This is a genomic window from Candidatus Alistipes pullistercoris (assembly GCF_027665465.1).
Classification (GTDB): Bacteria; Bacteroidota; Bacteroidia; order Bacteroidales; family Rikenellaceae; genus Alistipes_A; species Alistipes_A hominis.
The window spans coordinates 1-115343 of the sequence record NZ_JAQDED010000002.1 but is presented as its reverse complement, the minus strand read 5'-3'; the positions used below and the strand labels follow the sequence as shown (position 1 = coordinate 115343).

Here is a 115343-nt window from a genome sequence, read left to right as displayed (position 1 = left end):
CCACAGCATCAGGAATTCGTGCCCGTAAATCACCAGTACCGTCGGGATCAGAATCCAGATGAAGTCGCGGAACGGAATCCGGAACCGTTTGAAAAGAATGGCCCACGGAACGAACCAGACCGCCGAGACGACTACCCGCAGGAAAAAAAGGGTTTCGAAAGGCATGTAGCGCCGGATGATGGAGATAAAGAACGAGAAGTTCATCCCCAGCAGAATGTTGGCGAAAATCAGCGCCATGTGTGCGATTACATGTTCTTTGTGCGTATGCGGCTTGTCGGTCATAACGTGCGGGTAGGGACAGCCCGGGGGCCGTTTGAAAAAAGCGGTCCCGGAAAGGAGAATGTTCATTGCGGAAAACATTCCCGAATCCGGAGCCGCTTTTCGTGACTGAAGTGCCGGATTTAACCGAATAGGTTTAATCCCAGTTTGTTGGTGATGTACTTAATGGCGTTTTGCGCCCGTACCGAGTTACCCGATCCGTCGAGTTTCGGCGAAAAGGCCGCGATGCCCATCACTCCGGGCAGCACGCCGACGATTCCGCCGCCGACGCCGGTTTTGGCCGGAATGCCGGAGGTGAAGATCCAGTCGCCGGTGTGTTCGTAGAATCCGACCGAAGCGATCATCGCGACGATCTTCGAAGTCAGCTCGGCGTCGAAGACCTTCTTCTTGGTGACCGGGTTGACGCCGCGGTTGGCGATCGTGCCGCCGCAGATCGACAGTTGGCGTGCGGTCACGCCCATCGAGCACTGGCGGGTGTAGATATCCAGCGACATATCGGGATCGTCGTAAATCCGATTGTAATTTTTCAGCAGCCAGGCGATCGATCGGTTGTTGAAATTGGTCGCCGATTCCGATTTGTAGAGTTCGTCCTGCAGTACCAGCGGACTGCCGCAGAGTCCTGCCAGAAAATCGGTGATCGATTTCCATTTGCCGTCCGAATTGCCTACGGGCTTGACCATGCTGCACGCCGTGATGGCTCCGGCATTGACCAGCGGGGTCGAGGGATGGTCGTTCTCGAGTAGGATCGCCATGATCGAGTTGAACGGCAGTCCGGTCGCGTCGGCCCCGATTTTTTGCAGGATCGTGTCGGCTCCGTATTGCTGCATCGCCAGGATGGCGGTAGGCACTTTCGAGACCGATTCGATCCCGAATACGTAATCCGTGTCGCCCGCCTCGACGATCTCTCCGTCGGGGAGGCAGACCGATATGCCGAACAGTTTCGAAGGTACCTTGGCCAGGAACGGAATGTAGTCGGCGTTGTTGCCGCCGTCGTCGCCCTTGATTTTTTCGTAGGCTTCGTTGACGACGTCGTTCAGTTGTTTCGTATCGAATTTTTGCATAGTCGTTTAATTTTTAGTCGGTTCGTTATGGTCCGTCGCCGAGCCGGTCGTCGCGCCTGCGTTCGAAGCGTCGGCGGCGGTTCCCGTCGCAGTCGGCGTTACGGCCGGTTGTGCGGTTGCGGCAGCCGGCTGCGGTTGTTTTTCCCAGGAGAACGGCTGAAATTCTTTGGCCGCTTCGGGATCCTGCCAGGACGGTTTACGCGAAGCGTAGATGATGAACGGGGCGCCGACTACGATGATACAGCCGATAATCAGTACGGAGAACCATACCGTGTTGCTGCCCGTCGAAATCTGGCTGGGCGGGATAAAGCTGAGAATGAAGGCCAGCAGGGCGCCGCAGAAGCCGAGTCCGGCGATGAACCAGATCAGGCCGTTGCCTTTTCCGATCCGGAACGGGCGTTGCTGTTTCGGCATTTTGTAACGCAGTACGATGGCCGAGCTGAACATCAGCAGGTACATGATCAGATACAGCAACACGGTCAACTGCGACAGGATCTGATAGAAAGACTGCACGGAGGGCATGACCACGAACAGCAAGCTCAGTACCGTAACGACGCATCCTTGGATGAGCAGGATGTTGCGCTGTACGCCGGATTTGTTGGCCTTTTGGAAGAACGGCGGCAGATACCCGGCCTTTCCTACCGTGAAGATACCCTTCGACGGGCCGGCGACCCATGTCAGCACGCCGGCCAGTACGCCGAACATCAGCGCGATGGCGATGATCGGGGAAGCCCAGCTCATATGCAGGTAATGGAAATAGTTGTCGAATCCGATCAGCAGACTCTGCGTCAGGTTGATGTCTTTGGCCGGGATGATAAAGCCCAGCGAGAAGGTACCCAGTACGAAGATCAGCACCGTAATCAGCGACCCGATGAAGATAGCCTTGGGGTAGTTCTTGCTCGGATTTTTCACGTCCATCACATGGATACCCATCATCTCCATACCGGCGTAGAACAGGAAGATACCCGAAGCCAGCACCAGGTTGTCGAATTTGGTCAGGTCGGGGAAGAATCCCTGGCTCATGTCCATGTTATTATGTCCGCCGGTACTGAGGTAGATGATCCCGAGGACGATCAGCAGGCCGGCCGGGATAATCGTCCCGATCATACCGCCGATTTTCGAAATCTTGCCGACCCACGTCAGCCCTTTCAGGGCGATGGCCGTGGCGGCCCAGTAGATGACCAGTACGACGATCAGTGTGAAAACTTTGTTCGACGCCAGCATCATGTCGTGATGCGGGTCCATGCCGATAAAGGCGATCGAGACGGCTCCGAAGGTCAGCACGGTCGGATACCAGATCGTACTTTCGATCCATTGCAGCCAGATGGCCAGGAAACCCGTGCGGGCGCCCATCGCTTCGCCGACCCAGCGGAACACACCGCCCTGTTTGTCGGCGAACATCGCCGCCAGCTCGGCTGCGACCAGCGCGGTCGGGATCAGGAAAACGATCGCCGCGAACAGGTAATAAAATGCTGAAGATGGCCCGTAAACCGCTTCCGAAGGGAGCCCCCGGAGACTTACGACGGCCGTAATGTTCATAATTGCAAGTGTCATTACACTCAATTTGAACCCTGTACTTTTTGTTGTTGCCATACGATCATACGATTAAATTGCTTGTTAACTGTGGTGTCATTAACAACCGGCGGTTATCCGCTATATATTCATGTTGCGGATAACCAGCCGTTTGCATAAGAGTAAGCTATTTCTTCGCCGTTTTGACGTGCGTGTGCGTGAAGACTTTACCGACTACTTTCTGATTTTTGTCCTGCGCGATGCGCGTCTGCGTCGGGTATTCCAGCTTTTCGAACTCGTTGATCGCATTCTGCATGTCCGTCAGCAGCATATCGGTCATGTCGCGGCTCATACCCTGGCGGAAGACGATGCGCATGACCACGTAATTATCCAGCTTTTCGGGCAGGGTATAGGCCGGAACCATCCAGCCGCTCTGCTGCAGGGCCGCCTGCAGGTCGTAGAGCGTCCATTTGGCCGTTTTCGCATATTCCGGTTTCATGTACCAGATGAACAGCGGGTTCACCACGTCGTTGCTGTAATTGACGAACGGTTTCATCTTGCCGATTTGCTCGTGTGCATAGCGGGCGATCTCCATGCTGTTGGTCTGTACCTCTTTGTAGCCTTCGAAACCCAGACGGATGAACTGATAGTATTGTCCGAGGATCTGTGCCGCCGGGCGCGAGAAGTTCAGGCCGACCTGCGTGATGTTGGCTCCCAGGTAGTTCACGCTGAATGCCATTTCGTCGGGCAGGTATTTTTTGTCTTTCCATACGACCCAGCCCAGGCCCGGATAAACCAGACCGAACTTATGTCCTGAGGTACTGATCGACAGCACCCATTTCAGGCGGAAGTCCCATTTTTTCTCGGGTTCGAGGAACGGTAGGATGTAACCGCCGGTGGCGGCGTCCACGTGGATCGGAATATCGTATCCGGTTTTGGCGTTGTATTCGTCCAGGGCTTTGTCCAGCGCTTCGACGTCGTCGTTCAGGCCGGTCCAAGTCACGCCCTGGATGGGAACTATGCAGATCGTATTTTCATCGCACATGGCCAGCGCGTCTTTCGGATCGAGCGTCGTTTTTTCCAGGCTCAGGGGCACGGTACGCATTTCGATTTGCCACAACTGACCGAATTTTTCCCATACGACCTGGAAACCGGTCGAAATGACGAAGTTCGGTTTGTCGTACGGTTTGCCCTGCGCTTTGCGTTTCGCACGCCAGCGCAGCCATGCGGCTACGCCGCCCAGCATACAGGCTTCGGACGAGCCGATCGCCAGCGCGCCGGCTTTCCACTGCGCCTGTTCGGGCGAATTCCACAGGTTGGCCATGATGTTGACGCAACGGGCGGCCATGACGGCTACGCGCGGATATTCCGTTTCGTCGATGTAGTTCACGTCGATCGATTCGTTCATCAACTTGGTGGCGTAATCGTCCATGTAGGTCGTTACGAATGTGGCGAGGTTCAGTCGCGGCTGCGTCTGCGGGAACGTTTCATCCTTCACCATCTGGTAGGCGATTTCAGGAGCGGTGGGTTGCATCGGAATCTTTTCCGTAGGAGCTGACGTTCTCATTTTCTGGGAGCCGTAGACCGGAGTTTCGATGTCGGCCCGTTGTTTGTTCGAATTGTTCATAACGTTAAAATTTAGTATTTTATAAAATGTTGGAAAGTGAATTTTTAATCGGATTGATAACGTTGTTTTCAGAGAACGTCTCTGCCGTTCCACGGACGAAGTTTCCCCGCGATATCCCCGAATAAGGCAAGAATTATACCAAGCGGGGCCGCCCGTTCGGATTCGGAGCCCTCTGCGCCGCGGGTTTCGGGACGCGTTTTGCGAATTACCCGTTGATTCTTATATTTGTATCGTATGCCTAAAAAATTAACCCGATCATGAGATTATCCGCTTTTTTTATTTTCACGGCGATATTTTTCGCCTCGACCGTCGCGGGCCGGAATGTCCCGTTTTCCACCGAACAAAAGATAACCGGCCTGTATCCGCCCGTGAGCGGCGTTTTGTCCGGGAAACCGGTGCCTGAGTCGCCCGATCCGCTGGTTGCTTACCGCTGGACGAACCCCCGTGCTTCCGACGGTCTCGAATCCTATCTGCTCACTCCCGTTTCGGTCGGGATCGACCGGCCGGAGAACGTGAAACGGATCGGGAAAAAGACGGCGGCGATCCGGGTCGACGGCCCGTGCGACCTGATGTTCGACTTCGGCCGGGTCAGCGCCGGCTGGCTGGAGTTCGATTCGGACGACCTGGACGGGGAGGTCGAAATGAGCATCAGCGAATATACCGAACCGGCCGTATTGAATGCCGGCGCGCAGCATCCGCACAAGACGGCCGTACCGGTGCGTTACGGCAATACTTACCGGCTGGAACTGAATACGGAACTTTACGAAGGGGTGCGCTACGGTTGGATTCACGTCCGGTCGCTCCGCCGCCCGGCCACGATTTCCGCCGTCCGATTGGTTTGCCAGACCAAGCCTGCCAATTACGAAGGCAGTTTCCGTTGTAGCGATCCGACGCTGACCCGGATCTGGTACACGGGCGCCTATACCGTCAAGCTGAACCTGCTGAAAGAGTATTTCGGGGCGATCCTGATGGAGCGCAGCGACCGTCATTCGTGGACCGGCGACGCCCATCCGTCGCAGGCCGCTTCGATGGTGGCGTTCGGCAATTACGACTTCGTGAAACAGAACTTGTATTATACCTCGACGCAGTTCAACGGCATCGCCGGTTATTCGCTTTACTGGGTGTTGAGCCTGATCGATTACTATAATTATACGGGCGACAGGCAGACGCTCGACAGCCTGACCGACAACGCCTGCAAAAAGCTGGATGTCGCTTATGCCCACTACGGGACGAATCCCGACCTGCAGTTTCACGGTTGGGACGAACGGCTCGGCGCCGGGTTCGAGAACCCGAATTGCGACGAATCGCAGAATACTTATAAGATGTTGTCGATCCGGGCATGGAACGAGTTCGCCGCGGCGATGGATGCCTGCGGCCGTTCCGACCTGGCGGCGAAGTACCGCGCTTATGTCGACGAAAAGAGCCGGGAGTTGCGCGATGCGGGCGGTTGGTACGACTCGTTCGGTATTTTTGCGGCTTCGGACGCCGTGAATGCCGGTTTTACGAACTCCGGCGAACGACAGGGATTGTGGCGGACGGCTTTTACGGATCGTCAGCAGCGGTTGTCGTATTCGCCGTTCAATCAGTATTTCGTGATCCAGGCTATGGCGCGGATGGGACGTTATCCCGAAGCGTTGACTACGATCGACGATTGCTGGGGAGGACAGTTGCGTTACGGCGGAACGACTTTTTTCGAGGTTTATCGACCGTCGTGGAACGATGCGCTCGCCCCGAACGGCGCTCCGGTCAATAATCAGTGCGGTTACACGAGTTTCACGCATCCGTGGAGCGCCGGAGTGACCAAGTGGTTGACCGAAGAGATCCTCGGTGTGAAACCGGTTCTGCCGGGATTCGGGCGATTTTTGATCGCCCCGCATTTGTCGGAGCGGGTCGCTTCGGTCGAAGGCTGCGTCCCGACGCTGCACGGAACGATCCGAGTGGCTTTCGATATAAAGACCGGTAAGGGGCGTATTACGGTTCCCGACGGGACGGTCGCAGCCGTCGGTATTCCGAAAACGGGCCGCGTCGTCCGGCGGGTCTCGTTCGATGGGAAAGAGATGCCGCCTGCCGCGCGTCAGGACGATGATTTCGTCTATTACGAAGGGATAGTCGCCGGGGATTACCGGCTGCGGGTCGAATACGACGGCGCGTTGCAGCCTGTTCCGCAGGAAGCGTTTTCGTACGCCTGCTCGCAACCCGTCGTACAAGATTCGCTGACGCGCGGCGACTGGAAGGGAAAGTACGGTAGCCGGGGGTATATCCTGTGCAGTTACGACGGGGCGGGGAACGATCGCGTCAACCTGCCCGATTTTACCGATTCGGTCGTATCCGCCAAGATCGGCGCCCGCCTGATCGCGTCGGAGACCGACGATCCGCGGGCGCTGGCGTCCGACCGCAGCGGCGATCCGTTCCGCCGGCTCGGGGCCGCCGTGACGCTCGATCCGCTTCCGTGCAATCAGACGATGACGTTCGACTTATATAACAACCGGAATTGTCCTTACCGCGTGGCGCTCTATTTCGTCGATTGGGAACGAGAAGGGAGGCGCTCGGCTATCGAGGTTTTCGATTTGAAAGACAAGCGGTTGCTGATGCCCGTTCGGTTCGTGGAAAATTACGGCGAGGGGCGTTACGTGATCCTGCAACTCGACCGTCCGGTGCGGTTGCGGGTCGATCAGGTGCGCGGGACGAACGCTTCGCTCAGCGGGATTTTCTTCGACTGACGCCGGCGGTCGCCGCCGAACGATCGGCGGGAGCGGTTGCGGAACGGTGAAATTTAATCCGATTCTAAAAACGCATCGGATTTTTTGGTACTTTTGTCCCGCAAAATCAATCCGGAAGGAGTATGCGGGAACGCGGCGCGGGATTTTATCATGGGCTGGCCATCGCGGCGGTCGTGATCTGGGGTACGACATTCGTTTCGACGAAGGTGTTGTTGACCGAAGGATTGTCTCCCGCTGCGATCATGTTCCTGCGCTTTCTGATCGCTTACGCGGTTTTGAGGACGGTCTGTCCGCGAAACGAACGCCCGGTGCGGTTCAAAGACGAACTGATGTTCGCCGCGGCGGGGATTACCGGCGGATCGATGTATTTTCTGACCGAGAACATGGCGCTACAGATCACGCTGGTGTCGAATGTCGCGTTGTTGCTGACGACTTCCCCGATCATGACCGTTCTGTTGTCCCGTCTGTTCTTCCGGCGGACGGAACCGTTCGGCCGGCCGGTCGTGCTGGGGATGTTGGTGGCGTTGGCCGGAGTGGCGCTGGTGGTTTACAATGGCAATTTTATCTTGCAGATTCGCCCGTGGGGCGACCTGCTGACGCTGACGGCCGCGTTGATGTGGGCGTTTTACAACATCGTATTGAAAAAAATAGACCGGCGTTATACGACGTTGGAAATTACCCGCAAAGTGTTTTTTTACGGTCTGGCGACTTTGTTGCCGGTGTTTTTTTTCACGCCGCTGCGACTCGATGCGGAACTGTTGCTGCGACCCGCGGTGTGGGGAAACCTGCTGTTCCTGGGGCTGGTCGCTTCGTTGTTCTGCTTTGTAATCTGGAACATGGCCGTCAAACGTCTCGGTACGGTGCGTACCAATAATTACATTTATTTCGTACCTTTGGTCGCGCTTGCTAGTTCGGCGCTCGTTCTGCACGAAACAGTGACGGTCGTGGCGCTGGCAGGAGCGGTATTGATCCTGGGAGGGGTTTATGCCGCGGAAAAGGGAGGAGGAACGAAACCAAAAAACGATGCATACGATGAATGAACCGATGACCGTTCGTTTCGCCACGGAAGAGGATGCTCCGGTCGTCTACCGGTTTATCCGTAAGATGGCGGAGTACGAGAAGCTCGAACACGAAGTCGATACGTCCGAAGAGGCGTTGCGCCGTTCGGTGTTCCGGGAACGGCAGGCCGAGGTGATTCTGGGCGAGGTGGCCGGCCGGCCGGTCGGGTTCGCTCTCTTTTTTCACAATTTTTCCACGTTTCGCGGTCAGAGGGGACTTTACCTGGAGGATATTTTCGTAGACAGGGAGTTCCGGGGAAAGGGGTACGGCAAAACGTTGTTCCTGCACCTGGTCGGATTGGCCGCCCGGAGGAAGTGTCGCCGGATGGAGTGGGTGGCGTTGAACTGGAACGCTCCTGCGATTGCGTTTTACGAGTCGCTCGGAGCGGTTCGGATGGAACAATGGAGTATTTTCCGGCTGACCGAGGAGCGTATACGGGAATTATCCGGTAAGCAATGACATAAAACAATAAAAGTATGGTTATCGACGAAAGGGAGTGCCGCCGCGAAGAGATGGCGGCGATCGCCAGGCAGATCATGATCGCCGGGCGGACGGCCCCTAAAGGCAAGGGGATCGATATTATCGAGATCGTAACGGTTACCGGGGAAACGATCGCCGAACTGGCCGGGGCCGTTCGCGACGCATCGGCCGCGACCGGGATGAAATTTTTTCTGCGCGATGCGGAGAACATCCGACAGGCCGACGCCGTGATTCTGGTCGGCTCCCGCAGTTCGGTGATGTCGCTGAACTGCGGCTATTGCGGTTACCCGACTTGCGTTGCGAAAAACGAGCATCCGGACGTCCCTTGTGCGATCAATATGACCGACCTGGGGATCGCGATCGGTTCGATGACGGCCAAGGCCGCCGATCTGCGGGTCGACAGCCGGGTGATGTTCTCGGTAGGATTCGCCGCACGGCGGATCGGCCTGCTGACCGACTGCCACGCAGTCTACGCCATTCCGCTCAGCGCATCTTCCAAAAATCCGTTTTTCGACAGACCATCGACACGCTAATAATCGCTTTATATGTATAACGAACAGATGATTCAGGAACTGCGCAAGCGTTGGAACGCTTTGCAGCAGGCGTTGGCACGGGAAGGGGGCGACGCGATCCTGATAACGACCAATGTGAACCTGTTTTACGTATCGGGAAGAATTTTCAGCGGGGCGGCCTATGTGCGTCTCGAGGGCGATCCGCTTTTTTTCGTCCGCCGCCCGGTCGGGCTGAAAGGCGGTAACGTGATCTATATCCGCAAACCGGAGGAGATCGCCGGCCATTTGCAGCAGCGGGGAATCCCGATGCCCGCGAAGCTGTTCCTCGAAACCGATTCCATTTCCTACAACGAGTATCGGCGCTACGAAAAGATCTTCGATCCTCGCGTCGTTTGCAACGGAACGCAGTTGCTGCGCGGGGTGCGGAGCATCAAGACCATTTACGAGATCGGCCGGATCATGCGTTCGGGCGTGCTACATGCCCGGCTTTACGAGCGGATTCCGTCGCTTTACCGTCCCGGTATGACCGACACCGAACTGTCGATCGAGATCGAGCGCGAAAGCCGCCGGCTCGGGTCGCTCGGTATTTTCCGGATTTTCGGGCAGAGCATGGAGATCTTCATGGGGAGTCTGCTGGCCGGGGACAATGCCGATGCGCCGTCGCCGTACGATTTCGCGCTCGGCGGGGCCGGTCTGGACGCCTCGCTTCCGGTCGGCGGAAACGGTACTCCGTTGACCGACGGAACCAGCGTGATGGTCGATATGGGCGGGAATTTCACCGGTTATATGACCGACATGACCCGTGTTTTTTCGGTCGGAAAGCTGACCGATCGGGCTTATAGAGCGCATGACACTGCGTTGGAGATTCAACGGCGGATCGAGCAGACGGCGGCGCCGGGAGTTCCGGCGGCCGATCTTTACAACCTGGCCGTGCGGATCGCCGCCGACGCAGGGCTGTCCGATTATTTTATGGGACACCGCCAGCAGGCCGGATTTATCGGCCATGGGATCGGAATCGAGATCAACGAAGCGCCCGTACTCGCGCCGCGGTCGAAGGAAGCGCTGGTTCCGGGTATGGTTTTCGCGCTCGAACCGAAGTTCGTCATTCCGTCGGTCGGAGCCGTCGGCATCGAAAACAGTTTTCTGGTAACCGATAACGGCGTCGAGAAACTGACCCATTGCGAAGAGGCGATCGTGCCGCTGCAATAGCCGGAGAAGACCGATAAAAAAAGGGGTGTCGGAGAAGACATCCCTTTTTTATCGGTAACAAAAACTCGTTATTTTCTGGCCGGACAAGCTTTTTTACTGTGGCAGCAAGCTTTGTTTCCTTCTTTGCAGGCTTCCTTCTTGCAGCACTCTTTTTTGCAATTTTCCTGACATCCTTCTTTGCAGACGCCTTCTGCACATCCGCAGGCTTTCTCACAATTTTCACCGCAAGCGTTCTCGCATTTTACATCGCAGGTCTTTGCGCATTTGGCTTTCTGGCAGCATTCGGTTTTCGCTTTGGTCGCTTTTTCGCTCTGCGGGGCCTGCGCCAACGCTACCGTGAACAGGGCTACGGCAAACAGCGAAACCATGAATAACACTTTTTTCTTCATCTTTCTTCGGTTTTAAAAAATTAAAATCAATCGTTCTTATTCAGCAGGACAGCCCTATTCGGGATATCCAACAAAACAAACGGGCTTTTATCCGGCGGTAGTATCCGTCTCCACAAAAATACGTAAAAATTTTTGGAAACGCCTTCAAATTCGTATCTTCGTCGGGAAAAATCCATGAATCCGATAAACGATCCGATGTGCGATGAATGAATTCCCGTATCCGCGATATTCCTATCAGGTGCAGCCGCGAGAGGTGGATCTGACCAAAAAAGCCACGATTTTTACGCTGGGCGATTGTATCCTGCACGCCGCCGGTGAAGACGCCGATCAGATCGGGTTCGGGGTCAGGGAACTGCAGCGGAAGAATATGACCTGGGTGCTTTCGCGCATGGCGGTCGAAGTGTACCGCTTTCCGGAAGAGTACGAGCGCTATACGATCGGGACGTGGGTAGGCGAGATCAGCCGGCTGATGACTACGCGTAATTTTGTGGTGCACGATGCCGACGATCGCCGGATCGCCGCGGCGTCGACCTGTTGGGCGATGATCGACATGCAGAGCCGTCTGCCGCTCGATCTGCGCGAAAACGTGGATTACAACCGGGCGCTGATTTCCGAACCGTGTCCCGTCGGCAAACCGCTGAAAATCGCGCGGGTGGATGGACAATTGGCCGACGACCGCCGGGTGCGGTACAGCGACGTCGACTTCAATCAGCATACCAATACGATGAAGTATATCCAGTGGATGATCGATACGTTGCCGCTGGAGCGTTTGACCGAAGGACAGATGAAGCGACTGGACATCAATTTTATACATGAGACGCGTTACGGTCAGCAAGTGCAGGTTTATTACGAAGAGGGCGAGTGCGGCGACCGTTTCGAAGTGCGTTTGATGCCGGAGGGCACGACGGCCTGCAAGGCAGTTTTTCAGTGGAATAAAAATCGATAACCCCGGCTTTGCGTGCAAAGCTGAAATATGAATGAAAATGAAAAAAACAGGCTCGTTTGTCGCAGTCGCCGCTGCGCTTGCCTTGTTCTCCTGCACGGAGAAAAAGGCGGATTCCGTCCGGCTCTTCAACGGAACGGATCTGACCGGATGGGTACTTTACATGCAGGATTCGACGTTGAATCCGCAGCAGGAATTCGTCGTTCGCGACAGCGTGATCGCCCTGTCCGGACCGTTCGGATACGTACGTACCGACAAAGCTTATTCGAATTATAAGCTGAACGCCCAGTGGCGCTGGCCCGACAGCGCGACCAACAGCGGGATTTTCGTCAACATCCAGCAGGACGGTATCTGGCCCGATTGCTACGAGTGCCAGTTGTGGAACGGCCGCGCCGGCGACCTGATCAATTCGGGCGGAGCCGATTGCGCCGAATACCGGGCCGATTCGACGCTGATGATCGTGACCAAAATGAACGCATCGAACGAAAAGCCGGTCGGGGAGTGGAACAGCGCCGAGGTGATCTGCGACGATAGTACGGTGACGGTTTATATCAACGGCGAGTTGCAGAACCGGATTACCGGCGTGTCGAATAACAAGGGCTATATCGGCTTGCAGAGCGAAGGCGGCCCCATCGAATTCCGCCGTGTGGAACTTACGCCGCTCGAATAGGCGGAAAACCGCTGCCGGATTGTAAAAATTGCCGGGACGAAAAGTTCCCCGGGTCGTACGACCCGGGGAACTTTTCGTTTATCCGGTAGGGGAATCGGGAGTTAAATTCTCGCTTCATTTTACGGATTAGAATTGTTTCGGATAAAAGAATGTAATAATCGGATTGTCTTCTTTCTGCATGGATAAGCCCAAATCCGTTCTTGCTCGGCCGAATTGTTTTACGAGTGAATCGTAAGGAAGACTTTTCCAGGCCGCCACGTCATTGGTAACCATGATCGGAAACATATACCCGATAAATGCGTCTTCGGTCGACCCGATTATATTGGCAAAAAACAGCGGAAAAAAACCGTATTTTTTACCGAAGGATATCAATTTTCCCGTCGAAAGGGAATAAATACAATCGAATTTACGATGCGCTCTGGAATAACTGAAGTGAAGATAATCTTTTGTCAGGTAAAAATCGCCGTTCATGAATAGAAATTTGGTACCGTCCTGCGCTTTTTTCAAATCTCTTTTCCGTTTTCCGTTCCGGTATTTTTCCGGTACGGTACGATCTCCGAAATTCACGGCGAACTCGACCCGGATACTTCCGTTCTCGTGAATCGAATAAATCGTATCGTTGTAGACCGGGCGGTAATAAACGATATTGTTTTTCGGGAAAAAATTGTGTCTGTTCACCAGGCTTTGATAGGTATTCTTTTTTCTGTAAAATCCGCGGGAAGTAAATGTTCCGGTAGAATCGGTCTCGAAAACAGAATAATTGACGATCGATCTAAATTCGTCGTTATCGCAGCTTATCGAGTTGAAAAGATATTGATTGTCGTTGAAAATATGGAACTTCATGCTATAAAAAGGAAATTTGACCGATTTGAGAAACTTTCCCTCGAGATTATAAAACTGTATGCGACGCATAAATTGATCGTATATGGCTATCTTATTACCGTAAAGTTCCATAAACGTCGGTTCTATGTATTCGCCCGGCCCTCTTCCGTGACTCCCGATAGAGCGTACGAACTGTCCCGATTTGGAGAACATCTTTACCGATTTGGAGGTGTATCCGTCCCGTAATATCAATACGCTGTCCAGAAAGATAATCTGATCAATTGCTCCTATCGTCGCTTCTGTATCGCTACTGAGTCTTATAAATGAAACGGAATCGCAAATTTCTTCTACGTTAAATGCTGAACTCCCGTCAATTTCCTTCACGTCGATAGTTCGAAACGAATCTCGATAGATTTTCATTTCAGAGACGGGGCGGCCATCTTCTTTGATTCCCTCTTTTGAGATATTCGAACAACCCCCAAAAAGGAATATCAGAAATATAATTCCGAATAATTTTTTTGTCATAAACGATTTTTAATCTAAAAAGATTGTTTTTCGCAAAAGCGTTTGTCCGGTGCTGCGCATAAGTTCTGCTTCTCTTTCGTTTACAATCGTTACCGGATCTTTGCATGTCCGTGTAGGATGATTTTCCCAATTATTATCCGCTGTCCTAATTAGTTATAAAGTATTATGTTTATTGCTTATATCAAATGTCTTTTGACGGATGACCGACAGTCCTGCGCGATTATCGTATTGAAAAAATACCGGCGCCCATCGTGAGCGCCGGCATTGTAGTGGAAAATTCGAATTACAAACCCGGCGTTTCGACTTCGTAATTTTGTGTTCCGGTTATATTTTCGATCCAGACCCAGTAGGCCGGCTGCCCGTGAAAGCTGCCCGAGCGTTCGACCCGCACGTCGGCCCCGCCTTTTGCGCGTACCGCTTCGGCGATCCGGTCGGCCTCAGCCTGCCCGGTATAGGGGCCGAAGCGGATGTCCAGCGCCGGCACCGGTTTGTCGCACCGCAGCGTGAAACGTTGGCCGCGCCGGTAGGCGTAGTCGATCGTGGCGCTCTCCAGTCGGTCGCCGCTGCGGGTCATCACGCGGGCTCCGGTTACTTCCAGTCCGTTCAGCGGGTCGGGGATACGCGGCAGCAGCCGTACCCGGTCGTCGCGCGAGTCGTCCACGCCGGCACAGATTTCCAGCGCGTTCATGGCCGGTCCCTGATTGGCTCCGTTGCTCAGGTCGCAGATGCGGTACCAACGGCCGTCGGGCATGATGTTCGCCCCTTCGGGGATGATCCACATCCATTTTCGCCAGTCGATCCCGCGCGTGCTGTCTGCGTAATTCATGTTTTTGTCGTACGTGTAGCGGGCGATGCTGACCAGCAGCCGTCCGGCATTGTCCATTTGGTCGAGCACCAGCGCCGAGTGGGTCAGCCACCCGATACCGTATCCCATGCCGAGCACCGGGGTATCGCCGTAGCGTTGGTTCAGTTGGCGTCTGAGCGTGTGACGCGTGATCGGCGTTAGGTCTTCGTCCATCCGCTGCGGGTCGAGCCCTTCGCGATAGAGCGAGAACCAGGCCTGTACCAGGCAGTCCTGCAGGCTCGGCAGCACGGAGTTGCGGGCTACGCGCCACATCCGGTCGTGATCCGGCCCGACGGCCAGCATTCGCAGCATTCCGCCGCGGATGCGCTCCGCATAGGCCCTGTATTTTTCTGCCAGCGCCGTGTCGCCCATCGCTTCGGCCATTTCGGCCGAGCACAGCAGCGCCGTCATCGACGTATAGCTGGCGTACACTTCGTACATATCGCAGTTGGCGTAATTATCCCGGATTTTCCGCGGGTCGGTTTCGGTATCCATGTTTTTCGGGATCTGGCTGATCTTGCTGAATTTCGCCGCCCATCCGGTGAATTCGCCCTCGCTGTACACAACGTCGCGGCCGGTATAGTCGAGCAGCCAGCAGATAAAGTCGGTGGCGTCTTTGGTCGATTGCCAGCGGCTTTTGCGGTAGACGCTGTCGCGCGTTTCGGTGAGCCACTCTCCGGTCGGTTTACCGAGCTGCTTCCAGGCGAACCAGCGGCTGACGATCGTCGAGGAGTGTCCTTCCATCTCTTCGTCTCCCGGAATTTCGTTGATCTCGTAAGGGATCGCGGCGGGGCCGTTCATCACGAACGCCCAGTGCGGGGGCGCGTCTTTCGGATATTTGGAGACGTCGATCGGCCCGTTGTCCGGTCCGTTCTGCGGATCGCGGTCGGCCCGGTAGAAATAGAGCCATTTGTCGCAGTAGTCCACGTAGCTGGTAAGCCGTTGCGGGTTGTCGATGCAGCGCAGCGCCTGCCGCACGTAGTGATCCGAGGTACGGGAGTAGGGCTCGCGGTAGATGCCGATCGGCTCCCAGGTTCCGATTCCCTGGTAGCCGCCGTAAAACGGAGATCCGACACCTGTTTCATAAAAGCATCCGGTCGCCGGGTCGAATTTTTCGTCGATGTTGGTCAGGTTAGCCACCCAGATGTTCGACAGCATGTCCCCTTCGACCGAATCGGAAAGGAAGCGGATGCCCGTTCCCTTGAATCCCTGCGGGAAGTCGATTCGTTCGACCTTTTTCGGCAGGTCGTCGAGACTGGTATAAAGGATGTCCGACAGGGCTTCGAGTTTCGGTCCGAAGTCGGGAATGTCGTCGGTCGCGAAAGCGGGTTGCAGATCGCCTTTCATAACGGTACGTTTACCGAATGCGGTCAGCCGTTCGGTCGGTTTCGCGCCCCGGGGCAGTTGCAGCGTGATTCCCGAAATCAGGATCTCCCCCCGTTTTTCGGTGTTGTTGTGAACGACGATCGATTCGATCGGCAGTTCGCGCGGCGTAACCGGCAGGTAATAGGCGCGGTAACTGTCGCCGGCTTCCATGTATTCGCCGGTTTCGCGCACTTGCAGCGCATCGCGCAGCACCTGCATGTATTCGGGGCGCGAGGCGAACGGTTCGCGGATCACCCGTCCTGCGTTGTGCGACGGATTTTTCCATTGGTTGAAAAACCAGATTGTACTGCCGACGATCATCGGGATACGGTCGGAGGAGCCGTCGGCGTAGCGGATTTCGATTTCGCCGATGGAAGTGCCGATCTGCACCTGGTCTTCGCGGGTTTCTCGCAGTTCGAAATGCTCGCCCCAGTGGGCCAGCCCGCTGTCCCAGCCGTCGTTGATCATGCCGAGCAGATACAACGTGCGAGCCGGCGATCCCACCGGGATGGTTTCGTCGGCGCCGTTGCGGACCCGGACGGTATTTTCCCGTTTGGAAACGGGGGCGGCCAGGAACGGGATCGTCCGACAGAATACCAGCGAGTCGCCCGATTCGATTTTTAAGCCGTACAGGTCGGAGACCGACGTCCGGGCGTCGGGCCGCTGCGCCGAGACGGTCGTCGAAAGCAGTAGCAGCAGCGCGGCGCTGCAAAAAAGTGAAAATTTTTTCATGGTAGGTAAGTTAGGATTTTAGCATCGTTAAAATTAATAAAATAAACACATAGCGGATTTGCAAATTTGAGCAAAGCGTAGCGAATTAGCTGATAGAGCGTTCGTTACGCTTTGTTTTTCTATGGGGCAGAGCCAACGAAATACCACCTCGAAGCCAAACGGTGCAGAAGTTCAGTTACCACCTCGTTACTCCCGTAACGGGTGCAAATTTCTTGCTAAAAGGTTCTGTTTCTGCGTTTTGCGTAGATTTACATAGCTGTCGGTAACTCACTAATAACTAATTTTGTAACCAAAAAAAGGAGTGAGTTATGCGTAGTACATTCAAGGTATTATTTTACGTGAAGAAAGGCAGCGAGAAGCCGAACGGCAACCTGCCTCTGATGTGCCGTATCACGGTGGACGGCGAGATTAAACAGTTCAGTTGCAAGATGGACGTTCCCCCACGGTTGTGGGACGTGAAGAACAGCCGTGCTTTGGGCAAGAGCGTCGAAGCGCAGAGAATCAACCTTGCGGTAGATAAAATCCGTGTGGAGGTAAACCGCCGCTACCAAGAACTGATGCAGACGGACGGATATGTTACCGCCGCCAAACTCAAAGACGCCTATCTCGGTATCGGCATCAAGCAGGAAACTTTGCTGAAGCTGTTCGAGCAGCACAACGCCGAGTTTGAGAAGAAAGTCGGGCACAGCAGGGCGCAGGGTACATTCACCCGTTATCGGACGGTCTGCAACCATATTCGGGAGTTTTTGCCCCACACCTACAAGCGTGAGGACATTCCGTTAAAGGAACTCAACCTCACTTTCATCAACGATTTCGAGTATTTTCTGCGCACGGAGAAGAAATGCCGCACTAATACCGTGTGGGGCTACATGATTGCGTTGAAACACATCGTTTCGATAGCGAGGAACGACGGGCGTTTGCCCTTTAATCCCTTTGCCGGATATATCAACTCTCCCGAAAGCGTGGACAGGGGCTACCTCACCCAAACGGAGATACAGACGCTCATGGACGCACCCATGAAGAACGCCACCCACGAGCTTGTACGGGACTTGTTCGTCTTTTCGGTGTTCACGGGTTTGGCGTATTCGGACGTGAAGAACCTCACCACCGACCACCTACAAACATTCTTCGACGGCAACCTTTGGATAATCACCCGAAGAAAGAAGACCAACACCGAATCGAACATCCGCCTTTTAGACGTTCCCAAACGTATCATCGAAAAGTACAAGGGACTGGCAAGGGACGGTCATGTTTTCCCCGTTCCGAGTAACGGAAGTTGCAACAAGATACTTAAAGAGATAGGCAGACAATGCGGCTTCAAGGTACGTTTGACCTATCATGTGGCACGCCACACGAACGCTACGACCGTACTTTTATCGCACGGCGTACCCATCGAAACGGTGAGCCGTCTTTTGGGGCATACCAACATAAAGACCACCCAAATTTACGCCAAAATCACCGCCCAGAAGATAAGCCAAGACATGGAAACCTTGTCGCACAAGTTGGAAGATATGGAGAAGAATATCTGTCGAGCCATCTAATTAAAAACAGAATACCGATGAAAGAAGAAAGGAATATTATCACGATGGACGAGCAGGGCAATATCTTCCTGCCGAACGATATAGGTGCAACCGCCATGACCGAGTGGGAAATCTGCGAACTGTTCGGGGTTATCGCCCCGACGGTTCGGGCAGGGATAAAGGCACTCTGCAAAAGCGGAGTTTTGAGTATATATGACATAAAGCGCATTATCCGCATATCGGACAGATACAGCGCGGAGGTTTACAACCTCGAAACGATAGCCGCCCTCGCTTTCCGTATCGAATCGTTCGGGGCGGCGAAAGTCCGCAAAGTGTTGTTGGAAAGGATTATAAACAGGCGAAAAGAGAAAACGACGGTATTCGTGTCGGTTGTTTCGGACGGCAAGCCCAACAGCCGTTGGAAAGCATGATGATATATCAACATACCAACATGCAAACATACCAACATATCAGCATACCAACATGCAAACCTATCACTATGGTGATATATATTGCAGGTTCTATTCCTCTTTTCAGAGGAAAGCGGAGCAATCATTTCCGTTTACAAAGGCAAAGCAAGCACGGGGCTTTATGTCGGCTAAAAGGTCAGGCGGCTGCGCCGTTTCCCTATAAATCTTCCTCTCGCTTCGCTGCGAGCGTATTTATCGGGAAAACCTTGTATCCGACCGCCCCATGCAAAAGAGCCTTTGAAAACGGAAACGACCGCCCCGCCACCCACCGACCGAAAGGGAAAAAATAAGGTGGGGTTATATGGGTAAGCAGACGGCAGGGACAGCCACCGCAGAAAGGCAGACGGACGGCACGCCGCAGGGTATTTACTGAGAAAATACCGTAGCTTATTAGGGAATTTTCCGAGCCGCAATACTACGTATCGCTGAAAATTCCCCAATAAGGCAAGGGGCAAGCCCCTCTGCACACCCCATCGGGGACGGCATTTGCCGCCCCCGAAGATACAAAAAATCATTGTTTCACAAGCCAAAAAAGAAGAATATATGGGTTTCGTAGTTTTACACATGGAAAAGGCGCACGGCAGCGACAGCGGAACGACCGCACATATCGAGCGTTTCATCATACCGAAGAACGCCGACCCCACACGCACGTACTTAAACCGCAGGCTCATCGACTACCCCGACGGGGTGAAAGACCGTTCGGCGGCTATACAGCAGAGATTGGAAGAAGCGGGGCTGACACGCAAAATCGGAAGCAACCAAGTACGGGCTATCCGCATCAACGTATCGGGAACGCACGAGGACATGAAGCGGATAGAGGAAGAGGGGCGTTTGGACGAGTGGTGCGCCGACAATCTGAAATACTTCGCCGACACGTTCGGAAAGGAGAACATCGTGGCGGCTCACCTGCACAGGGACGAGGAAACGCCGCACATACACGTTACACTCGTCCCCATCGTCAAGGGAGAGCGCAAGCGCAGGAAAAGGGAGGAACAGACAAAGAAGCGATACCGCAAGAAGCCGACCGACACCATGAGGCTGTGCGCAGACGATATTATGACACGACTGAAATTGAAGTCCTACCAAGATACCTATGCCGAAGCGATGGCAAAATACGGGCTGCAAAGGGGCATAGACGGCTCGAAGGCTCGTCACAAGTCCACGCAGCAGTATTATCGGGATATACAGAAACTCTCCGATAACCTCAAAGCGGAAGTGGTGGATTTGCAGCAGCAGAAAGAAACGGCACGGGAGGAACTAAGACGGGCGAAAAAAGAAATACAGACCGAGAAGCTGAAAGGAGCGGCAACCACCGCAGCCGCCAACATCGCCGAGAGTGTCGGTTCTCTTTTCGGCAGCAACAAGGTCAAGACATTGGAAAAAGAGAACACCGCCCTACATAGGGAGGTAGCCGACCACGAGGAAACCATCGAAGCCCTGCAAGATAGAATACAGACCATGCAGGCAGACCACAGCCGACAGATGGCGGAAGTAGAACGGAAGCACCGCAGGGAGATAGCGGACAAGGAAACGAAGCACAAAGAGGAAATATCTTTCTTGAAAACGGTAATCGCAAAGGCTGCGGCATGGTTTCCCTATTTCCGTGAAATGCTCCGTATCGAAAACCTCTGCCGCCTTGTGGGATTCGATGAAAGGCAAACCGCAACGCTCGTCAAGGGAAAGCCGTTGGAGTATGCAGGGGAACTCTACTCGGAGGAACACGAACGGAAATTCACGACCGAAAAGGCATGGTTTCAAGTCGTGAAAGACCCCACCGACGGGACTAAATTGGTTCTTGCCATTGACCGAAAGCCCATTGCCGAGTGGTTCAAAGAGCAATTCGATAAGCTACGGCAGAGCATTCGCCGACCAATACAACCGCAAAGGAAAAGCAGAGGGATTTAGGGGAAATAGATAAATAATCAACTGTACCTCAATCACTAAATTCAAGTCAATCAAATTATTGGCATTCTATGGTGCATAAACGAAATAAAAGTAGTAAATTTGCCAAATAATGACAAATTGAAAAAATATTCGAATGTTATTCGCTCAAAAGATCAAAGCGGCCAGAGTCCGAAGCGGATTGTTGCAAAAGCAATTGGCTTCGGCTTTGAATATAGATGTCCCTATGTATAGCCGAATAGAACGCGGAGACAGGCAAGCTAAAAAGGAGCAAGTGGTATTGCTTTCGGATATCTTGAATATCGAACGGGAAGAGTTGTTGAGCCTTTGGATTGCGGATAAGATAAATGCAATTATCGGAGACGATAAAAACATTGCAGATAAAGCGTTGAAGACTATAATTGACAATAGAAATGGAAATAAAGACTATACACACGCTTATTAACGGAGATAGCAGGAATCTTTCTCTTATGCCGGACAAATCCGTCCATCTGATCATTACGTCGCCCCCGTATTGGCAATTGAAAGATTATGGGAGTGATGGGCAAATAGGATTTCATGATAGTTACGAAAGTTATATCAACAATCTGAATATGATCTGGGCGGAGTGCAATCGAGTATTGCATGACGGTTGCCGTTTGTGCATAAATATAGGAGACCAATTCGCTCGTTCCGTCTATTACGGACGTTATAAAGTGATTCCCATAAGAACCGAAATCATACGTTTTTGCGAAGCTCTCGGAATGGATTATATGGGAGCCGTAATTTGGCAGAAGCAAACAACGATGAATACGACAGGGGGAGGAGCTGTTATGGGTAGTTTTCCTTATCCTCGAAACGGTATTTTGAAAATAGATTACGAATTTATCCTAATTTTCAAAAAACAAGGTAAGGCTCCCGTTCCCGCTATTGAGCAAAAGCAATGTTCGGAAATGACAAAAGATGAATGGAATACATTTTTTGCTTCCCATTGGAATTTCGGTGGGGCTAAACAAGACGGACACATTGCGGTATTTCCTGAAGAATTGCCGCACCGTTTGATAAAAATGTTCTCTTTTGCTGGAGAAACGGTATTCGATCCATTCATGGGTAGCGGGACTACGGCTTTGGCAGCGCGTAATCTGCAACGTAATTCTATCGGGTATGAAATAAATCCCGATTATAAAAAATACTATGAGGAAAAGGTCGCTTCATCCTTTTCGTTCGGCAATGTAGAATATAGATACAGCAACGATAGATCTGTTTTCGACATGGACGAAAAGAAGAAAACTTTGCCTTATATATTCAGTGACCCGCACAAAATGGAAAGCAAAATCGAGATTAAGAAGTTGCAATTCGGTTCACGGATAGATAAAGACAAGAAAGAACGGGAAGAGTATTTTTCTGTAAAAACGATCTTGTCACCAAATACTATTGTATTGAACAATGGACTTACCATACGACTGCTCGGAATCAAAGAAAAGCCATCTGTCAATGGTAATGCGACAAGATTTCTTGCGGAAAAGACAAAAGGAAGGAAGGTCTTTTTACGTTACGATGCCATAAAGTATGATGATAAAGATTTGTTGTTGTGCTACTTATACTTAGACAACAAAACTTTTATAAATGCACATATGCTGAAAAACGGTTTGGCAGACGTGGACTATTCTTTTGATTTCAAATATAAAAACAAATTCGAGAAACTGATAAACCTATAACGTTATGGATAGATATTCAATGAATTTCGGGAAAAAGGAACGCGTGCTGAACTACGCTTGCCAAACATACCAATTATCCCGTCCGAATAAAGTAGGTGCTGTAATGGCTCTTATTCGCGATTGCCAACCTTCTTCGTTCGATGAATGGCAATCATGGTATTTCGAAAATGCTCATACCGCAGGAAAAAATCCGACGAAAATCACAGTCGAAAGTCTCCATGAATTGGGTGAACGGTTGTATGCAAAAATTACGGAAGTCGTGATTCCGGAATGGGAAGCAGCTTTTCGTGAATTGACAGAACAGGACTGCATTGACTATATATACAATCTGACTATAAATCGTACTTATGACGGTTATATACGAGAAAAGTCTGTAATCAATGACGGATTGGTTAAAGTATTTCCTAATATCAACTTCGAAGAAAGCGATCCTGAATTGGATCATGCTGGAGATATTGATTATATCGCAAAAATCGGAGATAAAGCCATAGGCATACAAATCAAACCGATAACAGCGAGTGCCAATTTCGGTAGTTATTCGCTGACTGAGCGAATGAAAGCGAGTTTCGAATCGTTCAAAGAACGATATGGCGGTAATGTGTTTATCGTATTCAGCTTAGATGGAGAAATTGCCAATAAAGAGGTTATAGGTCAGATTCAATCCGAAATAGATCGGTTGTCGAATTGAGCACACTCTGTTTTTGAAATCGGATTATGAAAGGAAAGAATATCAAAAACGAATCGCTCCCATCTATTGAAGTTATCGACTTATTTTGCGGTATCGGCGGATTGAGCTTCGGGATGAAAAGCAAGGGATTCAATATCCTTGCAGGGTATGATCTCGATGCGACCTGCCGGTATGCTTATGAAACGAACAACAATGCGAAATTCATATATAAGGATATTAAAACGGTGTCTCCGGATGAAATCCGCACAGCCTACGGCAAAGGATCTATTAGAGTGTTGGCAGGATGCGCCCCTTGTCAACCGTTTTCGTCGTATGCATTCAAAAACAAAAAGAAAGATCCGAATAAATACGATTTATTATATGAATTCGGACGATTGGTCAAGGCTGTTCATCCCGACATCGTTACGATGGAAAACGTGGCTCAAATCTTATCTTTCAAAGAAAAGCCCGTTTTATCCGATTTCGAGAATCTTTTGAAAAATGAAGGATATCATGTGTGGGTAAATCCAGTATATTGCCCCGATTACGGAATACCGCAAACTAGGAAAAGATTGGTGTTATTAGCATCGCGATTGGGAAATATCGAGTTGATCAACCCGACGCATAAGCCTAACGAGTACAAGACGGTGAAAGAAACGATCGGAGATTTACCCGAACTCAAAGCCGGAGAAACCGATAAAAACGATCCATTGCATAGAGCCAAAGCATTATCGCCATTAAATCTCGAACGTCTTCATCATACTCCATACGGAGGCAGTTGGAAAGATTGGCCGAAGGATTTACAATTACGGTGTCATAAAACCGATAACGGACGCTCGTTTGGTAGTGTCTACGGTAGAATGGTTTGGGAAAAACCAGCCCCTACTATGACAACTCAATGCACTGGTTTAGGCAACGGCAGATTCGGACATCCTATACAAGATCGTGCTATTTCCATTAGAGAAGCTGCTCTTATACAAACTTTCCCGATGACGTATAAATTTTTCGCTGACGAAGAGTATGTCGCTATTACCAAAGCATCGAGATATATCGGCAATGCCGTTCCACCGAGACTGGGAGAAGTCATAGCCGAGAGTATTATATGCCATTTGACGCGAATTGTCAACTAACTCCATGAATATTTATATGAAAGAATATCAGCTTAATGTCGATCCTCGGATTTTAGAGTTGTTGGGACCGAATCTTTATACGAATATTTATTATGTATTGGCCGAACTTGTCGCTAATGCGTATGATGCAGATGCACATAATGTATATATCATTTCTAATAAAGACGATATCAGAATCGAGGATGATGGGCATGGTATGTCTTATCAGAATGGAGAAGTAAAGAAGTTCTTGAACGTAGCCGGTGTCTCTCGAGTTAAAGAAGAAGAATCTATGACACGTTCCGGAGAGAGACGAAAAATGGGACGAAAAGGCGTTGGTAAGTTGGCGGCATTGTCTGTTTCCGAATCCGTTGATGTAATGACTATCAGCGATAACGAGAAATCCGGTTTCGTTTTATCTCGTAGACCGATAGACGGGAATAAGTTACGACCTATTGCCGATGATGATATAAAATTCGTATATATTCAAGAGCATGGAACAGCGATCGTAATGAGGAATCCTCAATACAGATTGAATAAATCTATGGATTCGGTTAAACGGAATTTGTTAAAAATATTCCCATTAGTCAACGATAATTTCAAAATACACATAATCAGAGGCAATGAAACAGTTACAATAGACACCTTTGACGAAAATATTGCAAAAGAGTTATGTGCATTTATATCTTTAGGGGATGACTTTTCCGATTTAGCAAAAAATATTCCTAACCAATATCCGGCAAAACGAACTGAATTAGTTGAGCATAGAGAGCCGTATACAGAGCCGATCAATCTGAAAGACAATGCAGGAAAAGATCATGAATATACGCTTAAAATAATGGGATGGATCGGGGCATACGCTTCTACAAGAGGGCGTAAAGCGGCACTTACCGATTTCCCCGACAACTTCATATCCTTATATGCGAATAAAAAAATGGGAGAGTTCAATATTTTGCCGATAGTCGGTCAAAATAAATTGAATGAAGTTTATGTAGTTGGACAACTATATATCGATTTGTTCGAATTATCGGAACTTCCAGATATGGCATTGAGCAATAGGCAAGGCTATAAGTCCGACGACCCACGATATGAGGCCGTTATAAGATACGTGCGAACTATTCTACTTCCGGATATTCTTCGGAAAAGAGGTTTGTTTTCTAATGAACAGAACAGAGAGAAGAAGCAACGTAAATTGAATGAACAAAAAAATACAGAAGCAAAATTTAGAGAAGCCGTCGACACATTCAGAAATATAGTGAGTGAAAATGCAGCTGAAAGTATAGGACGATTAGCACCAGATTCTTCGAGAGAAACGATCGAACAAGTCATATCCGATGCGATCAATAATAATGCTAATGCTTTAGGATTAAAAACCGTAGTGGATTCCCAGAAAAAGAAAATACTGATTAGTCACGCTTCTAAAGACAAAGCATTAGCTGATTTGATATACTCATTTTTAGTATTTAATAACATTCCGCCCGAAGATATCTTATACACGAGTTGCGACGATGAAATTAGCCGCATTCCCGAAGGGACTGCATCGATATATAACTATTTACGGGATTTCTTTGTGGAAAGTTACTCTAATCAAAAAATCTTCGTCATATTCGTTACGAGTGATAACACCCCGAGTGCATGGGGTGCGATGACAGAAATCGGAGCATCTTGGATCACACAAGTAGATAATAGAATCTTTAATATTACCCCATTCCGACCGCAACATCCCTTAAATGATGAAGCTTTATGGCATAGTACGGAACGAAACGAGAATGATGAACTATGTATGACCAAACTAAATGCCGATATTTTTTGCCAGAAAATAGAAGCGACTTGCGACAAGCTCGGCTATGCAAAGAAAAGTCGTAAAGAAAATATGGATCATCTTAAAGAACGAATCGTTATTAAGTAGAGATGGCAGACACGGTCAGTAAAGAAAAGCGTTCGGAAATAATGTCTCATGTCACAGGAAAGGAAACAAAACCGGAAAAGATCGTCCGAAAATATCTGTTTGCTCAAGGTCTGCGATATCGAAAAAATGTAAAACGGTTGCCGGGAACTCCGGATATCGTTCTTCAAAAGTACAAGGCTGTAATATTCGTGAATGGTTGTTTTTGGCATGGACATCAAGGATGTAAATATGCTCATTTACCATCTACGAATTTGGAATATTGGGAGAAGAAGATTGCGGATAATTTAGAAAGGGACAAACGTAAAACGCAAGAATTAGAAAGGCTTGGCTATCGAGTATCTGTTGTATGGCAATGCCAATTAAAACCCAAAGTTAGAGAACAAAATTTGAGAAGTCTATACAACAATATCGTTGAACATACGTAAAATGCCAATCGCTATATACCATAGCCTTCATAAGCAAGAAAATTATTGCTATAAGTTGAGTGTTTTAAGTTATTTGACTATCTTTGCAGTGAGAAGAGTTATTTGACAGCATAGCAACGCAAAACGCTGAAATTCGCACAGTTTCCAAATCGTTACCTCTATTTCTCAAATAATTCGCTAAAAGTTTATTTCTCAATCGGTTAAGTCAAACCGAGAAAAATCTAAAATAAATTTTCTTTTAACGGATTTCCGGCGGAAAGTTTTGAATAAGTGCCTCGGGATCGTTTTCCGGGTTGGAATAACGCCCGGTAAATCGTACCTTTGGGGCGTAAAATAAAACGGAACAGACGCATGATTACGGTTTCAAACTTGGAAGTACAATACGGGAAACGAGTTCTTTTCAAAGATATCAACCTGAAATTCACGCCCGGAAACTGCTATGGGGTGATCGGTGCGAACGGCGCCGGCAAATCGACTTTTCTGAAAGTGCTCAGCGGCGATGTGACGCCGACGCGCGGGTCGGTCGCATTCGGGCCGCACGAACGGCTGTCGGTGCTGAAGCAGGATCACTTCGAATTCGACGAGTGTACGGTGCTGGATACCGTGCTGATGGGACACCAGCCGCTGTGGTCGCTGATGCAGGAGAAAAACGCCCTATATGCGAAACCCGATTTCTCGGAAGAGGACGGAATCAAAGTCGGCGAACTGGAAGAGAAATTCGCCGAGATGGACGGCTGGAACGCCGAAAGCGACGCTGCCAACCTGTTGAGCGGGCTGGGGATCAAGGAAAATCTGCATTACGAACTGATGGGACGGCTGAACGCCAAAGAGAAGGTGCGCGTGCTGTTGGCGCAGGCCCTGTTCGGCAAGCCGGACAACCTGCTGCTTGACGAGCCGACGAACGACCTGGACGTCAACACGATCATGTGGCTCGAAAACTACTTGGCGAATTATGAGAATACGGTGTTGGTCGTTTCGCACGACCGCCATTTCCTCGATTCGGTCAGTACGCACATCGTCGATATCGATTACAGCGACATCAACCTGTTCTCCGGAAATTACAGTTTCTGGTACGAATCGAGTCAGTTGGCCGCCCGTCAGCAGGCCAACCAGAACAAAAAGGCCGAGGAGAAGAAAAAGGAGTTGCAGGAATTTATCCAGCGGTTCAGCGCCAACGTGGCCAAATCGAAGCAGACGACCAGCCGCAAAAAAATGCTCGAAAAACTCAATATCGAGGAGATCAAGCCTTCGATGCGCAAATATCCGGGGATCATTTTCCAGCCCGAGCGCGAGCCGGGAACCAAAATTCTGGCGGTCGACGGCCTCAGCAAGACGGTCGGCGGCGAGACGTTGTTCCGAAACGTATCGTTCACGATCGAAAAGGGAGACAAGGTGGCGTTCCTGTCGCGCGAGCCGCGCGCGATTACCGCGCTGTTCGAGATCGTCGCCGGCGACGACAAGCCCGACAGCGGTATGGTCGAGTGGGGCGTAACGATCAATCCGGCCTATTTGCCGTTGAACAATGCGCCGTTTTTCGACAATCAGCTGACCATCGTGGACTGGTTGGCCCAGTTTTCGCAGGATACCAGCGAATTGTACCTGCGCGGGTATCTGGGCAAGATGCTGTTCAGCGGCGACGAGATTTACAAGCAGGTCAACGTGCTGTCCGGAGGGGAGAAAATGCGGTGCATGATCGCCCGGATGATGATCCGCCAGGCCAATACGCTGTTGCTCGACTCGCCGACCAACCACCTCGACCTGGAATCGATCCAGGCGTTCAACAATGCGTTGGTCGCCTTCAAGGGCGTCGTGCTGATGACTTCGCACGACCACGAGTTCATCAATACGGTGGCTAACCGGATCATCGAGATCACGCCGAACGGAATGATCGACAAGTACATGGAGTACGACGACTACCTGTTCGACGAGCGGGTGCAGGAAAATCTGAACCGCCTGTATACGAAATAGCGGACTTGCGCCGTTCGAAAATTGTTTATTATGAGATTGAAATCGCTTATACGGATCGTGCTGTTACTGCTCTGCTTTTCGGGCGGCGTTTCCGCGCAGAGTCCGGCCGATTCCGCGGCTTTGGCAAATGCTTCGTGGCGGACGGTTTACGATGCGGACGGGATGACTGTCCGTAAGTTGTCGATCCGCCTTTTCGATTCCGATCAGCAGATTTCGTGCATCGAGATCGCCCCGGAAAAATACCGTTTGGCCGTGATTCAGGATTCGCTTCGTACGAAGACTTCCCGGATCGGGAAGCAGTCCGGCGGGGTAGCGGCGATCAACGGGGGCTTTTTTAAAACCCGTACGAAACAGGCCGTAGCCATGGGTTTCATAAAAACAGGAGGATATCGGCCCGCCCAGATAGGGGCCGAAACCGGCGTCGCCGTGGCGGTCGATACTGCGGGAGTACTGCGGTTGATCGATTGGAGTCTGGCGATGGAGCAGGCGGACGCTCCGCATCGGGATCGGTATCCCGATGTGATGGTAACCGGCCCGATGCTGCTGCGCGGCGGCCGGTCGTTGATTCCGTGGGATTCGACGGCTCCCCGCCATCCGCGATCCTGCGTCGGGACGAAAGCCGACGGAACCGTCCTGCTGATGGTCGTGGACGGACGGCAGAGCCGCGCGGCGGGGATGGCCCTGTGCGAATTGGCTTATGCGGCCCGCCTGATGGGAGCGGCGGATGCGATAAACCTCGACGGGGGAGGATCTTCGACCTTGTGGACGAAGGGGCAGGGGATCGTCAACGCTCCTTCCGACCGGATGCTCTTTTTTCGCTCGGAACGTCCCGTCTGCAATGCGATCGTCGTGAAACGTAAATAAGGAATGATACTGTACTTGATTGTTATACTGTCTGTTGTGTCCGTGACGCTGGATCTGCTGATCCTGCGCCGGATTCGTCGGCGGTTACCGGACAAGCGGTGGCTGCGGAGACTCTATCTGGCGCACTTCCTGTTGCTCGATGCGGGGATCGTCGCCGCGCTGCTTTTTTACCGCTGCTGCTCCGAGGCGGGGGCGGAAAGTTACATGCACGTTATCCTGTGGGTGATCTGCCTGTTCTTTATGAGCGTCGGGCCGAAGTCGGTCTACATGTTGGTTTCGCTGCTGGATTATCCGGCCGGTTGGGTACGAAGAAAAAAGGTGCGGTTGTTTTCGAGGATCGGTCTGGCGGCTGGTGCGCTGACCCTGCTCGTGATGATATGGGGTGCGACAGCCGGCCGGTCGCGGATCGTGGAGGAAGACCTGATCGTCCGTTCGGATAAGATTCCGGCCGCTTTCGACGGTTATAAGATAGTACTGTTTACCGACCTGCACGCCGGCAACGAACCCGGGAATCGCCGCTTTATCCGGCGAATGGTGCGGAAGATCAACGAACAGCATCCCGATCTGGTTGTCAATGCGGGCGACCTGGTCAATATAGATGCCCGCGAGCTGACCGATTCGGTGATGTCCGTATTGTCCGGAATCCGTGCGAAAGACGGGGTCTATTCGGTGTATGGCAATCACGATCTGGGGATCTACCTGAGCCGGGACAGCGACCTGACTCCGCGGCAGAGTTTCGACGAATTGGCCGTCCGGCAGCGGGCGATGGGATGGAACCTGTTGGATAACGAGTCTCGGTACGTCCGGCGCGGCAGCGACAGCATCTCGGTGACGGGGGTGAATTTCCCGATCGGGAAAAAACTGAACGGACGGCAGAACGTCGATTTCGCACGCTGCGATTTCGACGCAGCCTACCGGGGAGTGCCCGACAGCCTGTTCAACCTGTTGATCGCCCATACTCCGGAAGTGTGGGACGAAGCGCTGGCTACCGGACGGGCCGATCTGACCCTGTCGGGACATGTACATGCGATGCAGCTCAAAATCCGGCTCGGCGGATGGGCGTGGTCGCCTGCCGAATGGATGTACGATCGATGGAGCGGTCTGTACGAAGAGGACGGGAAATACCTTTTCGTCAACGACGGAATGGGATACGTGATGTATCCGATGCGGATAGGCACTTATCCGTCGATTACGGTGATTACGCTGAAATCCGAATAAAAGCAGGAATTAGGAGGATAGTTTCATGCCGATCACCCCGAGGACGATCAGCGCCGCGGAGAACAGCCGCCAGAATCCGGCCGAGTCGCCGAAAAAGAAAATTCCCATCAATAGCGTTCCGACCGCGCCGATACCCGTCCAGACGACGTAGGCGGTGCCGATGGCGATCGTCCGCTGGGCGACGTAAAGCAAGAACATGCTCAGCGCCATTGAAAAAATGGCGATCAGGATACCCCATATCTTGACCGGCATACTCTGCGACAGTTTCAGCCCCACTGCCCATCCCATTTCGAAAAGTCCCCCGAGGATCAAATAAAACCAAGCCATAATTCGTTCGCTTCAATAATTGACGCGCCGAAGGTAGCGAAATTTCCGGCCGTTATGAAATTGTCGAAAAAAAATTGTATTTTTGTCCGTAATCTTTTTAGACGGATCGACGGGATAACCGACCAGAAATGAAAAAACGCATATCCGCCATATTCGTACTGCTCACGGGAACGCTGTTGCTGGCGTTGTCGGCGTTGCCGCATCACCATCACGGCGACCGGATCAGTTTCGTCGCTCCGGAACGGTGCGTCGAATGTTTCGGGCACGTTCCCTGCTGCGGAGGGAACGACGATCACGGCGGATCGGACACGGACTGCGATCTGCGGTATCTGTTCGTGATGTACGGACGGGGCGGCAGCCAGCTCGTACAGGCGGTCGATCAACAGGACGATCCTACGGGCGGTTATCATTTTCCCGTCACGCTTTTCTTCGATTCCGTTTTTACGTTCGACGCCCGCGTTTATGCGATGGCGACGGTCTCTTTCGCACCGTTTGCCGAACCGGCTGCCCGGCCGGATGCGGCGGCATTGCCGCTGCTGCGGGCTCCTCCCGTTTTCATTGCATAGTTTTTGTTTCCGCACGGCGGAAAGACGACTCTTTCGTTTGCAAACGAGGGAGCGTGTTCACATGATTCAAACAAAAAATCCATGCAATGAATAAAATATTGTTAGCAAGCATACTGTCCGTAGCCCTGATGACGGGTTGCGGGAACCGGCCTTCGAGCGCCGGAGCGTCCGGGGACGGACATACGTCCGAAGCGGAACACGGCGATCACGACGGCCATGACCATGAAGCCGAAGGGCACGATCACGAGGCCGAGGAGGCCGGGCGCGCGGGACACGATCACGGAGCCGGAGGGGATACCCATGCCGGTGAAATCGTCTTTACGAAAGCGCAGGCTGCGCAGACCGATTTCGAACTGTTCGAAGTGCAACCCGTTACGTTCAATGAAGTGATTCCTACCAGCGGTCGGATCATGGCAGCGCAAGGCGACGAGGCTTCGGTCGTAGCGCCGGTCGGCGGCGTCGTGTCGTTCACCAATAAGAAGATCGCCGACGGTACGCCGGTCGGCCGCGGGGAAACGCTGTTTACGATTTCGTCCAAAGAGATGGCCGAAGGGGATTACGTGGCCCGCACCCGCTCAACGTACGAGCAGGCCAAAGCGGCTTTCGAACGCGCCGAAAACCTCGTGAAAGACAAGATCATTTCACAGTCGGATTACGAACAGAGCCGGCTCGCTTACGAAAATGCCAAAACCGCCTACGATGCGGTTGCAGGCAAAACTTCCGTCCGGGGAACACGGGTTACGGCCCCGATCGGCGGTTTTATTAAGAATGTCGCCGTGAGCGAAGGGGCCTTCGTCGAAGTGGGACAGACGCTGGCCACCGTTTCGCAGAACAAACGGCTCGTACTGCGCGCCGAAGTGTCGCAACGGTACCTGAACGATCTGCGTTCGGTGTCGGGCGCGAATTTCCGTACGCCGTACGACGACAAAGTCTACTCGCTCTCCGAAATGAACGGGCGGCTATTGTCGGTCGGTAAGAGTTCCGACGGCAGTTCGGTTTTCATTCCGGTTATTTTCGAATTCGATAACGGCGGGGACGTGATCCCGGGATCGTTCGTCGAGATTTATCTGATATCGTCGCCGCAGCGCGACGTGCTGACCGTGCCGCTGAGCGCCGTAACGGAGGATCAGGGTGTTCACTTCGTATTCGTGCAACTCGACGACGAGGGGTATGCCAAACGGGAAGTGAAGCTCGGCGCGGACGACGGCAGGAACGTACGTGTGTTGTCGGGTCTGAAAGCCGGCGAGACGGTCGTCAGCAAAGGCGTCGCGCAGGTAAAAATGGCTTCGTTCTCCGGGGCGATCCCCGAAGGCCATTCGCACTCCCACTAAATCGCCTGCGTCATGCTGAATAAAATCATAAACTTTTCATTGCACAACAGGCTGTTGGTGATGATTGCGGGCGTCGTGCTGCTGGCCGTGGGCACGTTTACCGCCCGCCATATGGAGGTCGACGTTTTTCCCGACTTGAATGCGCCGACCGTGGTCGTGATGACCGAGGCGAACGGAATGGCCGCCGAAGAGGTCGAACGCACCGTGACGTTCCCGATCGAAACGGCCGTCAACGGAGCGACCGACGTGCGCCGCGTGCGTTCGTCGTCGACGACCGGATTTTCGGTCGTCTGGGTCGAGTTCGACTGGGGAACCGATATTTACCGGGCGCGCCAGATCGTTTCCGAAAAGCTGGCTACGCTCAGCGAGACGCTGCCGCAGAACGTCGGCACGCCGACGCTCGGGCCGCAGTCGTCGATCCTCGGCGAACTGCTGATCGTCGGACTGACGGCCGATACCACTTCGTTACAGGAACTGCGGACGCTGGCCGATTGGGTGATCCGCCCGCGGCTGCTGGCTACCGGCGGCGTCGCCCAGGTAACGGTGATCGGCGGCGACATCAAGGAGTACCAGGTGCTGCTCGACCCGGCGCGGATGCGCCATTACGACGTTTCGATGCAACAGGTGCTCGACGTGGTGGCCGACCTGAGCCGCAATTCCAGCGGCGGTATCCTGAACCAGTACGGCAACGAATACATCATCCGCGGGGTGCTTTCCACGGCCGACGAGCAGGAGTTGGGGAAAGCCGTCGTTAAGACGACGGACGGCATTCCGGTGCTGCTCGAAAACGTTGCGGACGTGAAAATCGGAGCGAAATCGCCGCGGCTGGGCGTCGCTTCGGAGCGCGGCAAACCGGCCGTTCTGATGACCGTGACCAAACAACCGAATACCAATACGCTCGAACTGACCGACAAACTCGATCGGACGCTCGCCGAAATCCAGCGCACTCTGCCGCCGGACGTGCATGTTTCGACCGACATTTTCCGGCAGTCGCGGTTCATCGAAAGTTCGGTGGACAACATTCAGAAAGCGCTGTTCGAGGGGGCTATTTTCGTCGTGATTGTGCTGTTCGTCTTCCTGATGAATTTCCGCACGACGGTCATATCGCTGATCGCGCTGCCGCTGTCGTTGCTGGTGTCGGTGCTGGCGCTGAAGGCGATGGGGCTTACGATCAATACGATGAGCCTCGGCGGTATGGCCATTGCGATCGGCTCGCTGGTCGACGATGCGATCATCGACGTCGAGAACGTATTCAAGCGACTCCGACAGAACTTTTTGAAACCGAAAGAGGAACGGCTTCCGACGCTTACGGTCGTTTACGAGGCTTCGAAAGAAATCCGTACGTCGGTCGTCAATGCGACGATCATTACGATCGTGGCTTTCGTGCCGCTGTTTTTCCTCGGCGGGCTCGAAGGACGCATGTTGCGTCCGCTCGGGATTTCGTTCATCGTGGCGCTGTTCGCGTCGATGGTCGTCGCCGTGACGCTGACGCCGGTGCTGTGCAGTTACCTGCTGACCGGCGATCGGGTGTTGCAACGCAGCCAGAAGGAACCGATCGTTTCCCGTTTCCTGAAACGAATTTACAAAAAAGCGCTCGAATGGGTGCTTTCGCATAAACGGCTCGTAATCGGTTCGACCGTCGCGCTGTTCGTCGCTTCGCTGGTCGTATTTTTCAGCCTGGGACGGAATTTCCTGCCGCCGTTCAACGAAGGTTCGCTGACGATCAATACCTCTACGATGCCCGGCATTTCGCTCGAAGAGTCCGATAAGATCGGGCGCGAGGTGGAACGTATCCTGCTCGAGATCCCCGAAATACAGACGGTCGCCCGCAAAACCGGGCGCGCCGAACTGGACGAACACGCGCTCGGCGTGAATGTTTCGGAAATGGAGGCTCCGTTCGAACTGGACGAGCGTTCGCGTCAGGAGTTTCTCTCCGACGTGCGGGCCCGGCTCGGCGTGCTGAAAGGCGTCAATATCGAAATCGGCCAGCCGATTTCGCATCGGATCGACGCGATGCTGTCCGGCACGAAGGCCAATATCGCGATCAAACTGTTCGGGCCCGACCTGAACCGGCTTTTCTCACTCGGAAATCAGGTCAAAGGCGCCGTTTCGGGCGTCGCCGGCGTAGCCGACCTGAACGTCGAGCAGCAGGTCGAGCGTCCGCAGTTGCAGATCCGCCCGAAACGCGAAATGCTCGCCAAATACGGCATTCCGCTGCCCGAGTTTTCACGATTCATCGAGGTGGCGCTGGGCGGCGAAGTCGTTTCGCAGGTCTACGACCAGGGGCGTTCGTTCGACGTAACGGTCAAGATGGACGATGCCGACCGATCCGATATGGAGCGTATCGGGAATCTGACGATCGACGGGACGGCCGGTAAAGTGCCGCTCAGTTACGTGGCCGATATCGTATCGACCTCGGGGCCGAATGCGATCAGCCGCGAGAACGCACAGCGCAAGATCGTCGTATCGGCCAACGTGGCCGACCGCGACCTGCATAGCGTGGTGGGCGATATCCAGGAAATGATCCGGGAGAAGGTCGATCTGCCCGAAGGATACCATATCGAATACGGCGGCCAGTTCGAGAGCGAGCAGGCCGCGTCGCGGGTGCTGTCGCTTATGTCGATCATTTCGCTGCTCATTATCTTCTTGCTGCTGTTCCAGGAGTTCCGCAGCCTGTCGGTGTCGGGCATCATCATGCTGAATCTGCCGCTGGCGCTGATCGGCGGGATCGTTAGCATCTGGCTGACCAGCGGGGAGGTCAGTATCCCGGCGATTATCGGCTTCATTTCGCTGTTCGGCATTGCGACGCGCAACGGCATACTCCTTGTATCGCATTACAATCAACTGCGCAGCGAGGGCATGTCGTTGCACGACAGCGTGGTGAACGGATCGCTCGACCGGCTGAACCCGATCCTGATGACGGCGCTGTCGTCGGCGCTGGCTCTGATTCCGCTGGCGCTCGGCGGCGACTTGCCCGGTAACGAAATTCAGAGTCCGATGGCCAAGGTGATTCTGGGCGGACTGCTGAGTTCGACGCTGTTGAACGGGTTTATCGTTCCGGCAGTTTACCTGATTATTAACCGTAAAAACAGCAACGTATGAAATGCATCCTGATATTTGCGGCCGCCCTGTTTGCGGGGACGGCTTACGGTCAGCGCAGCGTTGACGACGTATTGCGCGAGGTCGAAGCCGCGAGCAAGGAACTGAAAGCCCAGCGCGAACTGACCGCCGCCCAGAAGATGGAAGCCCAGACCGGCAAGTACCTCGCCAATCCGAGCGTCGAGTTCGAAAGCCTGTGGGGCGGGGCCGAACGGATCCGTAATTCCGAGTTGACGGTGATGCAGGCTTTCGATTTTCCGTCGGCTTACGCATCGCGCAACAAGATTGCGAAACTTCGTTCGTCGTATTACGATACGGAAGGCGCCGCGTTGCGTCAGCAGTTGTTGCTGGACGCTAAGACGTTGTGCATCCAGATCGTCCACCTGAACCGGATGAAGGAGTTTTTGTCCGAACGGGTCGTCAATGCCGAACGGCTGGATTCCGCTTACCGTCGGAAGTTTGCAATCGGAGAAGCCAATATTCTGGAATGTAATAAGATCGGAGTCGAGCTGATCTCCGCGAAAACCGAGTATAACCTCAATGAAGCCGAACTGCTGGCCAAATGTCAGCAATTGGCTACGCTGACCGGAACCGAAAGCGACCGGTTTTCCGGTCTGGTCTATCCGACCGTGGAGAGTTTGCCTGCATTCGAACAACTGAGCGCGCTGTATATGGAGCAAAATCCGCAAGTGCAAAGCCTGCAGCAGCAGGTGTCGGTCGATAAGCAAAGCGTATCGCTGAACCGTTCGCTGTCGCTGCCGAAGTTCGAAATGGGTTATCGGCACGATTTCGGCGGGGAAGGACGTTTCAAAGGGTTCAAGGTGGGAATGTCGATTCCGCTTTTCGAGAACAAGAACAAGGTGAAGGCCGCGCGCGCCCAGGCGGCTTCGTCATCCGCTCAACTGGAAAGCGTTCGGCTGAATGCGGCGTCGGAGCTCCGGCAGTTGTACGACCAGGCCGTTACGCTGCGGGAATCGATGCGGTCGATGGAGTCGGTGTTGCAGGCGCAGAATAACCTGTCGATGCTGAACAAAGCGCTGGATGCCGGACAGATCACGGTGATCGAGTATATTACCGAGATCGGCGTGCTGTACCAGAGCCGCCAGATGCAGTTGCAGCTCGAACGGGATTACAATTTGATAACAGCCCAACTTTTCCGGTTCGAATTGTAGGAACGCGTTCCTACAATTCGAACTTTATTTTCCGAATAACACGCTTCCGGTTTTGTCCGTAAGCGTGTTATTTTTTATTTAAATTTGTGTGTTTTTATACAAATAAAATATTTTTTAAACATTTATTTCAAATGTCAATTTAAATACCTATCTTTGGCACGGTGAAAATATGTCTTTTACGCGGATGTCGAGGCATTTAGTAATCAGAGTGATAGCAGATCGCCGGGAACGAACGGCATAAAACGAATAGAATCGGAAAGATGAAAATTGTAGGTGAACCGAAAGCATTTTTGAGCAACGAAGCATTGCAGCTCTTGAATCTTTATGAATCGCTGGGGCCGAGGGCGGAGATTTTCCTGCCGCGCCACATTTTTGACAACCTCACGAGTTTCGTGAGCCTTTGCATGGAGGAGCCCGACGATCCGGCCAAACAGCAGGCCGAGATCAACCGTTACCTGTTGAAGTTCAGGGAGGATATTCCGGGTTATACGGACGTTTCGCTGATGCTCATTCCGCACAGCAATTCGAAAGCGTTCGAACTGAGTAACCGCCGCGGCAAATTCGTCAAAAAAATCAACGCCCTGCTCGATACCGACGGTACCACCACCGAAGTCAAAAACGTGCTGCGGAACATCCGCGATACGCACGACCTCTCGGTCGGAACGCCTCCGATCAACAGTTTCCACATCGACTTCATGTCGCAGGTGCAATTGGGCGGCCATGTCCGCGATCTGCGTAAATACCGCGACGTGATCGGCGTGACGGGCGATATCAACGAGGCGCACTGGAATTACCTGATGGACACGCTCGAGCAGATGATCAGCCAGAGCACCCACTATACGACCAAAGCCGAGATCAACGACTTTTTGCACCGCAGCCAGTGGGCCGTGAATTTCAAGGGGATGAACGGCATGATCCGCACGGTCGTTTCGGGCAATGCCGACAAAGCCGTGTCGCTGCTCAGGGGCGACGTGTTCAACAAGGATGCCGTCGTGGTGCTCGAAAGTCCCGCGCCGGAGGATCTGTACGACCGGATGACGGTCGACACCACGTCGATTTTCGTGGTAAAGGTGAAGCATGCCCGGATCAACCACTATTCCGGGCCGAAGTGGTTCCCGCTGCTGACCCGTCTGGTGATCGTCGACGATTCGAAGGAGTCGCGCAGTTCGAACACTTCGCTGGTTTTCTGTTTTCACAACGGGATTATCAATACGCTGAATAAAGTACACACCAAAAAGCTGGGTTCCCCGGCCAATACGCAGTTGAACCTACGGTTGATCCTTGAGAACGTGAATCCTTCGTTCCTGATGGAGTTCCGCGAGAAACTCGAGGTGCAAATCGAGGAGTACGGCCGCGAGATCAAGTCGCTGCTGGTCGAGCAAACCGGCGACGACGCCGACGTCGAAAAGCGGATTACGCTGTTCAAACTCGACGCCTTTTCGCGCCAGGTCGTACAAGACAAGTATTCGCTTGAGAAACTGCGCGATTTCATTTTCTTCCTCGAAAACTGCCACAAGCAGGAGAATAAGAAGATCCAGACGCAGGAACTGATCGACGAGTTCGAAGGCCGGATGCGGAACTATTTTTACGCCGGTAATAAGCTGATCGACGTCATCACGATTCTCGAAGGAGGCGGACGCCACCAGATCAAGACTTTCGGCGATTATCTGCGCAGCCGGACGTTCAATAACCTCAGCAGCAAGATCCGTTACGCCTGCCAGTTGATCCTGGACGTTATTCCGAGCTGTTACGAACGCACCCTCAAGAACCATTTCCATAAGAATTTCGGAATCAACTTATTCCTCGAAAAGTATCAGGAGTACCTGACCAAGGTGGGCAAGGACGCCGACAACAAGGGGCGTTTCGAAAAATTCCTGATCGATTTGGGGATTCGCGACAAATATTTCGCATTAAGCGACGACGACAAGGATATCGTCAAGAATTTCCTGTCGGCGCTCGGCAATATGGATCAGACTTCGGTATCGGATTCGGTGCAGATGATTATCCGCGACCTGTTGTTCAATCCGAACGGCCGTCCGAAACCCTATATCATTTACAACGGCGTACAGGCTTGGGAGTATAAGGATCTGCTGCCGGACGACTGTTTCGACGTCAATCCGTTCGACATCGAGATCGAGAACGACGCAGACGGCCGCCTGGCTTACGATCGGCTGATCGACCGCCTGTCGCGGATCAAATCGACGCTGGCGCTGTTCGACGACAGCGGCAGCCTGTGGGATCTGTTCTGCGAGAATACTACGATCATTATCAACGACCCGAACAATCCGACCGGTTATACCGATTTTAATACCGAGTCGGTCAATAACTTCCTGCGTTTCCTGAACAGTTGCAAGATCACGCTGTTCCTCGACGAAGCGTATGCCGAAAGCGTGAAGATCGAAGATACCACGATGCCCAAGTGGCGGACGATTTCGCGCTACATCATGAACAATATCAACGCGCAGTCGCGAATCAAGGCGATTTCGTCGCTGTCGACGACCAAAAACCTGGCGGCGACCGGCGAACGTCTCGGAGCCATCGCGCTGACGCCGCAGGCTGCCGATTTCGCGAAATACGCCCGCAGTTGCAACAGCGCTGCGCACGGCAACAACAATTCGTTGCTGATGTTGAACAATACGCTCGAAACGGCCCAGGTCGCCAAAAGTATCAAGGACCGCGTCGAAGCCGAACTGCCGAAAAACGCGTCTCGGTCGAAGATCAAGAAGACGATCGTCAAATTCATCGTCGACCAGATCGGCAAAACCGAGCAGAACAACGAGATCAGCAAAACCAACCGCCAGTTGCACAAGACGGCCGGATTCGAAGGATCGCCGCTGTACCTGTTCCTGCTCGACGAACTGGTTTCGCTCGATAAGCTCGACGTGCTGGGCTTGCCCGACGACTTCAAGTACCATAACGAGCCGTTCTTCATGTACTACCAGTCGCGCCTGGTCGAAAACCTGAACCGTTTCCGTGTCAACAAGAATTTCCGCAAAGAGTCGTTGACGCGGCTGAAGATGGCCCTGTCGGTCGCTTCGCGGCTACTGGACGGCACCGCGGAAGGCAAATACCTGAATTATATCAAATCGGACGGTTCTTATCTGTTCAATTTCCGTATTCGCGGCAAGTTCAGCTATGCCGACATCCTGCTGTTCTGCCAGTCGCTGGCCCGTTACCGGGGGATCGCTACGGTTCCGTATCCGACCGGCGTAGTACGCTTTTCGCTGGGCGGTTACATTTCGGCCGGGAAGGAGGGGATGAAGGTGTTTACCGCCGAGATCGAGGATGCGTTCTCCATTTTCATCAAGTATTGGATCCGGTTCGCCGATGCCCGCAACGATGTTGCCAACAAGGAGGTCGAAACGGCCGATTTGTTGCAGGGCGTTTTCGGTTATGCGAAGGATCAGGACTTTATCGACAGCGTGATTGCGGATTACAAACTGTCGGGCAAATACAAAAAGGACAAAGCGCCGTCGTTGCAGATCCGCGACGTACGATCGCTGTACCATACTTCGCCCGAACGCAGCGGCGTGACGATCACGACGATCGGTCGCTCGGCCAATTCGGTGATCGAACTGCACGGCGATATCGTCGGCAGTTGCAAGGACGTGTTCGAATTCATCAAAAGCCCGGCCTTCACGAAGGTCTATGAAAACTTGTTGGCGCAGGTGTACAAGCGGGTTCCGGCGTTGGCCGACCTCGATTTCAATACGGTCAGCTCGCGTTACGGCAAGGCTGTGATCCTGAAGTATATCACCAACAAGCGGACTTTCCAGCCGAATCACCACGTGCTGGATAATCCCGAGGAGAAGAACGTGATGCGCGAGATCCTGATCGAGATGGAGAACCTGCTGTTCTCGGATAGCAAGATGAAAATCCTGGCGATCAACGCGACCGGGAACCCCGAACTCGACAAAGCCAAGCTGGAAGGACTGAATTCGATCCTGAAAAAGTATATCCGCGAAATCCTGCTGCACTTCAACCTGCCGTTCGAGAAGGAGAGTCTCGAACCGAGCCGCAAGGAGATCATCCGCGTAGCCGGGGAGTGTTTCGAGGAGATTACCGGAATTAAGCTTTCGGAACTGAACCTGAATATCTGGGTGGACGAGTTCATGCAGAACCTGCGCGACCTGCCCGAATTCAAGTCGCTGCGGATTTCGCAGAAGTGCATCGGTTACATTACCGACAGCGTGGCCGCCGGGATCGCCAAATCGCCGGGAATTACCGACAAGATCTTGTACCTGTATTTGCTGAACAACGACAATTCGTTCTACAAGCTGGTTTGCAAGAAGCTGAAATATTTCGACGACAAGATCAGCAACTGCGACGATTCCGAACTCAAGATGTTTACCGAAGAGTTCGTTTCGAGCATCCTGCCGATGGAGTTGGAAGAGTTGAGCAACTACATCATGCGCAAGAAAGACATCAAGATCGCCGAGAGCGAGATTTATGCCGTTTCGCGCCGCGTAGTGCGGTTTTACATCAGCATGATCAAGCGTACCCGCGGTACGGACTATTACAACCGTTATGCCCACACGATGGTGCGTATCGTCGAAACAGCGTTCAAGAAGCAGAATTCGAGCGTCAACGAGATGGTGCAGCACGGTATCTCGCTGTACAAAGGATTCGAGATGGACAACAAATCGCTGGAGTCTTTTGAAAACGGCAAGATCGGGTGGATCAATGAACTGATGATCAAATGCGGCGTGATTTCGTCCGAACAGCCCGTTCAGGAACATACCCGGATCGTGACCGATGCGAAGAAGCGCGAGTATCCGTTCCACAAGGTAGATCGCGTGGTGAGCCGCAAGGAGAATGCCGGAACGCTCGCCGAAACCCCGACCGAATATATCAAGCACATCGACACCCGGCCGGATTCGTCGTTCTTTACGAACCGTCTGGCCCGTTTCGTCGCCAACATGGACTCGGACGACTACCGTTGTAAAGTAGTGAAGCACGGGATCGTCAAGGAACTGGTGATTTTCCAGAAGGGATACATGAAGTACCTGACCGATAACTTCCGGTTGAATTATACGGAAGATATCAGCCTGAAAGATATCAAGAATTTCGTGCCGGACGTAATTTCGCTGTTGGGCGCTCCCGAAAAGCTGATCTCGTTCCCGCAGATCGGGTATTTCGATATCAAAGGGCCGGCCGGCAATATCAAGACGATCGTGACGCCGTTGAAATCGGAAGCCGACTACTTCGGCGACGTGAAAAAGCCGCGTCTGACGGTCATCAACGAGAAGGTCAAGGAAATCGGCGGCGTTCCTCGCCACGGTTCGCTGTTCTTGGTCGAAGAGAACGACGGCAGCGTGTTCGTGGTCGAGATCGACGGCGACAGCGGAGTCGGCAAGAGCGAGATGATCGCGGCTTTCGTACTCAAGTGGCTGCGCAACAACCTCGAAGGTATCCGTTCGGTGAAGATGATCGCCGGGGATATGTTCCACGAGTTCCAGGATGCCGAAGGCAATCTGTACGGGATCGGAACCGAAGTGGGCGATTTCTCGCGGACGACCGACTTCGACCCCGATTATATCAAGTATTACAAGTACCTGTTCGAAAACAGCGCCGACAGCAATGTGGAAGACCGCAACGCCCGCAGCACGGTGGGCGGCATGTGCGACATCACGATGCCGTTCAAGATCGACATCATGCTCAGTGCGAGCAACTATTCGAAAGAAGAGGGCGGTATTACGCGCGCCGACAATCCGGAAACGTTCCTGCTCTATACCGACGCCCACGGCGAACGGAAAGAGAAAGCGACCAGCGGCGACGGTCCGAACTTCCAGCGTACGTTGAAGCGCTATACGGCCGATAAGGGAATCGTCGAAGTGATTTCGCGTCACGGCAACTACTTGGACGATATCCTGGACTGGGACTACAATCCGTCCGACAAGCAGTATTACCTGGCTTCGTCGTTCAAGCTGCTGGATAAGATCGACGTAACCGAAGTGGTGAAAATGATTTTCGTCAACCGCAGATTCGTGCGCGACGGCATCAGTTACCTGATCGAGGACGTATCGTTCGATATGATCCAGAATCGGTTTATCGCAACGGCCGTTTACGAAAGCGATAACGAAAAGATCTATACCGACGTCGTGATCGACCGGAAGATCTTCAGTTCGATGTTCGACTCGCTGGCGAGCACGCCGGGCGGACAGCCGTTCATTTCCGAGGAAGGGCAGGTCGAATGCGTCGAGAATCTGATTCTCTGTCTGCGCGGAGGCAAAGACGGCAAGGGCAAGGCGCGCGAGATCCAGTGCGGCGTTCTTTCGACCGAAATCGGCAAAAAGGGGCGCGAGATCACCGGGCCGCAGAAAGCCGCCGCCGCTCTGAAGCAACTGATCCAGGAAGTGCGCGTCAACAAGCCGGAGATCAACGAGGGCAAGATCAAGGTCAAGAAGCTGATCAACGAGAAATACCGTCATATTTTCAACGGAGAGATGAACAGTTCGGAACTGTGGCGTTACAACTTCTACCTGTACCAGCTCGAAAACATGCGCAAAGCCGATCTGCGCCGAATCGACAACCGGAACAAAAAGGTGGATATCAGCAACCTGGTGAACTTCCGCCCGTCGGACAAGCACAGGGAGTTCAGTCCGCTGCTGGTCAATCCGAACCTGAATATCGAACTGTCGAGTTTCAGCGAAACATTCGAGGAGCTGATGAGTTTCCCGAATTACCCCGACTTTGCCGAGGAGTTTGCGGCGAAAGTGGGTACGCTATATATTGCCGAGGGTTATAGCGAGGAGACGAATATCAACAATATGATCGTTCAGTTGCTGATCTTGGAGGGTTACATCAACAGCGACGATATCGCCCGCGGTAACGTAATCGAGAAGGTAAACCGCGAGACGATCGCCGCCGCGAAGTATGCCGTCGTACAGTTCCTCAATCAGAAGAAGGAGAGTGCGCAGCAGGCTCCGGCTCCGGTCGCCGAGAAGCCGTCGCCGAAGAAAAAATAGGCACGGATCGATCCGAATAGAAAGGGGGCGTAACCATTGGTTACGCCCCCTTCCGGTTGTGAAGAAATTATTTGAAACAGTGGTCTGAGCTTATTGAAAGAAGATCGGCCGTTCGAACTATCGGATGGTTACGGATTTGGTACGGACATCGTTGCTTCCGGCCGGGCGCGTTACGGAGAACGACGAGTTTTGCTCCCGGAGTTTGAAAATACCCGACGCGCTGTCCGGAACTCCGCTGTATCCGGTCCATTGCAGAGTGACTTTGATCTGGTCCTTGCCGGCCGGAACGAGCCCGGCGATGTCGAAGCTGACGCGTCCCCAGCCTTTCTGCCGCGTTTCGTCCTTGAATGCGTTGTGGCGCAGTGTGACGAATACCTCTTCGGGCGTCGATTTTTCCTCGTCGACCACCAGGTTCAGGAAGTGGGCTTTCTGCGGATCGTTTACGAAAATGATGAACTCGATGTTCAGGTACTCTCCCGCTCCGAACCAGGCGTTTTCGATGTCGATCGGATCCGTCCCGAGGCTGTCGATTTCGTCCGGAGTCAGTTCCGACAGGTAGACCGGCATTTTCGTCAGCAGTTTTTTCATGGCGTTTACCCGGATGTCGAAGCTATTCTCGCCCGTCTGTTCGAGCGGCGTGAACGTAGCGACTACCCGTAGACTGTCTTCCACGGGGAAAGACGGGTCGAGGTTCTCGGTTACCCGGAGCGTGTTGCCGTTGTCGGTCTCTATTTTGAAATTCTCCGGAGTGCCGACAATCGTTCCCCAACTTTCGTTGGGGTGGAAATAGGCGTATTTGTTATCGTCCAAACACGAAGTGAGTCCCCACAGCGGAATGGCCGCCAGCATGGTTATTTTCAGAAATTTGTTCATGAATAAATAAGTTGTTTTGTTAGCTATTCGTTCGGTATGGCACCTGTCCGGGCAATGTCGTTTCGGACGGTGTTCTGTAAAGTAGATGAAAGGGGATTGTCAAACGTTGCTTCGGAGAGCGTAAAAACGTGCGGTCCGGTTAGAAATTGTACCGCAGACCCATTCGCAGGTTGACATTCCAACGGTTTTCGGTGCGATAGGAGAGCGGCTGGCGGTCATTGCGGAAATAGTAGCTGATTTCCGGCTGGACGAAAAGTCCGAAATGATCCGCGAAGTTATAGCTGACCCCGGTTCCCAGGTGGGCCGACCAGAACAGCCCTTTGGCCGACAGTTTATCCGTAACCGAGGAGACCAGCGTCGAACCGTCGTAAATTTTCGTAGTGCCCCGTGCGGCAATGGCTTTCTCCGCCATAAAACCGCCGATGAAATAAATGTCGAAACGTTTGTTGTCCAGTACCGAGTAGGTCAGCGACAGCGGAATTCCCAGGTAGTGCACTTTTTGCGAGTAGCGGTAACTGAAAGCGCCCTCGATCTCGGCCTGCGAACTCAGGTAGGAGTATACCAGCCCCGTTTCGATACCCAGTCGCGGCGCCAGGTACTTGCGCACGTTCAGTCCCACCGAAACAGGGAACTTGTGATCCATGTTGCCCCGGCCGAATTCCGGAACTCCCCCTTTCGTATAGGCGAAACTGCTGTTTCCGTCGAGCAGCGACGTGAGTCGCGTCGGAGTCGGACCGCTTCCGGAAGCGGCCGACGAGAATGTCGAAGCGTTCGCGAAAGCCGAAGCGATCCATCCGTGGCGCGGACGGCGTTTTTGGGGATCCGGCGTGTCGAACAGGCGGCTGTGATCGGCGAGACGTTTCGGAGCGACCGTTTTGGCCGCCGTTTCGTTCTGCGGCGATGCTTGCCGGTCGGACACGGTTGTTTCGCTCGCGGGTTCGGGAGCGGCCGTCTTCCGCATATCGGAGGCTCCCGAATGCGAATCGGTATTCGCGGCCAGTACGGTCGTCGCGCTTCCGTCGGCCTGCGGGGTGATAACCTCGATTTTGGCGGCCGATTGCAGTAGTTTGGCCAGCACCGGATCGTTCCCTTTCGCAGGGGCGGGGAGTTGCGCCTTGTCCCCGCCGCTCGCCGTGTATGTTTGTTCCGGGATATCCTGCAGAGACGGGAGTCCCGACCGGTAGACCCCGATGCCTGCGGCGATTAGCAGCAGAGCGGCGGCCGTCCCGTATCCGAGACGTCTTCCCAGGTTGCGCTTCGGACGGATTTCCAGTTCCGGATGGGCGTTCGCATGGAGCTGCATCCGTCGTTGCATCTGCTGCCACGACGGTACGGACTGTGCAGGCGTATAATCCTGCAATCTCTTTTTCAAGGCGTCTTCCAGCGAATCGCTCTTCATGGTTTTATATAATCTCTTCTTTCTGAAGTAATTTCTGTAAAAAAACTTTGGCCCTTAAATATTGCGACCGGGACGTTCCTTCGCTGATGTTCAGCATAGCGGCGATCTCTTTGTGCGAATATCCTTCGATGGCAAAGAGGTTCAGCACGGCCCGGTAGCCGTCCGGGAGCTTGGCGATGCAGCGCAGCAGTTCCGCTTCGGTCATCTGTTCCACGGCGGTTGCTTCGGCGCTGCCGAATTGCCCGGCCGTCTCTATTTCAGCCGCGTGGCCGACGATATCGGTTTTACGCAGATATCCCAACGCCGTATTGACGAATATGCGGCGGAGCCATCCTTCGAACGAGCCTTCCCCGCGGAAACTGCTTATCTTCGAAAAGACCGTGATAAAGCCGTCGTGCATTAGATCCTGTGCGATCTCTTTGTTGCAGGCATAACGCAAGCATACACCGTACATTTTGGGTGCATACTTTTCATACAGTTCCTGCTGTGCTCGCGGATCATTCTTACAACAGCGTTTTATCAGCTCTTTCTCGGTCACCAAATTGCAGGCTAATACTCCGATCTTTCAAATAGATGCGCAGTGGTTCGGTTTTGTTGCATCAATAACGGTTTTTTCCCGGAAATATTTTCAGCCCGGACGTATTTAATGTTCCTGTCGAGTGCAAATTTAATGAAATTTGTTCGTTTTAAAAAATAACGTCATCTTTGTCGAAACATCCATTCCAAAATACATGATTGTTCAAGCTTCCGCAGCGCTCTCCGCAGACGGTTATACGGACGATACTTCGCCCGGACGCCTGGTGCTTTCGCATCCGGCCGACTGGCAAGAGGTGTATCGTTTACGAGCCGGTTGTGATGCCGTTATGGTCGGGGCGGAGACCGTCCGCCGCGACGATCCTTCGTTGCTGTTGAAAGATCCTTCCCTGCGGCATCGGCGGGTGTCGCTCGGGATGAGTCCCGATCCGGTGAAGGTGACCGTTACCCGCAGCGGAGATCTGGATTCAGAATCCCGTTTTTTCTCAACGGGGGCGGGCGATAAAGTCGTAATCGCCGCGGGGGACGCGCCGGGCGAAAAACTGGAACGGCTCGGACGGGTCGCGACGGTCGTTCGGGTCGGGGTTCCCGTGACTGCGGAGGAAATTGTCGGCGTTTTGGAAACGATGGGGATTCGTTCCCTTTTTCTGGAAGGCGGAAGCCGGCTGATGACGCTGTTTTTGACCGGGAACCGGGTCGATCTGCTGCGGATCGCCGTGGCGCCGTTTTTCGTCGGGGAGTCCGGCGCGCCCCGTTTCGTGCGGGCCGGCGCGTTTCCGTTCGGCAAGGATCGCCGCATGGAGGTGTTGCAGGTTAGGCAGGTCGGCGATATGAGCGTGACGGACTATTCGCTGAGTCGGCGGGGAACCGATTATTTCCGGCTGCGGCAGGCCGTCGCTCTGGCGTTTGACTGTCCCCGTTCGGATTCGGCTTATTCGGTCGGCGCGGTGGCTGTGACCGCCGCCGGGCAGGTATTTACCGGATACAGCCGCGAAACGGCCGCCGATAACCATGCGGAGGAAGAGGCCATTCTGAAAGCCGAAAAGGCCGGCGTTTCCCTGAAAGGCGGCGTGATGTACAGTTCGATGGAGCCGTGTTCCACCCGAAAGTCGAAACCGCTGTCATGCAGCGCATTGATTACGGCTCATAAGATGGCGCGGGTCGTGTTCGCCGTCCATGAGCCCGATCATTTCGTACAGTGCCGCGGCGCCGCGGTGTTGGAGGAAGCGGGGATCGAAGTCTCCGTGATCGGGGATCTGGCGGCGGAAGCGATGCTGGCCAACGCGCATATCCGGTTATAACGTCCTTGCGGATAAGAATAAAGCGGCCCGGTCTCATGTCGAGACCGGGCCGCTCTGATACGTTGGGAAACCGGGATTATTGTTCCATATCGGCCGAGTAACGAGCGACATATCCCTCCTTGGTGACGCCTTCGATGTTGATCCGATACGATTCGGGATCGTCCGAGGTGTAGAACAGCACCGAAGCCTTGCCCGTTCCGTCGAATCGAAGCGAGGGATTCCAGTAGATCGTCGTACGCAGGTCGGGGCTGGATGCGGCCTTTTGTTCCGGCGTTTCATAGACCGGATTGTAGAAATCGGCGATCGTGCGGCAGCCGAGCGGTTTGATGAACGCTACGCCCGGAGCCGGCAGGTCGGCGATGGGTTCCGATCCGTCTTTACGCATGATACTGATAACGCCTCCTGCGCCCTTGATCCCGAAAAACGATGCGCTTCCCCCTTTGATAATGCTGATCGAACTCACTTCGTTCATGTATATCCGCGTCAATACGTCGTTATCGTAGTAGGGTACTTCGTCGATTAGGATCAGCGGTTCTATATCGCTTCCCCGGATGCTCAGTTTGGCTTCCGACAGTTTCCGAATACCGGGCACGGTACTTAGATAGTCCGTCACCAGGCGGCTCTGCATGTTTACGGGCACTTGGTCGCTGGTAATTGTCTTTTCGGCCATCGTTGCGTAGAAATTCCGTTGCTTTTGCTTCGCTTCCACGATTACCTCTTTCAACTGAATGACCCGCATCCCGCCGCTGTTGTAATATTTGTCGCGGACGTTGGCCAGGTACTTGCCGATGCCGGCCAGGTTGTCTTTGCCGTATGGGAAAGGCATTCTGTCGGCCTCGGGGAACGTTTCGGGATCGACAAGGATATCCACGCCCGATCCCCCTTTACGGGTGGTCGCCTGCAGGATCAGCGATACGGTGTCGCTGAACTGGATGCTGTCGATCAGGAAACGTCCGTTCTCGTCGGCCCGTTTCATCATAAAACAGTCGGGCGAATAGGCGACGATCGAGGCGTCGGAGGCTCCCTTGCCGAACGCATTTTTCACCTGTCCGGATACGGCCTGTCCGGCTTCGATAAAGTATTTCGCTTCGAATTGCGGTGTCTGGGTCAGGTTTTCGATCCGGAACCTCCGCCAGCCGTGGGTCAGCATGACCAGATCCAGGTGGCGTTGGACGGCGGGCGTGTACGGGCCGTTGAAATAGTAGCCGGGGTTTTCGATGTACCCTTTCAGGTCGGAGGTCAGCAGGATATTCGACAGGATGTTGTCCCCGAGCGAATCCGGATAGACGGTATGATTGTCGGTGATGCTCATCGAGAATTCTCCTTCGGCGGGTTGTCCGCCCAGATCGGCCAGCGAAATTTCCATCCGTACCGGTTCCCGTTTGCCGTATTTCGGCTTGTCGGTCGCGACGTTCCATTCCACGGCGTCCGGATGGCGGACGAACAGCAGCCTCTCGCTGATCGGCGTTCCGCTTTCGTCCGCCAGCAGGAAATGGACGATTCCGTCCGGGAAGGCGTCCCCGCTCAGCTTGCCGGACGTTTTTTCCGCGCTCAGCGGGAGCATCAGCCGGATGTCTCCGCGCAGGTGCGCGATCAGGAACAGGGAGTCCGGCCAAACGGCTTCGGCAGCCTTCTGCACATTGTAAAAGATAGCCCCGTTGCGGAAAGCCATTTGGAGTCCCATTCCGTCGCTACGTACTTCGGGCAGCGGAAAACGTTTGACGATGCCTTTCTCCGACCGGGTTTCGGCGGTGTATCGCTGCCCGGCTTCCGGAGTCAGCATCAGCGTACCCATGCCGTCGTGTTCGGTGGCGAACGACGTTAGCGTGTCGCCCTGGGCGTTCGTTACGAAACCGGTTACCGGTAGGGAGAATCCAGTCGCGGCCTGCGCTTTGAAAGCTACGTGCTGGGTTATGCCGTTCAGCAGACTGCCCCCTTCGGGGAAAAACGATACGGCGTATTCGTTTTCCGGAGCATTGTTGATGTTGAACGTATTCGAATAATCCAGCGTTTCGTCTTCGAATTTGACGGCGATGCGCATGTTGCCCGGCGAGAGTTTCAGGTTTTGAACGGTCAGGACTCCCTTGTCGTCGGTCGTTTGCTGCCCCGTTACGGTTTTCAGGTCTTTGCCCGATACGTCGTACGATACTTTGATTCCGGAATGCACGCCGCCCGCAGCGTTGAAAAAGCGGATACGCAGGGTGCCTCCGTTGTCCGGCGCCGGGCGTTCGGTCACTTCCGAAAGGATATCGGTGACGATGGAATTGCCGATTTGCAGGCCGTGTCGGTAGAAAAATGCCGGATCGGTATTCTGCATCCAACTGGTGTATCCCCTCAGGTAATACTCTCCGGCCGGCAGGTCGGCCGGCAGCGGGATGCTTCCCCGGAATCCCAGCGAGTCGCGCCTGAATTTGAACCGTTGCAGCACCGAATCGCCGCGGTCGGTCAGTTCCACGTATATGTAGTTGCTCGGGCTGTTGTCCATGTGCGTGATGGCGTTCAGCAGGTATCCCCGGAACCATATCTCTTCTCCCGCTCCGTAGTAGGGCTTGTCCAGGTGGAGATACAGTTTTTCCTGCGGGGTTTTCCCGATGGTCTGGAAATAGTTGATTACCGAACCGCCGAAATCGGGCTCCGGGGCCAAAGCCGAAAAGGAGCCGAAAAGCAGGATAACAAACACGGCGAGGAGTGTCGTCCCGGAAACGCGTAGTCTCATACGAATAAGTTTTAGGTTTAGGTGTATTCGACAATATGCGGCATGATTGGTGCCGCACATCGTTACTAATAATAAAATTAAATCTTTTTAGCGTATAATCCAAGCGTTACGATCGAAAATGTCGGCTGAGAGAGAATTTTCGGTTGGAATTTTCAAAATAGTTTTGGATATTTGCAGTCCGAACAAATGAATGTTCATTCATTATTTAACGAAGACGGAAAGGAATGGCCAAGAAAATGGATATGACCAAACTGGATCGGATCCGGGAGGCTTCCGTGGAGATCATCAGCGAACACGGGATTCTGAACAGTTCCGTGGCGTCGATCGCCGAACGGGCCGGCGTTTCGGTGGGTTATCTGTACCGTCATTATCCGGGGAAGGTCGATCTGATCAACGACCTGCTCGAAGATGCGCTCAGGACGATCACCGACCGGATCTATGCGTTGGCCGACGAGACGAACGACATCCGGAAAATCGTGCGCGGGATCGTGGAGTTCATCATCGAGAGCGCTGCGACTAACCGCCCGAAACATAAGTTTCTGATCATGCTGCTGAACGACTTTTCGGTGGAGATCAATCCGGATATCCGGGAACGGATCCGGAGCATCGGGGATACGCTGATCGCGGTGGGGCGAAAAAATAATGTTTTGCGTGACGATACATCCGTTGAAGATTTGTATATTGCATTGGTCGGAATCCCCATGCAGTACCTTGCTTCGCGGTATAAGTTCGGTTTCGGGGACGAGACCGACGATCAGCGGAGACTGATCGAAAAGATAACGGCTATATCATTGAGTGCCATTCAATAACAGTCAAGGAGTATGAGGAATTTTTGGATAGCGGTTAGTATTGCTACCGGGCTTGCGACGGCAGTCTGCGGGCAGGATGCGAAATCGTTGACTTACGATCAGGCGTTGGAGATGACCCTGACGCGGAATCCGGAGCTGAAGGCGGCTTCCTATGAACAGGAAGCGGCTCTGCGGGAGCGGAAAGCGGCTTACGGACTGAGACTGCCGCAGGCGAGCGTTACCGGTACTTATGTTTATATGGGCGACGACATGTCGGTCGGCATGAACGACCTGAAAGGGCCGGTCGGCGGAATCCTCGGCAGTTTGCCGGAAGGACTGCTTCCTCCGGCCGTTTTGCAGCAGGCCCAGGCTTTGCTGGCAAAGGATTGGGCGATGAAACTGCAGGATCGCAGTTTCGGAACCGTCGCGGCCAACATCACCGTTCCGGTCTATACCGGCGGTAAGATCAACGCGGCGAACAACGCGGCGAAGATCAAGGTCGAAAATGCGGCGCAGAAAGAGACGCAGGCGCGTAACGGGCTGGTGTCGGAACTTACCGAACGTTATTACGGACTCGCCCTTGCGATGCAGGTGGTCGAAGTGCGCAAGCAGGTGCTTGACGGAATGCGCCACCATTTGTCGGATGCGGTCGCGCTGGAAAACAACGGGATCATCGCCAAGGGCGAGCGGCTCTATGCGGAGGTGCATACCGCCGAGGCCGAACGGGAATACCTGAAGGCGCAGAAAACCGTCGAAACCCTGAAAAGCGCATTGGGCAGCACGCTCAACAGCGAGGAATCCGTCGCTCCCGCCAGCGATATGTTTATCCTCAGCGATATCGAAGGGGCGGATTATTTCAAGCAGTGCGCTCTCGACCGGAACCCGCTGTTGCGGCAGGTATCGTACGCGAAACGCCTTGCGACCGAGAATATGCGATTGCAGCGTTCCGAGTTCGCTCCCCAGGTGGCGCTGATGGGTATCGCTTCGCTGTATAATTACCAGGTGTCGTCGATCATGCCGAAATGGGCCGTCGGGGCCGGCGTATCGTTCAAGATCTTCGACGGTCTGCACCGCGAGTATAAGTTCAGCGCGGCGCGCTGGCAGATCCGCCAGGCCGAGGCGGTCGGCGAGCAGGCGCACAACAACATGTTGACGCTGATCGACAAACTGTACAACGAAATGGTCACTTATTCGCAGCAACTCCCTTCGGTGGACGCTTCGTATCGTTTTGCGACGGAATACCTGCGGATCAAGGACGAGGCTTTCAAGGAGGGGGCGGCTCCGTCGTCGGACGTCGTGGACGCTCGGTTGAACCTGGCCAAGATCAAGATCGAGCGGTTGCAGGCGGCCTATTATTACGACCTGATGCTGGCGCGGCTGCTGGAAGCGGCCGGAATCAGCGAGGCGTTTTCCGATTATGCCAAACGGTCGGCCGCCATGCCGATCCGGTTCGAGGACGAATCGAACTGATGAAGGGCCTGTGTATTTGAAAAAATGCCGAGAAAAAACGTAAAAATAATAATCGTATGAAAAAGAGTAATGTCATCGGATTGACCATCGGGATCGTGGTCGTGATCGTGACCGTTTCGCTGATCTGCTGGTTCGCGATCAAGCCCGTGCCTACGCTGATTCAGGGCGAGGTCGAAGTGAAGAGCATCAAGATCTCGTCCAAGTTGGCCGGACGTATCGAGCAGATGGACGTGAAAGAGGGACAACAGGTGAAAAAGGGAGAGCTGCTGTTCGTGCTCAGTACGCCGGAAGTCGAAGCTAAATTGCGTCAGGCCGAGGCGGCCCGCAACGCGGCCGGCGCGCAGAGCGCCAAGGCCAGCCGGGGCGCCCGCATCCAGGAGATCGAGGGAGCGCTGAATATGTGGAAAAAAGCGCAGGCGGGGGTCGAACTGGCCCAGAAAAGTTTCGACCGGGTGAAAAATCTATACGAGTCGGGAGTCGTTCCCGCCCAAAAATACGACGAAGCGCTGGCGAACCTGAAAGCGATGCAGACGACCGAATCGGCCGCTAAAGCGCAGTACGACATGGCGGTCGAGGGCGCCCGCCGCGAAGACCGGGAGGCCGCCGCCGCGCTGGTCGACCAGGCTTCGGGAGCCGTTTCCGAAGTGGAGTCCTATATTTCCGATGCGATGCAGTATTCGCCGATCGACGGCGAGGTGTCGTCGGTGATCGCCGAAAAAGGCGAACTAATCGGGTCGGGCTATCCGGTGATTACGTTGCTGGATATGAACGATCTGTGGATTACTTTTAATATCAAGGAGGATCTGTTGCCGAAAATCAGGATCGGGTCGGTGCTGAAAGCCTACGTTCCGGGACTGGGCGGAGCGATCGAGCTAAAGGTCGATTATATCGCCGTGCAAGCTGAATATGCGACCTGGTCGGCCACTCGGACCAAAGGCGATTTCGATATCCGCACGTTCGAGGTCAAGGCGCGCCCCGTAGCTAAAGTCGACGGTTTGCGTCCGGGGATGACCGTCACGGTGAACTGGGACGAAATCCGGTAAATCAGAGGTTGCCGGAGCGACGGATTTCCGGCGGCCGTTCGCGTTTCCGTCCGGCGGAGATGCGGTTTCAAATTTCGGAAAAAATGGAATATATCAGAGCATTCTGGCGGGTATTTGTCCGGGAAGTCCGGACGTTCGGCAACCACAAGGTCTTTTACAGGCTTTCGGTGGGGCTGCCGATCCTGTCGTTCCTGTTCTTCGTCGTGCTGTTCCGCAGCGGAGTGCCGCACGACATGCCGGTAGCCGTGCTCGATCAGGACAATACGCCGCTGTCGCGTCAACTCGTCCGGATGATCGACGCTACGCCGTCGGCGAAAGTGGCCTACCGGATTGCCGGTATGGACGAGGGCGAACGGATGATGAAGGAGGGTACGATCGATGCGATCGTCTTTATTCCCCGCGATCTGGAAAAGAACGTGTACAGCAATACGCAGACCGGAGTCGTGGCTTATATCAACGACCTGAACCTCGCCAAGAACGGTATGCTGAACAAAGATATCCAGACGACCGTTACGACCTTTTCTTCCGGGATACAGATCCAGACGCTGATGAAAAAAGGATTGTCCGAAAAGGAAGCCTACGAGCAGATGATGCCGATCTATTTCGAAAAGCACGTCCTGTTCAATCCCTATGTCAATTACACATACTACTTGCTGCCGGTTTTTCTGCCGGTCATGTTGTTGATATTTACGCTGATATCGACGGTGTTTACCATCGGGGTGGAACTGAAGAACGGCACGGCGCGGCAATGGCTGTCGACCGCGGGAGACAATGCGCTCGTCGCACTGGCCGGCAAGCTGACTCCGTATACGATCATTTTCTTCGCTCTTTGTATGCTGATGAATACCATTCTGTTCAAATTCGTCGGCGTTCCGCTGAACGGCAGCGTTCCGCTGCTGTTCGCGTCGGGCCTGGTCTTCGTGCTGGCCTATCAGGCGATCGGCGTGGCGATCAGCGCTTTGTTGAGCAACCTGCGGCTGTCGCTGTCGATCGGCGGAGGGTATTCGGTGCTGGCGTTCACCTTTTCGGGGCTTACGTTCCCGTTCCTGGCGATGGATCTTCCGGTACGGATCATCGGTTATGTTTTTCCGTTGACCTATTACGTGGACATCTTCATCGACCAGGCGATGCGGGGCGCTCCGCCCGTCTATACCATTAACTACCTCGGATACATGTCCGTTTTCATCCTGCTGCCGGTCGTCCTGCTGCCGCGGCTGAAGCGGATCTGCACCGATGAAAAATACTGGGGGAGGTTGTAGTCATGGGTTTATCGAAATTCAAAATAAAATACCGGGAGTTCGTCGATATCCTGCGTCACGAATACCATTATATTTTTCACGACGGCGGGGTGCTGCTGGTCGTGGTCGGAGCGATCCTGATCTATTCGACGGCCTATTCGTTCGCCTATAAGAACGAGGTGCTGCGCGACATTCCGATCGCAATCGTCGATAACAGCCAGACCCCGTCGAGCCGTCAGATAATCTGTTCGTTCGATGCGACGCCGAACCTGCGCGTGGCTTATAAGCCGACCAGTCTCGAAGAGGCGAAAAAGCTGTTTTACCAGCGCAAGGTCAACGGAGTGATCGTGATTCCGTCGGATTACGAAAAAAAGCTGCAGCGGGCCGAAAAGGTGAATCTGGCGATCTATGCCGACGCCAGTTACTTTCTGATGTACCGGCAGGTGTTTTTCGACGTCACGAACAGCGTGCTCCATTCGAACGGCAACGTGGAGTGGGTGCGGTTCGTTTCGAAAGGCGCCCAGCCGAAACAGGCCGAGGCGCTGAGCAATCCGGTGACGATCTCCGTAAAGAACCTGTACAATCCGTCCGGCGGTTATGCGACTTTCATCATGCCGGCCATCATCATGGTCATCATCCAGCAGACGCTGCTGATCGGGATCGGCATGGTCGGCGGAACGTGGCGCGAGCTGAAACTGTACCGGACGCTGATACCCGCCGGCGAAAAACGGCTGGCCGTGCTGCCGATGGTTTCCGGTAAAACGGTCGCCTACCTGTCGGTGTACTGCCTGACGCTGCTCTATGTGCTGGGCGTTCACTACCGGATCTTCGGTTATCCGATGAACGGGTCGTGGGGAACGGTGATGCTGTTCCTGCTGCCGTACCTGCTGTCGTGCATCTTTCTCGGTATCGCTCTATCCACGTTGTTCCGTTACCGCGAGAATTCGTTGCTGTTGCTGTTGTTTACTTCGATTCCGTTCCTGATGCTCAGCGGGGCTTCGATTCCGAAGGAGTGTATGCCCGAATGGCTTTACGCGATCGGGAAGGTGGTGCCGAGTAGCAGCGGCGTGGACGGGTTCGTGCGAATCCAGACGATGGGGGCCACGCTATCCGAGGTTTCCGTGCAGTGGTGCACGCTGTGGGTATTGACGGCGGTCTATTTCGGCTTGGCCTGCCTGGGTATGCGCAATATCATCCGGCGCGTGGAGAACCGACAGGAGTGACGATTCGGCCCGTATATTGCAGAGAGTTAAACGATCAATCATCCTAAGAATGCGAATCAAAACAGGTATTGCAGGTTTCGGCCTTTCGGGGCAGGTGTTCCACGCCCCGTTCATCCACGCCAATCCCGGTTTCGAACTGACGGCCGTCGTCGAACGCCGGACGAAAAAGGCGTTCGCAAGTTATCCGGACGTCCGCTCGGTCGCCTCGTTCGGGGAACTGTTGGAACAGGACGTCGAACTGGTCGTCGTCAATACGCCGGACGCCACCCACTTCGATTTTTGTCGCCGCGCCCTCGAGGCAGGTAAACACGTCGTGGTCGAAAAACCGTTCGTGACGACCTGTGCCGAAGCCGAATCCCTGGTCGAACTGGCCGAACGGAAGGGACTTATGCTGACGGTGTACCAGAATCGCCGCTGGGACAACGACTTTCTGACGGTACGGCAGGTGCTCGAAACCGGAGCGCTGGGGCGTGTCGTCGAACTACAGTCGTCTTTCCAGCGTTACCGGCCGTTTCTGGCCGAGTCGGTTTGGAAAGAGGATCCGGGCGAGACAAGGGTAGGGATCACCTACAATCTCGGTTCGCACCTCTGCGATCAGGCGGTGGCCCTGTTCGGCAAACCGCGCGGCGTATGGGCTACGTTGGGCAGGCTGCGCGACGGCAGCCGGATCGACGATTACAGTTTCGTCGAATTGCTTTATCCGGAGTTGAAAGTTTCGTTGCGCGCGAGTATGCTGGTGCGTGAAGAGGCTCCGCGGTTCGCCGTGCACGGTACGGCGGGATCGTATGTAAAATACGGAACCGACCCGCAAGAGAATGCGCTTCGATACGAAAATGCGACGCCGGACGACGGAGTCTGGATCGTCGAGGACGAACGGCAGTGGGGCGTTCTGCATAACGACAGCGGACGTTGCAGGTATCCGACCGTTCCGGGGAATTACATGCGGTTCTACGACAATGTCTACCGCGTCCTGCGCGAAGGGGACGAACCGGCCGTCACGCATGCGGAAATGCTGACCGACATGAAGATCCTGGATGCTGTTTTCGAAAGCGACCGGACGGGGAACGCCGTTTCGCTGTAGGGCTTTCCGGAGGCGGCAGACCTTCGTATGGATACCGTTGTATAACTTAATATAAAGAACGATTATGAAAATTAAGATCTTAGAAGAGTTCAAACAGTTTGCCATGCGCGGCAACGTAGTCGATATGGCGGTCGGTATCATTATCGGCGGCGCATTCGGCAAGATCGTGTCGTCGTTGGTGGCGGACATCATCATGCCGCCGATCGGGCTGTTGATCGGCGGGGTAAACTTTACCGAATTGAAAATTCCGCTGAAAGCGGCCGTCTTTTCCGAGGCCGGCAAGGAGGTGACTCCCGCCGTAGCGATCAATTACGGCACTTTTTTACAGACGACGCTCGATTTTATCATCATCGCGTTCTCTATTTTCCTGATGGTCAAATTGCTTAACCGCTTCCATACGCAAAAGAAGGAAGAGGCGGCTCCTGCGGCCCCTCCCGCCGACATTCAATTGCTTACCGAAATACGGGATCTGTTGAAAAATAAATCGTAGTCCGGTCTTCTTTTCCGGAAACAGAGCGCCCGCCGGGAAACCGGCGGGCGCTTTTCCTATTTGACTGCTAAAACTGCATTATGAAAAAATGTGGTGTCGAAACGGTTAGAAGGGGGGCATTCCTCCGCCGCGCGGCGGGCCCGTCGGATGATCGCCCGGAGGAGGACCGTCCCGGCGGAAATCGTCGCGGCCTTCGGGTCGGCTGTACGCTTTGCCGTCTTTGCCGGTGAGCGTCCGCAGGTTGTAGACCAGGCTGATGCTCACGTAGCGTCCCAGTACGTTGGTAGTGACATTCTGGATATAGTTTTCGCTGACGTTGCGGACGAAGCTTTTGTTTTGGTTCAGAATATCGTAAACCTGTACGCTGATCTCCCCGCGCTGGTTTTTGAACAGTTTTTTGCCGATACCGGCGTTCAGTAGGAAGAACTCCTCGGTGAACTTATCGGTAACGCCCCGGTATTTGGAGTAGCTGCCGTTCGCTTCGAGCGTGATCCCTTTCCACGTGATCCATTTGATCCGTCCGGTTCCCACGCCGTTGAAATACTCGTTGTTATTGGTCGAGTGGGCGATGTTGTACCCGGCCCGGTAGGTAAACGTAAAGTCGAGTTGGTCGCTGAAATTGCTGCCCAACGTGATACCGCCGGTGTAGGAGGCTGTGGTAGTCGTGCTCCGCACCAGGTTGTAGATGGTCGGCATCGCGGTGTACGAAGCCCTTAGATCCAGATTCAGGTTGCTGCCGAGCCAACCGACCGGAAATCCGTAGTAGGCGCCGCCGTCGATCGTCCAGTAACCGTTCAGGTTGACCGGCCGGGAGTACTGCGCTCCGCGGTCGAGTACGACGACCGTATTGCCCGTTTCGTCCTTGACTTCGTAGCCGTTCCGATCGGCGCGTTCCACCGAATTGGTGATCGAATTGTTCTGTATCCCTGCCGTCATTTGCGCTCCGAGGGTGGTGCCTTTCCCGACGTTGACCCGCGTGTAGCGGATATTCATACGTTGCGCGTATACCGGTTTCAGGTTCGGATTGCCCTGCGATATGAACAGCGGGTTCGATACGTCCAACACGTTTTGAAGTTGGGTGACCGACGGGTTGTCCGTCCCGGAGAACAGCCTGACGCGCATCGAATTGCTGCGGTTGAATTTGAGATGCAGCATGGCCCTGTAGACGATGTTGTCGAAATTGGCCGCCATTTTCGAACGGGATACGGTCGGGAACTGCTGATCCCCGGTGAGCGTGGCGTACTGGTAGTTCAGGTTGACGACCAGCATCGTCTTATCGCTGTGCAGGCGGAAGCCGGGACCGACGCGGTGGGTCAGGTAGCCGCTGTTGTACGTGTTCGACAGGCTGTCCAGGAACAGGTCGCCGGGCAGTTCGTACGAACGTTTGTCGCGGTCGGAATAGTTGTACGAGATGTCGTAATTGGCGAGCAGTTGAACCCGTTCGGAAACCGGTTCGGAATACGAGACGCGGCCGCCGACCCGATAGCCTTTCGAGTGGTTCAGAATCAACTGGTTCAACTGCGAAGTCGAGTCCGGATTCAGGTAGCGCGTCAGCGAATACTTGGTGTTGTCCCGGTCGTTTTTCGAGGCTCCTCCGTTGATCGAAACCGTCAGCACCCGGCCGTCCCTGCCGCCGAATTTGTGCATGAAATTCAGGTCGCCCGAAATGTTGTACCCCGCCGAATTGGCCGCGCTGTTGCTTTTGAAAAAGTTCAGCAACGTATTGCCCGCGTCGCCGTCGGTGGCGGCGGTCGCCGACGTGTCGGCGCTGTACGTGTCGTTGGTCTGGAAACTGAGCGACGGACGGAACATCAACTGGTTGTTGTCGTTGATTTTGTATTCGACCAGTCCGTTGATCCGGTGGTTGAAGTTGCGGGAGTTGTCCCGGCCGGTCTCGTCGTATAGTTGGGCTGAAAAGTACTCCCTTTGCGTCAGCGCTTCGGTGGTGTTCTTAGTCGTGTTGAACGAATAGCTGCCCTGGACTTTCAGCTTGTCCCACCACTGGTTCGCATAGTCGACGCCGAACATTTTGACGGTCGAAACGCCGCTCTGATTGCCGATCATAAAGGCATTCCCGCCGCGTCCGCCGCGTCCGCCACGTCCGCCGCCGGAACTGAGCACACCCAGCAGGTCGTCGGTAGCGAAGTTCTGCTGATTGACGTTGTTGGCCATGCCGAGCAGCGTGAGCCTCCGGTTGTCCTTGAGCAGGTTGATACTCGCGCTGACGTTATACAGTTCGTCGAATCCGTAACTTCCGTAAAAACGACCGAATTTGGCCTGGTTGAGCCCGCGTTGCGTGACGATATTGATCGCTTTGTATCCCTGGCCGTCGTCAACGCCGCTGAATGCGGCCTGGTCGCTCAGTTTGTCGAACACTTCGACCCGGTCGATCACTTCGGCCGGCAGGTTTTTGATGGCCGTCGTAACGTCCTCCCCGAAAAATTCCTTACCGTCGACCAGCACCTTTTTAACCTGTTCGCCCTGCGCTTCGACGCTGCCGCCTTCCACTTTGATGCCCGGCATTTTTTCCAGCAGTTTTTCGGTCGACGCGTCCGGAGTCACTTTGAAAGCTCCCGCATTGTACACCAGCGTGTCTCCTTTTTGCGTCGTGCGCATGGTCAGTCCTTTGACGACGATTTCGTCCATTTGTTGAATGTCGGGCGTCATCGTAATCGTGCCGAGGTCGGTCTTCGGTTTTGCGACCTCGACCTGCGAAGTGTGGGACGTAAGTCCCAGGTAGGTGATCGTAACGTCGTAAGAGCCGTAGGCGAGTTTCGGGAAAGTGAAAGCGCCGTCCTTGTCCGACGTGGTATAGAGTTTTTTCGTGCTGTCGGCCGGACTGCATTCGATGACGGCTCCGATGACCGGCTCCTGCGCCGTCTGGTCGATGATTTTTCCGGTTATGCTGCCTGATTTGGGCGTTGCCGCCGAAACCGGCTCCGGAAGGAACGGCAGTGCGAACAGCAGTAGGAGTAGCAGCGTCGTATGTTTCATAGTTCGTGTCATTTCCGGTTGCAAAGAAAAGCGTTTCACCATAGAAAACATGCTTCTGTCCGGTAAAACGGAAAATATAGAGGGTGAAACGCCCGCATCGCATCCCAATCGAAAAGCGGGAGCGATTTGCTCTCCGCTTTTACGAACCGGGACGTTTCCTGTGTTTTCCGTTATTCGAATACCGACATGACCGGTCGCCCGATCCACACCTGCGGCTGGTCGATCGAAAAGATATGGCCGATCGTCGGGGCGCAGTCGAACACCATGACGCTTTCCGGGATTTCGTGCCCCTGTTTGATCCCCTTGCCGCAAACGACGAACGGGGTTTCCATCTCTTTCATCGAGATGCCGCCGTGTCCTTTGCCGGTACCGCCGTGATCGGCCGTGAAGAATACGATCGCATCGTCCTTCATATCGTTTTTTTCGAGGGTTTCCATAATCTTGCCGACATAGCCGTCGATCTGTTTGCACATTTCGAAATACTCGTCGCTCTCCCAGCCGCACCGGTGTCCGGTTTCATCCGGTTCTCCGAAGGCGATGAACGTAAAGAGCGGTTTCTCGCGTCCGATATAGAGGCACATACTGTCGGCCAGCGCCGGATCGCTCGGTACGTTGCTGTTGATGTTCACGGCTTTTTGTTCATACAGGCAGCCGATGGTCGGCCAGTTGTAACCGCACGCCATCACGGCGTCGGGCCGCGCGTCGCGGATCGCTCCGCAGATACCGGGGAAGAGTCCGTATTTACCGATCACGCGCGACGGCAGGTCGGGAACCTGACTGCCCCATGTCGTATAGCCGTGCAGTTCCGGCCCGGCTCCCATCAGCATCGAGGCCCAGTTGACGGCGCTCGACGACGGAAGCACGCTGCGCCGTTCGAGCGTATAGCTGCCGTTTTTCATCAGGGCTTCGATGTTCGGGAATGCTCCGGGATGCGCGCGCACGACGTCCGAACTGAATCCGTCGCTGCCGATCAGCACGACGTATTTGGCCTTTTGCGCTTCGCATTTTTTCCCTTTCGCGACGGCTCCGGTCAGCGAAGCGGTTGCGATAACCAACAGTAAAAGCGTAATTTTTCTCATAGTTTGTAGGATTAGTTATACAACTTAGGTATTATAAAAGTAGGTTTTTTGTTTTAAAACAGCGACAAAAAACCGGCAGGCAGTATTTTCGGTTTAGCGCGCCGTCAGTTACCGGTAAACCATTTTTTGAAATCCGGAACCCGCGCCTTGCTGACGACGATGCGTTCCGGGGTTTTGACGGTCAGGTTGACCGACAGCCGGCTGCCGAACCATACCGACAGGTCGCGGACGGCGCGGCGCGAGACGATGAATTGCCGGTTCGCCCGGTAAAAGTCGCGTTCCGGCAGCAAGGCGATCAGCGTGTCCAGCGGTTTGTCCATCGGCAGGCTCCGGCCGTCGAACGTGACGACCGAGACCTTCTCGTCGGCGGTGTAGCAATAGGCGATCTCGTCCGGGGTCAGCGGAACCAGTTTGTCGCGAAACGGAATCAGAAAACTCTGCGCCCGCGCCGAGAGATAACGCTGGGTCTGTTCGACGTATTCGGCTTTTTCGCGGCCCGACAGCCGTTTGAATTTTTCGAAAGCCCGTTCGAGTTCCTGTTTTTTGATCGGCTTGAGGATATAGTCGATGCTGTTGACCTTGAATGCGTCGAGCGCGTAACGGTCGTAAGCCGTCGTAAAGACGATCGGGCAGGGGATATCGACTTGTTCGAAAATCTTGAAAGCCTGTCCGTCGGCCAGGTGGATATCCATGAAGACGATGTCCGGCAGCGGGTTGGCGCGTATCCAGCCGATCGAGTCAACGACCGTGTCGATCACGTCGACGATCTCGACCGACGGGTCGATTTCCCGCAGCAAGCTTTTCAGGTTGGTTGCCGCCGCCGTTTCGTCTTCGATGATTAACGCTTTCATTGTTGGAAGGTTTCAGAATTCCGGGGTTCCGCCTGACGGTCGAGCCAATCCAGGACGTAACGGATGTTCAGTTGCTTTTCGAGCAGGTCTTGCGGGACGTAAAAATAGTGGTTCGACGATTCGTAGCCGATCGTAGGGTCGTTCCGGACGATCGGCAGCAGATCGGCGGTCAGTTCGGCTTCGGCTTCCGCCGCCCGGCGCATCGTGTCGATGTACCGGCGCCGTTCGTCGCGGTCGGTCGATGTCAGCAGGCGGTTGCGGGCTTCGGTGAACCGGGCTTGGTTCGCCGAAGAAGCGCAGTGGATGCCGACGGTACGGGCGCGTCCCAGGTCGTCGGTCAGTTGCTTGCGGTATTTTCCTTTCGAAACCGCTACGGCTTTTTGCAGCAGTTCGCAGCCTGCCGCGAACCCGTCCGCCACTTTTTGCATCTGGGCGACGAACGTTTCGGTCGGGTAGACCGACCGCCAGTTGTCCAGCGCGTCGTAGGGGATACCTACCATGCTGGCCGGCCAGCCGGTCGGTTCCGTATACAGCGGATTGGCGGGGCCCATGTGCTGCGGCCCGCTATAAAGCGTTCCCCCGTTATAGGGAAATTCCTTGAACGCTTCGGAAAAGAGGTGCCATGCCCGGCATACCAGCGGTGCGGCCTGTTTGCCGTAATGTTTTTCGGCCAGTTGACGCAAGCAGGTTTCCTGCTGCTGTCCCGGACGGAAGGACTGGAACAGTTCCAGGTTGGTCGACGGATAACCGCCCAGACTCCAGCTCAGCATCACGCCGTCCGTAGCCTCCGACGTCAGGTTCTCGGCGTGCTGCGCCACGAGTTCCAATACGGGAACAGCCGGTACGACGGCCATTTCCCACGAGGCGTTCACCTGTATTTTGGCGACGGTTTTCAGACCTGCCTGCTTGGCGTATCGCCAGTGTGCGAGCGCCCGCGGTCCCGGGCCTACGGCTGACAGCGCGTATTCGCCCACGGCCGACCGGATACCTCCGCGTTCGATCGGCAGCGCCCATTCGCTGACCGACATCAGCCAGCAGCTTTTGGGCAAACGGCCGATGATCTCTTCGGCGTAAGAATCGTTCCATCCCCAGTCCCATACCAGCACTTTGGCGTCGGGACTGCCGCTCCTTACGCCTTTCTCGATCGCCGTGTTGACCTCTACGATCAGGTCGGCGTACGAGCGGTTCCGGCAGCGTTCGCATTGGCCCTGTCCGCCGCGCGACGCACAGTTGGTCAGGTTTTCCGATGCGGTGATCGTAAATACGCCGGAGAGTCCCGGAACCTGCCGGAATACCGATTCCAGCGACCGGCTCGTCCAGTCGAGCACTTCGGGCACCGACGTGCATAGGGCGCGCTGGTCTCCTTCGGCCGATCCCATCAACGCTTTCCTCTGGGGATCGGATTCGAAAAACGAGAGGTTCATCGCACGGGGTTCGTTCACATACAGGTAGATGCCGATCCCGTATTTGGCGGCGCGTTCGACCAGCCGTTTCAGCCCTTCGATGCGCAGTCCGGCATCGTCCGCCCCCGGGAAAATGCCGTCCGGCGGAACCAGCGTCCGCAGTACGGAGTGCATCCAGATTCCGTTCACGCCGGCCTCGGAGAGCCGCTGCAACAGTCCTTCCGGATAGGACGACAGTTCGGGATCGGTCAGCGGATCGCCGAACGTCGCGCAGTAAGGGTAGATGATCCGCAGCGCGAAACCCTGTCCGCCGGTATCGGCCGTTGCCGGTTCCTGTCGTTTGCGGGCGGGTTTATGACTTCGGGAAAATTCGTCGATGAATGCGAACCGGGGCGTCTCGGCAACGGCGGTTGCCGGCCGGATATCCCGGACTTGCGCGGCGATCCGGGCGGCTTGTCGTTCGGCCTGTTCGGAAGGCTTTTCGTAATGCAGCGGCGGGCAATAGGGTTTCCTGTAACCCAGTTTTACGAACAGGTAGTCGTCTTCGATCAGCCGCCATGCCAGTTCCTCGCGCGTGATGCCGAGCAGCGTGAGCAGTTGGTCGTATGGCAGCAGGTGCCAGTTCCGCCGTAATACGGTGATATATCCCTGCGGGGAGTTCCATTCGGGTTCGATCGCCCGTTGCGGAGGAAGGCCCATCGATTCGGCCAGCGCACGGACATTTTCGACCGGGGTTTCGAGCACTTCGGCCAGTTTCCGGGCCGGGACGAGCGTCCAGTTGCGCCATACGAACGCGTATTGGCGTCCCGGGAACCAGGGCGATTCGACGGCGGGCGCCGTTCCGTTTTCATCGGGCAGCGGTGCGGCCGTCGATGCGGGTAGTGCGGCTGCGGCAGAGCCGAACAGCAGAAGCAGGGATACGATCAGTTTACGGGTCATGACAGGGATTTGATTGGGTTCGGGGATTCGATGAGCGGAAGGATCACTTCGAACGCGTCGTCGGTACGGATGATACGCACCTGTTGCGACGTGAGCAGCAGGTAGCGGGACGACAGGTTTTTAAGTCCGATCCCTGTTCCGGTCGTTTCGTCGATTTTAGGGATCAACGGGTTCGACACTACGAGCGTGCCGTCGTCCGTGCGGATGGCGATCCGCAGCGGTTTCGTCCGCGAGATGCTGTTATGCTTGACGGCGTTTTCGATCAGCGGCTGTAGCGACAGTACCGGCAGTTTCCAATCCCGGTAACGGTCTTCGATCCGGATGTCGCAGAACAGTTTGTTTTCGTAGCGGATCGTCAGCAGGTAGAGGTAGGCTTCGGTGAAGCGCAGCTCTTCGGACAGCGTGGTCAGTTCTCCCTGGCCCGATTGCAGCATGTAGCGGAACGTGTCGGCCAGCCGGTCGATGTACAGCAGCGCTTTGTCGTTGCTTTTTTCACGCACCAGCATCGACAGCGAGTTCAGCGAGTTGAACAGGAAGTGCGGGCTGATCTGGTTGGCCAGCATGTTGTAGCGCGTTTGCAGGTTTTCGTTTTTGAGCTGCTCGTTTTCGATCGTGATGTGCTGTTTCTGGTAAATCAGTTCGAATATCAGTCCGTACAGCACCGAAACGATCAGCACGAACGAGCATTTCATGATGTGCAGCGGATTATACAGCCGGCCGGTCATCAGCGGGATGTTCCAATTGCCGCCGCGGCTCAGCGTCGGGATGAACAGGTAGAAAAGCACCGTGATCGCAATGGTTAACAGGATTTTGCGCGTCAGCGACAGGCTGCGTACGGTGTTCAACATGACGATCGCGATCGCCATGGCATAGAAGTAGAACAACTGGAAAGCGATGAATCCGGGAGCCATCGTCATCATCGGAGGCGGACGGTGACCGCGCACGTCGTTTCCGTTCAGCAGGAACGAAAAATTGACGATCAGCGTCAGCGCCAGCGCTACCAGCAGGTTGATGACGATTACTCGATGCTTTCCGGTCTGTTTCATGGCTTTCCGGCTATTTGTACCACGAAGCGTACATCATGTAGTCGCGGGCCGTGCGTTCGATGATGTCGCGCACCTGTTCCGGCGTCACGTCCTTCACGCGCCGCGCCGGTACGCCGGCGTAGACGCTGCCCGGTTCGATAACGGTTTTCGACAGTACCAGCGAATTGGCCGCGACGATCGATCCCGTGCCTACGACGGCATGATCGAGCACGGTCGCTCCCATGCCGATCAGGCATTTGTCCTCGATCCTGGCGCCGTGAATGTTGGCGTTGTGGCCGATCGAGATGTCGTTGCCGATGACCGTCACCGAACGCTGGTACAACGTGTGGACGACTACTCCGTCCTGGATGTTGACCCGGTCGCCGATCGTGATTTTATTGACGTCGCCGCGCAGCACGGTGCTGAACCAGATGCTACAGTCCCGGCCGATCGTGACGTCGCCGATGATCGTGGCGTTTTCCGCCAGAAACGTATTTTCTCCGATTACGGGCGTAAAGCCCCGCAGCGGTTTGATAAGTGCCATAATTCCGTTTTTTAAGTTATTCGCCGATAAAGTTAACGATTTTCCCGGATTTTCGCTTCGTCCCACAGGGCGTCCATCTGTTCGAGCGTCATTTCGCGCAGGGTCAGCCCTTGTTGTTCGGCGCGGTCTTCGATGTGGGCGAACCGTTCGATGAATTTGCGGTTGCTCTGTTCGAGCGCCGCTTCCGGATCGACGCCGTAGAGCCGCGCCGCATTGATCAGCGCGAAGAACAGGTCGCCGAATTCGGCTTCGGTGCGCCGCCGGTCGCGGGCGTCGATCTCGTGCTGTACTTCGCCGATCTCTTCGCGGACTTTCGCCCAGACGTCTTCGCGCTTTTCCCAGTCGAATCCGGCCGAAGCTGCCTTTTCGCCGATCCGGTAGGCTTTGACCATCGCCGGCAGCGAACGCGGCACGCCCGAAAGCACGCGCTTTTTCTCGTGCGCCTGCGCTTTTTCTTTCAGTTTGATGTCCTCCCAGTTTTGTTTTACTTGTTCGGCATTGTCGGCTTGCGTGTCGCCGAACACGTGCGGATGCCGGAATACCAACTTGTCGCAAATGCCGTTCGCCACGTCGCCCAGGTCGAACGCTTGCTGCTCGGAGCCCATCTTCGAGTAGAATACCACGTGCAGCAGCAGATCGCCCAGCTCTTTGCGGATTTCGTTCAGGTCGTGGTCGAGGATCGCGTCAGCCAGTTCGTAGGTCTCTTCGATCGTGTTCATCCGCAACGAATCGAACGTCTGCTTCCGGTCCCACGGGCATTTTTCCCGCAATTCGTCCATGATGTCGAGCAGGCGGCCGACCGCTTCGAGTCTTTTATCCATAGTCTTTTCGGTGTTTGATAGAGCAAAGTTACTACAAAAAAGTGAAATGCGGAAAGATATAGTGATAGAATTGAGTTACAAGGGTTTTGGTTGAAGTGGCGATAATCCGTGAAGCCATTACAATCCCTGCCGAAGCCAAATCCTGACGCCGCTACGTTACTTGTTCGTAACCATGCCCGAAAATGCGACAAACGGGTACGAATAGCGAAACAAGGCTCTAAGGAATAGTGAGTTATCCATAACTCATGCGAAAAATCAGGTTACGGAAAAAGATTGCGCCGTTCCTCCCCGTTTTGCGTACCAACACCGGACTCTTCACCAACTAATTTTGAAACCCAAAAATTAAGGACAATGAAGAGTACATTTTCAGTAATCTACTACCTCAAGCGTCAGGTAGTGAAAAAGGACGGGACAGTTCCCGTCATGGGACGCATCACGGTGGACGGCAGCCAGACACAGTTCAGCTGCAAACTGACTGTCGATCCGAAACTGTGGGACACCAAAGGTGGACGTGTCACGGGCAGAAGCACGGCGGCACTCGAAACGAACCGTATGCTTGACAAGATGCGGGTACGCATCAACAGGCATTATCAGGAAATCATGGAGCGTGACAACTTCGTCACGGCGGAGAAGGTGAAGAACGCCTTTCTCGGACTGGAACACCGCTACCACACGCTGATGCAGGTGTTCCGCCAGCACAACGAGGACTACGAGAAGCAGGTGGAGGCAGGCATGAAAGCCAAAGGCACGCTGCTGAAGTACCGCACCGTTTACAAGCACATGCAAGAGTTCCTCGACATCCGCTACCATGTGAAGGACATCGCCCTAAAAGAGCTTACCCCGGCTTTCATCTCCGACTTCGAGATGTTCCTGCGCACGGACAAGCACTGCTGCACCAATACCGTGTGGCTGTACGTCTGCCCGTTACGGACGATGGTATTCATCGCCATCAACAACGAGTGGCTGACGCGCGACCCGTTCCGCGAGTATGAAATCAAGAAGGAGGAAACAACACGCAGTTTCCTGACCAAAGATGAGATCCGCCTGCTGATGGAGGGGAAACTGAAAAACGCCAAACAGGAATTGTACCGCGACCTCTACCTGTTCTGCGCCTTCACGGGGCTGTCGTTCGCGGATATGCGCAACCTTACGGAAGAGAATATCCGCACCTACTTCGACGAACACGAGTGGATAAACATCAACCGCCAGAAAACGGGCGTGGTGTCCAACATCCGCCTGCTCGACATCGCCAACCGCATAATCGGCAAATACCGGGGACTGTGCGGGGACGGCAGGATATTTCCCGTTCCGCATTATAACACGTGCCTTGCCGGTATCCGTGCCGTCGCCAAGCGTTGCGGCATCACCAAGCATATCACGTGGCATCAGAGCCGCCACACGGCAGCCACGACGATATTCCTCTCCAACGGTGTTCCCATCGAAACGGTCAGCTCCATGCTCGGACACAAGAGCATAAAGACGACGCAGATTTACGCAAAGATAACCAAAGAGAAGCTCAATCAGGACATGGAGAACCTTGCCGCAAGATTGAACGGCGTCGAGGAATTTGCAGGTTGCACCATCTAAAAAGAAAAGCCATGAAACGTGACACAATCATCATCGAGGACAAGGCAGTCAGCGTAACCGGTAACGACGTGTGGATGACCGCCACCGAAATAGCCGGATTGTTCCATACGACCGTCCCGGCAGTGAACGCCGCCATCAGAGCCGTCCGCAAGTCGGACGTGCTGAACGACTACGAGGTGTGCCGCTACATGCAGCTTGAAAACGGGCTGCACGCGGACGTGTACGCCCTTGAAATCATCATCCCGGTCGCTTTCAGGGTGAATACCTACAACACCCACCTGTTCCGCACATGGCTGGTGGGAAAGGCACTCTCACAAGAGAAACGGCAGACATACGTGATGTTCATACAGAACGGAAAAGCCGGGTATTGCTGATTGCACATACCCCATAAGACAAGTAAACGGGTAGCACCACAAAAGGTGTCACCCGTTTACTTTTTCATGAAACCGCCTCACTCCAGCGGCTTGCGGTAGTTCGCTTCCAGTACCCCGCGCAGCCCCGTTTCCGGGTAAAGCACCTTCCCTCCCAAAAGTATGAAGGGCAACACGCGGTTGTTGCGGTATTCCTGCAAGGTGCGCCGGCTCACACGGAGCAGTTCCGACACCTCGCCGTCCGTCAGGTAACGTTCCCCGTCCAGCGGAGGACGGTAGCTTTCCAGAAATGCGGACAGCCATTTCGAGCCTTTGCGCATATCCTGCACCACAGAGGCTATCGGCTCGTCTTCCATCGTAAAAACATCGTTGTTCTCGTTCATCATAACTTCGGATTCAGTGGGTGAATAAATCAAATCATCTGCCGTGCGGATAGAGCGTGCCGACAAGCGGTATCAGCCGCTTCACCTCCTCTGGCTTGTAATAGAACCTGCGGTTTATCTGCGAGTAGCCGATAAGCCGCCTGTCACGCAGCGTCTGCAACGTGCGCGGGCTTATTCTCAACTGCCCGCAGACCTCCTCGCCCGTGAGCCATCTTTCCATGCGCCCCGTGTCGCTTTTGCGCCTCAGGGCGGCGACCTTCTCCGAGAGTGCGCCGAATGCCGCCACCATCATCTCGAAAGTCTTTTTCTCGATAGATACTATTTCCATATTCATGTCATTTAGAGTTTGCCGCAAAGGTAACGAAACGGCATACAAGACGTATCGTTTTCCGCTGAAAGGCTGCCTGTTGCGCCGTTTGACCGGGTTACGGAGCCATCTTCCGCAAAAATCTTACGTGAGTCACGTAGTGAGTTGTTAAAGCCCCTTTTGTTTATTGCCGAATTTTGTCGCAGAAACAAAAAGAAAGGACTGAACATGAAAGTGATAACAATGGAAAGTTCCGCCTACAAGGAGATGATGGCGCAGATTGCGAACATCGCAGGGTACATCCGCGAGGCAAGGGACGAGAAGAAACGGAAGCGGGAAACCGAAGACAAGCTGCTTGACACGGCACAGGCGGCGAAGATGCTCAACGTGAGCAAGCGCACCATGCAGCGTATGCGCACCGACCACCGTATCGAGTATGTGGTGGTACGCGGAAGCTGCCGCTACCGCCTTTCCGAGATACTGCGGCTATTGGAGGACAACACAGTAAGGAACGAGGAAGGGACAATAGACACCCTGTTCCACAACCACACGCTGCGCACGGGCGGCAAACCAAAAGGAAGGAGGACATAGGTCATGGAACTGCTCACACGAAACAACTTCGAGGGCTGGATGCAGAAGCTGATGGAACGGCTCGACCGTCAGGACGAACTGCTGCTGGCGATGAAGGCTGAGGGGAAACAGCCCACTATCACGGAAAGCATCCGCCTTTTCGACAATCAGGATTTGTGCATGTTGCTCCAGATAAGCAAACGCACCCTCCAACGCTACCGCAGCGTAGGCGCATTGCCCTACAAGACGCTGGGCAAGAAGACCTATTACAGCGAGGAGGACGTGCTGACATTCCTTTCCAACCATATCAAGGACTTCAAAAAGGAAGATATAGCCTTCTACAAGGCTCGTATCCATAATTTCTTTCATAAATAACCCATTAAAACATTTTTCAGATGGCAAAGAAAAAAGACGAAAAGGACGTGCTGGTAGTCCGTGACGAGAAGACAGGCGAGATCAGCGTGGTAGCCGGGCTGAACGCGGACGGCACACCCAAGCGCACCCCCGCAAAAGCGGAGAACGCGCAGAGTTTCCTGCAATTCGACCGACATGGCGACGTGCTGGACAACTTCTTCAAGAACTTCTTCCGGCAGTGCAAGGAACCCAGCCGCTTCGGTTTCTACCGCATTGCGGCAGACCAAGCTGAAAATCTCTTAGAGGTGATGAAGCAACTGCTGAAAGACCCCGAAGCGAACAAGGAGCTGCTCGCCCCTCACAAGGTGGACACCTCCGACTATGAGAAGAAGGTGCAGGAAGAGATGGCAGCACAACAGACAGAGAAACAAGAACCTCAAAAACAGGAGAACATGGAACAACGGAAAGAACAGCAACAGGACAAATCCGAACAGATGCAGGGCAAACGTGGCTACCAGCCCATCGACGAGAGTAAAATCAACTGGCAGGAGCTGGAGGACAGATGGGGCGTAAAGCGGGACAACCTTGAAAAGTCCGGCGACCTTACGAAGATGCTCAACTATGGCAAGTCCGACTTGGTAAAGGTCAAACCGACCTTCGGCGGCGAATCATTCGAGCTGGACGCCCGCCTCTCCTTCAAGAAGGACGGTGAGGGAAACATCAGCCTCGTGCCGCACTTCATCCGCAAGGAGCAGAAGCTGGATGAGTACAAGGAACACAAATTCTCCGACAATGACCGGAAGAACCTCCGCGAAACGGGCAATCTCGGTAGGGTCGTGGACATTGTGGACAGGGAAACGGGCGAGATCATCCCCTCCTACATCAGCATCGACCGCAAGACGAATGAAATCACGGACATTCCGGCAAGCAGGGTGCGCATCCCGGAGCGCATCGGCAAGACGGAAATCACCACGCAGGAGCGGGACATGCTCCGCGCCGGACTGCCCGTACGCGACAAGCTCATCGAGCGCAACGACGGCAGAAAGTTCGTCACCACCCTGCAAGTGAACGTGGAGCAGCGCGGCGTGGAGTTCGTGCCGGGAACCGGCAAGTCGCCCCGTACCGCACAGACACAGGAAACCAAAGGCGACACATCGAAAAGTCAGGCGCAGGGCGGGGAAAATGCCGCACAGACCAAGAAGGAGCAACGCCGCAACACGTGGACGAACGAGGACGGCAGCATCCGCCCCATCAGCAAATGGAGCGGCGTGAGCTTCACCGACCAGCAGAAAGCCGACTATGTGGCGGGTAAAGCCGTGAAGCTGGAGAACGTGACCGACAAGCAGGGCTTCCATGCCACGATGTATATCAAGTTCAACCCGGAGAAGGGACGCCCGTACCGCTACGACACGAACCCTGACAATGCACAGCAGGTTGCTCCGTCCAACGAGAGCCGCACGCAGGTGGCGGTGAACAACGATGGCAAGACCAACGAGGCTACAAAGAATCTGAGAGAGCCGTTGCAGAAAGGTCAGACCAACCCGAAGGACGCCCGCCAGCAACAGCAGCAGGAGAAGCCGCAGAAGAAAACGGGCAAGGGCATGAAAATGTAATCCCGTGTCCGCCACTGAATCCAAAATAAAATCCAAAGTATCAACAAAAAAGAAGAAGACATGAAGACAATCATTGCAGAAAAGCCCTCCGTGGCACGTGAAATCGCCCGCATCGTGGGCGCGACAAAGAGAGAGGAAGGATATTTCGAGGGAGGCGGTTATGCCGTGACATGGGCATTCGGACACCTCGTTCAGCTTGCCATGCCCGACGGCTACGGCGTGCGCGGATTTGTCCGTGACAACCTCCCGATTATTCCCGACACATTCACGCTCGTCCCCCGTCAGGTCAGGACGGAGAAAGGTTACAAGCCCGACAGCGGCGTGGTGTCGCAGATAAAAGTCATCAAAAGACTGTTCGACACAAGCGAACATATCATCGTGGCGACCGATGCCGGACGCGAGGGAGAGCTTATCTTCCGCTACCTCTACCACTATACGGGTTGCACCACTCCTTTCGTGCGCCTGTGGATCAGCTCTCTCACCGACAAAGCTATCCGCGAGGGACTGCGGAAACTCGAAGACGGCAGCAAATACGACAACCTCTACCTCGCCGCCAAAGCGCGGAGCGAATCCGACTGGCTCGTGGGCATCAACGGCACACAGGCGTTATCCATCGCCGCCGGACACGGCACGTATTCCGTGGGGCGGGTGCAGACACCAACGTTGGCTATGGTATGTGAACGCTACTGGGAGAACCGCCGCTTTACGTCCGAAGCATTCTGGCAGCTCCATATCGCAACGGACGGTTGCGACGGCGAAGTCGTGAAATTCTCATCCTCCGAGAAATGGAAAGAGAAAGAACCGGCGATGGAACTATATAATAAGGTAAAGGCGGCAGGTTGCGCCACTGTCACGAAAGCCGAGCGCAAGGAGAAGACGGAGGAAACTCCCTTGCTCTACGACCTGACCACGCTCCAGAAAGAAGCCAACGCCAAGCACGGCTTCACGGCGGAACAGACGCTTGAAATCGCGCAGAAACTCTACGAAAAGAAGTTGATAACCTATCCGAGAACGGGAAGCCGCTACATCCCCGAAGACGTGTTTGCCGAAATTCCCAAACTGCTCGCTTTCATCGGCACACAGCCCGAATGGAAAGACAAGGTGCGGGCAAAAGCCGCCCCGACACGCCGCAGCGTGGACGACGGCAAGGTGACAGACCACCATGCCCTGCTCGTCACGGGTGAGAAACCGCTCTTCCTCTCCAAAGAGGACAATACCATCTATCAGATGATTGCCGGGCGCATGGTCGAGGCATTCTCTGAGAAATGCGTCAAGGATGTGACCACTGTCACGGCGGAATGTGCCGGAGTGGAGTTTACCGTAAAAGGCAGCGTCGTGAAGCAAACCGGATGGCGTGCCGTCTATGGCGAGGAAAAAGAGGAAATTACCATCCCCGGCTGGCAGGAAGGCGACACGCTGACACCGAAAGGCTCGTCCATTACCGAAGGAAAGACCAAACCCAAGCCGCTGCATACCGAAGCCACCCTGCTCTCGGCAATGGAAACGGCGGGCAAGGAAATTGAGGACGACGCACTGCGGCAGGCGATGAAGGACTGTGGCATCGGTACTCCCGCCACACGCGCCTCCATCATCGAAACGCTTTTCAAGCGCGGTTACATGGAACGCTGCAAGAAGTCGCTTGTTCCCACCGAAAAAGGACTTGCCCTCAATTCCGTCGTCAAGACGATGCGCATCGCCGATGTTGCCATGACGGGCGAATGGGAAAAGGAGCTGGCGCGTATCGAGCGCGGGGAACTGTCCGACGACACCTTCCGCAAGGAGATAGAGGCGTACACACGTGAGATAACCTCCGAACTGATCTCGTGCGACAAGCTCTTCGGCAGCCGTGACTCCGGCTGCGCGTGTCCCAAGTGTGGCACGGGCAGGATGCGGTTCTACGGCAAGGTGGTACGCTGCGACAACACGGAGTGCGGACTGCCCGTGTTCCGGCTGAAAGCGGGACGCACCCTGTCCGACGATGAAATCAAAGACCTGCTCACCGAAGGGCATACCAAGCTGCTCAAAGGGTTCAAGAGCAAACAGGGCAAGAGTTTCGATGCTGTTGTCGCCTTTGACGGGGAATATAACACGACTTTTGTGTTCCCGGAGGCTAAAAAGGACAAGAAATTTTCAGGACGGAAGAAATAGTATTAACTTTGCCACTTGTTCAGAGTAATGAATTGTTCTTCGATACCGGATTACACTCATACTTTGGATTTAGTGGTGGCACTCGGAGGGATACCGAGTGCCTTTTTCTTCCTTTTTCCAACCGATTATCCCGTTAATTATCAATCCGCTAAATCCAAAGTAATGAACAACAAGAAGAAAAACGAGGGTCAGACCGACTTTTCCTATTACGGTCTGTACCTGCTGGACTATCTCCGCACGAACAAGTTTGAACAGGCTGACGACACCGCTTTCATACGGGAACGGGCCGACCGTGCCGCCGAAACGTATGAGAGGGCACGGCTTGAAGGCTATCCCGCCGATGGTGCGCAGGAACTGGCGATGGACACGCTGCTGCGCGGGCTGCATTATTCCCGTTACGCCATCCTCCGCGAAGTCGTGGAAAACGAGTTTGCCGATGAAGTGCCGGAAGAGAAGCGTGAAGCCTTTGTCCTGAAACTGCTGCCGCTTGTCGGCAACGTGTTCTCCGTCTATGACCTCTCGGATGACAATTTCGCCCTGTCTTCCGATTACGACCTGCTCTACACGGAGCTGACGGGAGCAACCGTCCTTTACTTAGACGAATATGGCGTTTAACCGCAAACAGAAACTGCGGGACAACATCGAGGCGATACGGACGGCATTCATCCTTGACAGGGAAAATAGGACAGCGACAACCGAAGAGCGTGCCATACTTCAAAGGTACTGCGGTTTCGGCGGTCTGAAATGTATCCTCAACCCTGCAAAGGAACTGACGGATGCCGTCCGGTGGGCGAAATCCGACCTCGAACTGTTCGCCCCGACGGTGGAGCTGCACAGGCTTATCCGTGAGAACAGCAAGGACGAAACAGAGTACAAGCGGTTTGTGGATTCGCTGAAAGCGTCCGTGCTGACCGCTTTCTACACCCCCAAAGAGATAACCGACACCATCGCGGACGTGCTGGCAGATTACAGCGTCCGCCCCGCCCGTATGCTCGAACCGTCGGCAGGTGTCGGCGTGTTCGTGGATTCCATGCTGCGGCACAGCCCCAATGCGGATGTGATGGCTTTCGAGAAGGATCTGCTCACGGGTACAATCTTGAGGCATCTCTATCCCGACCAGAAAATGCGCACCTGCGGTTTTGAGAAAATCGAAAGACCGTTCAACAATTATTTCGACTTGGCGGTGTCCAACATTCCGTTCGGTGACATTGCCGTGTTCGACGCGGAGTTTCAGCGGAGCGACTCTTTCGGCAGACGCTCCGCCCAGAAAACCATCCACAACTATTTCTTTCTCAAAGGACTGGATGCCGTGCGTGACGGCGGTATCGTGGCGTTCATCACCTCGCAAGGGGTATTGAATAGCACCAAGACCTCCGTGCGTAACGAGCTGTTCAGTCAGGCCAATCTGGTATCCGCGATACGCCTGCCCAACAACCTGTTCACGGACAACGCGGGCACGGAGGTGGGCAGTGACCTGATTGTCCTGCAAAAGAACCTCAGCAAGAAGGAAATGTCGCAGGACGAGCGGCTGATGACCGTGATACAGACGGACACGAAAACCGCCCTGACCGACAACGCCTATTTCATCCACCACCCGGAACGCATCGTGCATACGATGGCGAAACTTGACACAGACCCCTACGGGAAGCCCGCTATGGTTTATCTGCACGAGGGCAAGGCAGCAGGCATCGCCGGGGATTTGCGCCGTATGCTCGACGAGGATTTCCATTACAGGCTTGCCATGCGCTTGTATTCGGGTTCAATCCGGCAGGCAGGAACGGAAGAAAAAGTTGCCGTTCAAAATAAAGTAGAGCGTCCTGCCATAAAATTGGAAACAGTATCCTCGGCGCAGACGGTGGAAACTCCGACAGAAAAGCCGCAACCCGCAGATGAAAAGCCGGAGATAGAACCGCGCCCGCAATATTCCGCAGGCGTGCAGCTCACCCTGCTTGACCTCTGGGGGATGACGGAAGAGGTCAGCCAACCGAAAACCTCCAAAAAGAAAAAGACGGTGAAAAAGGCAGTTACGGCAAAGTCCACTCCGCCCAAACCGAAAGTCACGGTTACACCGACAGCTCCAACTGCAAAACCCGCAATGGAGAATAAGGAGGTGAAAGCGGAGAACACCGCCAAGCCTGCCGACCCGGACGACATCTATGCCACACTGGACTGGGATACCAATCCTCCCATCAACGGTTTCTATGAAATGATGATGGGTTTGACGCCGGAGCGTAGGAAAGAACTTCGGGAACTGGCAAGGCAGCATAACGAGAAACAAGTGGCGGAAAAGACGGAAGTGAAAGCCGTGCCGGAAACTTCCCGTGAGCAGCCACGACAGGAGGAAACACAGCCGGAGGCAGTCGCCGCACCTGCCGTTACAGATACCCCATCGGAAGCGGTGGGGACTTTCCTTTTCCCCGACATCGAAGCGGAAAAGCCGAAGGAGGAAGTCGTGGACCTTTCTCCGCGTGCCTACCACCGCACGCCGGAGATGCACCTGCGCGAAGGGTCGCTGGTGGCTGACCGGGGGCGTCATAACATCGGCTACCTGAAAGACATCACGCCATACGGGGCGACATTCCAGCCGCTCGACCTGAAAGGATACCAGAAGGAAAAGGCGTTGTTGTATGTGTCGCTGCGTGACGCCTACGAGCGTCTGTACCGTTATGAATCGCTCCGGCGCGAGGCAAATGTTCCGTGGCGAGAGCATCTGAATACCTGTTACGATGAGTTTGTCATGCGCTACGGCAACCTCAACGCCAAGCAGAACGTGAAGTTAGTGATGATGGATGCGGGCGGGCGCGACATCCTTTCGCTGGAACGGATGGAAAACGGAAAGTTCGTCAAGGCGGACATCTTCGAGCATCCTGTTTCCTTCGCGGTGGAGAGCCATGCCAACGTAGGCTCTCCCGAAGAAGCCCTGTCTGCGTCGCTCAACAAATATGGTACGGTCAATCTCGACTATATGCGGGAGATAACCGACAGCACGGCGGAGGATTTGCTCACTGCCCTGCAAGGGCGCATCTACTACAATCCGCTCGTGACCGGTTACGAAATCAAAGACCGTTTCATCGCCGGAAATGTCATAGAGAAAGCGGAACGCATAGAGGCATGGATGGGTGACAATCCCGAAAATGAGCGTATGCCGGAGGTGAAGCAGGCGTTGGAGGCTCTGAAAGATGCCGAGCCGCAGCGCATCGCCTTCGAGGATCTGGACTTCAATTTCGGGGAACGCTGGATTCCGACGGGTGTCTATGCCGCCTACATGAGCCGGCTGTTCGACACGGAGGTGAAAATCGCCTATTCCGCAAGCATGGACGAGTTTTCGGTGGTGTGCGGCTACCGCACCATGAAAATCACGGACGAGTTTCTGGTGAAGGGGTATTACCGGAACTATGACGGTATGCACCTCCTAAAACACGCCCTGCACAACACCTGCCCTGACATGATGAAGTCCATCGGCAAGGACGAGCATGGCAACGACATCAAGATGCGCGACAGCGAGGGAATACAACTCGCCAACGCCAAGATTGACGAGATACGAAACGGCTTCTCCGAATGGCTCGAAGAGCAGTCGCCGCAGTTCAAGGAGCGGCTTGTGACGATGTATAACCGCAAGTTCAACTGTTTCGTGCGCCCGCGCTACGACGGCTCCCATCAGACCTTTCCCGACCTCAACCTGAAAGGGCTGGCAAGCCGGGGTATCAAGAGCGTCTATCCCTCACAGATGGATTGCGTCTGGATGTTGAAACAGAACGGCGGCGGAATTTGCGACCACGAGGTGGGAACCGGTAAGACGCTGATAATGTGCATCGCCGCGCATGAGATGAAGCGTCTGAATTTGGCACACAAGCCGATGATTATCGGGCTGAAAGCCAACGTTGCGGAGATTGCAGCCACCTATCAGGCGGCATATCCCAACGCACGTATTCTGTACGCTTCGGAGAAGGACTTTTCGACCGCCAACCGTGTGCGCTTCTTCAATAATATAAAGAACAACGACTACGATTGCGTCATCATGTCGCACGACCAGTTCGGCAAGATACCGCAGTCGCCGGAATTGCAGCAGCGCATCCTGCAAGCAGAGCTTGACACGGTGGAGGAAAACCTCGAAGTGCTACGGCAGCAGGGAAAGAACGTGTCGCGGGCGATGCTGAAAGGATTGGAGAAGCGCAAGCACAACCTTGAAGCGAAGCTGGAGAAGGTGGAACACGCCATAAAGTCACGCACGGACGACGTGGTGGATTTCAAGCAGATGGGCATCGACCACATCTTCATAGATGAGAGCCACCAGTTCAAGAATCTGACTTTCAACACGCGCCACGACCGTGTGGCGGGATTGGGAAACAGCGAGGGAAGCCAGAAGGCACTTAACATGCTCTTTGCCATACGCACCATACAGGAGCGCACAGGAAAAGACTTGGGTGCGACCTTCCTCTCCGGCACGACTATCAGCAACTCACTGACTGAATTGTACCTGCTGTTCAAGTACCTGCGCCCGAAGGAGCTGGAACGGCAGGACATAAGGTGTTTCGACGCTTGGGCGGCGATATTTGCCAAGAAGACGACGGATTTTGAATTTAACGTGACGAACAATGTGGTCCAGAAGGAGCGTTTCCGCTACTTCATCAAAGTGCCGGAGCTTGCCGCCTTCTATAATGAAATCACGGACTACCGCACGGCGGAGGATGTGGGCGTTGACCGTCCTGCCAAGAACGAGATACTGCACCATATACCGCCCACGCCGGAACAGGAGGACTTCATACAGAAACTGATGCAGTTCGCCAAGACGGGCGATGCCACCTTGTTGGGCAGGCTGCCGCTTTCGGAAACGGAAGAAAAGGCGAAGATGCTCATCGCCACGGACTATGCCCGGAAAATGGCACTCGACATGCGCATGATAGACCCGAATTACGAAGATCATCCCGACAACAAAGCGAGTCACTGTGCCAAGATGATCGCGGAGTATTATCAAAAATACGACGCCCAGAAAGGCACGCAGTTCGTTTTCTCTGATTTGGGGACATACCAGCCGGGCGACGGGTGGAACGTCTATTCGGAAATCAAGCGCAAACTGACGGAGGACTACGGTATACCGCCAAGCGAGGTGCGCTTCATTCAGGAGTGCAAGACCGACAAGGCGCGGAAGGCGGTGATAGACGCCATGAACGCCGGGACGGTGCGTGTGCTGTTCGGCTCTACCTCTATGCTCGGAACGGGTGTGAACGCCCAGAAACGGTGTGTGGCTATCCATCATCTCGATACGCCGTGGCGACCGTCCGACTTGCAACAGCGTGACGGACGCGGAGTTAGGGCAGGTAATGAGATTGCCAAACATTTCGCCGGGAACAACGTGGATGTAATCATCTACGCGGTGGAGAAGTCACTGGACAGCTACAAGTTCAACCTCCTGCACTGCAAGCAGACTTTCATAAGCCAGCTCAAAAGCGGTGCGATGGGTGCGCGTACCATCGACGAGGGGGCAATGGACGAAAAATCGGGCATGAATTTCTCGGAATACATGGCGTTGCTCTCCGGCAATACCGACCTGTTGGACAAGGCGAAACTGGAAAAGCGGATCGCATCGCTCGAAGGGGAACGCAAGTCGTTCAACAAGGGCAAGCGTGATTCGGAGTTCAAGCTGGAGTCAAAGACCGGCGAGTTGCGCAACAACACGGCTTTCATAGATGCCATGACGGAGGACTGGAACCGCTTCCTGTCGGTGGTGCAGACCGACAAGGAGGGCAACCGCCTTAATATAATAAAGGTGGACGGAGTGGATTCCGCCGATGAGAAGGTCATCGGAAAGCGTTTGCAGGAGATAGCCAAGAATGCCACGACCGGAGGGTTGTACACGCAGGTCGGTGAACTTTACGGTTTTCCGATAAAGGTGGTGAGCGAAAGGATACTCAAAGAGGGATTGGAGTTCACCGACAACCGCTTCGTGGTCGAGGGGAACTACAAGTACACCTACAACAACGGGCATCTGGCGATGGCTGACCCGTTGGCCGCCGCCCGCAACTTCCTCAACGCGATGGAGAGGATACCCTCCATCATCGACCAGTACAAGGCGAAGAACGAGGTGCTGGAGATGGAGATACCGCAGTTACAGGAGATAGCGGGTAAGGTGTGGAAGAAGGAGGACGAGCTGAAGCAGTTGAAGTCCGAACTTGCCGCCCTTGACCGAAAAATTCAGCTGGAGCTTGCGCCACCCACGCCCGAAGTCGCAGAAAAGGAGAATGAAGGGCAACAGCTCAAGCCGGAAGCGGAAGATGTGAGGAACAGGCAGGCGCAATATCCCGAAAATGCACCGCCGCAGATACGCAGTCCGGCGGATAGTATCGTTGCCAACCATGTCATAATCGGGCGTCCGGGACTGTATGCCAAGGAGGAAACCCGGTCCAAAGGATTGAAAATATAACCTAAGGAATTTTATCTGAAGTATTAATAAGGGCTATCCCAAAAGGTCTAAAAGTAAATTTTATCCTTTCTGCAAGTATCTATAGGATGGCAACTGCATTTTTTTCTTTTTGGGCAGCCCTTATTAAAATTTATTCTTATTTTAGGTTATATACATTCATGTCCATTTATGTAAAAAATTCCTGCTGACCTTGTTTATGTCTTGTCAGTCACCATTTGCAAAACCATATTTGACCCTCAAAGAGGCTGAATTTGATAAGTAACTTGCTACATACTCATAATAAGGAGCTAAATAGAACACGAATGGGAAATACACAAATGCTAAACTAAAGAAGATATTGGCCAAAATAAACGCTATACCGAGAGAGAAACTTGATTTTTCAACTTCCTAAAACGGTGTTGTTCAAACATTTCTACTTATTTGTACTTGCCAGTTGAACCTACGCTTCCCTAATAAAATGTCTATGGTAAAAAGTTAAAAAATCCTCCCACTTTTGTTAGATATATTTTTTTGTGTAATTTTGTAATCGTTATGCGGCAGTAATAATATACATATTAATACGAGTTAGTAATCCTGTAGTTCTCATATGCTACGAGGAGGTATTAAAAGGTGCGTTTCGACAATGCATCTACTGTAGTATATTATTGCTTAATCCAAATGAATATTATAAATTTAGGAATTCTTGCTCACATTGATGCAGGAAAAACTTCCGTAACCGAGAATCTGCTGTTTGCCAGTGGAGCAACGGAAAAGTGCGGCCGTGTGGATAATGGTGACACCATAACAGACTCTATGGATATAGAGAAACGTAGAGGAATTACTGTTCGGGCTTCTACGACATCTATTATCTGGAATGGAGTGAAATGCAATATCATTGACACTCCGGGACACATGGATTTTATTGCGGAAGTGGAGCGGACATTCAAAATGCTTGATGGAGCAGTCCTCATCTTATCCGCAAAGGAAGGCATACAAGCGCAGACAAAGTTGCTGTTCAGTACTTTACAAAAGCTGCAAATCCCGACAATTATATTTATCAATAAGATTGACCGTGCCGGTGTGAATTTGGAGCGTTTGTATATGGATATAAAAACAAATCTGTCGCAAGATGTCCTGTTTATGCAAACTGTTGTCGATGGATCGGTTTATCCGGTTTGCTCCCAAACATATATAAAGGAAGAATACAAAGAATTTGTATGCAACCATGACGACGATATATTAGAACGATATTTGGCGGATAGCGAAATTTCACCGGCTGATTATTGGAATACGATAATCGCTCTTGTGGCAAAAGCCAAAGTCTATCCGGTGCTACATGGATCAGCAATGTTCAATATCGGTATCAATGAGTTGTTGGACGCCATTTCTTCTTTTATACTTCCTCCGGCATCAGTCTCAAACAGACTTTCAGCTTATCTCTATAAGATAGAGCATGACCCCAAAGGGCATAAAAGAAGTTTTCTTAAAATAATTGACGGAAGTCTGAGACTTCGAGACGTTGTAAGAATCAACGATTCGGAAAAATTCATCAAGATTAAAAATCTAAAGACTATTTATCAGGGCAGAGAGATAAATGTTGATGAAGTGGGTGCCAATGATATCGCGATTGTAGAAGATATAGAAGATTTTCGAATCGGAGATTATTTAGGTGCTAAACCTTGTTTGATTCAAGGATTATCTCATCAGCATCCCGCTCTCAAATCCTCCGTCCGGCCAAATAAGCCCGAAGAGAGAAGCAAGGTGATATCCGCTCTGAATACATTGTGGATTGAAGACCCGTCTTTGTCCTTTTCCATAAACTCATATAGTGATGAATTGGAAATCTCGTTATATGGTTTGACACAAAAGGAAATCATACAGACATTGCTGGAAGAACGATTTTCCGTAAAGGTCCATTTTGATGAGATCAAGACTATCTACAAAGAACGACCTATAAAAAAGGTCAATAAGATTATTCAGATCGAAGTACCACCCAACCCTTACTGGGCCACAATAGGGCTGACTCTTGAACCCTTACCGTTAGGGGCAGGGTTGCAAATCGAAAGTGACATCTCCTATGGTTATCTGAACCATTCTTTTCAAAATGCCGTTTTTGAAGGGATTCGTATGTCTTGCCAATCTGGTTTACATGGATGGGAAGTGACTGATCTGAAAGTAACTTTTACTCAAGCCGAGTATTATAGCCCGGTAAGTACACCTGCTGATTTCAGACAGCTGACCCCTTATGTCTTCAGGCTGGCTTTGCAACAGTCAGGTGTGGACATTCTCGAACCGATGCTCTGTTTTGAGTTGCAGATACCCCAAGTAGCGAGTTCCAAAGCTATTACAGATTTGCAAAAACTGATGTCTGAGATTGAAGACATCAGTTGTAATAATGAGTGGTGTCATATTAAAGGGAAAGTTCCATTAAATACAAGTAAAGACTATGCCTCAGAAGTAAGTTCGTACACTAAGGGCTTAGGCATTTTTATGGTTAAGCCATGTGGGTATCAAATAACAAAAGACGGTTATTCTGATAATATCCGCATGAACGAAAAAGATAAACTTTTATTCATGTTCCAAAAATCAATGTCATTAAAATAATGGAGCGGTCAGGAAATTTCTATAAGGCAATACGGTTGGGATATATACTTATCTCCATTCTTATCGGATGTATGGCATATAATAGCCTCTATGAATGGCAGGAGATAGAAGCATTAGAACTTGGCAATAAAAAAATAGACGAGCTCCGAAAAGAAATAAACAATATCAATATTCAAATGATAAAATTTTCTCTATTGGGTGAAACAATACTGGAATGGAACGATAAAGATATCGAGCATTACCATGCACGGCGTATGGCAATGGACAGTATGCTCTGCCGTTTCAAGGCCACCTATCCAGCAGAGCGCATCGATAGTGTGCGCAGTCTTTTAGAGGATAAGGAACGACAGATGTTCCAGATAGTCCGGTTAATGGATGAACAACAATCTATTAACAAGAAGATAGCCAATCAAATTCCGGTTATTGTACAGAAAAGTGTGCAGGAACAGTCCAAAAAGCCAAAACGAAAAGGTTTCTTAGGCATATTCGGCAAAAAAAAGGAAGTAACTCCAGCAGTATCAACCACTATCCTTCATTCGGTCAATAGAAACGTAATCAGCGAACAGAAAGTGCAGGATCGCCAATTGTCGGAACAAGCCGACAGCCTTGCAGCTCGTAATGCAGAACTTAACAGACAACTGCAAGAATTGATTTGCCAAATAGAAGAAAAGGTATAAACCGAACTGCAAAGCCGGGAAAACGAAATAGTTGCCATGCGTGAAAAGTCATTTATGCAAGTAGGCGGTTTAATGGGATTCGTTCTTCTATTGTTGTTAATTTCCTACATCATCATACATCGTGATGCAAAAAGCATTAAACAATACAAGCACAAGACAACTGATTTGATAAGGCAACTGGAACAATCCGTACAACGGAACGAGGCACTGATAACGTCAAGGAAGAAGGCGGTACATACTATCACCCATGAACTGCGCACACCGCTGACAGCAATAACAGGCTATGCCGGACTGATACGGAAAGAACAGTGTGAGGATAAGTCCGGGCAGTATATCCAAAACATACTGCAATCCTCCGACCGTATGCGGGATATGCTTAACACTTTGCTTGACTTCTTCCGCCTGGACAACGGCAAGGAACAGCCCCGTCTGTCACCCTGCCGGATTTCAGCAATCACGCACACACTTGAAACGGAGTTCATGCCTGTTGCCGTGAACAAAGGGCTGTCCTTGTCCGTGAAGACTGGACACGATGCCATTGTATTGACCGACAAAGAGCGAATAATACAAATCGGGAATAACCTGCTGTCAAACGCTGTCAAGTTCACAGAAGAAGGCGGTGTTTCTTTGATTACTGAATATGATAATGGAGTTCTGACACTGGTCGTTGAAGATACAGGTACAGGCATGACAGAAGAGGAACAGAAACAAGCGTTCGGTGCGTTTGAACGTCTATCAAATGCCGCCGCAAAGGAGGGTTTCGGGCTTGGGCTTGCCATAATGCGTAATATTGTGTCGATGCTTGGCGGAACAATCCGTTTAGACAGCAAGAAAGGGAAAGGCAGTCGTTTCACAGTTGAAATTTCTATGCAGGAAGCTGAAGAACAGCTTGGATATACAAGCAATACACCTGTTTATCATAACAATAAATTCCATGATGTTGTCGCCATTGACAATGATGAGGTATTACTTCTGATGCTGAAAGAGATGTATTCCCAAGAAGGAATACACTGCGACACTTGCACCGATGCTGCGGCACTGATGGAAATGATACGCCAGAAAGAATACAGCCTGTTGCTGACAGACTTGAATATGCCCGATATAAACGGTTTCGAATTGCTGGAACTGTTGCGTTCGTCCAACGTGGGCAATTCACCAACAATCCCGGTGGTTGTGGCAACCGCTTCGGGCAGTTGTAACAAAGGGGAACTATTGGCAAAAGGCTTTGCCGGATGCCTGTTCAAACCGTTCTCCATATCGGAACTGATGGAGGTTTCCGACAGGTGTGCCATAAAAGCGACACCGGACGGGAAACCGGACTTTTCCGCCTTATTGTCCTATGGCAATGAAGCCGTCATGCTGGAAAAGTTGATAACTGAAACAGAAAAGGAAATGCAGGCGGTACGGGATGCAGCAAAAGAAAAAGACCTGCAAAAGCTGGATTCCCTGATCCACCACCTGCGCAGTTCGTGGGAGGTGCTCCGTGCCGACCAACCGCTGAATGTACTTTACGGATTGCTTCGTGGCGATGCTCTCCCGGATGGTGAAGCGTTAAGCCATGCCGTGACTGCCGTGCTGGATAAGGGAGTGGAAATAATACGGTTGGCAGAAGAGGAAAGGAGAAAATACGAAGATGAATAAGACAAAAATAATTGTGGTGGAAGACAACATCGTGTATTGCGAATATGTCTGCAATATGCTGTCACGGGAGGGCTACCGCAATATGAAGGCTTACCACCTCTCAACCGCGAAGAAACATCTGCAACAGGCAACAGATAATGATATCGTGGTTGCCGACCTGCGTCTGCCTGACGGCAGTGGCATAGACCTTTTGTGCTGGATGCGAAAGGAGGGAAAGATGCAGCCCTTCATCATTATGACCGACTACGCCGAAGTTAATACCGCCGTGGAAAGCATGAAACTCGGCTCGATAGACTATATTCCCAAACAGCTTGTGGAGGATAAACTTGTCCCCCTGATCCGTTCCATACTGAAAGAACGTCAGGCAGGACAACGCCGTATGCCTATATTCGCCCGTGAAGGTTCCGCCTTTCAGAAAATCATGCACCGCATAAGGCTGGTAGCCGCCACCGATATGAGCGTGATGATATTTGGTGAGAACGGCACGGGCAAGGAGCATATTGCCCACCTGTTGCATGACAAGAGCAAACGTGCAGGCAAGCCATTTGTGGCGGTGGACTGCGGTTCACTCTCCAAAGAGCTTGCACCGTCGGCTTTCTTCGGACACGTCAAAGGTGCATTTACAGGTGCGGACAATGCCAAGAAAGGATATTTCCATGAGGCGGAAGGCGGCACGTTGTTTCTGGACGAGGTAGGAAACCTCGCGTTGGAAACCCAACAGATGTTGCTCCGTGCCATACAGGAGAGGCGGTATCGCCCGGTCGGAGACAAGGCAGACCGGAATTTCAATGTCCGCATCATCGCTGCTACCAATGAAGATTTGGAGGTATCGGTGAATGAAAAGCGTTTTCGGCAGGATCTTCTGTACCGCCTGCACGACTTCGGGATAACCGTTCCTCCGTTGCGTGACTGTCAAGAAGACATTATGCCGCTGGCAGAGTTCTTCCGTGATATGGCAAACAGAGAGCTGGAGTGTAGCGTGAGCGGGTTCAGTTCCGAAGCACGTAAAGCGTTGCTGACACACGCATGGCCGGGCAACGTGCGGGAACTTCGGCAGAAAGTTATGGGTGCTGTATTGCAGGCGCAGGAAGGTGTTGTCATGAAAGAGCATCTGGAACTTGCCGTGACGAAACCGACCTCTACTGTCAGCTTCGCCTTGCGCAATGACGCGGAGGATAAGGAGCGGATATTGCGTGCGTTGAAACAGGCAAACGGCAACCGGAGTGTCGCCGCAGAACTGCTCGGCATAGGCAGGACAACACTATACAGCAAACTTGAAGAGTATGGACTTAAATATAAATTCAAGCAATCATAGCCCGTAATTCACTGAATTTGGCTATCTTTGCATAACATTTGAGAAAAACGGCGATTGGCAGGAGCTTTTCGCCGCCAACATATAGGATAAGACCGCAAGGCGTTTCAAGCGAAAATCTGGTAAATTGGAACTACGGAGACGATTGCGTGATGCTTATGCTATGCTTACGCATAGCGTGCATTCACGTACTCTCCGTAAAGGCTTTACCAGAGCCATCGCTTGAAGGTAGTGTGAATTGCACGCTACTTTTTTACCCTTGCCTAACGAAAGGAAACGATTATGGGTAAAGTTCAGATTCTCGCCGTACTGACGATGGACGGATGTCTTTCTTCAGAGTTATATGATAAAGCACATCAGGATTTGTGCCTTGACCGTTGCGGTCTTGATGAAATCAGGAAGAAAGCCTTTTACCGTGTGACACCGGACTATTCCATTTCAATGCTGCACGAATGGAGAAAAGACTGCACAAACATCCGTTACCTCGCGGAAGCCACACCGGACACGGCAGACTATATAAACGGACTGCTGCGGATGCACGCTGTGGATGAAATCATACTATACACCGTTCCTTTCATATCCGGAAGCGGACGACATTTTTTTAAGTCGGCTCTGCCAGAGCAACACTGGACGCTTTCCTCTTTGAAAAGCTATCCCAACGGTGTATGTCGCATTATCTATATCCTTGATAAAAAAGCAAGATAGCCAAAATGTGCGGCAAGCATACATTTCTATTTTCAGGAATAGAATAAATGTTCCGATTACAAACAATTTAAGTCGGAGATAATTTGTCCTTGTGAAAAAATACTGAATTTTATACCTCTGAAATCCAGCACTTTGTAAAATTGAGTGTTGGATTTTTTATTTTCTGCCGCGTTTTTTGCCAATTATATTCATGTGCGCACGCAGAAAACAAAGTGTAATTTTCAAAATTGACAGAACCATGAATTATTTCTTGCTGGCGGAAACCGACTTTTTCCGCCTGATAAACGAAGCCGGCGACTGCAATATGGAAACGGCATACACGGCTTTCGCCACCCAAGTGATCGAACTGTGCAACGGCGGCATGGACATGAACCTTACCGTCATCGCGCTTGCCTACATCGAAATCGAGTTGCAGCACCATCCCGTACGTAATCTGTCAGAAGAAAAAAGAGAGATTGCCGCCTACGTCAGCAAGGCTCTGTCTTTCGTAAGAAAGATGCAGAAATTCCTTGCCACGCCCCAAGTGCCACCACTAATATCCGCCAACAACGCAACAGAAACCACCGCCAGCCTTCTTCAATGGACGGGCAATGCCATCGACCTCGTGGAACTTATCTACGGCATAGACGTGATGGGCTGCATCAACAACGGCAATATGCCGCTCAAACAGCTCGCCCCACTTCTCTATAAGATATTCGGGGTTGATTCTAAAGACTGCTACCGCTTCTACACTGATATCAAACGCCGGAAGAACGAAAGCCGCACCTATTTCATTGACAGGATGCAGGAAAAACTGAACGAGAGAATGTTGCGTGATGAGGAGTTGGAGCGGATGAGAAAATAAAAAAATATCCATTACATATGAGAAGACAGGAATACTCGTATCCTGTCTTTTTATTTTCATTTAATTATATATTAATTAGCACAATATATGTGAGTTTTTCATTCCTATAAGGACAAATTTCAGAAACGTATGTCTGGTAAATTATTGAGTCATCATAGTATGAACATATATCATTACTAAAAACAATGAAACAACTTCCATAAGATTGTGGTTGTAAAAATCGCCATTTAATAGCCCGTTTTTTTTGTAAAATTCGCCAATTAAAAAAATATGATTATCTTTGCATTATATTTTATAAGGTATGGAAACAGTAAATAGAATACTTCAAGAGAAGATTACAGCACGAATCGCGCCCAATAAAGCAGTACTGATTTTTGGTGCTCGCCGTGTTGGTAAAACGGTAATGATGCGTAAAATTGTGGACAACTATTCAGGTAGGACGATGATGCTCAACGGCGAAGACTACGACACATTAGCACTATTGGAGAATCGCTCAATAGCCAATTATCGGCATTTATTGGATGGTATTGATTTGCTGGCTATTGATGAGGCACAGAACATACCACAAATCGGTAGTATTCTGAAGTTGATAGTTGATGAAATACCGGGAATAAGTGTCTTGGCAAGTGGTTCTTCGTCATTCGATTTGCTGAATAAGACTGGTGAACCGTTGGTCGGCCGCAGTACGCAATTTCTCCTTACACCATTCTCGCAACGGGAAATCGCACAGACGGAAACGGCACTTGAAACCCGCCAGAACCTCGAAGCGCGCTTGATTTACGGTTCCTATCCCGAAGTAGTAATGATGGAGAACTATGAACGTAAAACAGACTACCTACGTGATATTGTCGGTGCATACCTGCTTAAAGATATCTTAGCAATTGACGGCTTAAAAAATTCGAGCAAGATGCGCGATCTACTGCGATTGATAGCTTTTCAGTTGGGCAGCGAAGTTTCTTACGAAGAGTTAGGTAAACAACTCGGCATGAGCAAGACGACCGTTGAAAAATACCTCGACCTATTGGAAAAGGTCTTCGTTATCTATCGTCTGGGGGCTTATTCGCGTAACCTACGCAAGGAGGTTACAAAAGCTGGCAAGTGGTACTTCTACGACAACGGCATTCGCAATGCCATTATCGGGGCTTTCTCACCGCTGGCCATTCGGCAGGATGTCGGTGCGCTGTGGGAGAACTACATCATCGGAGAGCGGCGCAAAGCGAACTTCAATGAGGGACTGCACAGGGAGTTCTATTTCTGGCGCACCTACGACAAACAGGAAATCGACCTGATTGAGGAGAGTGCCGACAGTCTTACCGCCTTGGAGTTCAAGTGGGGAAATAAAATGCCGGCCGCACCGAAAGCCTTCCAAGAAGCCTATCCCTATGCCGAGTTTCATGTGGTAAATCGGGAGAATTATTTGGAGTTCGTATAATCAATAAATTACGTATATGGAAACAAAACTACAATCCAAACAGCAATATCCGCGGTTTATCCAAAATAAACCGTGTGGTATTGACAAATTCGATGGAGGTTCGCAAGAAAGGTTGGCAAAAACTATTGCTCGCCATTTTTGTCAGAATGATTCATTGGATGAGGAATGTACTTTACCTCGAATTATCGGCATCGAAGGTATTTGGGGATCTGGAAAATCCAACGTGGTTAAAATGTTGGAACGTGAATTATCAGACGACTATTACTTTTTTGAGTATGACGCATGGGGACATCAAGAGGACTTGCAACGCCGCTCTATATTGGAATTGCTTACAAGCAAACTTATTGATGATGGTATCCTATCTGGAAATGCAACAATAAAAGTCAAAGGTGGAGGTACGAAAACCGTATCATGGTCTGAAAAGCTGAAATATTTATTAGCCCGTAAAACGGAGACCGTAACCGAAAAATATCCCCTTATCAGTAATGGTATGGTTGCGGCATTTTTGGTTGCAGTTTTAACTCCGATATTTACATTTATTGCGTATGCAGTAAAACCTACACCCACAACATGGTGGTTTTCTTTATTGTCTATTATCATAGCTGCACTGCCAGTTCTTATTGCATTGTGCGTTTGGAAATGGGCATATAGCAAAGATCATAAATATGGATGGAGTTATATGTTAGCTATTTATCAAGATAAAGTCGAAAAGGACGTTTGCTATGAGACTTTGAGCGAAGACGAACCAACGGTTTACGAGTTCAAAACATGGATGCAAGACATTTCTGATTTTATCAAGGAAAAAGGACAACGTAAATTAGTCCTTGTTTTTGACAACATGGATCGTCTCCCCGCTGAAAAAGTAAAAGAATTATGGTCTTCTATCCATACGTTCTTCGCCGATAGCGGTTTTGAAAATGTTTGGGCTGTTATTCCTTTCGATGAAACACATTTAGCTTGTGCATTCGGAGATGAGACCGACGAACAAACGAAACAACTGACCAAGTATTTTATCAATAAAACTTTCCCTATTGTTTATCGTGTTGCTCCTCCTGTTATTACCGACTATCGAAGTATATTCAACAAACTGTTTGTTGAAGCATTTGGAGAAACAGAAAATGAAGCGAAAGAAACTATAAATCGGATATTCAGATTGGTAAATCCTAATGCCAATGTTAGGGAAATTATATCATATATCAATGAGATGGTCGCTCTTAAACAAGAGTGGTGTAACGAAATTTTGATGATAAACATAGCATTGTTCTGTTTGAAGAAGACGGATATTCTGGCAAATCCAGTAGAACAAATATTGTCCGGCGACTATCTGAATGGCATTTAAACAATAATTAACAATGATCTGCAAACACAACGCGAAATTGCAGCTTTGGTATATGGTGTCGATGTTGAAGATGCTCGACAAATTCCATTGAAAAAATATATTGAAGGCTGCATCAACGGAGAAGAAGACCACGACATAAATCAATATGCAGAGACTAATAAACAATTTGACACTGTATTAGAAGAAGTTATACAATGTATGGACAATGCGCTTATCGATAAGATTATACATTGTTTGCATAAATTAACTCGAAAGAGCGATGTTATTCTGCGTGTATGGCAAAGAATAGCACAATTGAAATTAAAAGAATCCATAGAGAAGCAGGTGTTCCCTGTCGAATACCAAGAACTGCTGTTGCATTTAGACACGGAAAGCCAAAACCATGTGATTGCTCAATTATATAAGAAGATAGTTCGGTTCAATGACTTCAATGGCGGCGACTATTTCAAAACGTTAGATGCAATAGACAGGTTTATTGCGCAAAATAAGTTGGCGTGCGATTTTACGTCATTGATTGAAGCAAAAACAGTCAAGCCAAATACATTTATCGATTATATTCAAGCTGCAAATGCAACAGATGCTGCCTATCGGGATAACGCGACAACTAAAGCATATAAATATTATCAAGTAGCAACAAATTCGGAGGCGCTCGATAATTATTTGGCAAACTTACTACCCGATAATTTCGACCATGCAGATATTGTAAAAACGTTAAAAGATAATTCTACCTATACGTTTCCAACGCTTTTGCAAGCGATCACGAATTGCATTGATGAACAGAATGTAAATAAAGATAATATAGGGGCTATATTTACAACCTATCGTTTATTGGCATCTGACGAAGAAAGACCTTTACCTGTAACGTTAGATTCAACCTACATAAATCAGTTGCATTCTGAATTAGAAACTGATGGCCGAAACATTAAAGAGTCTGGATATTACGATTTAGTCGCCATGCAATTGGCACATGGTCATTCCGTTTCCTTAATAGAGGGTGGAGATATAAAATATGTTGCAGAACTCATGGACTATTATGTGGATCATGGAGACTTATTAGTAAATAGTGTGGGATGGAATATACCGCTATTAAATGAAACACTACAATACATGGTAAATCATAAACTTGGCTATAAATTATTGCTCTCAGACATATTGCCCCAATTTGAAGATATTAAGAACAGAATAGGTGTAACGGATGAGGTATTTATCGAGCATTTAGCAGAGTGGAATACCGATTTGGATAAGTATATCACTAAGAACAATATTAAAGATGTAATTCCTGACGCATCTTTTTACGATTTGACCACTAAAATAAGCAATGTCCTGACCGATCATATCAATAAAATAGCGTTCGAAGCGTTGTCTGAAATAAGTGTTGATACATTATACGCCCAAAGAACAGCACATACATCATATTATTGGTTTGTCGCAATAAAACATTTACTGGCTAAAATCAAATCCTTGCCAGATAACTTGACTGAATTTGGCAAAAAGATTCTGATGGATATTGCTTCTGGAACTCAAAGTTTGAATCCTTTCCCTAATTGTTTCAAGAATATAGTTGAAAGATTGGATAAACGAAAAATTAAATCGACAGTTACCGATATAAGAAATGATTTCTGCATCGGTAAAAAGACTATCAATGCAATAAAGTTTCAATTTTTCGAAACATGGCTTAGATCGCATGGTAATTTGAAAAGTCAAGCTGGAGACGTTATTGATAAAATAGTGAAACCTGTAATTTCCGATGGGGCATGCCGTTCATTGATTCTGCAAAACAAAGATTTTTATATGGATTTAATAAATACAGCAGGGGATGATGCTTATGAATTGAAAAAGAGTCTCCGAAACCTCATACAAAAAGATTCAGATCCGCAATTGGTTAAATTTGTCAATTCGATAGATTCAGTACCTGAGGTTGAAACCGCGTAAGTATTTGTCTAACAAGTCCGAATTTTACGATTTTACCCGTCAGAACTGAAGTGCCCCCCAAAAAAATTGTATCCAACTTTTGGGGGTCACTTCAAACTTCGATAGGGATAATTTTCAATTTTGGGGACTTGTTAGACAGTCTCATTATCTGGTAGCAGTTTACACAGCACCGGATCGTTTTTGATACGCTCCAGTTCCTCCTGCACAATCTGCTTCACCTCTTCCTTGATGCGCCGGTAGTTCGCCTGCACCGTTTCCTTCATGCGGTCGTTGCCGTCCTCGTCCGTGAAGTTTGTAATGACGGGAATTTTCTTGTAGGCACTTTCTTCCCGTTTCACCTTTTCGGCATCCACCACAATCTCGCAATGAAAAATCTTCTGCTCGATACGCTCGTTGAAGTTGTCGGATACAGAACCGACAAACATTCCCTGCGTAAGCCCGGAAATCTTACTCGGTGGAATGAGCGCGTCCATCTGCGTGTTGATGGAGGTGGAAACATCCTGCCGGTTGATGGAGATGGACTGCCGTTTCTGCAACACCTTACCGAACCGCTCGGAGAGCGTCTTGGCTGTTTCCCCCACCACCTGACCGGAGAAAATATTGCCGACAGTGTTCATCACCACTTTCGCCTCTTTGTCCCCGTAGTCACGCACTAACTGGCTGAAATCCTGAAAGCCCAGACACACGGCAACCTTGTTGCTTCGGGCGGTAGCTATAAGATTGTCCAACCCTTTGAAGTATATTGTGGGCAACTCGTCGATGATGACCGATGACTTCAGCATCCCCTTCTTGTTGATGAGCTTCACGATACGGGAATTATACAGACCGAGTGCCGCACCGTAGATATTCTGACGGTCGGGATTGTTACCCACGCAGAGGATTTTCGGCTCTTCGGGATTGTTGATGTCCAGCGTAAACTCGCTGTCTGACATCACCCAGTAGAGCTGCGGTGAAATCATCCTCGAAAGCGGGATTTTTGCCGACGCTATCTGACCCATGAGCTGCTCCGCAGCCCCTCCAAGCCACGCATCCATGAACGGCGAAAGGTAGTTCTCCAGCTCCGGATAAGAGGTCAGTATCGGAAATATATCCTCGTAACGGCGGTTCAGAAACTCGATAGCATGGGGAAACGTGCAAAACTTCCCGTTCTGATAGATTTTGAGATACCAGATAATACTGGCAAACAGAATGATAGGTGACTCCACGAAGAAGTCGCCCTGCTTTTGCACCCACGTTTTATTGAGGTTGAGCATTATTGTGTAGGCACTCTCATAGGCATCCGTAATATCTTCCATAAAATCCGGGTGAATGGGATTGCACCGATGAGAGCGTCGCGGGTCGTCGAAGTTGATCACATAGAACTTCGGCTTTACCTTGTAGCCGTCCGGGTGGTTCAGCAAATGGTTGTAGGCAATAGTAGATAGGTCGGGATACTTGAAATCGTAGATGTATTGACTAAAGCCCTTTTCAATCTGTTGCTTGATAAAATTGTTTACCACGGCATAGGACTTGCCGCTGCCCGGCGTACCCAACACGATGGACGCACGGAAGGGATTAACTACATTGATCCAACCGTTGTTCCAGCGTTTCCTGTAATAGAAACGTGTCGGCAGATTGACCGAATACTCGCTTTCGATAAGCCTCGTTTCCTGCATGAAACTCTCGTTCTCGTTGTTGAAAACATCCTCCATCAAATTGTGTTTCAACAGGCGGCTCATCCACAGACCACCCATCAACAGGCAGACATAGCCCGTTCCAATGGTAAGGACATACAGTCCCGTCACCGCTTCAAGCGGCAGCGGCAGGGGCAGCAACCACCAGTTCAGGAAAAACAGCACGAACCCGACGGCAAATGCTGTCCAGATTCTCCCCCAAGTGATTTTCTCACCCTTGACACCCTTCGTACCCAGACAGGACAAGGCAAGCAAAAGGACGGAAAACAGCTTCGTGTAGAGAATGGAATGGAACAGCCCCGCCGTGCGGTCGAAGTTCAGAAGGATTTTGTCCACCACGCCGATGTTCACGCCCCACAGCCGGATGGCTTCGTAGCAGAACCAGTACACGTTCATGACCACTAAAATGATACTCACGGCACGCAGAAAATCCATGATTTTCGCCAATGCCCTCAAATCGTCTTCTTGTTGTGACATACATTGATTTTTTAATTGTTGATACTCTGATTACATACCCAAGCCCTTGCGTTTTTTCTTCTTTTTGCGCTTCATCGCCCGGATGAAAGCCTCTTCCTCGGCATCTACCGCCGGACCTTCGGGAGTGAGCAAGCCCATACCGCCCGATATATCTTCACTGTCGTAGGCGGTCTGCCCGTGTGCCTTGTCCGCAGCATCCACAGGGATGGATAGCGGTATCGGCGGTTGTCCGGCGTATGGCAGGGTGAAGTGTTCCTGCAAGGCATTCGCCGAAAGCTCCTTACCCATGCGCGAACCGTTCAGCACGCATCCCGTGCGGTGGTCGATGAAGGTAGCCCCATAGATGCGCCCTTCCTCTGTGTAGCGCAGTACGGTGTCGATGCCCTTCTCTTTGAGTTGGGATACAAATTTGTCCTTGTCATAAGTGCCTTGCAGCACGGAAAGGACGGTGCGTTTCGTCATGTCTGCCAGTTTCCTATCCTTGATTTCCGATTTGGAACGGACAAACTTCTTCTGTACGGCTTCATAGCCTGCGGACTTCCCGAAAAGCGAGGATTTGAACGGGTTGCCCACCTTGTTACCCTTGTCGTCCGTGACGGAATAGACCAGCCCGTGATACTCCCGTCCGCGCACGTTGCCCCTCGCTTCCTCCACCGTCATATTATATAAGGAAAGGAGCGCACGGTATTCGCCCATCGTCTGGAAACGGTACTGCCCATTCAGAGCCTTCACGGTGTTGCCTACCTGCTTCTTCACATCACCTGCCGATGCGGCCACCTTGCGCAACGGATTATCCAATCTCTGATTTTTACGTTCTGCCGGATGCAATCCGTACTTCTGTTCCAGTTCCCTGCGGATACGGTCGCTGCGGCGGTAGAGAAAATCCCGGTTGAGCCTTTTCCCGTTCTCGTCCACGTTGACCGTCACGATGTGCAGGTGGTGGCGGTCGATGTCCTCGTGCTTGAATACAAGATAAGGCTGGTTTCCGAAACCGAGTTTTTCCAGATACTCGCGGGCGATATTCTGCAACTCAATATCGGTCAGCACATCCTCCGGGTGCGGGTTGAGAGAGATATGCACCACCGGCTTCTCGATCTTCATCTGCGGTGGCAGGAAGGTGAGAAAACCCTCCATCGCCTTGCCTATGTCCACCGTTCCCGAACCGTCATTGTAGATGCGGTTGGTGGTGAGAAGCCGCCCCTGCGCCTCGTTAATCTTCTCCCCGTTGTAGGCAATCGCGCCGTACAACGAACTTCCTACACTGATTTTTGCGACCATTTTGCCTCCATTTCCCTTGAAAGTTCCACAATCCGGCGGCTCAGTTTCACGAGTTCGACGGTGTGTTGCTCTAATTTGTAGAGCAACGCCATCGCCTTTTTCTCTGAAAAATGCAGCCTCAGTTCCTTCACGACTTGGTTGTAATTCGTACCCACGGCACGGAATTGTGCATGAAAATCCGACAGTTTGGTGTAATAGTCCACCAACGTCTTGTCCACCTTCAGCACCTTGAACGGTTGCCCGAAGAAGTGCGCTTTGAGGAAAACAGACCGTGCATAGACACCCGATTTTCCGAACATGGCGAGGAAACGGTTGTGTTCCTCCTCGTTGAAACGGACGGTGTACCGGTACACCGCCGGATCAAGTTTGGGATTTCTCCCTGATTTGCTTTTCCTTTTCTCTTTCATATTACTTTGGATTTAGCGGATTGACGGCATAAGCCGCCGCTTCGGATTACAGCACCGCAGTTCTGAAAGGCTTCCCGACTTCGGAGGGAAAGCCCGCCCCCTGCAAGGGCAAGTGCTTTTCGTGGCTGCTCAAAATATTTTGAGCGGCTGAAAAGACATCTTGCTATGTTCAGGTGAACATAAAAATCCGTCGGGGACGGATTGGGGATGATTCCTTTCAAACTCCGGGCTGCGCTACCTGCGGCGTACCCTGCCGTTCGGGTGCAAAGTTACGCCCTTAAGGCGATGTCCGACAGAGGCTTGACCCGGACAATCAGTGCCAACCGGCGCAACGTGCTGCCACTTGCCGGAGAAGTGATACAAGTTCCAAAATATCCTTGTTTATTTGCAGTGTGATTCGGATGTGGGACTGAAAATACACTCCTTCCGCCGGATGTTCGGACAGCAATCCGGGCATCAATCCAAACGGTTGAAAACAGGTGTATGTATTCAGATAGTTTTCCAAGCACACGTCCGTGCGGACGGATAAAAGCATGGACGGTTGGACAAACCGATGAATACCCGCAGGCACAGCCGGATTAAGGAGTGAATAAATAAATGAATGGGAGTGCGTGCGTACGTACTAATGACAATACGCTACCGCCACCGGACAGATGTATAACCAAATAAATTATCAAAAAAATGAAAGAAGCAACTTATGTGGCAATCTCCACGCAGAAAGGTGGAGCGGGTAAGACAACCCTGACAGTGCTTGTAGCAAGCTATCTGCACTATGTGAAAGGCTACAACGTAGCCGTGGTGGACTGCGATTTCCCGCAGTACAGTATCCATGACATGCGCAAGCGTGACATGAAAGCCGTCATGGAGGACGGGCATTACAAGGTGCTGGCGTATGAGCAGCTCAAACGACTGAAGAAGAACCCGTACACCATCAGATGCAGCCGTGCGGAAGATGCGGTAAAGACCGCCGAAAATCTGGTGGCAGCGCAGCCCGACCTCGATTTCGTGTTCTTCGACCTGCCGGGAACAATCAACAATGCCGATGTGGTGCAGACCATTTCCCAAATGGACTATATCTTCACGCCCATCATCGCCGACCGTGTGGTGATGGAGAGTTCCATCAAGTTCGCCACTGTCATCAACGAACAGATGATAAGCACGGGCAAGTCCGGCATCAAAGGGATTTACCTCGTGTGGAACATGGTGGACGGACGCGAAAAGACTGAACTTTACAAGGCATACGACAAGGTCTGTGCCGAGTTCGCCCTGCCCATTCTGGAAACACATCTACCGGACAGTAAGCGCTTCCGCAAGGAGACGGCGGCAGAACGCAAGGCGGTATTCCGCTCCACGGCGTTTCCGGCGGACAAAATACTGGTACGCGGCAGCAACCTCGACAAACTCGTCGATGAGATTCTCGGCATCATCAAAAACTGAACGGCATGGCAAAGAAAACAAGAATCGAGGACATCGACAGCGAAGCCGTAATCAACTCATTTCGACTGGACGATACAAGCATTCCGCCGGAAGCGAGAAGCACGGACGGGAACGCTCCTGTCCCACCTCCGAAAGAAGCGATACAAGAAGCCGTTTCTCCACCCGCCTCGCACTCCAAAGAGGAGCCGGAACGCAGGCGCAGGAACAGCAAGCCGGAAAAATTGGATTATGACACAGTATTCATATGCGGTTCCAATATCACGGCAAGGCTCGGCAAGCAGGTCTATATCCGCAAGGAGTACCACGACCGCATACAGAAGATGCTTCATGTAATCGGAGGCAACGAAGTGACTATCGCGGCATTTCTTGACAACGTGCTGACACACCATTTCACGCTGTTCCAAGACGAGATAGCCGAATCGTTCAAACGGCACATGGAATCCTATAATTTATAAACACTCAAAAACAACAAAGAAGTATGAAAAGAACAAATAAGAACCGTCAGGCTGAGTATCTGCAAACAGGAAAGAGTGAAAGAACCGCTGTCCGTGCAGCAAAGTGTGTAACCGACTACGGGCATGAAAATACCGACGTTGACTTCCGCAAGGATAAAGGCAGAGACAAACCGCTCTCGACTTTCCTGCAAGCATCGGAAATCAAAACGCGGCAATGTATATACATCAGCCGAGAAATTCATGAGAAAGTCGCTATCGTTACCAGTCGGATGGGAAACGGTTTGAGCATCGGCAAGTTTGTGGATAACATCCTCCGCGACCATTTCCGACAATACGGGCAGCAGTACATGGAACAGATTGAAAACGCCCAAAAAGTAAGATTATGACAAAGGCGTTTTTAATCGTATCGGTTGCTTGCAACGTGTGGTTTCTGTTTCTGCTGTTCTATGACCGCATCATGGACATGAAGCTCATCCGTTTCTTCAGACATATTGCCGGGCTGTGGCGGTCATTGGACAGTACGGTGGCAGAGCAAGGAAAGGATAAGGAAATACCTCACGCAGACACCTCGGACATCATTGGCAAGAGCCGTTTCAAGATGGCATCGACCCGGACAACCGCTGCCATACCGACGCAAGAAGCCGCCACTTCGGAAAAAGGCATTGAGCTGTCGGAGGAAGAGGCTACTTTTGACGACGGAAACACGGAAACCGTCTCACGCCCGACACAAGTACCGGAGGACAAACTCGATGAAACCTTCACGAGCATCCCGCCCTCGGAACTGGAGTACGGAGAAGATGAACCGGAGGATGAAGAACCAGACAAAAAGCAGGCTTCGGGAAGTAGCTTCGAGGATATTGACATGGCAGTACACACCATACGGAAGGAATCACCATCCGATGAGGAAATGCGACACGCCGGAAAGGTCATGACGGAACTGGACGGGACAGAGCTTTTCACAAGAATAACGGAACGCCTGACCGATGAAGCAATGAGCGAGAGGATTGCAAAGGCGATGGCAGTTTTCGTGGACACGGTGAACATGACCGTGACACAACAAAAGGAAAAGGTGTTCGTGATTCCCGACAACATCGAGGAGTTCGACTTCCGAAACTATGTATAACAACTAAAAAAGAATGGAAATGAAAACGTAAAATGACGACACCCACGCGCACGGCGGTACAAGGTACAGCCAACCCGCAACGGACAGCCCCAAGTCCGTAGAAACAAACGGGCAACCACTAAAACCAAAGTAAAGTAATCAAGTATCAACCGCCCGAAAAAGGACTATCCACCCTTTGGACGGCACAAAAAAGAACAGTTTATGAACAAGAACATCAGACAAAAGTTAATCATCGCTGCGGCACTTATGATTGCCGCAACCGCCTCCGCTTTCGCACAGGGAAACGGTCTGGCTGGCATCAACGAAGCCACCTCTATGGTGAGTTCGTATTTCGACCCCGGCACGAAATTAATCTACGCCATCGGCGCGGTAGTCGGGCTTATCGGTGGCGTGAAAGTGTACGGAAAATTCTCGTCCGGAGACCCGGACACCTCGAAGACCGCCGCCTCGTGGTTCGGGGCTTGTATCTTCTTGATTGTCGCCGCCACTATCCTGCGCTCATTCTTCCTTTAATAAACAATGTATGGCTGAATACCCGATAAACAAGGGTATCGGCCGTCCGGTCGAGTTCAAGGGTTTGAAGGCTCAGTACCTCTTCATCTTCTGCGGAGGTCTGCTGGCTCTCTTCGTCCTGTTCGTCATCCTCTATATGGTCGGCATCGACCAGTGGATATGTATCGGCTTCGGCGCGGCATCGTCTTCCGTCCTCGTATGGCAGACCTTCGCGCTGAACGCCCGGTACGGCGAACACGGGCTGATGAAATTGGGAGCGGCAAGGAGCCATCCCCGATACCTTATCAACCGACGGCGGATCACCCGATTACTCAAACGGCAACGAAAGGAAGAAACGACATGAGAAATACATCCAAAATGACAACACTGGAAAACAAGTTCCCCCTGCTGGCGGTGGAGCATGGCTGCATCATCTCCAAAGACGCCGACATCACGGTGGCTTTTGAGGTGGAACTGCCGGAGCTTTACACCGTGACGGGCGCAGAGTACGAGGCGATACACGGCTGCTGGTGCAAGGCTATCAAGGTGCTGCCGTACTTCTGCGTCGTGCATAAGCAGGATTGGTTCATCAAGGAGAAATATATGCCGGAGTTACAGAAGGACGACATGAGTTTCTTGAGCCGTTCCTTTGAACGCCACTTCAACGAGCGTCCGTACCTGAAACACTCCTGCTATCTCTACTTGACCAAGACGACGAAAGAACGTAACCGTATGCAGAGCAACTTCAGTACGCTGTGCCGGGGACATATCATCCCGAAGGAGCTGGACAGGGAAACCGCCGGGAAGTTCATGGAAGCCGCCGAACAGTTCGAGCGCATCATGAACGACAGCGGCTTTGTCAGGCTGCGCCGCCTCTCCACCGACGAGCTTGTCGGGACGGAGAAGTCCGCCGGGCTGATAGAGCGTTACTTCTCGCTCATGCCCGAAGGCGACACGGCCTTGCAGGACATCGACCTCTCGGCAAGGGAAATGCGCATCGGTGACAACCGCCTGTGCCTGCACACCCTCTCCAACGCGGAGGATATGCCAGGAAAGGTGGCTACCGACATCCGCTACGAGAAACTCTCCACCGACCGCTCGGACTGTCGCCTCTCCTTCGCCTCCCCCGTGGGGCTGCTGCTTTCCTGTAACCACATCTACAACCAGTATGTGATTATCGACAACAGCGAGGAAAATTTGCAGAAGTTCGAGAAGTCCGCGAGGAATATGCAGTCGCTATCCCGATACAGCCGGAGCAACAGCATCAACCGCGAGTGGATAGACCAGTACCTGAACGAAGCCCATTCCTACGGGCTGACCTCGGTACGGGCTCACTTCAATGTCATGGCATGGAGCGATGACGCGGAGGAACTGAAGCATATCAAGAACGACGTAGGCAGCCAGCTTGCCAGCATGGAGTGCGTCCCCCGCCACAACACTATTGACTGCCCGACGCTCTACTGGGCGGCGATGCCCGGCAACGCGGCGGACTTCCCGGCGGAAGAGAGTTTCCACACCTTCATTGAGCAGGCGGTGTGTCTCTTCACGGAGGAAACCAACTACCGCAGCTCATTATCGCCCTTCGGCATCAAGATGGTGGACAGGCTTACGGGAAAACCGTTGCACCTCGACATCAGCGACCTGCCGATGAAGCGGGGCATCACGACCAACCGCAACAAGTTCGTGTTGGGTCCTTCGGGCAGCGGCAAATCCTTCTTTATGAACCACCTCGTGAGGCAATATTACGAGCAGGGTACGCACGTGGTATTGGTGGACACGGGAAACTCCTATCAGGGCTTGTGCGAGATGATCCGGTGCAAGACAAACGGGGCGGACGGCGTGTACTTCACCTACACGGAGGAGAAACCGATTTCGTTCAACCCGTTCTACACCGATGATTACGTGTTCGACGTGGAGAAAAAGGACAGCATCAAGACATTGCTGCTGACGCTCTGGAAGTCGGAGGACGACAAAGTGACGAAGACGGAGAGCGGCGAACTGGGCAGTGCGGTGAACGCCTATATCGAGCGTATCAGGGCTGACCGGAGCATCGTCCCCTCGTTCAACACCTTCTACGAGTATATGCGCGACGACTACCGCCGCGAACTGGCGGAACGTGAGATAAAGGTGGAGAAGTCCGACTTCAACATCGACAATATGCTCACCACCATGCGGCAGTATTACCGGGACGGACGCTACGACTTCCTGCTCAACTCCACGGAGAACATCGACCTGCTCGGCAAGCGGTTCATCGTCTTCGAGATTGACAGTATAAAGGAAAATCGCGAGCTTTTCCCTGTGGTGACCATCATCATCATGGAAGCCTTCATCAACAAGATGCGCCGATTGAAAGGCGTAAGGAAACAGTTGATAGTGGAAGAGGCTTGGAAGGCTCTATCTTCGGCGAACATGGCTGAGTACCTGCGCTATATGTACAAGACCGTGCGCAAGTATTACGGGGAGGCAATCGTGGTGACGCAGGAGGTGGACGACATCATTTCCTCGCCCGTCGTCAAGGAGAGCATCATCAACAACTCCGACTGCAAGATACTCCTTGACCAGCGGAAGTACATGAACAAGTTTGATGCCATACAGTCCCTGTTGGGTCTGACGGAGAAAGAGAAGTCGCAGATACTCTCCATCAACATGGCGAACAACCCGTCAAGGCTCTACAAGGAAGTGTGGATAGGACTGGGCGGCACGCAGTCGGCAGTCTATGCCACCGAAGTTAGTGCTGAAGAGTATCTGGCGTACACCACCGAAGAAACGGAAAAAGTAGAGGTTTACCGTCTGGCGGAACAGTTGGGCGGCGACATTGAAGCCGTCATCCGGCAGCTTGCCGAAAGGCGGAGAAAAAAGGAATAAATAGAAACAGATTCATCAACTAAAAAAGAAAATGCGTATGAGTATATCAAGAACGAAAATGCTGCAAGTCAGCAAGTGTTTAATCGGGCTGGCGGTCATGGTGCTGCAATCCTGCGACATAACGGACAACCGACGCGACCTGCTTTGCGGAAACTGGGAGAGTGTGGAGGGCAAGCCCGACGTGCTTATCTACAAGGAGGGCGAAGCCTATAAGGTGACGGTATTCAAGCGGAGCGGCATCCGCCGCAAGCTGAAGCCGGAAACCTATCTCTTGCAGGAGGAGAACGGCAATCTGTTCATGAACACCGGATTCCGCATCGACGTGTCCTACAACGAGGCGACGGACATCCTGACCTTCTCGCCGAACGGGGACTACGTGCGTGTGAACCCGAAACCGGACCATCCGATAGGCGAGCAATAAATAATGAAATCCACTAAAATCCAAAGTAACATGAGAACAAGAATAACACTTATTATCTGCCTGTGCCTGTTTGCAGTCGGCAGGGCAAGCGCACAGTGGGCGGTGATAGACCCGTCCAACATCGCGCAGAGCATCGTGAACACCTCGAAGAACGTGGTACACACTTCCACGACCGCCCAGAATATGATAAAAAATTTTCAAGAGACCGTGAAGATTTACGAACAGGGCAAGAAGTATTACGACGCACTCAAATCCGTGAACAATCTGGTAAAGGACGCCCGGAAGGTGCAGCAGACCATTCTGATGGTGGGTGACATCACCGACACCTATGTGACCAGTTTCCAGAAGATGATGCGTGACGACAACTTCACGGTGGAGGAACTGGGAGCCATCGCCTTTGGCTACACCAAGTTATTGGAGGAATCCAACGATGTGCTGACGGAACTGAAGAATGTGGTGAATATCACCACGCTCTCCATGACGGACAAGGAGCGCATGGACGTGGTGGAACGCTGCTACTCCAAAATGAAGCGTTACCGCAACCTCGTGAGCTACTACACCAACAAGAACATTAGCGTGAGTTACCTGCGTGCGAAGAAGAAAAACGACCTTGACCGCATCATGGGGCTGTACGGGAACATGAACGAAAGATATTGGTAGCCTATGAATTTCGACAACCTTCACCAAATTCTGCGCTCGCTCTACGAACAGATGATGCCGCTATGCGGGGACATGGCGGGCGTGGCGAAAGGCATCGCCGGGCTGGGCGCACTCTTTTATGTGGCCTACCGGGTATGGCAGTCGCTGGCGAGAGCCGAACCGATAGACGTGTTCCCTATGCTCCGCCCGTTCGCTATCGGTCTGTGCATCATGTTCTTTCCGACGGTGGTACTGGGTACGATAAACAGCATCATGTCGCCCGTCGTGCAGGGTACGGCAAAGATGCTGGAGGCGGAAACGCTGGACATGAACCGATACCGTGAGCAGAAGGACAAACTGGAGTACGAAGCGATGATGCGCAATCCCGAAACCGCCTACCTCGTGTCAAATGAGGAGTTTGACAAACAACTGGAAGAACTGGGCTGGTCGCCCGGCGACATGGTGACGATGGCGGGGATGTACATCGAGCGCGGGATGTACAACATGAAGAAAGGCATCCGCGACTTCTTCCGCGAGATACTGGAACTGATGTTCCAAGCCGCCGCCCTCGTGATAGACACCATCCGCACCTTCTTCCTCGTGGTGCTGGCGATACTCGGTCCGATAGCCTTCGCCATATCGGTGTGGGACGGCTTCCAAAGCACGCTTACACAGTGGATATGCCGCTACATACAGGTCTATCTGTGGCTGCCCGTGTCGGATATGTTCAGCACCATACTGGCGAAGATACAAGTGCTGATGCTGCAAAGCGACATCGAACGGATGCAGGCTGACCCGAACTTCTCGCTGGATTCGAGCGACGGGGTGTACATCGTCTTCATGATAATCGGCATCATTGGTTACTTCACCATCCCCACGGTAGCAGGCTGGATTATCCAAGCCGGAGGCATGGGAAGCTACGGTCGCAACGTGAACCAGACGGCAGGACGAGCCGGAAGTATGGCGGGCAGCGTGGCGGGCGCAGCCGCAGGAAACGTGGTCGGACGTGTCGGGAAGCTGCTGAAATAATCAACTGACAATTAAAAACGAATAAACAACAATGGAATTTAAGTCACTTAAAAACATCGAATCATCGTTCAGGCAGATACGCCTGTTCGGTATCGTCTTCCTCTCGTTGTGTGCCGTAATAACGGTATGGAGCGTGTGGAGTTCCTACCGCTTCGCGGAGCGGCAACGGGAAAAGATTTACGTGCTGGACAACGGCAAGTCGCTGATGCTGGCTCTCTCGCAAGACTTGTCGCAGAACCGTCCGGCAGAAGCGAGGGAACACGTGCGCCGTTTCCACGAGCTGTTCTTCACGCTCTCACCCGAAAAGAGCGCGATAGAGCATAACGTGAAACGCGCCCTGCTATTAGCGGACAAAAGCGTGTACAACTACTATTCGGACTTTGCCGAGAAGGGGTACTACAACCGCATCATCGCCGGGAACATCAATCAGGTGTTGAAGGTGGACAGCGTGGTGTGCGATTTCAACGGCTATCCCTACCGTGCCGTGACCTACGCCACGCAGAAGATCATCCGGCAGAGCAACGTCACCGAGCGCAGCCTCGTGACTACGTGCCGCCTCTTGAACTCGTCCCGTTCGGACGACAATCCCAACGGTTTCACCATCGAGGGATTCACCATCATCGAGAACAAGGATTTACAAACCATCAAAAGGTAAACGGACATGAAGAAAATCAAAAAATCATTTTGGCGTGCGTACTGGAAGCTCCACGACAAAAAGAAAATGCTGGTGGCAAGGCTCAAAGGCTATCTGGACGGTTTGCCCCCGAAGACACGCAGGCGCATCGTGCTGGCGATGCTCGCCGCCTTTGCGGTGCTTGCCCTCTACACCTTCGGCAAAGCCGTCTATGAAATCGGCAGGAATGACGGCAGCCGGATGGTAACAGACCATGCCGGACAGGTGGAACTGTCCATAAAGCCGGACAACAATCATAATGTAATACCTTATTTATATGGAACAGACGAAGAATGAACCTAAAAACGAGAACAAGGCGGCTCCCGACAACGGGAAACCGAAGAAGGAGCGCAAGCCGCTGACCGAAGCCCAAAGGCTGAAACGTCAGAAAATGATAGTGCTGCCCGCTATAGTGCTGGTATTCATCGGTGCTATGTGGCTGATATTCGCCCCGTCTTCCGACAAGGAGCAGCAACCGGGAACGGGTGGTTACAACATCGAAATGCCCGACGCTGACAAGGCGAACCGCCAGATCATCGGCGACAAGGCGAAAGCCTACGAACAGGGAGCAATGGAGGAACGGCAGGAGAACCGCAGCCGCGCCATGCAGGAACTGGGCGATATGTTCGACCGCGAGGTGGCGGAAACGGACGGCGGCAGGGACTTCGACCTTGCTAATCCCGGAAATGCGGAAGATGCAACAGCAAAATCATCCGCTCCGAAAACCATCCAATCCTCCGCAGCTGCCTACCGCGACCTCAATACCACGCTCGGCAACTTCTATGAGCAGCCGAAGAACGACAACGCGGAAATGGACGAACTGTTAGAGCGTATCGCCTCGCTGGAATCGGAACTGGAAACCGAGAAAGGCAAGGCATCCGCTATGGATGACCAAGTGGCACTCATGGAGAAGTCCTATGAACTGGCGGCGAAGTACATGGGCGGGCAGAACGGCACACAGCCACCTGTCGGACAGGCGGCAGAGCCTTACCCCGTGCAGAAAGCCGGAAAGAACACGGCTGCACCTGTCAGGCAGGTAACGCATCAGGTGGTATCTTCGCTCTCACAGCCGATGAGCAACGCTGAGTTTGTCGCCTCCTTCTCGCAGGAGCGCAACCGCAGTTTCAATACGGCGGTGGGTGTCACGACTGTATCGGACAGGAACACCATATCGGCGTGTGTCTATGGGGCGCAGAGTGTGACTGACGGGCAGGCGGTAAGATTACGGCTGCTGGAGCCGATGGCAGTGGCGGACAAAATCATACCCCGCAATGCAGTGGTGGTAGGCACGGCAAAGATTCAGGGCGAACGACTCGATATTGAAATTACTTCGCTGGAGTACGCAGGTACGATTATCCCGGTAGAACTGGCGGTGTATGACACGGACGGACAGCCCGGCATCTTCATTCCAAACTCGATGGAGATGAACGCCGTCAGGGAGGTTGCCGCCAACATGGGCGGCTCGCTGGGCAGCAGCATTAATATCTCCACCAACGCAGGGGCGCAGCTCGCCTCCGACTTGGGCAAGGGGCTGATACAAGGCACGAGCCAGTATATCGCCAAGAAGATGCGTACCGTCAAGGTGCATCTGAAATCCGGATACAAGGTCATGCTATATCAGGACAGAGATTGAAAACAATAACAATCAACGACTAAAAAAACAACAACCAAATTTTTATTTACCACTAAAATCCAAAGTAGAATGAAAAAAGTAATCATCATGTTTGCCCTCGCTATGGGCATCATAACTGCCAACGCGCAGGAGAACGTAACCGTTGGAGAGAACAACGGAAGTGAACCGACGAACGAAGCGAGAGCAGAGACAAGCTCGCTTGACTATGCCTCGCAAGGAGGAGGAAGGCAAAGCCAACAACCGACCTTGACAAAGGAGGTCTATCCGCAGAAGGAGGCGGACGGCGATCTGTATCACGGGCTGACAAAGAAGCTGACCTTCGACCGCATGGTTCCCCCGCACGGATTGGAAGTGACCTACGACAAGACCGTCCACGTCATTTTCCCCTCGGAGGTGCGCTACGTCGATTTAGGCTCGCCCGACCTGATTGCGGGTAAAGCCGACGGAGCGGAGAACGTCATCCGCGTGAAAGCTACCGTGCGTAACTTCCCGAACGAAACCAATATGTCGGTAATCACGGAGGACGGGAGTTTCTATACTTTTAACGTGAAGTACGCCTCCGAACCGCTGCTTCTCAACGTGGAGATGTGCGACTTCATCCATGACGGCGAGAAGGTGAACCGCCCGAACAACGCGCAGGAAATCTACCTGAAGGAACTGGGCAGCGAAAGCCCGATGCTGGTGCGCCTTATCATGAAGTCCATCCACAAGCAGAACAAGCGTGAGGTGAAGCACATCGGCTGCAAGCGATTCGGCATCCAGTACCTGCTGAAAGGTATCTACACGCATAATGGGTTACTCTATTTCCACACGGAGATAAAGAACCAGAGCAACGTGCCTTTCGATGTGGACTACATCACATGGAAAATCGTGGACAAGAAGGTGGCGAAGCGTACCGCCGTGCAGGAGCAGATTATCCTGCCGCTCCGTGCGCAGAATTACGCCACACTCGTGCCGGGCAAGAAGAGCGAGCGCACGGTATTCACGATGGCGAAGTTCACCATTCCCGACGACAAATGCCTCGTGGTGGAACTCAACGAGAAGAACGGGGGGCGTCACCAGTCTTTCGTGATTGAAAACGAGGACTTGGTACGTGCCAATACCATCAACGAACTTCAAGTGCGCTGACCATGAGAAAGTACATCGCAATAATCATCGTGTCGCTTGCCCTGTTCACGGGGCAGGCGCACGCCCAGCGATGCCTGCCGAAGATGCAGGGCATCGAATTGAGAGCTAACCTTGTGGACGGTATGCGTTTAAGTGGCAACAATGGCGGTTACAGTTTCGGGGCGGCTCTCTCCACCTACACGAAGAACGGTAACAAGTGGGTGTTCGGTGGCGAATACCTCTTGAAGAACAACCCGTACAAGGATACCGCCATACCTGTGGCGCAGTTCACGGCGGAGGGCGGTTATTATTTCAAGATACTCTCCGACGCCCGTAAAATAGTGTTCGTCTATGCGGGGGCTTCGGCTCTCGCCGGATATGAGTCGGTGAATTGGGGCGAGAAAGTGCTGCATGACGGCTCCACGCTCCATGACCGGGACGCCTTCATCTACGGCGGTGCGCTGACGCTCGATGTGGAGTTTTACGTGGCTGACCGTATCGCCCTGCTCGCCAACCTCCGGGAGCGCCTGCTGTGGGGTGGCGACACACGGAAGTTCCATACGCAGTTCGGGGCGGGCGTCAAGATAATCATCAACTGACACGTCGCATGGAACGGACGGACATTGAGAATATGAGGCAGATACCCATTGCGGACTTTCTCGCACGGCTGGGACATGAGCCTGTCCGAAGGAGCGGAAACGAGCTGTGGTATCGTGCGCCATACCGCAGTGAACGCACGCCCTCCTTCCGTGTGAACGTGGCGAAACAGCTCTGGTACGACTTCGGCTTGGGCAAGGGCGGCGACATCTTCACGCTTGTCGGGGAGTTTACCCGAAGCGGGGATTTCATGGCGCAGGCGAGATTCATAGCGGAAACCGCCCGTATGCCGCTTGCCGCAGCAGAAAAGCCGTTGTACCTGCCGGAACCGTCCGAACCTGCCTTTGAGGGAGTGGAAGCCGTCCCGCTGCTCCGCTCTCCGCTGACGGAGTATTTGAAGGAAAGAGGCATCCCTTATGCCGTTGCATCCCGCCACTGCTGCCGCCTGAACTACGGCGTGCGTGGTAAGCGGTACTTTGCCGTCGGCTTTCCGAACGTGTCGGGCGGCTATGAAACCCGAAGCCGCCGTTTCAAGGGTTGCGTACCACCAAAGGACGTGTCGCTGGTCAAGGCGGGGGACATCCCGGCGGACGTGTGCAGCGTGTTCGAGGGCTTTATGGACTTCCTGTCCGCCGTCACGCTCGGTTTGGCAACGGGTGACTGCCTTGTGCTGAACTCCGTCGCCAACGTGGAAAAGGCTTTGAAACATCTGGACGGGTACGAGCGCATCGACTGTTACCTCGACCGAGACGAAGCCGGACGCAGGGCAATGGAAGCCCTGCGGACACGCTACGGAGGAAAGGTGACAGACCGTTCCGGCATCTATCAAGGCTGCAAGGACTTGAACGAGTACCTGCAACAAGTATCAAGAAAACAACAAAAGAACAACAATCTAAAAATCAAAGAATAATGAACATACTGAACAACAAGAACAAGAGAACATCAATCTTCAAGGCGTTGGCACTCTGCCTGTTCGCCGCAGTGTCATTCACATTCGTATCGTGCGACGACGATATGGACATCCAGCAATCCTATCCCTTCACGGTGGAAACCATGCCCGTGCCGAACAAGGTCACAAAGGGGCAGACGGTGGAAATCCGCTGTGAGCTGAAGAAAACGGGCGATTTCGCCAATACCCTCTATACCATCCGGTATTTCCAGTTCGAGGGTGAGGGCACACTGAAAATGGACAACGGCATCACTTTCCTGCCCAATGACCGCTACCTGCTCGAAAACGAGAAGTTCCGGCTGTACTACACGGCGCAAGGTGACGAGGCGCACAACTTCATCGTGGTAGTGGAGGACAATTTCGGCAACTCCTATGAGTTGGAATTTGACTTCAACAACCGAAACGTGAAGGATGACGGGGTTATCACTGTTGTCCCCATCGGGAACTTCAAGCCCTTTACACGATGATGCGTGTATTCATGGCTATCCTCTGTTCGCTTCTGGCGGTCTGTTCCGTGTCCGCACGGAACAGACGCCATGAGGGAACGGACGGGCAGGCGGCTATCTACCGGCTGCCACCATTTGAGAGGGCGGTGCGATGCACGAAGTATTTTGAGGGCTGGCATTCGGAAAAACATCACCCGTATGTAGGATATGGACATCGGTTGCAGCCGGGGGAAAGGTATTCGGCACGCACCATGACGAAGCGGCAGGCGGACGCGCTTCTGCGAAAAGACCTGCGGAAGTTCTGCGCGATGTTCCAGCAGTTCGGGAAGGATTCGCTTCTGCTTGCCACGCTCGCCTACAATGTCGGTCCGTACCGTCTTTTGGGGAGTGGGAAGATACCCAAAAGCACGCTAATCCGAAAGCTGGAGGCGGGTGACAGGAACATCTACCGGGAGTATATCGCTTTCTGTAACTATAAGGGGAAACGCCACGCCATGCTGCTCAAACGAAGGAAGGCTGAGTTTGCGCTGCTGTATGTACCATAAAGAATAAGTGTCTGACGAAAGAAACTCCGATGAAGCCGCCAACTTCATCGGAGTTTCAGTTTTCATACATTCGGGATTGTCCCTTTGCCTGCAACCTCACCGTCCCTGCAATGCTCTATGATACCGGGTGAAAATCCCATGCTGCCGATTGCGATATGCCGGATATAGTCTGTATATTCCTGACCTTGAAAATTCCTGCCCGTAAGGTTCTTGAAAACCATCTTTATGCTTATGCCGTCGTTGCTGTACAAGATGGTTTTTCCGTTCTGTCTGATTGTTTCCATGATTAAAACTTGTTTTTGTGAATACTATCGTAGATTGGTACAAAGGTTTCTTTGCCTACTTTCTTATCCGCCATCATGCTCATGAAAGAAAGTAGGCGGCTTTTGCCGCCCACCCCTCAAAAGCGGGTGTAAAGTCCCGTTACCATCGTGAACATTTCCTCCAGCATATCGCAATATATCCCCTCGTGCGTTTCAATGTCCTTCGTCCTGCTCTCGAATGTCTTTTTGCTGAACGTCTTGCGGTAGAAACGCATATTGTATAGGTCTGCCCCTCCGTCATAGATGATGTCAAGGCGGTTGGCACTGGTCTTGTTCCTCGCAAGGCTCATGCGCAAGCCGTTGCCCATGTCTGTGAAGTCTTTGCTTCCCGTCATGGCGGCAAAGCGTCTGCCGCCAATCTGCTCTAAAATTGTCTTTGCTATCATATCCGTTGTCTTTTAGGTTTATGGTTCGGGCGGTGCGGACACCGCCCCAATGTTCAAAATTCTGTTTTCTCGGTTATGGGTGTGCATTTTTCCAGCCACTCTTTCAGACATTCCATGCTATACTCGCTCGTGATGACTGCCGTATGGCTGTCAATGGCAGTGAAACGGCTGCTTTCATAGCTGTCTATCCACCCCTTTAGGGTATCAACTCCCCACGCTTCGGCATCGTCAAAGATGCCGTCCAATGCCGTAATGGGTTCGCTGAATTTGACTATCAGCGTTTGGTAGCCTGCTTCGTTCATCGCTTCTCCTCCTTCCTTTCCTTTGCCGTTAGCCACTTGTCCCGTGCGGCTCGACATTCGTCTAATGTGGGTTTGACACAAGAGAAAAGTTCCCCGTCCGTGTGGCGGTAGTCGTATTGCACAAGGGTGCGTTTGCGTCTGTCGATACCCGTTTGGAATTTCTCGTAGTTCTCCGTTCCTGCCGATTGGCAGGTGCTTACTCCGTTAATTGTCATTTTGTTGCCATAGTCGTTGTTATTTAGATGATTAGAAATGTACAGACAGCACTCTGTGTTGCATCACCATTTCGGGGTCGCTCGTGTAGCGTTGGTGCAGGTAGAAATGATGAGAGCCGAAGCCGTAAAGGAAGAACTTGTCAAGTTCGTGTTTCTCGGCAAAGTCCTTGACGCTCGCCCTTAATTGCTCCTCACTCTGACAAAGAGTGAGGAGGTTCATAAATTCAAGGAACATCGTGGGGATTTTATCATCCCATAGGAAAACCATGCTTTCAAATCTTACTTCCATAATGTTAGTTGTTAGATGTCGATATTATGCCGCTTTCATCCGCTGGCGGATAAGGTTGGCGTTCTTGTTCACAAGGGCGATGATGCGGTCGTGGTATTCGGAGTTCTCGTTGCATACGCCACGACACTGCACCACCTCAAAAGTTTTTAGTGACACCTCTATCGTTTCAATTCGTTTTCCGTCAATGGTGGCGGATAGGATAAGGGAGTCTTTTCGTTTGTGGTAACCGCCCACACAATGGTGCATCGTCCTTCCTTCCTCTGCCATTTCTTCCACGCTCTCTATGACTTTGACGCAAATAAGGCTGTCGGTAAAGGCAAGTCCGAAGAATATGCCCTTAGCTTTCAGATATTGTTTCTCGTCCTCAATCGCTTTCCTGCGTTGCTGTTCAGTCCGCTCATGTTTCCTTTGCAGGTTGCGCTTTGCCACCAACTTGTCGTGTTCAACTTTGAGGTCGGCAGGGCAAACGTATTTCGGGCTGTTTGTGTCCTTGCCGAAATGACGCAGGAGGTCTATGGTGTCACGCCACATTGAGCCGTCCTCAATAGTATAGCCGTTGCGGATACATATCTTGATTGAAGCCCAATACTCTCCAATATTGAAAGAGTGGTACAGATAGTAGCGCAACATGGGATATTGCCCTGCCTTCAACAGCGTTTCCGCACGGCTGTCCGACAATAATGCCGGTATTAGTTTGGTGGGTACAATGTCGTGGAAATTGCCGTTAAAGCCGTTTCTGCGGAGCGTCGGCAACACCTTATATCTTGGATATATCGGGGAATATGAGATATGGCGGTACGCTTCATTGTCATTGCGGATAGCAAAAGGAGAAGCGAATGAGAACGTGTCGATGTAGCATCCCAATGTGCGTGGAATGGCAACAACAGCCTTACGCCCTTGTTCATTCCACCAATACTGCCCGATTTCAAGGGCATAGGACTTGGCATTAACCCCTTTCTCCATACCCACGACAAGCAAGAACATTCGTAGCACTTGGTATTCTCCGCTTGTGGTAAGGGTTGTGAAATACTGCTTTTGTCTTACCTTGCGCTGATAGGTGAGGCAGACTTTCAAACTTGCTCCACATTCGGGACACGTACAATGCTCGGTCTGCTCCGTCATTACCCAACTATGACCGCAATCCATACAAGTGGTACGACCTTTCGGCAAGCGGTGTGCATAATGCTCCACGCAATTACGGAATGCCCAATTTATCTGTATCGGGGTTATCGGGCGTAGTTTCTTGCTTTGGGCAAGAACTGCTTTTTCAAATTTGTTTCTCGGTTTCATAAGCCAAAATCAAATAATGAGGGTTGAACTTGGGTTTCTGTTTTCGCCTTTGTCGGCTTGGTGCGGTTCTGCAACTTGCGGAGTTCCTCGTCTTGGTATCTGCGGACTGCCTGCTGACGTGCTTCTGCTTTTTCCTCTGCCGTGAGTTCCACAATGTGGTTCACCGCCACTTGGCATTGGATAGGCTTGCCCACCTCAATCTCGTTCTCGTCATAGTAGTGGTTATCACAAGTTTTGATAACCACTATTATCCCAATTAGATTATTATCCAAAGTCGCATACAAATAGTGTTGATTATCA

At 52.4% G+C, this 115343-nt stretch carries 95 protein-coding genes and 2 pseudogenes (1 of these 97 running past the window's edge); 65 read left to right on the top strand and 32 right to left on the bottom strand.

Annotated elements, in window-relative coordinates; all coding sequences use genetic code 11:
• The 4 genes from PGR91_RS03845 to PGR91_RS03830 all read right to left on the bottom strand — a co-directional run.
• Window positions 1–282, bottom strand: the start of a protein-coding gene (locus PGR91_RS03845; protein WP_055204508.1) for a DMT family transporter. The gene continues 693 nt to the left of window position 1, outside the view; only the first 282 of its 975 coding nucleotides appear in the window; it begins with the start codon at window positions 280–282; the stop codon falls past the left edge of the window.
• 119 nt (window positions 283–401) lie between these two features.
• Window positions 402–1340 carry a glutaminase A gene (gene glsA / locus PGR91_RS03840; RefSeq protein ID WP_055203776.1) on the bottom strand — a complete coding sequence of 313 codons (939 nt, stop codon included), beginning with the start codon at window positions 1338–1340 and terminating at the stop codon, window positions 402–404.
• Between the two features lie 6 nt (window positions 1341–1346).
• A complete protein-coding gene (gene gadC, locus PGR91_RS03835; protein WP_055203778.1) occupies window positions 1347–2933 on the bottom strand; it encodes a putative glutamine/gamma-aminobutyrate antiporter GadC in 1587 nt (528 codons plus the stop codon).
• Window positions 2934–3039: 106 nt separating this feature from the next.
• Window positions 3040–4479, bottom strand: a complete 1440-nt coding sequence (locus tag PGR91_RS03830) for a glutamate decarboxylase (RefSeq protein ID WP_101570916.1) — start codon at window positions 4477–4479, stop codon at window positions 3040–3042.
• A gap of 257 nt (window positions 4480–4736) precedes the next feature.
• Here PGR91_RS03830 and PGR91_RS03825 point away from each other — a divergent pair, with 257 nt between their 5' ends.
• The 5 genes from PGR91_RS03825 to PGR91_RS03805 all read left to right on the top strand — a co-directional run bounded on the left by PGR91_RS03825 (window position 4737) and on the right by PGR91_RS03805 (window position 10459).
• A complete protein-coding gene (locus PGR91_RS03825) occupies window positions 4737–7199 on the top strand; it encodes an alpha-L-rhamnosidase C-terminal domain-containing protein (RefSeq protein ID WP_118458312.1) in 2463 nt (820 codons plus the stop codon).
• A 122-nt stretch (window positions 7200–7321) separates the two neighbouring features.
• Window positions 7322–8239, top strand: coding sequence for a DMT family transporter (locus tag PGR91_RS03820; RefSeq protein ID WP_118458314.1), 918 nt, complete (start codon window positions 7322–7324; stop codon window positions 8237–8239).
• A complete protein-coding gene (locus tag PGR91_RS03815) occupies window positions 8223–8717 on the top strand; it encodes a GNAT family N-acetyltransferase (RefSeq protein WP_257937028.1) in 495 nt (164 codons plus the stop codon). The genes PGR91_RS03820 and PGR91_RS03815 overlap by 17 nt, the downstream gene beginning before the upstream one ends.
• A 17-nt stretch (window positions 8718–8734) precedes the next feature.
• The gene (locus PGR91_RS03810; RefSeq protein WP_055203785.1) at window positions 8735–9271 is read left to right on the top strand and encodes a ferredoxin domain-containing protein; all 537 of its coding nucleotides are present in this window, start codon (window positions 8735–8737) and stop codon (window positions 9269–9271) included.
• A 12-nt stretch (window positions 9272–9283) separates the two neighbouring features.
• The gene (locus tag PGR91_RS03805) at window positions 9284–10459 is read left to right on the top strand and encodes a M24 family metallopeptidase (RefSeq protein WP_118656984.1); all 1176 of its coding nucleotides are present in this window, start codon (window positions 9284–9286) and stop codon (window positions 10457–10459) included.
• 68 nt (window positions 10460–10527) lie between these two features.
• Here PGR91_RS03805 and PGR91_RS03800 read toward each other — a convergent pair whose 3' ends face one another.
• Window positions 10528–10848 carry a hypothetical protein gene (locus PGR91_RS03800; RefSeq protein WP_055203789.1) on the bottom strand — a complete coding sequence of 107 codons (321 nt, stop codon included), beginning with the start codon at window positions 10846–10848 and terminating at the stop codon, window positions 10528–10530.
• 202 nt (window positions 10849–11050) lie between these two features.
• Between PGR91_RS03800 and PGR91_RS03795 the strand changes: the two genes are divergently transcribed.
• Entirely contained in the window at window positions 11051–11794 is a 744-nt protein-coding gene (locus PGR91_RS03795) for an acyl-[acyl-carrier-protein] thioesterase (RefSeq protein WP_101570905.1), read from the top strand.
• Between the two features lie 37 nt (window positions 11795–11831).
• Entirely contained in the window at window positions 11832–12461 is a 630-nt protein-coding gene (locus tag PGR91_RS03790) for a 3-keto-disaccharide hydrolase (RefSeq protein WP_172970759.1), read from the top strand.
• Between the two features lie 126 nt (window positions 12462–12587).
• On the opposite strand, the gene PGR91_RS03785 is transcribed toward PGR91_RS03790, so the two are convergent.
• On the bottom strand, window positions 12588–13808 hold the full coding sequence (locus PGR91_RS03785; protein ID WP_118656986.1) for a 6-bladed beta-propeller: 1221 nt from the start codon (window positions 13806–13808) through the stop codon (window positions 12588–12590).
• A gap of 283 nt (window positions 13809–14091) precedes the next feature.
• On the bottom strand, window positions 14092–16749 hold the full coding sequence (locus PGR91_RS03780) for a hypothetical protein (RefSeq protein ID WP_118458322.1): 2658 nt from the start codon (window positions 16747–16749) through the stop codon (window positions 14092–14094).
• A gap of 308 nt (window positions 16750–17057) precedes the next feature.
• Here PGR91_RS03780 and PGR91_RS03775 point away from each other — a divergent pair, with 308 nt between their 5' ends.
• The 12 genes from PGR91_RS03775 (at window position 17058) to PGR91_RS03720 (ending at window position 30498) form a co-directional block, all read left to right on the top strand.
• A complete protein-coding gene (locus PGR91_RS03775; RefSeq protein ID WP_196005411.1) occupies window positions 17058–18290 on the top strand; it encodes a site-specific integrase in 1233 nt (410 codons plus the stop codon).
• 17 nt (window positions 18291–18307) lie between these two features.
• The gene (locus tag PGR91_RS03770) at window positions 18308–18700 is read left to right on the top strand and encodes a hypothetical protein (RefSeq protein ID WP_015547642.1); all 393 of its coding nucleotides are present in this window, start codon (window positions 18308–18310) and stop codon (window positions 18698–18700) included.
• Between the two features lie 582 nt (window positions 18701–19282).
• Window positions 19283–20644 (top strand): MobV family relaxase, encoded by a 1362-nt coding sequence (gene mobV, locus PGR91_RS03765; RefSeq protein WP_044054536.1) that lies wholly within the window; start codon window positions 19283–19285, stop codon window positions 20642–20644.
• Window positions 20645–20777: 133 nt separating this feature from the next.
• Entirely contained in the window at window positions 20778–21086 is a 309-nt protein-coding gene (locus PGR91_RS03760; RefSeq protein ID WP_015547643.1) for a helix-turn-helix domain-containing protein, read from the top strand.
• Complete coding sequence (locus PGR91_RS03755) at window positions 21055–22338, top strand: DNA methyltransferase (protein WP_118657297.1); 1284 nt, start codon at window positions 21055–21057, stop codon at window positions 22336–22338. Before PGR91_RS03760 ends, PGR91_RS03755 begins: the two co-directional genes overlap by 32 nt.
• A gap of 4 nt (window positions 22339–22342) precedes the next feature.
• A complete protein-coding gene (locus PGR91_RS03750) occupies window positions 22343–23026 on the top strand; it encodes an MjaI family restriction endonuclease (RefSeq protein ID WP_259336751.1) in 684 nt (227 codons plus the stop codon).
• A gap of 26 nt (window positions 23027–23052) precedes the next feature.
• Window positions 23053–24135 carry a DNA cytosine methyltransferase gene (locus tag PGR91_RS03745; RefSeq protein WP_118657299.1) on the top strand — a complete coding sequence of 361 codons (1083 nt, stop codon included), beginning with the start codon at window positions 23053–23055 and terminating at the stop codon, window positions 24133–24135.
• Window positions 24136–24151: 16 nt separating this feature from the next.
• On the top strand, window positions 24152–26023 hold the full coding sequence (locus PGR91_RS03740; protein WP_182424276.1) for an ATP-binding protein: 1872 nt from the start codon (window positions 24152–24154) through the stop codon (window positions 26021–26023).
• Window positions 26024–26025: 2 nt separating this feature from the next.
• Complete coding sequence (locus tag PGR91_RS03735; protein ID WP_118657300.1) at window positions 26026–26448, top strand: very short patch repair endonuclease; 423 nt, start codon at window positions 26026–26028, stop codon at window positions 26446–26448.
• A gap of 351 nt (window positions 26449–26799) precedes the next feature.
• A complete protein-coding gene (locus tag PGR91_RS03730; RefSeq protein WP_055203800.1) occupies window positions 26800–28416 on the top strand; it encodes an ABC-F family ATP-binding cassette domain-containing protein in 1617 nt (538 codons plus the stop codon).
• A gap of 30 nt (window positions 28417–28446) precedes the next feature.
• Entirely contained in the window at window positions 28447–29280 is an 834-nt protein-coding gene (locus PGR91_RS03725; protein ID WP_118458324.1) for a phosphodiester glycosidase family protein, read from the top strand.
• Window positions 29281–29316: 36 nt separating this feature from the next.
• Window positions 29317–30498, top strand: a complete 1182-nt coding sequence (locus PGR91_RS03720) for a metallophosphoesterase (protein WP_228385769.1) — start codon at window positions 29317–29319, stop codon at window positions 30496–30498.
• A 9-nt stretch (window positions 30499–30507) separates the two neighbouring features.
• On the opposite strand, the gene PGR91_RS03715 is transcribed toward PGR91_RS03720, so the two are convergent.
• Window positions 30508–30825, bottom strand: a complete 318-nt coding sequence (locus PGR91_RS03715; protein WP_055203806.1) for a DMT family transporter — start codon at window positions 30823–30825, stop codon at window positions 30508–30510.
• A gap of 128 nt (window positions 30826–30953) precedes the next feature.
• Between PGR91_RS03715 and PGR91_RS03710 the strand changes: the two genes are divergently transcribed.
• The 5 genes from PGR91_RS03710 to PGR91_RS03690 all read left to right on the top strand — a co-directional run bounded on the left by PGR91_RS03710 (window position 30954) and on the right by PGR91_RS03690 (window position 43961).
• A complete protein-coding gene (locus PGR91_RS03710) occupies window positions 30954–31391 on the top strand; it encodes a hypothetical protein (protein ID WP_118458327.1) in 438 nt (145 codons plus the stop codon).
• A gap of 86 nt (window positions 31392–31477) precedes the next feature.
• Complete coding sequence (locus PGR91_RS03705) at window positions 31478–32722, top strand: efflux RND transporter periplasmic adaptor subunit (RefSeq protein ID WP_228385770.1); 1245 nt, start codon at window positions 31478–31480, stop codon at window positions 32720–32722.
• Between the two features lie 12 nt (window positions 32723–32734).
• A complete protein-coding gene (locus PGR91_RS03700; protein ID WP_055203812.1) occupies window positions 32735–35824 on the top strand; it encodes an efflux RND transporter permease subunit in 3090 nt (1029 codons plus the stop codon).
• Window positions 35821–36993, top strand: a complete 1173-nt coding sequence (locus PGR91_RS03695; protein WP_055203814.1) for a TolC family protein — start codon at window positions 35821–35823, stop codon at window positions 36991–36993. The genes PGR91_RS03700 and PGR91_RS03695 overlap by 4 nt, the downstream gene beginning before the upstream one ends.
• Window positions 36994–37253: 260 nt before the next feature.
• Entirely contained in the window at window positions 37254–43961 is a 6708-nt protein-coding gene (locus PGR91_RS03690) for an aminotransferase class I/II-fold pyridoxal phosphate-dependent enzyme (RefSeq protein WP_055203816.1), read from the top strand.
• Between the two features lie 117 nt (window positions 43962–44078).
• Here the strand turns inward: PGR91_RS03690 and PGR91_RS03685 are convergent, their stop codons facing one another.
• The 3 genes from PGR91_RS03685 to PGR91_RS03675 all read right to left on the bottom strand — a co-directional run bounded on the left by PGR91_RS03685 (window position 44079) and on the right by PGR91_RS03675 (window position 46771).
• On the bottom strand, window positions 44079–44834 hold the full coding sequence (locus tag PGR91_RS03685; protein WP_118656474.1) for a hypothetical protein: 756 nt from the start codon (window positions 44832–44834) through the stop codon (window positions 44079–44081).
• A gap of 139 nt (window positions 44835–44973) precedes the next feature.
• Window positions 44974–46233: a porin family protein gene (locus PGR91_RS03680; RefSeq protein WP_118656476.1), complete on the bottom strand. Its 1260-nt coding sequence runs from the start codon at window positions 46231–46233 to the stop codon at window positions 44974–44976.
• Window positions 46234–46237: 4 nt separating this feature from the next.
• Window positions 46238–46771, bottom strand: coding sequence for an RNA polymerase sigma factor (locus tag PGR91_RS03675; protein WP_101571607.1), 534 nt, complete (start codon window positions 46769–46771; stop codon window positions 46238–46240).
• Between the two features lie 193 nt (window positions 46772–46964).
• Between PGR91_RS03675 and PGR91_RS03670 the strand changes: the two genes are divergently transcribed.
• Window positions 46965–48068 (top strand): dihydrofolate reductase family protein, encoded by a 1104-nt coding sequence (locus PGR91_RS03670; RefSeq protein ID WP_118656478.1) that lies wholly within the window; start codon window positions 46965–46967, stop codon window positions 48066–48068.
• Window positions 48069–48144: 76 nt separating this feature from the next.
• Here the strand turns inward: PGR91_RS03670 and PGR91_RS03665 are convergent, their stop codons facing one another.
• Window positions 48145–50784 carry a Plug domain-containing protein gene (locus PGR91_RS03665; RefSeq protein WP_182424237.1) on the bottom strand — a complete coding sequence of 880 codons (2640 nt, stop codon included), beginning with the start codon at window positions 50782–50784 and terminating at the stop codon, window positions 48145–48147.
• Window positions 50785–51008: 224 nt separating this feature from the next.
• Between PGR91_RS03665 and PGR91_RS03660 the strand changes: the two genes are divergently transcribed.
• The 7 genes from PGR91_RS03660 to mscL all read left to right on the top strand — a co-directional run bounded on the left by PGR91_RS03660 (window position 51009) and on the right by mscL (window position 58117).
• On the top strand, window positions 51009–51593 hold the full coding sequence (locus tag PGR91_RS03660) for a TetR/AcrR family transcriptional regulator (RefSeq protein WP_118656482.1): 585 nt from the start codon (window positions 51009–51011) through the stop codon (window positions 51591–51593).
• A 12-nt stretch (window positions 51594–51605) separates the two neighbouring features.
• Window positions 51606–53042 carry a TolC family protein gene (locus tag PGR91_RS03655; RefSeq protein ID WP_101570879.1) on the top strand — a complete coding sequence of 479 codons (1437 nt, stop codon included), beginning with the start codon at window positions 51606–51608 and terminating at the stop codon, window positions 53040–53042.
• A gap of 56 nt (window positions 53043–53098) precedes the next feature.
• On the top strand, window positions 53099–54085 hold the full coding sequence (locus tag PGR91_RS03650) for an HlyD family secretion protein (RefSeq protein WP_101570877.1): 987 nt from the start codon (window positions 53099–53101) through the stop codon (window positions 54083–54085).
• A gap of 83 nt (window positions 54086–54168) precedes the next feature.
• The gene (locus PGR91_RS03645) at window positions 54169–55344 is read left to right on the top strand and encodes an ABC transporter permease (protein ID WP_101571605.1); all 1176 of its coding nucleotides are present in this window, start codon (window positions 54169–54171) and stop codon (window positions 55342–55344) included.
• A 2-nt stretch (window positions 55345–55346) separates the two neighbouring features.
• Window positions 55347–56546, top strand: a complete 1200-nt coding sequence (locus PGR91_RS03640) for an ABC transporter permease (protein WP_118656484.1) — start codon at window positions 55347–55349, stop codon at window positions 56544–56546.
• A 49-nt stretch (window positions 56547–56595) separates the two neighbouring features.
• A complete protein-coding gene (locus PGR91_RS03635) occupies window positions 56596–57627 on the top strand; it encodes a Gfo/Idh/MocA family oxidoreductase (protein ID WP_118458344.1) in 1032 nt (343 codons plus the stop codon).
• Between the two features lie 64 nt (window positions 57628–57691).
• Complete coding sequence (gene mscL / locus PGR91_RS03630) at window positions 57692–58117, top strand: large-conductance mechanosensitive channel protein MscL (protein ID WP_055203836.1); 426 nt, start codon at window positions 57692–57694, stop codon at window positions 58115–58117.
• Window positions 58118–58222: 105 nt separating this feature from the next.
• Here the strand turns inward: mscL and PGR91_RS03625 are convergent, their stop codons facing one another.
• The 7 genes from PGR91_RS03625 to mazG all read right to left on the bottom strand — a co-directional run bounded on the left by PGR91_RS03625 (window position 58223) and on the right by mazG (window position 67773).
• Window positions 58223–61111 (bottom strand): TonB-dependent receptor, encoded by a 2889-nt coding sequence (locus tag PGR91_RS03625; protein WP_118656486.1) that lies wholly within the window; start codon window positions 61109–61111, stop codon window positions 58223–58225.
• A gap of 170 nt (window positions 61112–61281) precedes the next feature.
• Complete coding sequence (locus tag PGR91_RS03620) at window positions 61282–62190, bottom strand: alkaline phosphatase (protein WP_101570868.1); 909 nt, start codon at window positions 62188–62190, stop codon at window positions 61282–61284.
• Window positions 62191–62294: 104 nt separating this feature from the next.
• Window positions 62295–63041, bottom strand: a complete 747-nt coding sequence (locus PGR91_RS03615; protein WP_118458348.1) for a LytR/AlgR family response regulator transcription factor — start codon at window positions 63039–63041, stop codon at window positions 62295–62297.
• Window positions 63038–65383, bottom strand: coding sequence for a hypothetical protein (locus PGR91_RS03610; RefSeq protein ID WP_118656488.1), 2346 nt, complete (start codon window positions 65381–65383; stop codon window positions 63038–63040). The genes PGR91_RS03615 and PGR91_RS03610 overlap by 4 nt, the downstream gene beginning before the upstream one ends.
• Window positions 65380–66429: a sensor histidine kinase gene (locus tag PGR91_RS03605; RefSeq protein ID WP_101570863.1), complete on the bottom strand. Its 1050-nt coding sequence runs from the start codon at window positions 66427–66429 to the stop codon at window positions 65380–65382. Before PGR91_RS03605 ends, PGR91_RS03610 begins: the two co-directional genes overlap by 4 nt.
• 10 nt (window positions 66430–66439) lie before the next feature.
• On the bottom strand, window positions 66440–66952 hold the full coding sequence (locus PGR91_RS03600) for a gamma carbonic anhydrase family protein (protein ID WP_101570861.1): 513 nt from the start codon (window positions 66950–66952) through the stop codon (window positions 66440–66442).
• Between the two features lie 32 nt (window positions 66953–66984).
• The gene (mazG, locus tag PGR91_RS03595) at window positions 66985–67773 is read right to left on the bottom strand and encodes a nucleoside triphosphate pyrophosphohydrolase (protein ID WP_101570859.1); all 789 of its coding nucleotides are present in this window, start codon (window positions 67771–67773) and stop codon (window positions 66985–66987) included.
• A gap of 351 nt (window positions 67774–68124) precedes the next feature.
• Between mazG and PGR91_RS03590 the strand changes: the two genes are divergently transcribed.
• Together PGR91_RS03590 and PGR91_RS03585 are read left to right on the top strand one after the other, a co-directional pair.
• Window positions 68125–69360 (top strand): site-specific integrase, encoded by a 1236-nt coding sequence (locus PGR91_RS03590; RefSeq protein WP_004291422.1) that lies wholly within the window; start codon window positions 68125–68127, stop codon window positions 69358–69360.
• Between the two features lie 11 nt (window positions 69361–69371).
• The gene (locus PGR91_RS03585) at window positions 69372–69734 is read left to right on the top strand and encodes a hypothetical protein (protein ID WP_004291423.1); all 363 of its coding nucleotides are present in this window, start codon (window positions 69372–69374) and stop codon (window positions 69732–69734) included.
• A gap of 77 nt (window positions 69735–69811) precedes the next feature.
• On the opposite strand, the gene PGR91_RS03580 is transcribed toward PGR91_RS03585, so the two are convergent.
• Together PGR91_RS03580 and PGR91_RS03575 are read right to left on the bottom strand one after the other, a co-directional pair.
• Complete coding sequence (locus PGR91_RS03580; RefSeq protein ID WP_004291424.1) at window positions 69812–70117, bottom strand: helix-turn-helix domain-containing protein; 306 nt, start codon at window positions 70115–70117, stop codon at window positions 69812–69814.
• Window positions 70118–70148: 31 nt separating this feature from the next.
• Window positions 70149–70448: a helix-turn-helix domain-containing protein gene (locus PGR91_RS03575; RefSeq protein WP_004291426.1), complete on the bottom strand. Its 300-nt coding sequence runs from the start codon at window positions 70446–70448 to the stop codon at window positions 70149–70151.
• Between the two features lie 201 nt (window positions 70449–70649).
• Between PGR91_RS03575 and PGR91_RS03570 the strand changes: the two genes are divergently transcribed.
• From PGR91_RS03570 to PGR91_RS03510, 13 genes and pseudogenes are all read left to right on the top strand, one after another.
• Window positions 70650–71012 (top strand): helix-turn-helix domain-containing protein, encoded by a 363-nt coding sequence (locus tag PGR91_RS03570; protein WP_004304264.1) that lies wholly within the window; start codon window positions 70650–70652, stop codon window positions 71010–71012.
• A 3-nt stretch (window positions 71013–71015) separates the two neighbouring features.
• On the top strand, window positions 71016–71366 hold the full coding sequence (locus tag PGR91_RS03565) for a helix-turn-helix domain-containing protein (RefSeq protein ID WP_004291454.1): 351 nt from the start codon (window positions 71016–71018) through the stop codon (window positions 71364–71366).
• Window positions 71367–71386: 20 nt separating this feature from the next.
• Window positions 71387–72958: a DUF3945 domain-containing protein gene (locus tag PGR91_RS03560; RefSeq protein ID WP_004291455.1), complete on the top strand. Its 1572-nt coding sequence runs from the start codon at window positions 71387–71389 to the stop codon at window positions 72956–72958.
• Between the two features lie 60 nt (window positions 72959–73018).
• Window positions 73019–75106, top strand: coding sequence for a type IA DNA topoisomerase (gene topB, locus PGR91_RS03555; RefSeq protein ID WP_004291456.1), 2088 nt, complete (start codon window positions 73019–73021; stop codon window positions 75104–75106).
• A gap of 162 nt (window positions 75107–75268) precedes the next feature.
• On the top strand, window positions 75269–75721 hold the full coding sequence (locus PGR91_RS03550; RefSeq protein WP_004304266.1) for a DUF1896 domain-containing protein: 453 nt from the start codon (window positions 75269–75271) through the stop codon (window positions 75719–75721).
• The gene (locus PGR91_RS03545) at window positions 75711–81527 is read left to right on the top strand and encodes an N-6 DNA methylase (RefSeq protein WP_004291462.1); all 5817 of its coding nucleotides are present in this window, start codon (window positions 75711–75713) and stop codon (window positions 81525–81527) included. Before PGR91_RS03550 ends, PGR91_RS03545 begins: the two co-directional genes overlap by 11 nt.
• Before the next feature lie 657 nt (window positions 81528–82184).
• Window positions 82185–84110 (top strand): tetracycline resistance ribosomal protection protein Tet(Q), encoded by a 1926-nt coding sequence (tet(Q), locus tag PGR91_RS03540; RefSeq protein WP_004291466.1) that lies wholly within the window; start codon window positions 82185–82187, stop codon window positions 84108–84110.
• Window positions 84110–86428: pseudogene (locus PGR91_RS03535) on the top strand (ATP-binding protein). The gene tet(Q) and the pseudogene PGR91_RS03535 overlap by 1 nt, the downstream one beginning before the upstream one ends.
• A complete protein-coding gene (locus PGR91_RS03530; RefSeq protein ID WP_004291471.1) occupies window positions 86421–87743 on the top strand; it encodes a sigma-54-dependent transcriptional regulator in 1323 nt (440 codons plus the stop codon). The pseudogene PGR91_RS03535 and the gene PGR91_RS03530 overlap by 8 nt, the downstream one beginning before the upstream one ends.
• 279 nt (window positions 87744–88022) lie before the next feature.
• Window positions 88023–88445 (top strand): dihydrofolate reductase family protein, encoded by a 423-nt coding sequence (locus tag PGR91_RS03525; RefSeq protein WP_004291474.1) that lies wholly within the window; start codon window positions 88023–88025, stop codon window positions 88443–88445.
• A 238-nt stretch (window positions 88446–88683) separates the two neighbouring features.
• Window positions 88684–89289, top strand: a complete 606-nt coding sequence (locus PGR91_RS03520; protein WP_004304269.1) for an RteC domain-containing protein — start codon at window positions 88684–88686, stop codon at window positions 89287–89289.
• Window positions 89290–89590: 301 nt separating this feature from the next.
• Window positions 89591–90721 (top strand): ATP-binding protein, encoded by a 1131-nt coding sequence (locus PGR91_RS03515; RefSeq protein ID WP_004291480.1) that lies wholly within the window; start codon window positions 89591–89593, stop codon window positions 90719–90721.
• A 16-nt stretch (window positions 90722–90737) separates the two neighbouring features.
• Window positions 90738–93992: pseudogene (locus PGR91_RS03510) on the top strand (P-loop NTPase fold protein).
• A gap of 131 nt (window positions 93993–94123) precedes the next feature.
• Here the strand turns inward: PGR91_RS03510 and mobC are convergent.
• From mobC to PGR91_RS13505, 4 genes are all read right to left on the bottom strand, one after another.
• Window positions 94124–96142, bottom strand: a complete 2019-nt coding sequence (gene mobC / locus PGR91_RS03505; protein WP_004291482.1) for a conjugal transfer protein MobC — start codon at window positions 96140–96142, stop codon at window positions 94124–94126.
• A gap of 30 nt (window positions 96143–96172) precedes the next feature.
• The gene (gene mobB / locus PGR91_RS03500; RefSeq protein ID WP_004291483.1) at window positions 96173–97420 is read right to left on the bottom strand and encodes a conjugal transfer protein MobB; all 1248 of its coding nucleotides are present in this window, start codon (window positions 97418–97420) and stop codon (window positions 96173–96175) included.
• The gene (mobA, locus tag PGR91_RS03495) at window positions 97399–97827 is read right to left on the bottom strand and encodes a conjugal transfer protein MobA (protein WP_004291488.1); all 429 of its coding nucleotides are present in this window, start codon (window positions 97825–97827) and stop codon (window positions 97399–97401) included. Before mobA ends, mobB begins: the two co-directional genes overlap by 22 nt.
• 269 nt (window positions 97828–98096) lie before the next feature.
• Window positions 98097–98276, bottom strand: coding sequence for a hypothetical protein (locus tag PGR91_RS13505; protein WP_074668551.1), 180 nt, complete (start codon window positions 98274–98276; stop codon window positions 98097–98099).
• Between the two features lie 232 nt (window positions 98277–98508).
• Between PGR91_RS13505 and PGR91_RS03490 the strand changes: the two genes are divergently transcribed.
• From PGR91_RS03490 to PGR91_RS03405, 18 genes are all read left to right on the top strand, one after another.
• Entirely contained in the window at window positions 98509–99264 is a 756-nt protein-coding gene (locus PGR91_RS03490) for a ParA family protein (protein ID WP_005643916.1), read from the top strand.
• A gap of 5 nt (window positions 99265–99269) precedes the next feature.
• Window positions 99270–99719, top strand: a complete 450-nt coding sequence (locus PGR91_RS03485; RefSeq protein ID WP_004311202.1) for a DUF3408 domain-containing protein — start codon at window positions 99270–99272, stop codon at window positions 99717–99719.
• Window positions 99716–100105, top strand: a complete 390-nt coding sequence (locus PGR91_RS03480; protein ID WP_299338276.1) for a DUF3408 domain-containing protein — start codon at window positions 99716–99718, stop codon at window positions 100103–100105. The genes PGR91_RS03485 and PGR91_RS03480 overlap by 4 nt, the downstream gene beginning before the upstream one ends.
• Window positions 100102–100842: a hypothetical protein gene (locus tag PGR91_RS03475; RefSeq protein ID WP_032595736.1), complete on the top strand. Its 741-nt coding sequence runs from the start codon at window positions 100102–100104 to the stop codon at window positions 100840–100842. The genes PGR91_RS03480 and PGR91_RS03475 overlap by 4 nt, the downstream gene beginning before the upstream one ends.
• Window positions 100843–101043: 201 nt before the next feature.
• Window positions 101044–101355: a DUF4134 domain-containing protein gene (locus PGR91_RS03470; protein ID WP_004311205.1), complete on the top strand. Its 312-nt coding sequence runs from the start codon at window positions 101044–101046 to the stop codon at window positions 101353–101355.
• 10 nt (window positions 101356–101365) lie between these two features.
• Entirely contained in the window at window positions 101366–101698 is a 333-nt protein-coding gene (locus tag PGR91_RS03465; RefSeq protein WP_004311206.1) for a DUF4133 domain-containing protein, read from the top strand.
• Window positions 101695–104199 (top strand): TraG family conjugative transposon ATPase, encoded by a 2505-nt coding sequence (locus PGR91_RS03460; protein ID WP_270399159.1) that lies wholly within the window; start codon window positions 101695–101697, stop codon window positions 104197–104199. Before PGR91_RS03465 ends, PGR91_RS03460 begins: the two co-directional genes overlap by 4 nt.
• Window positions 104200–104236: 37 nt before the next feature.
• Window positions 104237–104620 (top strand): DUF3876 domain-containing protein, encoded by a 384-nt coding sequence (locus tag PGR91_RS03455; protein ID WP_004308928.1) that lies wholly within the window; start codon window positions 104237–104239, stop codon window positions 104618–104620.
• Between the two features lie 30 nt (window positions 104621–104650).
• On the top strand, window positions 104651–105280 hold the full coding sequence (locus PGR91_RS03450) for a DUF4141 domain-containing protein (RefSeq protein WP_004308927.1): 630 nt from the start codon (window positions 104651–104653) through the stop codon (window positions 105278–105280).
• Between the two features lie 3 nt (window positions 105281–105283).
• Complete coding sequence (gene traJ, locus PGR91_RS03445; RefSeq protein ID WP_004308926.1) at window positions 105284–106288, top strand: conjugative transposon protein TraJ; 1005 nt, start codon at window positions 105284–105286, stop codon at window positions 106286–106288.
• 31 nt (window positions 106289–106319) lie between these two features.
• Window positions 106320–106943 (top strand): conjugative transposon protein TraK, encoded by a 624-nt coding sequence (gene traK / locus PGR91_RS03440; RefSeq protein WP_004308925.1) that lies wholly within the window; start codon window positions 106320–106322, stop codon window positions 106941–106943.
• Window positions 106944–106949: 6 nt separating this feature from the next.
• Window positions 106950–107258 carry a TraL conjugative transposon family protein gene (locus PGR91_RS03435; protein WP_004308924.1) on the top strand — a complete coding sequence of 103 codons (309 nt, stop codon included), beginning with the start codon at window positions 106950–106952 and terminating at the stop codon, window positions 107256–107258.
• Window positions 107239–108594 (top strand): conjugative transposon protein TraM, encoded by a 1356-nt coding sequence (gene traM, locus PGR91_RS03430; RefSeq protein WP_032595739.1) that lies wholly within the window; start codon window positions 107239–107241, stop codon window positions 108592–108594. The genes PGR91_RS03435 and traM overlap by 20 nt, the downstream gene beginning before the upstream one ends.
• A 69-nt stretch (window positions 108595–108663) precedes the next feature.
• Entirely contained in the window at window positions 108664–109722 is a 1059-nt protein-coding gene (gene traN / locus PGR91_RS03425; RefSeq protein WP_032588475.1) for a conjugative transposon protein TraN, read from the top strand.
• A gap of 2 nt (window positions 109723–109724) precedes the next feature.
• Window positions 109725–110300, top strand: a complete 576-nt coding sequence (locus PGR91_RS03420) for a conjugal transfer protein TraO (RefSeq protein ID WP_032588474.1) — start codon at window positions 109725–109727, stop codon at window positions 110298–110300.
• Window positions 110301–110308: 8 nt separating this feature from the next.
• Window positions 110309–111208, top strand: coding sequence for a toprim domain-containing protein (locus PGR91_RS03415; protein WP_004310298.1), 900 nt, complete (start codon window positions 110309–110311; stop codon window positions 111206–111208).
• Window positions 111208–111714, top strand: a complete 507-nt coding sequence (locus tag PGR91_RS03410) for a DUF3872 domain-containing protein (protein WP_032595742.1) — start codon at window positions 111208–111210, stop codon at window positions 111712–111714. Before PGR91_RS03415 ends, PGR91_RS03410 begins: the two co-directional genes overlap by 1 nt.
• Window positions 111711–112238, top strand: a complete 528-nt coding sequence (locus tag PGR91_RS03405; protein WP_005827312.1) for a glycoside hydrolase family protein — start codon at window positions 111711–111713, stop codon at window positions 112236–112238. The genes PGR91_RS03410 and PGR91_RS03405 overlap by 4 nt, the downstream gene beginning before the upstream one ends.
• Before the next feature lie 62 nt (window positions 112239–112300).
• On the opposite strand, the gene PGR91_RS03400 is transcribed toward PGR91_RS03405, so the two are convergent.
• The 7 genes from PGR91_RS03400 to PGR91_RS03370 form a co-directional block, all read right to left on the bottom strand.
• A complete protein-coding gene (locus tag PGR91_RS03400; RefSeq protein ID WP_004310300.1) occupies window positions 112301–112522 on the bottom strand; it encodes a DUF7688 family protein in 222 nt (73 codons plus the stop codon).
• Between the two features lie 116 nt (window positions 112523–112638).
• On the bottom strand, window positions 112639–112947 hold the full coding sequence (locus PGR91_RS03395; protein WP_004310301.1) for a hypothetical protein: 309 nt from the start codon (window positions 112945–112947) through the stop codon (window positions 112639–112641).
• A gap of 53 nt (window positions 112948–113000) precedes the next feature.
• Window positions 113001–113306, bottom strand: coding sequence for a DUF6956 domain-containing protein (locus PGR91_RS03390; RefSeq protein ID WP_004310302.1), 306 nt, complete (start codon window positions 113304–113306; stop codon window positions 113001–113003).
• Complete coding sequence (locus PGR91_RS03385; RefSeq protein WP_008770680.1) at window positions 113246–113464, bottom strand: DUF3873 domain-containing protein; 219 nt, start codon at window positions 113462–113464, stop codon at window positions 113246–113248. Before PGR91_RS03385 ends, PGR91_RS03390 begins: the two co-directional genes overlap by 61 nt.
• Window positions 113465–113495: 31 nt before the next feature.
• Entirely contained in the window at window positions 113496–113753 is a 258-nt protein-coding gene (locus tag PGR91_RS03380; RefSeq protein WP_005827305.1) for a hypothetical protein, read from the bottom strand.
• A gap of 24 nt (window positions 113754–113777) precedes the next feature.
• Window positions 113778–115043 carry a PcfJ domain-containing protein gene (locus PGR91_RS03375; RefSeq protein ID WP_004310303.1) on the bottom strand — a complete coding sequence of 422 codons (1266 nt, stop codon included), beginning with the start codon at window positions 115041–115043 and terminating at the stop codon, window positions 113778–113780.
• On the bottom strand, window positions 115040–115343 hold a 304-nt coding region (locus tag PGR91_RS03370), incomplete at its 5' end, for a PcfK-like family protein (RefSeq protein ID WP_270399155.1). The genes PGR91_RS03375 and PGR91_RS03370, both read right to left, overlap by 4 nt.

Bases quoted from the DNA above. Each gene is read 5' to 3' on its own strand.
- PGR91_RS03785 (WP_118656986.1), bottom strand. From the start codon at position 13,808: ATGACAAAAAAATTATTCGGAATTATATTTCTGATATTCCTTTTTGGG.
- PGR91_RS03570 (WP_004304264.1), top strand. From the start codon at position 70,650: ATGAAAGTGATAACAATGGAAAGTTCCGCCTACAAGGAGATGATGGCG.
- PGR91_RS03815 (WP_257937028.1), top strand. From the start codon at position 8,223: ATGCATACGATGAATGAACCGATGACCGTTCGTTTCGCCACGGAAGAG.
- PGR91_RS03410 (WP_032595742.1), top strand. From the start codon at position 111,208: ATGAACATACTGAACAACAAGAACAAGAGAACATCAATCTTCAAGGCG.
- PGR91_RS03830 (WP_101570916.1), bottom strand. From the start codon at position 4,479: ATGAACAATTCGAACAAACAACGGGCCGACATCGAAACTCCGGTCTAC.
- PGR91_RS03375 (WP_004310303.1), bottom strand. From the start codon at position 115,043: ATGAAACCGAGAAACAAATTTGAAAAAGCAGTTCTTGCCCAAAGCAAG.
- PGR91_RS03760 (WP_015547643.1), top strand. From the start codon at position 20,778: ATGTTATTCGCTCAAAAGATCAAAGCGGCCAGAGTCCGAAGCGGATTG.
- PGR91_RS03460 (WP_270399159.1), top strand. From the start codon at position 101,695: ATGAGAAATACATCCAAAATGACAACACTGGAAAACAAGTTCCCCCTG.
- PGR91_RS03590 (WP_004291422.1), top strand. From the start codon at position 68,125: ATGAAGAGTACATTTTCAGTAATCTACTACCTCAAGCGTCAGGTAGTG.
- PGR91_RS03775 (WP_196005411.1), top strand. From the start codon at position 17,058: ATGCGTAGTACATTCAAGGTATTATTTTACGTGAAGAAAGGCAGCGAG.
- mscL (WP_055203836.1), top strand. From the start codon at position 57,692: ATGAAAATTAAGATCTTAGAAGAGTTCAAACAGTTTGCCATGCGCGGC.
- topB (WP_004291456.1), top strand. From the start codon at position 73,019: ATGAAGACAATCATTGCAGAAAAGCCCTCCGTGGCACGTGAAATCGCC.
- PGR91_RS03680 (WP_118656476.1), bottom strand. From the start codon at position 46,233: ATGAAGAGCGATTCGCTGGAAGACGCCTTGAAAAAGAGATTGCAGGAT.
- PGR91_RS03395 (WP_004310301.1), bottom strand. From the start codon at position 112,947: ATGATAGCAAAGACAATTTTAGAGCAGATTGGCGGCAGACGCTTTGCC.
- PGR91_RS03525 (WP_004291474.1), top strand. From the start codon at position 88,023: ATGGGTAAAGTTCAGATTCTCGCCGTACTGACGATGGACGGATGTCTT.
- PGR91_RS03400 (WP_004310300.1), bottom strand. From the start codon at position 112,522: ATGGAAACAATCAGACAGAACGGAAAAACCATCTTGTACAGCAACGAC.
- traJ (WP_004308926.1), top strand. From the start codon at position 105,284: ATGAATTTCGACAACCTTCACCAAATTCTGCGCTCGCTCTACGAACAG.
- PGR91_RS03770 (WP_015547642.1), top strand. From the start codon at position 18,308: ATGAAAGAAGAAAGGAATATTATCACGATGGACGAGCAGGGCAATATC.
- PGR91_RS03650 (WP_101570877.1), top strand. From the start codon at position 53,099: ATGAAAAAGAGTAATGTCATCGGATTGACCATCGGGATCGTGGTCGTG.
- PGR91_RS03705 (WP_228385770.1), top strand. From the start codon at position 31,478: ATGAATAAAATATTGTTAGCAAGCATACTGTCCGTAGCCCTGATGACG.
- PGR91_RS03470 (WP_004311205.1), top strand. From the start codon at position 101,044: ATGAACAAGAACATCAGACAAAAGTTAATCATCGCTGCGGCACTTATG.
- PGR91_RS03565 (WP_004291454.1), top strand. From the start codon at position 71,016: ATGGAACTGCTCACACGAAACAACTTCGAGGGCTGGATGCAGAAGCTG.
- PGR91_RS03385 (WP_008770680.1), bottom strand. From the start codon at position 113,464: ATGACAATTAACGGAGTAAGCACCTGCCAATCGGCAGGAACGGAGAAC.
- PGR91_RS03730 (WP_055203800.1), top strand. From the start codon at position 26,800: ATGATTACGGTTTCAAACTTGGAAGTACAATACGGGAAACGAGTTCTT.
- PGR91_RS03415 (WP_004310298.1), top strand. From the start codon at position 110,309: ATGGAACGGACGGACATTGAGAATATGAGGCAGATACCCATTGCGGAC.
- PGR91_RS03790 (WP_172970759.1), top strand. From the start codon at position 11,832: ATGAAAAAAACAGGCTCGTTTGTCGCAGTCGCCGCTGCGCTTGCCTTG.
- PGR91_RS03580 (WP_004291424.1), bottom strand. From the start codon at position 70,117: ATGATGAACGAGAACAACGATGTTTTTACGATGGAAGACGAGCCGATA.
- PGR91_RS03610 (WP_118656488.1), bottom strand. From the start codon at position 65,383: ATGACCCGTAAACTGATCGTATCCCTGCTTCTGCTGTTCGGCTCTGCC.
- PGR91_RS03820 (WP_118458314.1), top strand. From the start codon at position 7,322: ATGCGGGAACGCGGCGCGGGATTTTATCATGGGCTGGCCATCGCGGCG.
- PGR91_RS03645 (WP_101571605.1), top strand. From the start codon at position 54,169: ATGGAATATATCAGAGCATTCTGGCGGGTATTTGTCCGGGAAGTCCGG.
- PGR91_RS03560 (WP_004291455.1), top strand. From the start codon at position 71,387: ATGGCAAAGAAAAAAGACGAAAAGGACGTGCTGGTAGTCCGTGACGAG.
- PGR91_RS03600 (WP_101570861.1), bottom strand. From the start codon at position 66,952: ATGGCACTTATCAAACCGCTGCGGGGCTTTACGCCCGTAATCGGAGAA.
- PGR91_RS03725 (WP_118458324.1), top strand. From the start codon at position 28,447: ATGAGATTGAAATCGCTTATACGGATCGTGCTGTTACTGCTCTGCTTT.
- PGR91_RS03745 (WP_118657299.1), top strand. From the start codon at position 23,053: ATGAAAGGAAAGAATATCAAAAACGAATCGCTCCCATCTATTGAAGTT.
- PGR91_RS03805 (WP_118656984.1), top strand. From the start codon at position 9,284: ATGTATAACGAACAGATGATTCAGGAACTGCGCAAGCGTTGGAACGCT.
- PGR91_RS03490 (WP_005643916.1), top strand. From the start codon at position 98,509: ATGAAAGAAGCAACTTATGTGGCAATCTCCACGCAGAAAGGTGGAGCG.
- PGR91_RS03605 (WP_101570863.1), bottom strand. From the start codon at position 66,429: ATGAAACAGACCGGAAAGCATCGAGTAATCGTCATCAACCTGCTGGTA.
- PGR91_RS03740 (WP_182424276.1), top strand. From the start codon at position 24,152: ATGAAAGAATATCAGCTTAATGTCGATCCTCGGATTTTAGAGTTGTTG.
- PGR91_RS03520 (WP_004304269.1), top strand. From the start codon at position 88,684: ATGAATTATTTCTTGCTGGCGGAAACCGACTTTTTCCGCCTGATAAAC.
- PGR91_RS03685 (WP_118656474.1), bottom strand. From the start codon at position 44,834: ATGAACAAATTTCTGAAAATAACCATGCTGGCGGCCATTCCGCTGTGG.
- PGR91_RS03475 (WP_032595736.1), top strand. From the start codon at position 100,102: ATGACAAAGGCGTTTTTAATCGTATCGGTTGCTTGCAACGTGTGGTTT.
- PGR91_RS03545 (WP_004291462.1), top strand. From the start codon at position 75,711: ATGGCGTTTAACCGCAAACAGAAACTGCGGGACAACATCGAGGCGATA.
- PGR91_RS03665 (WP_182424237.1), bottom strand. From the start codon at position 50,784: ATGAGACTACGCGTTTCCGGGACGACACTCCTCGCCGTGTTTGTTATC.
- PGR91_RS03810 (WP_055203785.1), top strand. From the start codon at position 8,735: ATGGTTATCGACGAAAGGGAGTGCCGCCGCGAAGAGATGGCGGCGATC.
- PGR91_RS03550 (WP_004304266.1), top strand. From the start codon at position 75,269: ATGAACAACAAGAAGAAAAACGAGGGTCAGACCGACTTTTCCTATTAC.
- traM (WP_032595739.1), top strand. From the start codon at position 107,239: ATGGAACAGACGAAGAATGAACCTAAAAACGAGAACAAGGCGGCTCCC.
- mobA (WP_004291488.1), bottom strand. From the start codon at position 97,827: ATGAAAGAGAAAAGGAAAAGCAAATCAGGGAGAAATCCCAAACTTGAT.
- PGR91_RS03530 (WP_004291471.1), top strand. From the start codon at position 86,421: ATGAATAAGACAAAAATAATTGTGGTGGAAGACAACATCGTGTATTGC.
- PGR91_RS03825 (WP_118458312.1), top strand. From the start codon at position 4,737: ATGAGATTATCCGCTTTTTTTATTTTCACGGCGATATTTTTCGCCTCG.
- PGR91_RS03405 (WP_005827312.1), top strand. From the start codon at position 111,711: ATGATGCGTGTATTCATGGCTATCCTCTGTTCGCTTCTGGCGGTCTGT.
- traN (WP_032588475.1), top strand. From the start codon at position 108,664: ATGAAAAAAGTAATCATCATGTTTGCCCTCGCTATGGGCATCATAACT.
- PGR91_RS03710 (WP_118458327.1), top strand. From the start codon at position 30,954: ATGAAAAAACGCATATCCGCCATATTCGTACTGCTCACGGGAACGCTG.
- PGR91_RS03485 (WP_004311202.1), top strand. From the start codon at position 99,270: ATGGCAAAGAAAACAAGAATCGAGGACATCGACAGCGAAGCCGTAATC.
- PGR91_RS03625 (WP_118656486.1), bottom strand. From the start codon at position 61,111: ATGAAACATACGACGCTGCTACTCCTACTGCTGTTCGCACTGCCGTTC.
- PGR91_RS03670 (WP_118656478.1), top strand. From the start codon at position 46,965: ATGATTGTTCAAGCTTCCGCAGCGCTCTCCGCAGACGGTTATACGGAC.
- PGR91_RS03450 (WP_004308927.1), top strand. From the start codon at position 104,651: ATGAGAACAAGAATAACACTTATTATCTGCCTGTGCCTGTTTGCAGTC.
- PGR91_RS03715 (WP_055203806.1), bottom strand. From the start codon at position 30,825: ATGGCTTGGTTTTATTTGATCCTCGGGGGACTTTTCGAAATGGGATGG.
- PGR91_RS03455 (WP_004308928.1), top strand. From the start codon at position 104,237: ATGAGTATATCAAGAACGAAAATGCTGCAAGTCAGCAAGTGTTTAATC.
- PGR91_RS03380 (WP_005827305.1), bottom strand. From the start codon at position 113,753: ATGGAAGTAAGATTTGAAAGCATGGTTTTCCTATGGGATGATAAAATC.
- gadC (WP_055203778.1), bottom strand. From the start codon at position 2,933: ATGGCAACAACAAAAAGTACAGGGTTCAAATTGAGTGTAATGACACTT.
- traK (WP_004308925.1), top strand. From the start codon at position 106,320: ATGGAATTTAAGTCACTTAAAAACATCGAATCATCGTTCAGGCAGATA.
- PGR91_RS03635 (WP_118458344.1), top strand. From the start codon at position 56,596: ATGCGAATCAAAACAGGTATTGCAGGTTTCGGCCTTTCGGGGCAGGTG.
- PGR91_RS03585 (WP_004291423.1), top strand. From the start codon at position 69,372: ATGAAACGTGACACAATCATCATCGAGGACAAGGCAGTCAGCGTAACC.
- PGR91_RS03465 (WP_004311206.1), top strand. From the start codon at position 101,366: ATGGCTGAATACCCGATAAACAAGGGTATCGGCCGTCCGGTCGAGTTC.
- PGR91_RS03515 (WP_004291480.1), top strand. From the start codon at position 89,591: ATGGAAACAGTAAATAGAATACTTCAAGAGAAGATTACAGCACGAATC.
- PGR91_RS03575 (WP_004291426.1), bottom strand. From the start codon at position 70,448: ATGAATATGGAAATAGTATCTATCGAGAAAAAGACTTTCGAGATGATG.
- mazG (WP_101570859.1), bottom strand. From the start codon at position 67,773: ATGGATAAAAGACTCGAAGCGGTCGGCCGCCTGCTCGACATCATGGAC.
- glsA (WP_055203776.1), bottom strand. From the start codon at position 1,340: ATGCAAAAATTCGATACGAAACAACTGAACGACGTCGTCAACGAAGCC.
- mobC (WP_004291482.1), bottom strand. From the start codon at position 96,142: ATGTCACAACAAGAAGACGATTTGAGGGCATTGGCGAAAATCATGGAT.
- PGR91_RS03750 (WP_259336751.1), top strand. From the start codon at position 22,343: ATGGATAGATATTCAATGAATTTCGGGAAAAAGGAACGCGTGCTGAAC.
- PGR91_RS03735 (WP_118657300.1), top strand. From the start codon at position 26,026: ATGGCAGACACGGTCAGTAAAGAAAAGCGTTCGGAAATAATGTCTCAT.
- PGR91_RS03435 (WP_004308924.1), top strand. From the start codon at position 106,950: ATGAAGAAAATCAAAAAATCATTTTGGCGTGCGTACTGGAAGCTCCAC.
- PGR91_RS03800 (WP_055203789.1), bottom strand. From the start codon at position 10,848: ATGAAGAAAAAAGTGTTATTCATGGTTTCGCTGTTTGCCGTAGCCCTG.
- PGR91_RS03795 (WP_101570905.1), top strand. From the start codon at position 11,051: ATGAATGAATTCCCGTATCCGCGATATTCCTATCAGGTGCAGCCGCGA.
- PGR91_RS03640 (WP_118656484.1), top strand. From the start codon at position 55,347: ATGGGTTTATCGAAATTCAAAATAAAATACCGGGAGTTCGTCGATATC.
- PGR91_RS03780 (WP_118458322.1), bottom strand. From the start codon at position 16,749: ATGAAAAAATTTTCACTTTTTTGCAGCGCCGCGCTGCTGCTACTGCTT.
- mobV (WP_044054536.1), top strand. From the start codon at position 19,283: ATGGGTTTCGTAGTTTTACACATGGAAAAGGCGCACGGCAGCGACAGC.
- PGR91_RS03615 (WP_118458348.1), bottom strand. From the start codon at position 63,041: ATGAAAGCGTTAATCATCGAAGACGAAACGGCGGCGGCAACCAACCTG.
- mobB (WP_004291483.1), bottom strand. From the start codon at position 97,420: ATGGTCGCAAAAATCAGTGTAGGAAGTTCGTTGTACGGCGCGATTGCC.
- PGR91_RS03620 (WP_101570868.1), bottom strand. From the start codon at position 62,190: ATGAGAAAAATTACGCTTTTACTGTTGGTTATCGCAACCGCTTCGCTG.
- PGR91_RS03755 (WP_118657297.1), top strand. From the start codon at position 21,055: ATGGAAATAAAGACTATACACACGCTTATTAACGGAGATAGCAGGAAT.
- PGR91_RS03660 (WP_118656482.1), top strand. From the start codon at position 51,009: ATGGCCAAGAAAATGGATATGACCAAACTGGATCGGATCCGGGAGGCT.
- PGR91_RS03700 (WP_055203812.1), top strand. From the start codon at position 32,735: ATGCTGAATAAAATCATAAACTTTTCATTGCACAACAGGCTGTTGGTG.
- PGR91_RS03655 (WP_101570879.1), top strand. From the start codon at position 51,606: ATGAGGAATTTTTGGATAGCGGTTAGTATTGCTACCGGGCTTGCGACG.
- PGR91_RS03390 (WP_004310302.1), bottom strand. From the start codon at position 113,306: ATGTCGAGCCGCACGGGACAAGTGGCTAACGGCAAAGGAAAGGAAGGA.
- PGR91_RS03420 (WP_032588474.1), top strand. From the start codon at position 109,725: ATGAGAAAGTACATCGCAATAATCATCGTGTCGCTTGCCCTGTTCACG.
- PGR91_RS03690 (WP_055203816.1), top strand. From the start codon at position 37,254: ATGAAAATTGTAGGTGAACCGAAAGCATTTTTGAGCAACGAAGCATTG.
- PGR91_RS03695 (WP_055203814.1), top strand. From the start codon at position 35,821: ATGAAATGCATCCTGATATTTGCGGCCGCCCTGTTTGCGGGGACGGCT.